Origin of the sequence: Citrobacter sp. MGH106, from assembly GCF_001037495.1 — a bacterium.
Taxonomy (GTDB): domain Bacteria; phylum Pseudomonadota; class Gammaproteobacteria; order Enterobacterales; family Enterobacteriaceae; genus Citrobacter; species Citrobacter murliniae.
In genome coordinates this window covers 3506324-3621666 of sequence record NZ_KQ089822.1, presented here as the reverse complement: position 1 = coordinate 3621666, position 115343 = coordinate 3506324, and the positions used below count along the sequence as shown (strand labels likewise).

Annotated in this window: 99 protein-coding genes, 4 tRNA genes, 3 rRNA genes and 3 pseudogenes (2 of these 109 running past the window's edge); 71 read left to right on the top strand and 38 right to left on the bottom strand. The window is 50.0% G+C overall.

Going from position 1 to position 115343, the window contains the following annotated elements; translation table 11 throughout:
* From pcnB to thpR, 5 genes are all read right to left on the bottom strand, one after another.
* Positions 1-331, bottom strand: the 5' end (the start) of a protein-coding gene (gene pcnB, locus SK36_RS16950; RefSeq protein ID WP_205689181.1) for a polynucleotide adenylyltransferase PcnB. 1067 nt of this gene lie to the left of the window's left edge; the window shows 331 of its 1398 coding nt (coding positions 1-331); the start codon lies at positions 329-331; its stop codon lies off the left edge, out of view.
* A 71-nt stretch (positions 332-402) separates the two neighbouring features.
* Positions 403-1299 carry a tRNA glutamyl-Q(34) synthetase GluQRS gene (gene gluQRS / locus SK36_RS16945; RefSeq protein ID WP_048222797.1) on the bottom strand — a complete coding sequence of 299 codons (897 nt, stop codon included), beginning with the start codon at positions 1297-1299 and terminating at the stop codon, positions 403-405.
* Positions 1300-1450: 151 nt separating this feature from the next.
* Positions 1451-1906 carry an RNA polymerase-binding protein DksA gene (dksA, locus tag SK36_RS16940; protein ID WP_003829221.1) on the bottom strand — a complete coding sequence of 152 codons (456 nt, stop codon included), beginning with the start codon at positions 1904-1906 and terminating at the stop codon, positions 1451-1453.
* A 177-nt stretch (positions 1907-2083) separates the two neighbouring features.
* The gene (sfsA, locus tag SK36_RS16935; RefSeq protein WP_048222037.1) at positions 2084-2788 is read right to left on the bottom strand and encodes a DNA/RNA nuclease SfsA; all 705 of its coding nucleotides are present in this window, start codon (positions 2786-2788) and stop codon (positions 2084-2086) included.
* Between the two features lie 13 nt (positions 2789-2801).
* Positions 2802-3332: an RNA 2',3'-cyclic phosphodiesterase gene (gene thpR, locus SK36_RS16930; protein ID WP_048222036.1), complete on the bottom strand. Its 531-nt coding sequence runs from the start codon at positions 3330-3332 to the stop codon at positions 2802-2804.
* 73 nt (positions 3333-3405) lie between these two features.
* Between thpR and hrpB the strand changes: the two genes are divergently transcribed.
* From hrpB to fhuB, 6 genes are all read left to right on the top strand, one after another.
* Entirely contained in the window at positions 3406-5838 is a 2433-nt protein-coding gene (hrpB, locus tag SK36_RS16925) for an ATP-dependent helicase HrpB (RefSeq protein ID WP_048222035.1), read from the top strand.
* 168 nt (positions 5839-6006) lie between these two features.
* Complete coding sequence (gene mrcB, locus SK36_RS16920; RefSeq protein WP_048222034.1) at positions 6007-8556, top strand: bifunctional glycosyl transferase/transpeptidase; 2550 nt, start codon at positions 6007-6009, stop codon at positions 8554-8556.
* 232 nt (positions 8557-8788) lie between these two features.
* On the top strand, positions 8789-11041 hold the full coding sequence (fhuA, locus tag SK36_RS16915) for a ferrichrome porin FhuA (protein WP_045439933.1): 2253 nt from the start codon (positions 8789-8791) through the stop codon (positions 11039-11041).
* Between the two features lie 47 nt (positions 11042-11088).
* Entirely contained in the window at positions 11089-11886 is a 798-nt protein-coding gene (fhuC, locus tag SK36_RS16910; protein ID WP_045439935.1) for a Fe3+-hydroxamate ABC transporter ATP-binding protein FhuC, read from the top strand.
* Positions 11886-12776, top strand: a complete 891-nt coding sequence (gene fhuD / locus SK36_RS16905) for a Fe(3+)-hydroxamate ABC transporter substrate-binding protein FhuD (RefSeq protein WP_045439938.1) — start codon at positions 11886-11888, stop codon at positions 12774-12776. The genes fhuC and fhuD overlap by 1 nt, the downstream gene beginning before the upstream one ends.
* Positions 12773-14755: a Fe(3+)-hydroxamate ABC transporter permease FhuB gene (gene fhuB, locus SK36_RS16900; protein ID WP_048222033.1), complete on the top strand. Its 1983-nt coding sequence runs from the start codon at positions 12773-12775 to the stop codon at positions 14753-14755. Before fhuD ends, fhuB begins: the two co-directional genes overlap by 4 nt.
* Before the next feature lie 95 nt (positions 14756-14850).
* Here fhuB and hemL read toward each other — a convergent pair whose 3' ends face one another.
* Entirely contained in the window at positions 14851-16131 is a 1281-nt protein-coding gene (gene hemL, locus SK36_RS16895; RefSeq protein WP_048222032.1) for a glutamate-1-semialdehyde 2,1-aminomutase, read from the bottom strand.
* A gap of 168 nt (positions 16132-16299) precedes the next feature.
* On the opposite strand from hemL, the gene clcA reads away from it, so the two are divergent.
* The 3 genes from clcA to erpA are packed head-to-tail and all read left to right on the top strand — an operon-like array spanning position 16300 to position 18147.
* Positions 16300-17721: a H(+)/Cl(-) exchange transporter ClcA gene (clcA, locus tag SK36_RS16890; protein ID WP_045439953.1), complete on the top strand. Its 1422-nt coding sequence runs from the start codon at positions 16300-16302 to the stop codon at positions 17719-17721.
* Between the two features lie 23 nt (positions 17722-17744).
* Positions 17745-17810, top strand: a complete 66-nt coding sequence (gene yadW, locus SK36_RS24745) for a small protein YadW (RefSeq protein WP_136345333.1) — start codon at positions 17745-17747, stop codon at positions 17808-17810.
* Complete coding sequence (gene erpA, locus SK36_RS16885) at positions 17803-18147, top strand: iron-sulfur cluster insertion protein ErpA (RefSeq protein WP_008786260.1); 345 nt, start codon at positions 17803-17805, stop codon at positions 18145-18147. The genes yadW and erpA overlap by 8 nt, the downstream gene beginning before the upstream one ends.
* A 100-nt stretch (positions 18148-18247) precedes the next feature.
* Here erpA and SK36_RS16880 read toward each other — a convergent pair whose 3' ends face one another.
* The 3 genes from SK36_RS16880 to mtnN form a co-directional block, all read right to left on the bottom strand.
* On the bottom strand, positions 18248-18871 hold the full coding sequence (locus tag SK36_RS16880; protein ID WP_045439956.1) for a TRIC cation channel family protein: 624 nt from the start codon (positions 18869-18871) through the stop codon (positions 18248-18250).
* A 118-nt stretch (positions 18872-18989) separates the two neighbouring features.
* Positions 18990-19808, bottom strand: a complete 819-nt coding sequence (gene btuF, locus SK36_RS16875; protein WP_045439959.1) for a vitamin B12 ABC transporter substrate-binding protein BtuF — start codon at positions 19806-19808, stop codon at positions 18990-18992.
* Positions 19801-20499 (bottom strand): 5'-methylthioadenosine/S-adenosylhomocysteine nucleosidase, encoded by a 699-nt coding sequence (mtnN, locus tag SK36_RS16870; protein WP_045439962.1) that lies wholly within the window; start codon positions 20497-20499, stop codon positions 19801-19803. The genes btuF and mtnN overlap by 8 nt, the downstream gene beginning before the upstream one ends.
* 83 nt (positions 20500-20582) lie before the next feature.
* Between mtnN and dgt the strand changes: the two genes are divergently transcribed.
* From dgt to cdaR, 3 genes are all read left to right on the top strand, one after another.
* Positions 20583-22100 (top strand): dGTPase, encoded by a 1518-nt coding sequence (gene dgt / locus SK36_RS16865; RefSeq protein WP_048222031.1) that lies wholly within the window; start codon positions 20583-20585, stop codon positions 22098-22100.
* Between the two features lie 129 nt (positions 22101-22229).
* Complete coding sequence (gene degP / locus SK36_RS16860; RefSeq protein WP_045439965.1) at positions 22230-23663, top strand: serine endoprotease DegP; 1434 nt, start codon at positions 22230-22232, stop codon at positions 23661-23663.
* 149 nt (positions 23664-23812) lie between these two features.
* Positions 23813-24970 carry a DNA-binding transcriptional regulator CdaR gene (gene cdaR / locus SK36_RS16855; RefSeq protein ID WP_003018564.1) on the top strand — a complete coding sequence of 386 codons (1158 nt, stop codon included), beginning with the start codon at positions 23813-23815 and terminating at the stop codon, positions 24968-24970.
* A gap of 94 nt (positions 24971-25064) precedes the next feature.
* Here the strand turns inward: cdaR and SK36_RS16850 are convergent, their stop codons facing one another.
* The 4 genes from SK36_RS16850 to map all read right to left on the bottom strand — a co-directional run bounded on the left by SK36_RS16850 (position 25065) and on the right by map (position 29997).
* Complete coding sequence (locus SK36_RS16850) at positions 25065-25451, bottom strand: DUF3461 family protein (RefSeq protein ID WP_045439967.1); 387 nt, start codon at positions 25449-25451, stop codon at positions 25065-25067.
* Positions 25452-25560: 109 nt separating this feature from the next.
* Positions 25561-26385 carry a 2,3,4,5-tetrahydropyridine-2,6-dicarboxylate N-succinyltransferase gene (gene dapD, locus SK36_RS16845; protein WP_045439968.1) on the bottom strand — a complete coding sequence of 275 codons (825 nt, stop codon included), beginning with the start codon at positions 26383-26385 and terminating at the stop codon, positions 25561-25563.
* A gap of 31 nt (positions 26386-26416) precedes the next feature.
* Entirely contained in the window at positions 26417-29089 is a 2673-nt protein-coding gene (glnD, locus tag SK36_RS16840; RefSeq protein ID WP_045439970.1) for a bifunctional uridylyltransferase/uridylyl-removing protein GlnD, read from the bottom strand.
* 113 nt (positions 29090-29202) lie between these two features.
* Positions 29203-29997 (bottom strand): type I methionyl aminopeptidase, encoded by a 795-nt coding sequence (gene map / locus SK36_RS16835; RefSeq protein WP_045439973.1) that lies wholly within the window; start codon positions 29995-29997, stop codon positions 29203-29205.
* A 323-nt stretch (positions 29998-30320) separates the two neighbouring features.
* Between map and rpsB the strand changes: the two genes are divergently transcribed.
* The 20 genes from rpsB (at position 30321) to tilS (ending at position 54042) form a co-directional block, all read left to right on the top strand.
* On the top strand, positions 30321-31046 hold the full coding sequence (gene rpsB, locus SK36_RS16830; RefSeq protein WP_003018553.1) for a 30S ribosomal protein S2: 726 nt from the start codon (positions 30321-30323) through the stop codon (positions 31044-31046).
* 136 nt (positions 31047-31182) lie between these two features.
* Positions 31183-32034 carry a translation elongation factor Ts gene (gene tsf / locus SK36_RS16825; protein WP_045439976.1) on the top strand — a complete coding sequence of 284 codons (852 nt, stop codon included), beginning with the start codon at positions 31183-31185 and terminating at the stop codon, positions 32032-32034.
* 146 nt (positions 32035-32180) lie between these two features.
* Positions 32181-32906 carry a UMP kinase gene (pyrH, locus tag SK36_RS16820; RefSeq protein WP_045439978.1) on the top strand — a complete coding sequence of 242 codons (726 nt, stop codon included), beginning with the start codon at positions 32181-32183 and terminating at the stop codon, positions 32904-32906.
* A 143-nt stretch (positions 32907-33049) separates the two neighbouring features.
* Complete coding sequence (frr, locus tag SK36_RS16815; RefSeq protein WP_045439981.1) at positions 33050-33607, top strand: ribosome recycling factor; 558 nt, start codon at positions 33050-33052, stop codon at positions 33605-33607.
* Positions 33608-33702: 95 nt separating this feature from the next.
* Positions 33703-34899: a 1-deoxy-D-xylulose-5-phosphate reductoisomerase gene (gene ispC / locus SK36_RS16810; protein ID WP_048222030.1), complete on the top strand. Its 1197-nt coding sequence runs from the start codon at positions 33703-33705 to the stop codon at positions 34897-34899.
* Between the two features lie 313 nt (positions 34900-35212).
* Entirely contained in the window at positions 35213-35971 is a 759-nt protein-coding gene (gene ispU, locus SK36_RS16805; protein ID WP_045439986.1) for a (2E,6E)-farnesyl-diphosphate-specific ditrans,polycis-undecaprenyl-diphosphate synthase, read from the top strand.
* Between the two features lie 12 nt (positions 35972-35983).
* Positions 35984-36841, top strand: coding sequence for a phosphatidate cytidylyltransferase (gene cdsA / locus SK36_RS16800; protein ID WP_048222029.1), 858 nt, complete (start codon positions 35984-35986; stop codon positions 36839-36841).
* A gap of 11 nt (positions 36842-36852) precedes the next feature.
* Positions 36853-38205, top strand: coding sequence for a sigma E protease regulator RseP (gene rseP, locus SK36_RS16795; RefSeq protein ID WP_045439992.1), 1353 nt, complete (start codon positions 36853-36855; stop codon positions 38203-38205).
* 29 nt (positions 38206-38234) lie between these two features.
* The gene (gene bamA / locus SK36_RS16790; RefSeq protein ID WP_045440002.1) at positions 38235-40649 is read left to right on the top strand and encodes an outer membrane protein assembly factor BamA; all 2415 of its coding nucleotides are present in this window, start codon (positions 38235-38237) and stop codon (positions 40647-40649) included.
* 122 nt (positions 40650-40771) lie between these two features.
* Entirely contained in the window at positions 40772-41257 is a 486-nt protein-coding gene (gene skp / locus SK36_RS16785; RefSeq protein WP_045440005.1) for a molecular chaperone Skp, read from the top strand.
* Between the two features lie 3 nt (positions 41258-41260).
* A complete protein-coding gene (gene lpxD, locus SK36_RS16780) occupies positions 41261-42286 on the top strand; it encodes a UDP-3-O-(3-hydroxymyristoyl)glucosamine N-acyltransferase (protein WP_048222028.1) in 1026 nt (341 codons plus the stop codon).
* 229 nt (positions 42287-42515) lie between these two features.
* The gene (gene fabZ / locus SK36_RS16775) at positions 42516-42971 is read left to right on the top strand and encodes a 3-hydroxyacyl-ACP dehydratase FabZ (protein ID WP_003018528.1); all 456 of its coding nucleotides are present in this window, start codon (positions 42516-42518) and stop codon (positions 42969-42971) included.
* A gap of 3 nt (positions 42972-42974) precedes the next feature.
* Positions 42975-43763 carry an acyl-ACP--UDP-N-acetylglucosamine O-acyltransferase gene (gene lpxA, locus SK36_RS16770; protein WP_045440007.1) on the top strand — a complete coding sequence of 263 codons (789 nt, stop codon included), beginning with the start codon at positions 42975-42977 and terminating at the stop codon, positions 43761-43763.
* Positions 43763-44911: a lipid-A-disaccharide synthase gene (gene lpxB / locus SK36_RS16765; RefSeq protein ID WP_048222027.1), complete on the top strand. Its 1149-nt coding sequence runs from the start codon at positions 43763-43765 to the stop codon at positions 44909-44911. The genes lpxA and lpxB overlap by 1 nt, the downstream gene beginning before the upstream one ends.
* The gene (gene rnhB, locus SK36_RS16760; RefSeq protein WP_048222026.1) at positions 44908-45504 is read left to right on the top strand and encodes a ribonuclease HII; all 597 of its coding nucleotides are present in this window, start codon (positions 44908-44910) and stop codon (positions 45502-45504) included. The genes lpxB and rnhB overlap by 4 nt, the downstream gene beginning before the upstream one ends.
* 36 nt (positions 45505-45540) lie before the next feature.
* Positions 45541-49023, top strand: a complete 3483-nt coding sequence (gene dnaE / locus SK36_RS16755; protein ID WP_045440012.1) for a DNA polymerase III subunit alpha — start codon at positions 45541-45543, stop codon at positions 49021-49023.
* Between the two features lie 12 nt (positions 49024-49035).
* Positions 49036-49995, top strand: coding sequence for an acetyl-CoA carboxylase carboxyl transferase subunit alpha (gene accA, locus SK36_RS16750; RefSeq protein ID WP_045440015.1), 960 nt, complete (start codon positions 49036-49038; stop codon positions 49993-49995).
* A gap of 99 nt (positions 49996-50094) precedes the next feature.
* Positions 50095-52233, top strand: a complete 2139-nt coding sequence (gene ldcC, locus SK36_RS16745) for a lysine decarboxylase LdcC (protein ID WP_045440018.1) — start codon at positions 50095-50097, stop codon at positions 52231-52233.
* 65 nt (positions 52234-52298) lie between these two features.
* On the top strand, positions 52299-52688 hold the full coding sequence (locus SK36_RS16740; protein ID WP_045440020.1) for a VOC family protein: 390 nt from the start codon (positions 52299-52301) through the stop codon (positions 52686-52688).
* 61 nt (positions 52689-52749) lie between these two features.
* Positions 52750-54042 (top strand): tRNA lysidine(34) synthetase TilS, encoded by a 1293-nt coding sequence (tilS, locus tag SK36_RS16735; protein ID WP_048222025.1) that lies wholly within the window; start codon positions 52750-52752, stop codon positions 54040-54042.
* A gap of 75 nt (positions 54043-54117) precedes the next feature.
* On the opposite strand, the gene rof is transcribed toward tilS, so the two are convergent.
* Positions 54118-54378 (bottom strand): Rho-binding antiterminator, encoded by a 261-nt coding sequence (rof, locus tag SK36_RS16730; protein ID WP_045440024.1) that lies wholly within the window; start codon positions 54376-54378, stop codon positions 54118-54120.
* On the bottom strand, positions 54365-54565 hold the full coding sequence (locus SK36_RS16725) for a YaeP family protein (protein WP_005132083.1): 201 nt from the start codon (positions 54563-54565) through the stop codon (positions 54365-54367). The genes rof and SK36_RS16725 overlap by 14 nt, the downstream gene beginning before the upstream one ends.
* A 199-nt stretch (positions 54566-54764) precedes the next feature.
* Here SK36_RS16725 and SK36_RS16720 point away from each other — a divergent pair, with 199 nt between their 5' ends.
* Genes SK36_RS16720 through nlpE form a run of 3 tightly spaced genes read left to right on the top strand, consistent with a single transcriptional unit; the run spans position 54765 to position 56459 of the window.
* Positions 54765-55310 carry a YaeQ family protein gene (locus tag SK36_RS16720; RefSeq protein WP_045440028.1) on the top strand — a complete coding sequence of 182 codons (546 nt, stop codon included), beginning with the start codon at positions 54765-54767 and terminating at the stop codon, positions 55308-55310.
* A complete protein-coding gene (arfB, locus tag SK36_RS16715; RefSeq protein WP_045440031.1) occupies positions 55307-55729 on the top strand; it encodes an alternative ribosome rescue aminoacyl-tRNA hydrolase ArfB in 423 nt (140 codons plus the stop codon). The genes SK36_RS16720 and arfB overlap by 4 nt, the downstream gene beginning before the upstream one ends.
* Positions 55730-55760: 31 nt before the next feature.
* The gene (gene nlpE / locus SK36_RS16710) at positions 55761-56459 is read left to right on the top strand and encodes an envelope stress response activation lipoprotein NlpE (RefSeq protein WP_136345308.1); all 699 of its coding nucleotides are present in this window, start codon (positions 55761-55763) and stop codon (positions 56457-56459) included.
* A gap of 46 nt (positions 56460-56505) precedes the next feature.
* Here nlpE and proS read toward each other — a convergent pair whose 3' ends face one another.
* The 6 genes from proS to metN all read right to left on the bottom strand — a co-directional run bounded on the left by proS (position 56506) and on the right by metN (position 62097).
* Positions 56506-58224 carry a proline--tRNA ligase gene (gene proS, locus SK36_RS16705; protein ID WP_048222024.1) on the bottom strand — a complete coding sequence of 573 codons (1719 nt, stop codon included), beginning with the start codon at positions 58222-58224 and terminating at the stop codon, positions 56506-56508.
* 110 nt (positions 58225-58334) lie between these two features.
* Entirely contained in the window at positions 58335-59042 is a 708-nt protein-coding gene (gene tsaA, locus SK36_RS16700) for a tRNA (N6-threonylcarbamoyladenosine(37)-N6)-methyltransferase TrmO (protein ID WP_048222023.1), read from the bottom strand.
* The gene (gene rcsF / locus SK36_RS16695; protein WP_048222022.1) at positions 59039-59443 is read right to left on the bottom strand and encodes an Rcs stress response system protein RcsF; all 405 of its coding nucleotides are present in this window, start codon (positions 59441-59443) and stop codon (positions 59039-59041) included. The genes tsaA and rcsF overlap by 4 nt, the downstream gene beginning before the upstream one ends.
* Before the next feature lie 116 nt (positions 59444-59559).
* Complete coding sequence (metQ, locus tag SK36_RS16690; protein WP_045440042.1) at positions 59560-60375, bottom strand: methionine ABC transporter substrate-binding lipoprotein MetQ; 816 nt, start codon at positions 60373-60375, stop codon at positions 59560-59562.
* 44 nt (positions 60376-60419) lie between these two features.
* Positions 60420-61073 carry a methionine ABC transporter permease MetI gene (locus tag SK36_RS16685; protein ID WP_003018471.1) on the bottom strand — a complete coding sequence of 218 codons (654 nt, stop codon included), beginning with the start codon at positions 61071-61073 and terminating at the stop codon, positions 60420-60422.
* Positions 61066-62097 (bottom strand): methionine ABC transporter ATP-binding protein MetN, encoded by a 1032-nt coding sequence (gene metN / locus SK36_RS16680; protein WP_048222021.1) that lies wholly within the window; start codon positions 62095-62097, stop codon positions 61066-61068. The genes SK36_RS16685 and metN overlap by 8 nt, the downstream gene beginning before the upstream one ends.
* 189 nt (positions 62098-62286) lie before the next feature.
* Between metN and gmhB the strand changes: the two genes are divergently transcribed.
* The 7 genes from gmhB (at position 62287) to dkgB (ending at position 69346) form a co-directional block, all read left to right on the top strand.
* Entirely contained in the window at positions 62287-62853 is a 567-nt protein-coding gene (gene gmhB, locus SK36_RS16675; protein ID WP_045440049.1) for a D-glycero-beta-D-manno-heptose 1,7-bisphosphate 7-phosphatase, read from the top strand.
* Positions 62854-63217: 364 nt separating this feature from the next.
* Positions 63218-64759 (top strand): 16S ribosomal RNA (locus tag SK36_RS16670).
* Positions 64760-64844: 85 nt separating this feature from the next.
* Positions 64845-64920 (top strand) — tRNA-Glu (locus SK36_RS16665).
* A 217-nt stretch (positions 64921-65137) separates the two neighbouring features.
* Positions 65138-68043 (top strand): 23S ribosomal RNA (locus SK36_RS16660).
* 91 nt (positions 68044-68134) lie between these two features.
* Positions 68135-68250, top strand: a 5S ribosomal RNA gene (rrf, locus tag SK36_RS16655).
* The 16S, 23S and 5S rRNA genes sit together here with 2 tRNA genes alongside, the layout of an rRNA operon.
* A 55-nt stretch (positions 68251-68305) precedes the next feature.
* A tRNA-Asp gene (locus SK36_RS16650) sits at positions 68306-68382 on the top strand.
* A 160-nt stretch (positions 68383-68542) separates the two neighbouring features.
* The gene (gene dkgB / locus SK36_RS16645; protein WP_048222020.1) at positions 68543-69346 is read left to right on the top strand and encodes a 2,5-didehydrogluconate reductase DkgB; all 804 of its coding nucleotides are present in this window, start codon (positions 68543-68545) and stop codon (positions 69344-69346) included.
* 22 nt (positions 69347-69368) lie between these two features.
* Here dkgB and yafC read toward each other — a convergent pair whose 3' ends face one another.
* Positions 69369-70283, bottom strand: coding sequence for a DNA-binding transcriptional regulator YafC (gene yafC, locus SK36_RS16640; RefSeq protein WP_045440052.1), 915 nt, complete (start codon positions 70281-70283; stop codon positions 69369-69371).
* A gap of 104 nt (positions 70284-70387) precedes the next feature.
* On the opposite strand from yafC, the gene SK36_RS16635 reads away from it, so the two are divergent.
* The 3 genes from SK36_RS16635 (at position 70388) to SK36_RS16625 (ending at position 73344) form a co-directional block, all read left to right on the top strand.
* On the top strand, positions 70388-71563 hold the full coding sequence (locus tag SK36_RS16635; RefSeq protein ID WP_048222794.1) for an MFS transporter: 1176 nt from the start codon (positions 70388-70390) through the stop codon (positions 71561-71563).
* Positions 71564-71694: 131 nt separating this feature from the next.
* The gene (locus SK36_RS16630) at positions 71695-72495 is read left to right on the top strand and encodes an endonuclease/exonuclease/phosphatase family protein (RefSeq protein WP_045440054.1); all 801 of its coding nucleotides are present in this window, start codon (positions 71695-71697) and stop codon (positions 72493-72495) included.
* Positions 72496-72573: 78 nt separating this feature from the next.
* On the top strand, positions 72574-73344 hold the full coding sequence (locus SK36_RS16625; RefSeq protein WP_048222019.1) for a class I SAM-dependent methyltransferase: 771 nt from the start codon (positions 72574-72576) through the stop codon (positions 73342-73344).
* Positions 73345-73393: 49 nt separating this feature from the next.
* Here SK36_RS16625 and mltD read toward each other — a convergent pair whose 3' ends face one another.
* Both mltD and gloB read right to left on the bottom strand, forming a co-directional pair.
* Positions 73394-74752 (bottom strand): murein transglycosylase D, encoded by a 1359-nt coding sequence (gene mltD, locus SK36_RS16620; protein ID WP_048222018.1) that lies wholly within the window; start codon positions 74750-74752, stop codon positions 73394-73396.
* 71 nt (positions 74753-74823) lie between these two features.
* Positions 74824-75579, bottom strand: coding sequence for a hydroxyacylglutathione hydrolase (gene gloB / locus SK36_RS16615; protein ID WP_048222017.1), 756 nt, complete (start codon positions 75577-75579; stop codon positions 74824-74826).
* A 33-nt stretch (positions 75580-75612) separates the two neighbouring features.
* Between gloB and SK36_RS16610 the strand changes: the two genes are divergently transcribed.
* A complete protein-coding gene (locus tag SK36_RS16610) occupies positions 75613-76335 on the top strand; it encodes a class I SAM-dependent methyltransferase (RefSeq protein WP_045440064.1) in 723 nt (240 codons plus the stop codon).
* Here the strand turns inward: SK36_RS16610 and rnhA are convergent.
* Positions 76332-76910: pseudogene (gene rnhA / locus SK36_RS16605) on the bottom strand (ribonuclease HI). The gene SK36_RS16610 and the pseudogene rnhA overlap by 4 nt on opposite strands.
* On the opposite strand from rnhA, the gene dnaQ reads away from it, so the two are divergent.
* Positions 76864-77592, top strand: a complete 729-nt coding sequence (gene dnaQ, locus SK36_RS16600) for a DNA polymerase III subunit epsilon (protein ID WP_045449447.1) — start codon at positions 76864-76866, stop codon at positions 77590-77592. The pseudogene rnhA and the gene dnaQ overlap by 47 nt on opposite strands.
* Positions 77593-77726: 134 nt before the next feature.
* Positions 77727-77803, top strand: a tRNA-Asp gene (locus SK36_RS16595).
* Between the two features lie 45 nt (positions 77804-77848).
* Here the strand turns inward: SK36_RS16595 and SK36_RS16590 are convergent.
* The 9 genes and pseudogenes from SK36_RS16590 to fadE all read right to left on the bottom strand — a co-directional run bounded on the left by SK36_RS16590 (position 77849) and on the right by fadE (position 87261).
* The gene (locus SK36_RS16590) at positions 77849-78802 is read right to left on the bottom strand and encodes a phosphoglycerate dehydrogenase (RefSeq protein WP_045440069.1); all 954 of its coding nucleotides are present in this window, start codon (positions 78800-78802) and stop codon (positions 77849-77851) included.
* Positions 78803-78875: 73 nt separating this feature from the next.
* Positions 78876-79472, bottom strand: coding sequence for a KpsF/GutQ family sugar-phosphate isomerase (locus tag SK36_RS16585; RefSeq protein ID WP_045440072.1), 597 nt, complete (start codon positions 79470-79472; stop codon positions 78876-78878).
* Complete coding sequence (locus SK36_RS16580; protein ID WP_048222016.1) at positions 79465-80649, bottom strand: MalY/PatB family protein; 1185 nt, start codon at positions 80647-80649, stop codon at positions 79465-79467. The genes SK36_RS16585 and SK36_RS16580 overlap by 8 nt, the downstream gene beginning before the upstream one ends.
* Entirely contained in the window at positions 80649-80990 is a 342-nt protein-coding gene (locus SK36_RS25275) for a PTS sugar transporter subunit IIB (RefSeq protein WP_413814478.1), read from the bottom strand. The genes SK36_RS16580 and SK36_RS25275 overlap by 1 nt, the downstream gene beginning before the upstream one ends.
* A pseudogene (locus SK36_RS16575) lies at positions 80967-82235 on the bottom strand (PTS transporter subunit EIIC); the annotation flags it as partial. The gene SK36_RS25275 and the pseudogene SK36_RS16575, both read right to left, overlap by 24 nt.
* A gap of 31 nt (positions 82236-82266) precedes the next feature.
* Complete coding sequence (locus SK36_RS16570) at positions 82267-83091, bottom strand: PRD domain-containing protein (protein ID WP_048222792.1); 825 nt, start codon at positions 83089-83091, stop codon at positions 82267-82269.
* A 286-nt stretch (positions 83092-83377) separates the two neighbouring features.
* Positions 83378-83788, bottom strand: coding sequence for a Spy/CpxP family protein refolding chaperone (locus SK36_RS16565; protein ID WP_045440080.1), 411 nt, complete (start codon positions 83786-83788; stop codon positions 83378-83380).
* A gap of 151 nt (positions 83789-83939) precedes the next feature.
* Positions 83940-84707, bottom strand: coding sequence for an amidohydrolase (locus SK36_RS16560; protein ID WP_048222014.1), 768 nt, complete (start codon positions 84705-84707; stop codon positions 83940-83942).
* A gap of 109 nt (positions 84708-84816) precedes the next feature.
* Complete coding sequence (gene fadE / locus SK36_RS16555; RefSeq protein ID WP_048222013.1) at positions 84817-87261, bottom strand: acyl-CoA dehydrogenase FadE; 2445 nt, start codon at positions 87259-87261, stop codon at positions 84817-84819.
* A 239-nt stretch (positions 87262-87500) separates the two neighbouring features.
* Here fadE and lpcA point away from each other — a divergent pair, with 239 nt between their 5' ends.
* Together lpcA and SK36_RS16545 are read left to right on the top strand one after the other, a co-directional pair.
* Positions 87501-88079 (top strand): D-sedoheptulose 7-phosphate isomerase, encoded by a 579-nt coding sequence (lpcA, locus tag SK36_RS16550; RefSeq protein ID WP_045440088.1) that lies wholly within the window; start codon positions 87501-87503, stop codon positions 88077-88079.
* 213 nt (positions 88080-88292) lie between these two features.
* On the top strand, positions 88293-89060 hold the full coding sequence (locus SK36_RS16545) for a class II glutamine amidotransferase (RefSeq protein WP_045440090.1): 768 nt from the start codon (positions 88293-88295) through the stop codon (positions 89058-89060).
* Here SK36_RS16545 and dpaA read toward each other — a convergent pair.
* Positions 89031-89771 (bottom strand): peptidoglycan meso-diaminopimelic acid protein amidase, encoded by a 741-nt coding sequence (gene dpaA, locus SK36_RS16540; RefSeq protein ID WP_045440098.1) that lies wholly within the window; start codon positions 89769-89771, stop codon positions 89031-89033. The two genes, SK36_RS16545 and dpaA, sit on opposite strands and share 30 nt — an antisense overlap.
* A 338-nt stretch (positions 89772-90109) precedes the next feature.
* Between dpaA and SK36_RS16535 the strand changes: the two genes are divergently transcribed.
* Positions 90110-90871 carry a C40 family peptidase gene (locus SK36_RS16535; RefSeq protein WP_048222012.1) on the top strand — a complete coding sequence of 254 codons (762 nt, stop codon included), beginning with the start codon at positions 90110-90112 and terminating at the stop codon, positions 90869-90871.
* 38 nt (positions 90872-90909) lie between these two features.
* Here the strand turns inward: SK36_RS16535 and SK36_RS16530 are convergent.
* Positions 90910-92628, bottom strand: a pseudogene (locus SK36_RS16530) (flagellar biosynthesis protein FlhA); the annotation flags it as partial.
* Between SK36_RS16530 and lafU the strand changes: the two are divergent.
* From lafU to dinB, 3 genes are all read left to right on the top strand, one after another.
* On the top strand, positions 92594-93454 hold the full coding sequence (lafU, locus tag SK36_RS16525; RefSeq protein WP_197086131.1) for a putative lateral flagellar export/assembly protein LafU: 861 nt from the start codon (positions 92594-92596) through the stop codon (positions 93452-93454). The pseudogene SK36_RS16530 and the gene lafU sit on opposite strands and share 35 nt — an antisense overlap.
* A gap of 53 nt (positions 93455-93507) precedes the next feature.
* Positions 93508-94155 (top strand): hypothetical protein, encoded by a 648-nt coding sequence (locus SK36_RS16520; protein WP_045440231.1) that lies wholly within the window; start codon positions 93508-93510, stop codon positions 94153-94155.
* Positions 94156-94233: 78 nt separating this feature from the next.
* Positions 94234-95289, top strand: coding sequence for a DNA polymerase IV (dinB, locus tag SK36_RS16515; RefSeq protein ID WP_045440234.1), 1056 nt, complete (start codon positions 94234-94236; stop codon positions 95287-95289).
* Between the two features lie 60 nt (positions 95290-95349).
* Here the strand turns inward: dinB and pepD are convergent, their stop codons facing one another.
* Complete coding sequence (gene pepD, locus SK36_RS16510) at positions 95350-96807, bottom strand: cytosol nonspecific dipeptidase (protein WP_045440238.1); 1458 nt, start codon at positions 96805-96807, stop codon at positions 95350-95352.
* Positions 96808-97068: 261 nt separating this feature from the next.
* Here pepD and gpt point away from each other — a divergent pair, with 261 nt between their 5' ends.
* From gpt to crl, 3 genes are all read left to right on the top strand, one after another.
* On the top strand, positions 97069-97527 hold the full coding sequence (gene gpt / locus SK36_RS16505; RefSeq protein WP_003031380.1) for a xanthine phosphoribosyltransferase: 459 nt from the start codon (positions 97069-97071) through the stop codon (positions 97525-97527).
* A gap of 100 nt (positions 97528-97627) precedes the next feature.
* The gene (frsA, locus tag SK36_RS16500; protein WP_045440242.1) at positions 97628-98872 is read left to right on the top strand and encodes an esterase FrsA; all 1245 of its coding nucleotides are present in this window, start codon (positions 97628-97630) and stop codon (positions 98870-98872) included.
* A gap of 57 nt (positions 98873-98929) precedes the next feature.
* A complete protein-coding gene (gene crl / locus SK36_RS16495) occupies positions 98930-99331 on the top strand; it encodes a sigma factor-binding protein Crl (protein ID WP_045440244.1) in 402 nt (133 codons plus the stop codon).
* Positions 99332-99387: 56 nt separating this feature from the next.
* Here crl and phoE read toward each other — a convergent pair whose 3' ends face one another.
* Positions 99388-100443, bottom strand: a complete 1056-nt coding sequence (gene phoE, locus SK36_RS16490) for a phosphoporin PhoE (RefSeq protein WP_048222010.1) — start codon at positions 100441-100443, stop codon at positions 99388-99390.
* Between the two features lie 290 nt (positions 100444-100733).
* Between phoE and proB the strand changes: the two genes are divergently transcribed.
* The 14 genes from proB to SK36_RS16420 form a co-directional block, all read left to right on the top strand.
* On the top strand, positions 100734-101837 hold the full coding sequence (gene proB, locus SK36_RS16485; protein WP_045440251.1) for a glutamate 5-kinase: 1104 nt from the start codon (positions 100734-100736) through the stop codon (positions 101835-101837).
* An 11-nt stretch (positions 101838-101848) separates the two neighbouring features.
* Positions 101849-103102 (top strand): glutamate-5-semialdehyde dehydrogenase, encoded by a 1254-nt coding sequence (gene proA, locus SK36_RS16480; protein WP_045440254.1) that lies wholly within the window; start codon positions 101849-101851, stop codon positions 103100-103102.
* Positions 103103-103381: 279 nt separating this feature from the next.
* Positions 103382-104101, top strand: a complete 720-nt coding sequence (locus SK36_RS16475) for a Crp/Fnr family transcriptional regulator (RefSeq protein ID WP_048222009.1) — start codon at positions 103382-103384, stop codon at positions 104099-104101.
* A gap of 594 nt (positions 104102-104695) precedes the next feature.
* Positions 104696-105283: a common pilus major fimbrillin subunit EcpA gene (gene ecpA, locus SK36_RS16470; RefSeq protein ID WP_045440258.1), complete on the top strand. Its 588-nt coding sequence runs from the start codon at positions 104696-104698 to the stop codon at positions 105281-105283.
* A 52-nt stretch (positions 105284-105335) separates the two neighbouring features.
* Positions 105336-106013 (top strand): EcpB family pilus assembly chaperone, encoded by a 678-nt coding sequence (locus SK36_RS16465; RefSeq protein WP_045440260.1) that lies wholly within the window; start codon positions 105336-105338, stop codon positions 106011-106013.
* Positions 106014-106071: 58 nt separating this feature from the next.
* Positions 106072-108564, top strand: a complete 2493-nt coding sequence (locus SK36_RS16460) for a CS1-pili formation C-terminal domain-containing protein (protein WP_048222789.1) — start codon at positions 106072-106074, stop codon at positions 108562-108564.
* A 4-nt stretch (positions 108565-108568) separates the two neighbouring features.
* On the top strand, positions 108569-110185 hold the full coding sequence (locus tag SK36_RS16455; protein WP_048222008.1) for a hypothetical protein: 1617 nt from the start codon (positions 108569-108571) through the stop codon (positions 110183-110185).
* The gene (locus tag SK36_RS16450) at positions 110182-110877 is read left to right on the top strand and encodes a fimbrial biogenesis chaperone (RefSeq protein WP_048222007.1); all 696 of its coding nucleotides are present in this window, start codon (positions 110182-110184) and stop codon (positions 110875-110877) included. Before SK36_RS16455 ends, SK36_RS16450 begins: the two co-directional genes overlap by 4 nt.
* 143 nt (positions 110878-111020) lie before the next feature.
* Complete coding sequence (locus tag SK36_RS16445) at positions 111021-111758, top strand: winged helix-turn-helix domain-containing protein (RefSeq protein ID WP_048222006.1); 738 nt, start codon at positions 111021-111023, stop codon at positions 111756-111758.
* A complete protein-coding gene (locus tag SK36_RS16440) occupies positions 111733-112206 on the top strand; it encodes a hypothetical protein (protein WP_048222005.1) in 474 nt (157 codons plus the stop codon). Before SK36_RS16445 ends, SK36_RS16440 begins: the two co-directional genes overlap by 26 nt.
* Before the next feature lie 342 nt (positions 112207-112548).
* Complete coding sequence (locus tag SK36_RS16435; RefSeq protein WP_048222004.1) at positions 112549-113997, top strand: EAL domain-containing protein; 1449 nt, start codon at positions 112549-112551, stop codon at positions 113995-113997.
* Between the two features lie 267 nt (positions 113998-114264).
* Positions 114265-114729, top strand: coding sequence for a methyltransferase family protein (locus SK36_RS16430; RefSeq protein WP_048222003.1), 465 nt, complete (start codon positions 114265-114267; stop codon positions 114727-114729).
* A gap of 253 nt (positions 114730-114982) precedes the next feature.
* A tRNA-Thr gene (locus SK36_RS16425) sits at positions 114983-115058 on the top strand.
* Between the two features lie 164 nt (positions 115059-115222).
* On the top strand, positions 115223-115343 hold the 5' end (the start) of the coding sequence (locus SK36_RS16420; RefSeq protein WP_048222002.1) for a tyrosine-type recombinase/integrase. The gene runs 1061 nt beyond the window's last position; the window shows 121 of its 1182 coding nt (coding positions 1-121); its start codon is at positions 115223-115225; the stop codon falls past the right edge of the window.

Here is a 115343-nt window from a genome sequence, read left to right as displayed (position 1 = left end):
CATGGGCCAGACGGAAACGACGGCCAACAAGACGGCAGTTACGAAACAGTTTCCGTACCTGATCCGGTGTCGCGTTGGTGGTGACATCAAAGTCTTTCGGCTTTTTGCCCAGCAAAAGATCGCGCACACCCCCGCCAACCAGCCATGCCTCGTAGCCGGCCTTATTGAGCCTGTACATTACCTTCAGGGCATTTTCACTGATATCTTTGCGGGAGATTGAGTGCTGCTCACGCGGGATTACCGTCATATGGGGACGGGCGACGGCAAGCTCTGCCTCGCGCTCCTCGCGGCTTAGCACCTTGCGGCAAAAATTAGCGACTCGGGTAAAAATAGTGCACCTCGGTAGTGTCAAACTTCAGTCAGAACAAGTGTTGCTGTGTAAAAATAGCGGCTAATCATAGCTCAGCATGAGTCATTTGAGAATGCCGGATTTACAATACCCGATTCAGGTACCGCCTCAAGCTGCCAGTTTTCCACCGCGACTCGCAACAATTCCTCTACGCTGAACTCTTGCCACGGTATCGCTGTGCTCTGGCCGAGAAAGCGCAATGCGCTGATGAGAACCGGACGCGGATCGCCTTGTGGCAGGGCTGGCGCATGATTCTGCTTGGACAGTTTAGCGCCTTGTTCGTTGAGCGCCAGCGGCAGATGAATATAGTCAGGTGCATGCCAGCCGAACTGTTGATACAGCGAAATTTGGCGCACAGTTGGTTCAATGAGATCCGCGCCACGTACAATCTCCGTAACGCCCTGAAAATGATCATCGACCACCACAGCAAGATTATAAGCAAACAGCCCGTCGCGTCGGTGAATGATAAAGTCTTCCTGTGCAAGTTCAGGGTCGGCCTGAATCTTGCCGCGCAGCCTGTCGTTAAACTGCATGACGGGATGTCGTTGCTTGATACGTATCGCTGCCCGTTCTGGTCCGTGGCGCAACTCGCGACAATGGCCGTCGTAAATACCGCCGATGCTCTGGATCCGGGCGCGAGTACAGGTGCAGTAATAGCTCAGATCCTGCTTATACAACCAGGCAAGCGCCTCGCGGTAAGCATCGTGGCGTTGGGATTGCCATAATATGTCGCCATCCCAGTGCAGGCCGTAATGTTCCAGCTGACGCAGGATAGTCTCTGCAGCACCGGGAACTTCACGAGGAGGATCAATATCTTCAATGCGTACCCGCCAGATTCCGTGTTGCGCACGGGCCTGCAGATAACTCCCGAGGGCGGCAATCAGCGAACCAAAATGGAGTTCACCGGAAGGGGAAGGGGCGAAACGGCCAATATAGCGTTTGTCAGTCATGTCGGTGGATAACATAAAAGAATAAGGCGGGAGATGCTCCCGCCCAGGTATTGCCAGATGGCGACGCAAACACTTGATCCGGCCTACGAAATAGAGGTGTTCCGTAGTCCGGATAAGCGTAACGCCATCCGGCATTCAACAGGTTACGGGATTAACCCGCCATCTGTTTTTCGCGAATTTCTGCCAGCGTTTTACAGTCGATGCACAGATCGGCTGTCGGGCGAGCTTCCAGACGGCGAATACCAATTTCCACACCGCACGATTCGCAGTAGCCGAAATCTTCGTCTTCTACTTTCTTCAGCGTCTTCTCGATCTTTTTGATCAGTTTGCGCTCACGGTCACGGTTACGTAGCTCAAGGCTGAACTCTTCTTCCTGTGCGGCACGGTCAACCGGATCAGGGAAGTTAGCCGCTTCGTCCTGCATATGAGTCACAGTGCGATCGACTTCATCCCTGAGTTGATTACGCCATGCTTCAAGAATACGCCTGAAGTGCGACAGCTGGGCTTCGTTCATATACTCTTCGCCCGGTTTCTCCTGGTAAGGCTCCACCCCAGCGATGGCGAGAATACTCAGGGACGATGTTTTACGGTTTTGCCCTTCTTGCATGTTGCTTCTCCTTAACACGCACTATCGATCCCCATGTTCGGGGGAAAAATCAGGTCGCTATAAATAGCAGATGCTTTTCCGGATAGCAATTATCTAAACGTAACACTTGACAACCCTGTGAGGAAAAGCGTATTTGCGCACGCGGCCAGAATACTAATTAACCCGTTTTTCGCACCATTACAAAGTAATGGGCAATGGCTCTTTAAGAGTCATACCGTGGGCAGAAAGTTCCGCTTTATAAACCAGAATTTCTACCCCCTTAAGCTGCGCTTCGGCTAATAATTGCGCATATTTTGCATCAATATGCCGCGCGGGTGAAAACCGTGTAATTGCTGAATGCAGAACGGCGAAAAATATCACCGCTCGCTTGCCTTCAGCCGCTACGCTCATCAATTCCCGAAGATGTTTCTGACCTCGTTCAGTAATGGCATCGGGAAAATAACCTTGCTCATTCTCCGCCAACGTGACTGATTTCACTTCAATATAGCAGTCAGGGCGGAAATCTGCCTGTAACAAAAAATCAATGCGGCTACCTTCGACACCATATTTTACTTCACTTTTCAACGTATTGTAGTTTGAAATTTCTGAAATTAGCGAATTCTGAATAGCCTCTTTCGTTAATCTGTTAGCCCATAGCGTGTTAACACAAATAAAAGCACCAGATTGGCTTTGTGTTAATTCCCAGGTGTGCGGATATTTCCGTTTAGTATTTTCTGACGTCGAATACCAGACGGTATCTCCGGGGGTTGCACATCCGGTCATGGCACCGGTATTTGGGCAGTGTAGCGTTATCGTTGTGCCATCAGGTGTGATCACATCCGCTAAAAAACGCTTGTAGCGCTGAATTAACGTAGCGCGCTGAAGTGGGGGAGAAAACTGCATGGGTTATCCTTAATTATTCTGCAAGCGTCCAGCGTTGTAATGGCGTGTAGCGCGTGCGACCTCGTTCAAATGAAGAGGCGTAAAGGGCAAACTCCGTTACCGGAAACGACCAGCAAAAACCTGGCGGCGGGATAGTGACAGCATGACTGGCATCGCGCAGCAGCGTGATATGTGGATGAAATGGCTGCGGACTTTGGTAACACCCGCTGCGTGCGGCCTGTGACCGCAGCATATTCGCCAGTTGCAGCAACCCGCGCGGTGGTTGACGCATGCCAAGCCATATTACCCTTGATCGCAACCATTGCCCGGCGTCATCCAGTTTTAACGTAAAGCCTGGCTGGCGAATACGCCCTGCCAGTTGTGACAGCGCCTGCTGTTTCTCTGCGCTGATATCGCCTAAAAATGCCAGCGTCAGGTGCAGATTGTCAGAAGCGACTGGACGCCCCGCCTCTGGCGGAAACTGTGCCGCCCGCCAGTGGATAAGTTGCTCCCGAACCTCGGCTGGTAATTCAATGGCAAAGAACAGCCTTTTTGGCTCAGACATGATGGATACTCGGTTATGAATTAACGCGATGCTACAATGCAGCGCGAAGAATGTTAACCCTCTGGAGTCATTTGTGACGTCGTTGCCCGTTGCTGCCGTTGTGCCTGAACTGCTTAATGCCCTTGATGCTTCACCACAGGTTCTGTTGACCGCGCCGACCGGTGCCGGGAAATCAACCTGGCTGCCGTTGCAGTTTCTTACGCACAAGGGAATCCTGGGGCGGATTGTTCTGTTGGAACCGCGACGTCTGGCCGCTCGCAATGTGGCGCAGCGCCTGGCTGAATTACTGAATGAAAAGCCCGGTGAGACAGTAGGTTACCGTATGCGCGCCCAAAGCTGTGTCGGGCCACGGACCCGGCTCGAAGTGGTGACGGAAGGGGTGCTAACGCGAATGATCCAACGCGATCCCGAGCTGAATGGCGTTGGGCTGGTGATCCTCGATGAATTTCACGAGCGCAGCTTACAGGCAGACCTTGCACTGGCGCTGCTGTTGGATGTGCAACAAGGATTACGAGATGACTTAAAACTGCTGATCATGTCGGCCACACTGGATAACGGCCGCCTGCAACAGTTATTGCCCGCTGCCCCGACGATTATTTCTGAAGGCCGCGCATTCCCCGTTGAGCGGCGCTATCAGCCGCTGGCTGCGCATCTGCGTTTTGATGAGGCGGTGGCTATTGCTACTGCGGAGCTACTGCGTAATGAAAGCGGCTCTCTGCTGCTCTTTTTACCGGGGGTTGGGGAGATCCAACGCGTGCAGGAGCAACTGGCTTCACGTGTGGGTAGCGATGTTCTGTTATGCCCGTTATATGGCGCGTTATCGCTGACCGATCAGCGCCAGGCGATTTTGCCCGCGCCACAAGGTAAGCGCAAAGTGGTGCTGGCAACGAACATTGCCGAAACCAGCTTAACCATTGAGGGCATTCGTCTGGTGGTGGACTGCGCGCAGGAGCGCGTGGCGCGCTATGATGCCCGCACCGGTTTGACGAGGCTGATTACCCAGCGCATTAGCCAGGCCTCTATGACACAGCGAGCCGGTCGCGCAGGACGTCTGGAACCGGGGATTTGTCTGCACCTGCTTGCCAAAGAGCAGGCAGAAAGGGCGGCAGCACAGGGTGAGCCAGAGATTTTACAGAGCGATCTATCCGGTTTGCTGATGGAACTGCTGCAATGGGGATGCACCGACCCTGCGCAACTGAACTGGCTGGATATGCCGCCTGCTGTAAATTTGCAGGCGGCAAGACGATTATTACAGATGTTGCAAGCCATGGATGGTGAGCGCTTGAACGCTGCCGGGCAGAAGATGGCTGCGCTGGGTAACGATCCCCGACTGGCGGCAATGCTCATCGGCGCGACAAATGAAAACGAAGCTGTTACAGCGGCAAAGCTGGCGGCGATTCTGGAAGAGCCGCCGCGCGGTGGACATACCGATTTGACCGTACATTTTTCGCGTAACCAGCCAGGCTGGCAGCAGCGTAGTCAGCAATTGCTGAAGCGGCTTAATGTGCAGAGTGGTCAGCCCGACAGTGAGCTAATCGCGCCTTTACTGGCAAAAGCATTCGCCGATCGCATTGCGCGGCGTCGTGGCCAGGAAGGGCGATATCAGTTGGCTAACGGAATGGGGGCAATGCTTGATGCCGACGACGCATCAGGGCGGCATGAATGGCTAATCGCGCCTCTGTTGCTACAGGGCAGTGCTTCGCCTGATGCGCGTATTCTGCTCGCTCTGCCGTTGGATATTGATACGCTGCTGCAAACAAGTCCTGAGCTGTTGCAACAGTCAGACACCATCGAATGGGATGAAAATCAGGGAACGTTGAAGGCATGGCGCCGAACGCGTATTGGTCAACTGACGGTGAAAGTTCAGCCACTGGCAAAACCTTCGGAAGAGGAACTGCATCAGGCGATGCTGAATGGTATTCGCGATAAAGGCCTGAGTGTGCTCAACTGGACCCCGGAAGCGGAACAGTTCCGGCTGCGTCTGCAATGTGCGGCAAATTGGTTGCCTGAGTACAACTGGCCAGCAGTGGATGATGCCTCTTTGCTGGCGACGCTGGAGAGTTGGTTGTTGCCGCATATGCAAGGTGTGCACTCTTTACGTGCTCTCAAAGCGTTAAATGTGGGGCAGGCTTTGCGTGGGCTACTGGACTGGTCAATGCTGCAACGTCTGGATAGTGAGCTGCCTGCGCATTACACTGTGCCGACGGGCAGCCGGATAGCCATTCGTTATCACGAGGATAACCCGCCGGCATTAGCGGTTAGAATGCAGGAAATGTTTGGCGAAGCGAAGACCCCTACCATCGCGCAGGGGCGTGTTCCATTGGTGCTCGAGTTATTGTCTCCGGCCCAACGCCCACTACAAATCACCCGTGATTTGAGCGCGTTCTGGCAGGGGGCTTATCGCGAAGTGCAAAAAGAGATGAAAGGGCGTTATCCCAGGCATGTCTGGCCGGACGATCCGGCGAATACCGCGCCAACACGGCGCACCAAGAAGTATTCTGCCTGATGGTGCGCTGCTTTCAGGCCTACACTGTACGGCGATCCGTAGGTTGATTAAGGCGTTTGACACCGTCTCTGGCGAAAGAGCGGTAAAAATTGAGAGATTTCTTCTTCTGTCGCCTGACGGAAGAACAGAGAATCAGGCCTTTGCGCCTGAATGTTGCGGAGAAAAAGCATGGCGGGGAATGACCGCGAGCCAATTGGACGTAAAGGGAAACCATCGCGTCCGGTGAAACAAAAGGTGAGCCGTCGTCAACTCAGAGATGACGAGTATGACGACGATTATGATGATGACGACTATGAGGATGAAGAACCGATGCCGCGCAAAGGTAAAGGCAAAGGGCGTAAGCCTCGTGGTAAGCGCGGCTGGTTCTGGCTGCTGCTAAAACTCTCGATTGTCTTTTTGGTGCTGATTGCCATTTACGGCGTCTACCTGGATCAAAAAATCCGTAGCCGTATTGATGGCAAAGTCTGGCAGCTTCCTGCGGCGGTGTATGGCCGTATGGTTAACCTTGAGCCAGAAATGCCCATCGGTAAAAAAGAGATGGTGAAACTGCTGGAGGCCACGCAGTATCGTCAGGTGACGAAGATGACGCGTCCTGGCGAATTTACCGTACAGGCGAACAGCATTGAGATGATCCGTCGTCCGTTTGACTTCCCGGACAGTAAAGAAGGCCAGGTGCGTGCGCGTCTGACCTTTGATGGCGATCATCTGGACACTATCGAGAATCTGGACAACAACCGCCAGTTCGGTTTCTTCCGTCTGGATCCGCGTCTGATTACCATGCTCTCTTCGCCAAACGGTGAGCAGCGCTTGTTCGTTCCCCGCAGTGGCTTCCCTGATCTGCTGGTTGATACACTGCTGGCTACCGAAGACCGCCATTTCTATGAGCATGACGGCATCAGTTTGTACTCCATTGGGCGTGCGGTACTGGCTAACCTGACGGCAGGCCGTACTGTGCAAGGGGCGAGTACGCTGACTCAGCAGTTGGTGAAAAACCTGTTCCTCTCCAGTGAGCGTTCGTACTGGCGTAAGGCTAACGAAGCCTATATGGCGCTGATCATGGATGCGCGCTACAGCAAAGACCGCATTCTTGAGCTGTATATGAACGAGGTGTACCTCGGTCAGAGCGGCGACAACGAGATCCGTGGTTTCCCGCTGGCGAGTCTTTATTATTTTGGGCGTCCGGTTGAAGAACTGAGCCTTGATCAGCAGGCGCTACTGGTGGGGATGGTTAAAGGGGCGTCTATCTACAATCCGTGGCGTAACCCGAAACTGGCGCTGGAGCGCCGTAACCTGGTGCTGCGTCTGCTGCAACAGCAGCAGATTATTGACCAGGATCTGTATGACATGCTGAGTGCGCGTCCGTTAGGCGTACAACCACGTGGCGGGGTGATTTCACCGCAGCCAGCGTTTATGCAGATGGTACGTCAGGAACTGCAGGCGAAGCTGGGTGATAAAGTTAAAGACCTCTCCGGCGTGAAGATCTTCACCACTTTTGATTCTGTGGCGCAGGATGCGGCAGAAAAAGCAGCGGTTGAAGGCATTCCGGTGCTGAAGAAACAGCGTAAGCTGAGCGATCTGGAAACCGCGATTGTGGTTGTGGATCGCTTCAGTGGGGAAGTTCGTGCGATGGTTGGTGGGGCGGAGCCACAGTTTGCAGGCTATAACCGTGCGATGCAGGCACGCCGCTCGATTGGTTCTCTGGCGAAACCGGCGACCTATCTGACCGCACTGAGTCAGCCGAAGCTGTACCGTCTGAATACCTGGATTGCCGATGCGCCGATTGCGTTGCGTCAGCCTAACGGGCAGGTCTGGTCTCCGCAGAACGATGACCGTCGCTACAGCGAAAGTGGCAGAGTGATGCTGGTGGATGCGTTAACGCGTTCCATGAACGTACCGACGGTAAATCTGGGGATGGCGCTGGGTCTGCCAGCCGTGACCGATACATGGATAAAACTGGGTGCGCCGAAAGATCAACTGAATCCGGTTCCGGCTATGCTGTTGGGAGCACTGAACCTTACACCAATCGAAGTGGCGCAGGCGTTCCAGACTATCGCCAGCGGTGGTAACCGCGCGCCGTTATCAGCACTGCGTTCGGTGATCGCCGAAGATGGCACGGTGCTGTATCAGAGCTTCCCACAGGCCGAACGAGCCGTTCCGGCACAGGCGGCGTACATGACGTTGTGGACGATGCAACAGGTTGTACAGCGCGGTACCGGTCGTCAGCTGGGCGCCAAGTATCCTGGGCTGCATCTGGCAGGTAAAACCGGGACCACTAACAACAACGTTGATACCTGGTTCGCGGGTATTGACGGCAGTCAGGTGACCATTACCTGGGTGGGGCGTGATAATAACCAGCCAACCAAGCTGTACGGCGCGAGCGGAGCGATGTCGATTTACCAGCGCTATCTGGCTAACCAGACACCGACGCCACTGACGCTGACGCCGCCGGAAGATATTGTTGATATGGGCGTGGATTACGACGGTAACTTCGTTTGTAGCGGCGGGATGCGTACGCTTCCGGTGTGGACAAGCGATCCTGATTCATTGTGTCAGCAAGGTGAGATGCAGCAGCAGTCAGGCAATCCGTTTGATCAGTCAACGCAGCCGCAGCAACAACCCCAACAGCAGCAGCAGCAGCAACAACAACCGCCGCAGCAGGAGAAGAAAGATGGCGACGGTGTCGCAGGTTGGATAAAAGATATGTTTGGTAGCAACTAATACCCCCTAAAACCCGCTTCGGCGGGTTTTTCTTTGCCCACGTCTGGATTGAGGCAAACAACATTTCAGCGTAATTTATTAACCCTTTCTTTTCATCTGGTTATTTCTTAACCCCTCAGTTTTAGTAGGGATGTGTATTGCTTGCTATCCCGCCAGAGTTTCGAATATTATGCTGCCGTTATAATAATAATTCTCGTTTACGTTATCATTCACTTTCATCAGAGATATACCAATGGCGCGTCTTAAAACTGCTCAGCCAAACTCTTCGCTGCGTAAAATCGCAGTTGTAGTAGCCACAGCGGTTAGCGGCATGTCTGTGTATGCACAGGCGGCGGTTCAACCGAAAGAAGAAACAATCACCGTAACCGCAGCACCTGCCGCACAAGAAAGCGCATGGGGCCCCGCGGCAACCATCGCGGCAAGACAATCTGCCACGGCGACAAAAACAGACACTCCGATTCAAAAAGTCCCGCAGTCTATATCTGTTGTTACCGCTGAGGAGATGGCGTTACATCAGCCTAAATCCGTAAAAGAAGCGCTCAGTTACACTCCTGGTGTCGCTGTGGGAACTCGTGGTGCATCTAATACCTATGATTACCTGATCATTCGCGGATTCGCCGCTGACGGCCAAAGCCAGAATAACTATCTGAACGGCCTGAAAATGCAGGGCAACTTCTATAACGACGCGGTAATCGATCCCTATATGCTGGAGCGCGCTGAGGTTATGCGCGGCCCGGTTTCCGTTCTTTACGGAAAGAGTAACCCTGGCGGCTTGTTGAACATGGTCAGCAAGCGCCCGACGACGGAACCGTTGAAAGAAGTTCAGTTCAAAATGGGCACTGACAGCCTGTTCCAGACCGGTTTTGACTTCAGTGATGCGCTGGATGATGACGGTGTGTATTCTTATCGCTTAACGGGCCTTGCTCGCTCCGCTAATGCACAGCAGCAAGGTGCGGAAGAGCAACGGTATGCCATTGCGCCTTCTTTCAGCTGGCGTCCGGACGATAAAACGAACTTCACTTTCCTCTCTTATTTCCAGAATGAGCCAGAGACCGGTTATTACGGCTGGCTGCCAAAAGAGGGGACAGTAACGAAACTGCCAAATGGCACACGTCTCCCTACTGATTTCAATGAAGGTGCGGGCAACAATACCTATTCTCGTAACGAGAAGATGGTAGGCTACAGCTTCGATCACGAATTTAACGACACTTTTACCGTGCGTCAGAATTTGCGCTATGCGCAAAACAAAGTTTCGCAAAACAGCGTATATGGCTACGGTATGTGTTCCGATCCGCTCTATACCAAGGATCCGGCTAAAAGTCCTTGCGCCAGCGTTCCTCAGTCCGATTGGGATCACACGCTGACTCGTCAGTACGTTATCGATAATGAGAAATTGCAGAACTTCGCTGTTGATACTCAGCTGCAAAGTAAGTTCGCGACTGCCGATGTGGATCATACCCTGCTGACCGGCGTTGATTTTATGCGCATGCGTAACGATATCGACTCATGGTTTGGTTATGCCGGTTCTGTTGCACCGTCCGATATCTATAACCTTGACCGCAGCGACTTTGATTTTGGCTCACACCCAGGCCCTTCTGGTCCTTACAAAGTGCTGAACAAACAGAAACAGACTGGCTTGTATGCGCAGGATCAGATGCAGTGGGATAAGGTACTGGTTACTCTGGGCGGTCGTTACGACTGGGCTAAACAGGACTCTCTGAACCGTGTTTCTGGCGTTACGGATTCCCGCGATGATAAGCAGTTCACCTGGCGTGGCGGTGTTAACTATCTTTTCGACAACGGCGTAACCCCGTATTTCAGCTACAGCGAGTCGTTTGAACCGGCTTCCCAGACGGGGGCTAGTGGGAATATTTTCGCACCGTCCAAAGGTAAGCAGTACGAAGCGGGCGTGAAATATGTTCCGAGCGATCGTCCGATCGTGATCACCGGTGCTGTCTATCAGTTGACCAAAACCAACAACCTGATGGCTGACCCGACAGGCACATCGTTCTTCTCAGTTGAAGGCGGTGAAATTCGTTCTCGCGGTGTGGAAATCGAAGCGAAAGCGGCACTGTCTGCCAGCGTTAACGTTGTCGGCTCTTATACCTACACCGATGCGGAATACACCACTGACACCACCTACAAAGGCAATACGCCTGCTCAGGTGCCAAAACATATGGCATCACTGTGGGGCGATTATACCCTCTATGATGGTGCGCTTTCCGGGCTGACGTTGGGTACTGGCGTTCGTTATACTGGTTCCAGCTATGGCGACCCGGCAAACTCCTTCAAAGTGGGGAGCTATACGCTGGTGGATGCGTTGGTACGTTACGATCTGGCTCGCGTTGGTATGGCGGGCTCCAACGTGGCGCTGCATGTGAACAACTTGTTTGACCGTGAATACGTCGCCAGTTGCTTCAATACCTATGGCTGCTTCTGGGGCGCGGAACGTCAGGTCGTTGCAACAGCAACCTTCCGTTTCTAATTTCTCTTTGGGCACGCTTTGCGTGCCCGTTTTACAAGTTGGCCGCTATGCAGGAAAACAGATCCCATCCCGACACCACTTTTGCGCTAAGTCATGTCTCCTTTCGTGTACCTGGCCGCACGCTTTTGCATCCTCTCTCGTTAACCTTTCCCGTGGGTAAAGTGACCGGTCTTATCGGCCATAACGGCTCCGGTAAATCCACGTTATTAAAGATGTTAGCTCGCCATCAGCCGCCTTCTGAAGGCGATATTTTTTTGGATGGACAGCCCGTTGATAGCTGGAAGAGTAAAGCATTTGCCCGCAAGGTTGCCTGGTTACCGCAGCAGTTGCCGCAGGCGGAAGGGATGACAGTGCGTGAACTGGTGGCGATTGGTCGCTACCCGTGGCACGGTGCGCTGGGACGTTTTGGTGTAGCTGACAGAGAAAAAGTGGAAGAGGCGATAACGCTGGTAGGGTTAAAGCCACTGGCACATCGTCTGGTTGATAGTTTGTCCGGCGGCGAGCGTCAACGTGCGTGGATCGCCATGCTGGTGGCGCAGGACAGTCGTTGCCTGCTGCTCGACGAACCCACTTCGGCGTTGGATATCGCCCATCAGGTTGATGTGCTGGCGCTGGTGCATCGCTTGAGCCAACAACGTGGATTGACGGTGATCGCCGTGCTGCATGATATCAATATGGCTGCCCGCTACTGTGACTATCTGGTGGCGCTACGAGGTGGCGAAATGATCGCTCAGGGGACGCCTGCTGAACTGATGCGCAGTGAAACCCTGGAACAGATCTACGGTATCCCGATGGGTATTTTGCCGCATCCGGCTGGTGCTGCACCTGTGAGTTTTGTCTATTAATGATCGCATTACATCATATAACCCGCCGTCGTTTGCTAACGGCAATGGCGTTGTCACCATTGCTCTGGCAGATGAATCAGGCGCGTGCGGCGGCGGTTGATCCGCAGCGCATTGTGGCTCTGGAGTGGTTACCGGTTGAGCTGCTGCTGGCGCTGGGTATTACACCCTATGGCGTCGCAGATGTTCCGAACTACAAGCTGTGGGTCAATGAACCTGCTCTGCCGGACTCGGTGATTGACGTCGGGTTACGCACTGAACCCAATCTTGAACTGCTGACTGAAATGAAGCCCTCATTTATGGTTTGGTCGGCAGGCTATGGTCCTGCGCCCGAGAAACTGGCTCGTATTGCGCCTGGCCGTGGATTTAACTTCAGCGATGGCAAAAAGCCGCTGGCGGTTGCCCGCCAGTCGCTGCAGGAAATGGCGCAGTTGCTGAATCTGGAACCTGCTGCCGAACGTCATCTGGCGCAATATGATCGCTTTATTGACAGCCTGAAACCACGCTTTATTCAGCGCGGAGAGCGTCCTTTACTGCTGATGACCCTGCTGGATCCTCGCCATATGCTGGTGTTTGGTCCTAACTGTCTGTTTCAGGAAGTGCTGGACGAGTACGGGATCCGTAACGCCTGGCAGGGGGAAACAAACTTCTGGGGTAGCACTGCTGTGGGTATCGATCGGCTTGCGGTCTATAAAGATGTTGATGTGTTGTGCTTTGATCATGGCAACAATAAAGAGATGAATGCGCTGATGTCCACCCCGTTGTGGCAGGCAATGCCGTTTGTCCGGGCCGGACGTTTTCAGCGCGTACCTGCCGTCTGGTTCTATGGCGCAACACTGTCGGCGATGCGCTTTGTGCGCATTCTGGATAATGCGCTGGGAGGCAAAGCGTGAGTAAACGTGTTGCGCTTTTCCCGGTACTTTTACTGACAGTCTTGTTTGTATCTGCCTGCTGGCTGACCTGGGTTAACTTCTCTGTAGCCCTGCCGCGCAGCCAGTGGCTGCAGGCTATCTGGTCGCCGGATATCGATATCATTGAACAGATGGTTTTCCATTTCAGTTTGCTGCCGAGGCTGGCGATTGCGTTACTGGTCGGTGCCGGGCTGGGACTGGTTGGCGTTTTGTTTCAGCAGGTATTGCGTAACCCGCTGGCAGAGCCGACCACGCTTGGCGTGGCAACCGGAGCACAGTTAGGTATAACTGTCACTACACTGTGGGCGCTCCCCGGAGCGCTGACCACGCAATTTGCGGCGCTGGCAGGAGCATGTATCGTCGGAGCGCTGGTGTTTGGTGTCGCCTGGGGCAAACGTCTTTCGCCCGTCACATTGATCCTTGCAGGTCTGGTGGTAAGTCTGTACTGCGGCGCGATTAACCAACTGATGGTTATCTTCCATCACGATCAACTGCAAAGCATGTTTTTGTGGAGCAGCGGAACGTTAACGCAAACTGACTGGAACGGGGTGCAGCGTCTGTGGCCGCAACTGCTGGGTGGCGTGATGCTAACCCTGCTGTTATTACGTCCTATGACGCTGATGGGGCTGGATGACGGTGTAGCGCGTAATCTTGGCCTGGCGCTATCGCTGGCGCGTCTGGCCGCATTGTCGCTGGCGATTGTGCTGAGTGCTTTGCTGGTTAACGCAGTCGGAATTATTGGTTTTATTGGTCTGTTTGCGCCGCTGCTGGCAAAAATGCTCGGCGCCCGGCGCTTACTGGCTCGCCTGATGCTGGCCCCGCTGATTGGTGCTCTGATCCTCTGGCTTTCCGATCAAATTATTCTGTGGTTGACCCGCGTATGGATGGAAGTCTCTACTGGTTCGGTAACCGCGCTGATAGGCGCACCGCTGCTGTTGTGGCTGCTGCCGCGTTTGCGCAGCATGAGCGCGCCGGATATGAATGCCAGTAGTCACGTTGTTGCGGAACGTCAGAACGTGTTGATGTTCGTCCTGGTGGGGGGCGCAATATTGTTGTTGACCGTCGTAGTGGCGCTTTCTTTTGGTCGCGATGCTCATGGCTGGAGTTGGGCCAGTGGTGTGATGCTGGATGAGCTGATGCCCTGGCGCTGGCCACGAATTATGGCGGCACTGATTGCGGGTGTTATGCTGGCGGTAGCGGGCTGTATTATTCAGCGCCTGACCGGTAACCCCATGGCCAGCCCGGAAGTATTGGGTATCAGCTCCGGTGCGGCGTTTGGCGTCGTGTTGATGTTGTTTCTGGTGCCCGGAAATGCCTTCGGTTGGCTGCTACCTGCCGGGAGTATCGGGGCAGCGGTGACGTTGCTGATCATCATGATTGCCGCTGGGCGCGGGGGCTTTTCGCCTCACCGAATGCTGCTGGCAGGGATGGCGCTTAGCACTGCATTTACTATGTTGCTGATGATGCTACAGGCCAGCGGCGACCCGCGGATGGCGAGCATACTGACCTGGATCTCCGGCTCGACCTATAACGCTTACCCTGAACAGGTAATACGTACTGGGATCGTGATGGTGATTCTGCTGGCGATTACGCCGTTGTGTCGTCGCTGGCTGACGATTTTACCGCTGGGCGGTGATACGGCTCGGGCGGTGGGTATTGCGTTGACACCGTCACGTGTCGGTTTGCTGATGCTGGCCGCGGGACTGACCGCAACGGCAACCATGACTATTGGACCGTTGAGCTTTGTTGGGCTGATGGCGCCGCATATCGCGCGTATGCTCGGTTTTCGGCGTACCATGCCGCATATGGTGATGTCAGCGCTGGCGGGTGGGGTACTGTTGGTCTTTGCGGACTGGTGCGGCAGAATGGTGCTGTTTCCGTATCAGATCCCGGCGGGATTACTCTCGACGTTTATTGGTGCGCCATATTTCATTTGGCTGCTACGTAAGCAGAGCCGGTAATACAAAGCTGGATAAGCACTTTGTGTCGCCATCCGGCAACAAAAAAGCCGGGTGGCGGAGTGCCTTACCCGGCTTACGATCTCTGATGCTGCTTTTTACAACTTCCCGAACACCCGACGTGCGGCGTCGATGGTGTTATTGATATCTTCCATGCTGTGCGCGACGGACATAAAGCCAGCTTCAAAGGCTGATGGCGCGAGATAAACCCCTTCATCCAGCATCATGTGGAAGAAACGCTTAAAGCGCTCGACATCGCATGCCATTACGTCCTGATAGCAGGTCACGGTTTCTGCTTCGGTGAAGAAAATCCCGAACATCCCGCCCACATGGTTAACCACCAGAGGAATATTCGCTTCCTGGGCGGCTTCCAGCAGACCTTCTGCCAGACGGGTGGTGAGTTCATCTAATGTTTCATGAATACCCGGCTGGGCAACTTCATTCAGACAGGCAAATCCTGCCGCCATGGCAATTGGATTACCAGACAGCGTACCAGCCTGATAAACCGGTCCGGTTGGTGCCAGCGCGTCCATGACATCGCGACGACCACCGAATGCACCAACAGGCATACCACCACCGATGATTTTGCCCAGACAGGTCAGATCCGGAACGACGCCGTAGTAATCCTGCGCGCCAGCCAACGCGACACGGAAACCGGTCATTACTTCATCGATAATCAACAGCGCACCAAACTCATCGCACAACGCGCGCAGACCAGGCAGGAATTCCGGCAGCGGCGGGATGCAGTTCATGTTGCCAGCGACCGGCTCCACGATAATGCAGGCAATGTCTTGCGGATACTGTTCAAATGCTGCACGTACAGAGGCGAGATCGTTATAAGTACAGGTCAGAGTATGCTTAGCGAAATCTGCCGGAACGCCCGGAGAGTTCGGCTGGCCCAGCGTCAGTGCGCCGGAGCCGGCTTTTACCAGCAGGCAGTCAGCATGACCGTGATAGCATCCTTCAAATTTGATAATTTTATCGCGTCCGGTGAAGCCGCGCGCCAGACGGATGGCGCTCATCGTCGCTTCGGTACCGGAGTTGACCATGCGCACCATGTCCATGGTTGGCACGAGTTCAGTGACCAGCGCCGCCATTTTCACTTCCATCTCGGTTGGCGCACCAAAGCTCAGGCCACGTTCTGCAGCCTCAATCACCGCATTGCGGATAGCCGGGTGGTTATGGCCCAGCACCATCGGGCCCCAGGAACCAACATAATCAATGTAGGCTTTACCATCGACGTCATACAGATACGCGCCGTCTGCTTTTTCGATAAACAGCGGAGTACCACCCACGCCGGTAAAGGCGCGAACAGGGGAGTTAACGCCGCCGGGGATAAGTTCGCGTGCTGCGCTGTAGAGGTTTTCAGACTTACTCATGGATGGGGTCCTGGTTCGTAGAAAAAGTGAATGCCCGCTATTCTAGTTATTCAGAGAAGGTTATGAAAGTTTTGCGCATTTGAAACAATACGATTTGCAGGGGATTTTCACGAAATGTGCGAGTAGAATGCCGATTCCGTATTTGTATTACCAATTAATGATCATCTAATGAAAACAGACTCTCCCTCTTTTGAAGCACAGCAAATTGTGCGTTTACGGCGCAGGGATCAGATCCGTCGACTACTTGATCGGGACAAGACACCGCTGGCGATCCTCTTTATGGCGGCTGTTGTCGGCACCGTGACTGGACTTGTTGGTGTTGCTTTTGAGAAAGCTGTGTCCTGGGTACAGAACCTGCGTATAGGCACGCTGGCACAGGTCGCCGATCATGCCATTTTGGTGTGGCCGCTGGCGTTTATTCTTTCTGCGCTGCTGGCAATGGTCGGTTATTTCCTGGTGCGTAAATTTGCGCCGGAAGCGGGTGGTTCGGGGATTCCGGAGATCGAAGGTGCACTGGAAGAGTTGCGCCCGGTGCGTTGGTGGCGTGTATTGCCGGTGAAGTTTATCGGCGGTATGGGAACGCTGGGTGCCGGGATGGTGCTTGGACGAGAAGGGCCGACGGTGCAAATTGGCGGCAATATCGGACGCATGGTGCTTGATGTTTTCCGTATGCGTAGCGCTGAAGCGCGCCATACTCTGCTAGCTACCGGTGCTGCAGCCGGTCTGTCGGCCGCTTTTAATGCGCCTCTGGCGGGTATCCTGTTCATTCTTGAAGAGATGCGTCCGCAGTTCCGTTACAACCTTGTATCGATCAAAGCCGTATTTACCGGCGTTATTATGTCCAGCATTGTGTTCCGTATTTTTAACGGCGAGGCCCCGATCATTGAAGTCGGGAAGCTCTCCAATGCACCGGTTAATACGCTGTGGTTATATCTCGTCCTTGGAATTATTTTTGGTTGTGTCGGACCGTTATTCAATACAATGGTGTTGCGGACCCAGGATATGTTTCAACGCTTCCACGGCGGCGAAATTAAAAAGTGGGTGCTGATGGGGGGCGCTATCGGCGGTCTGTGTGGGATCCTCGGTTTAATAAAACCTGAAGCGGCAGGTGGTGGGTTTAACCTGATCCCTATCGCAGCAGCGGGCAATTTCAGTGTTGGAATACTGCTGTTTATTTTTGTTGCCAGGGTCATCACCACGCTGCTGTGCTTCTCCTCCGGTGCGCCCGGTGGGATATTTGCACCGATGCTGGCGCTGGGTACATTGCTCGGCACCGCATTTGGCATGGCTGCAGCGGCGTCTTTTCCGCAGTATCATCTGGAAGCCGGGACGTTTGCTATTGCCGGAATGGGGGCGTTGCTGGCGGCTTCAGTACGTGCACCATTAACGGGCATTGTGCTGGTTCTGGAAATGACTGATAACTACCAGCTCATTTTGCCAATGATTATTACCTGTCTTGGCGCAACACTATTAGCCCAATTTATGGGCGGAAAGCCGCTATACTCGACTATTCTTGCACGTACGCTGGCAAAACAGGAAGCGGAGCAGGCGGCGAAAAGCCAGAGTACAGCTGCTGGCGAGAATACTTGAACGAAATACCAGGGTATTAGATAATGGCCCAAAATATTGGGTTGAAATTTATCCAATTGCCAATGTCGTTTGGAGCAAAATATGAGTGATGACGTAGCGCTGCCACTGCAATTTACAGAAGCAGCAGCCAATAAAGTAAAAAGCCTGATCGCTGACGAAGATAACCCGAATCTGAAATTACGCGTGTATATCACCGGTGGTGGTTGCAGCGGTTTCCAGTATGGTTTCACCTTTGATGATCAAGTTAACGAAGGTGATATGACCATTGAGAAACAAGGCGTTGGTCTGGTGGTTGATCCAATGAGCCTGCAATATCTGGTGGGTGGTGCGGTTGACTATACCGAAGGTCTGGAAGGTTCCCGCTTCGTTGTGACGAACCCGAACGCTAAAAGCACCTGCGGGTGTGGCTCTTCCTTCAGCATTTGATGAGCTGATTCTGTCTGCCCGGTAAGCGTCGCGCCGCCGGGCAATTTGTCGGATAACGGCGTAAACGTCTTATCCGGCCTGTGTATCCCGCGTCGTCAAATTATCGACCATTATCATCTAACGCAAACGTCGGTAGCTTTAAATGCCAGCGAATAGCGGCAAGCCGAATCAGCAATGTGACGATCATCCCCATCATGCTGGCGTTTTCCAGCGGTACTGAAAATGTATAAAACGCCGTGGCGTGAACAATCCCGCCAATAATACAGGCAGTTGCGTAGATTTCTGTACGTAAAATCATCGGTACTTCACGTGCTAACACGTCGCGAATAATCCCGCCACCTACGCCGGTGATTACTCCCATACAAATTGCCACCAGTGGTCCGGTTCCGGCGAGAAATGCTTTATTAACGCCAATGCCGACGAATACCGCCAGACCGACAGCATCCAGTGCCGGAAGGATCCACTTGGGTAATCGTCTTGGCTGGCGCACCAGTAAGATCGTGAGCATGCTGGTGATCATGGCAACAACCAGATCGGTAGGATCCTTAACCCAAAATACCGGCCCGTTATCCAGTGCCATATCGCGGATCGTGCCGCCGCCTACTGCGGTAACAACGCCGAGGACCAGGACACCAAAGGGGTCCATACGTAATTTCCCGGCCAGTAATACGCCAGAGATAGCAAATACCGCAGTGCCTACAATATCGAGCCAATAGACGAGCATTGTCGAATCCCCAATACACATCACCCTTCAGGCTGCCTCTTTGTTGGCTGCGTTAGTTACCCCTGTCACGTATTATTTGTACGCTTCCGGGGATTCATTAACTTGCTGCCTCGAGGCATCATGAATGATTTTGTGTCTCATTTATCTGTGAAAGCGCATTACAGAGTTGTTTTGCGGCGAGGATAATACGCGGGCTCGCGCGTTCGAACCAGTCACTATTAAGGGTAATAACCGGGATTTTTAGCTGATTTCCCCAGTATTGTTCGATTTTAAGATTTTCGCCCGAATTTCCGGTGGTAACGATAGCCTGAGGCGCTCTTGCCAGAACCTGTTCGCGGCTGACCTGCGGCCAGGGGACCCGGCTGCCGGCAAAGATGTTTTCTCCGCCACAGACCTCAAGAACCTGGTGCTGAATGGAGCCTTTCCCACTGGTAAACAACGGATTTGCGCCAAACTGAAGAAACACACGTTTTTTCGGTTTGTTGGCATACTGTGATTTTAGTGAAGCATACTCATCAAGCAAGGTTTTCGCGGCCTGTTTTGCCTGTTCAGGTCTGGGACTCCACGCCGCCAGTTGGCGCAGCGCGTCTGCGACTTGCTCAATGGTTACCGCATCCACCCAAATAACTTTAATTCCCAGGGCGGTCAGTTGATTCACCTGCCGTTCGGCGTTCCCTCCGCGCCAGGCGATAACTAAATCTGGTTTGAGCGCCACGATGCGTTCCAGATTCATGCCTTGCCAGGTTGAGACCTCTTCAATATTTTTGGCCTCGGGCGGGTAGTTTGAGTAGCTGCTGACGCCGACCGGGGTAATGCCGGCGGCAAAGGCCAGTTCGGTGTTAGCAGGGGAGAGTGAAACTACACGCGGTGCGGCACAGAGCCACACCGGAAGAGTGAAAAGCAGGGCGGCCAGCGCCCTGGGCATTAATTTAGCCATGCGCCAGTTTCTGTACCAGCGTTTCAACCATCAGGCTCGACTGTTTCGCTGCAACAACCAGGAATTCGTCAAAGCTGAGATGGGACTGCTGATCGGCGACATCAGAGATGGCACGAACCACCACGAACGGGACTTTAAAGTTGTGGCAAACGTGCGCAATTGCCGTGGCTTCCATTTCTACAGCAACTGCCTGCGGAAAATTATGTTTAATTTTTGCCAGGCCAACAGATCCATTAATGAAGGCGTCACCGCTGACAATCAGTCCACGAACGGCGTTCAGATTGAGTTCTGCGATGCAGGACTCAGCCGCGGTGATCAGTGCGGGATCGGCTTTAAAGCCTGCCGGACAGCCCGGCAACTGGCCAAATTCATAGCCAAATGCGGTAACGTCAGCATCGTGATAACGTGCTTCATCAGAAACTACGATATCGCCGACTGTCAGCGTAGAGGCCAGGCCGCCCGCAGAACCGGTATTAATGATGGCATCCGGCTTGCAGCGTTCGAGCAAAAGCGTTGCGCCCAGTGCCGCAGCCACTTTACCGATACCAGATTTCAGTAGCGCAACCTCAGTACCGTTCAGTTGGCCGGTGTAAATTTCACAACCGCCGAGGGAGATAGTCTGACGGTTTTCGATTTTGTCACGCAGGAGCGTAACTTCTTCTTCCATTGCACCAATGATGCCGATTTTCATAGATTTACTCGCGATAAGCCAGATTTGAGGGCATAGTCTATCATGCGCTTAAGGGGTAGCGCATTTCTCAGGCGGGAGAGGACATGGCACAGATCGATTTCCGAAAAAAAATAAACTGGCATCGTCGTTACCGTTCGCCGCAGGGCGTGAAATCTGAGCATGAGATCCTGCGAATTTTTGAAAGCGATCGCGGACGTATTATCAACTCCCCGGCAATCCGCCGGCTGCAGCAAAAAACCCAGGTTTTTCCGCTGGAGCGTAATGCAGCGGTGCGCACACGTCTGACGCATTCGATGGAAGTTCAGCAGGTGGGACGCTATATCGCAAAAGAGATCCTCAGCCGACTAAAAGAGCTAAAGTTGCTGGAACAATATGGCCTGGATGAGCTGACAGGCCCTTTTGAAAGTGTTGTCGAAATGTCCTGTCTGATGCATGACATTGGTAATCCACCGTTTGGGCACTTCGGTGAAGCGGCGATTAACGACTGGTTCCGCCAGCGACTTTTTCCCGCGGATGCGGAAAGCCAGCCCTTAAGCGATGACCGCTGCCTGGTGGCGGCGCTGCGTTTGCGTGAAGGCGAAGAGTCTCTCAATGATATCCGCCGTAAAGTGCGGCAGGATTTGTGCCACTTTGAAGGTAATGCGCAGGGGATTCGGTTGGTACATACCTTGATGCGAATGAACCTTACCTGGGCGCAGGTTGGGGGTATTTTAAAATATACGCGTCCGGCATGGTGGCGCGGAGCTGCCCCGACAACACATAACTATTTAATGAAAAAACCGGGATATTACCTTTCCGAGGAACCGTATATTGAGAGGTTGCGTAAAGAATTATCTTTAGCACCTTACAGTCGCTTTCCATTAACCTGGATTATGGAGGCGGCCGATGATATCTCTTATTGTGTGGCCGACCTGGAAGATGCCGTTGAGAAAAGAATCTTCAGTGTCGAACAACTTTATCACCATCTGTACGAGGCATGGGGACAGCACGAAAAAGGTTCCCTGTTTACCCAGGTTGTTGAGAATGCCTGGGAGAAATCGCGCTCAAATACATTAAGTCGCAGTACGGAAGATCAGTTCTTTATGTATTTGCGAGTCAACACGCTGAATAAACTAGTACCGTATGCGGCCCAGCGTTTTATTGATAACTTGCCGCAGATTTTTGAGGGTAGCTTTAATCACGCGCTGTTGGAAGACGCCAGTAGCTTCAGCCAATTGCTCGGGGTTTATAAAAATGTGGCGATGAAACATGTGTTTAGCCATCCCGATGTTGAACAACTGGAATTACAGGGGTATCGGGTTATCAGTGGGCTACTGGAAATCTATCAGCCGTTATTAAAAATGACGCAATCAGACTTTAGCGCGCTGGTTGAAAATGAAAGATTAAAACACTTTCCGATTGAGTCGCGATTATTTCAAAAGCTGTCTACGCGCCATCGGTTGGCTTACGTTGAGGCTGTTAGTAAAATATCGTCTGTTTCTGCAGAGTATCCGGTTTTTGAATATTATTATCGCTGTCGCCTGATCCAAGATTATATCAGCGGGATGACGGATTTGTATGCCTGGGATGAATACCGGCGACTGATGGCGGTAGAACAATAAATACTCATTTGTAAAGACTGACAATAAAATTTTACTTTTTCCTGAAACTTTACTCTGGAACTTCGCGCTATAAAACGACTCTGACGTATACAGCAATTTTGCGTTATCTGTTAATCGAGAACGAAACACATGAAAAAAACCACATTAGCAATGAGTGCACTGGCTCTGAGTTTAGGTTTGGCGTTGTCCCCCCTGTCTGCAACGGCGGCTGAGACAGCGTCTTCAGCAGTGACGGCCCAGCAGATGCCAAGCCTGGCCCCGATGCTCGAAAAAGTGATGCCATCGGTGGTGAGTATTAACGTCGAGGGGAGCACGACGGTGAATACGCCGCGTATGCCGCGTAATTTCCAGCAGTTCTTCGGTGATAATTCCCCGTTCTGCCAGGATGGTTCTCCGTTCCAGAGCTCACCATTCTGCCAGGGCGGTGCGCCGGGTGCAGGTAATGGTGGCGGGCAGCAGCAGAAATTTATGGCGCTGGGTTCCGGCGTTATTATTGATGCCGCTAAAGGTTATGTCGTTACCAACAACCACGTGGTCGATAACGCCACGGTGATTAAAGTACAACTGAGCGATGGGCGTAAATTTGACGCGAAGATCGTCGGCAAAGATCCGCGCTCTGACATTGCGTTAATCCAGATTCAGGATCCGAAGAACCTGACAGCGATCAAGCTGGCAGACTCTGATGCGCTGCGCGTGGGTGATTACACTGTCGCCATTGGTAACCCGTTTGGCCTCGGTGAAACGGTAACTTCGGGTATCGTTTCTGCGCTGGGGCGTAGCGGTCTGAATGCGGAAAACTACGAGAACTTTATCCAGACGGACGCCGCGATTAACCGGGGTAACTCCGGTGGCGCACTGGTCAACCTGAACGGTGAGCTGATTGGGATTAACACCGCGATCCTCGCGCCTGACGGCGGTAATATCGGTATCGGTTTTGCTATCCCAAGCAACATGGTGAAAAACCTGACCTCGCAGATGGTTGAGTTTGGCCAGGTTAAACGTGGTGAGTTGGGTATTCTGGGCACTGAACTGAACTCTGAGCTGGCCAAAGCCATGAAGGTTGACGCACAGCGTGGCGCATTCGTCAGTCAGGTCATGCCGAATTCATCCGCAGCGAAAGCCGGTATCAAAGCCGGGGATGTGATTACCTCGCTGAACGGTAAGCCTATCAGCAGTTTTGCCGCGCTGCGTGCGCAGGTCGGCACGATGCCTGTAGGTAGCAAAATCAGCCTTGGTCTGTTGCGCGACGGTAAACCGGTCACTGTGAACCTGGAACTGCAGCAGAGTAGCCAGACTCAGGTAGATTCCAGCTCCATCTTCAAAGGTATTGAAGGTGCGGATATGAGCAACAAAGGCCAGGACAAAGGGGTCGTGGTAAGCGATGTGAAACCGAATACTCCGGCGGCTCAGATTGGCCTGAAGAAAGGGGATGTGATTATCGGTGCCAATCAGCAACCGGTGAAAAATATCGCGGAACTGCGCAAAATCCTCGATAGCAAACCGTCTGTTCTGGCGTTGAATATTCAGCGTGGTGACACCTCAATCTATCTGTTGATGCAGTAATCCTCTCAAACCCCTTCCTGTTACCAGGGAGGGGTTTCTTTTTGTGATACTTACCACAACTCCATACTTCTTTTCTTCGCTTTGTGCATTTGCACAATGCTGCTGCGTATGATCTTCCTTATGCTTGAGCTCTGCTCACAGGAGGGTTTATGGCTGGCTGGCATCTTGATACCAAAATGGCGCAGGATATCGTGGCACGCACGATGCGCATCATTGATACCAATATCAACGTAATGGATGCCCGTGGGCGGATTATCGGCAGCGGCGATCGCGAGCGTATTGGTGAATTGCACGAAGGCGCACTGTTGGTGCTTTCGCAGGGGCGCGTGGTGGATATCGATGATGCCGTCGCCAGGCATCTGCACGGTGTGCGCCAGGGGATAAACCTGCCACTACGGCTAGAAGGTGAAATTGTTGGCGTTATTGGTTTAACCGGCGAACCGGAACATCTGCGCAAGTATGGTGAACTGGTTTGTATGACCGCGGAAATGATGCTGGAACAGTCGCGTCTGATGCATCTGCTCGCGCAGGACAGTCGTCTGCGTGAAGAGTTGGTGATGAACCTGATTCAGGCCGAAGAAAATACTCCGGCGCTGATGGAGTGGGCACAACGTTTAGGCATTGATTTGAACCAGCCGCGCGTGGTGGCGGTGGTGGAAGTTGACAGTGGGCAGCTTGGCGTTGACAGTGCCATGGCAGAACTGCAGCAGCTACAAAATGCCCTGACTACGCCTGAGCGTAATAACCTGATTGCGATTGTTTCTCTTACCGAGATGGTGGTGCTGAAGCCTGCGCTTAATCAGTTTGGTCGCTGGGATGCGGAAGATCACCGTAAGCGCGTCGAGCAGTTAATTGCCCGGATGAAAGAGAATGGGCAGTTGCGCTTTCGCGTTTCTCTGGGTAACTACTTTACCGGACCAGGCAGTATTGCCCGTTCATATCGAACGGCACGTACGACCATGATGGTCGGAAAGCAACGTATGCCGGAAAGTCGCAGCTATTTCTACCAGGATTTGATGCTGCCGGTGCTGCTGGACAGCCTGCGCGGCGGCTGGCAGGCTAATGAGCTGGCGCGCCCACTGGTAAGGCTGAAAGCGATGGATAACAACGGCTTGCTGCGGCGGACATTAGCGGCGTGGTTTCGTCATAACGTGCAGCCACTGGCGACATCTAAGGCATTGTTTATCCATCGTAATACGCTGGAATATCGCCTGAATCGTATCTCTGAGCTGACCGGGTTGGATTTGGGAAATTTTGATGACAGGTTGTTGCTGTATGTGGCGTTACAACTGGATGAGCAGCATTGATTGATTGCCTGATGGCGCTACGCTTATCAGGCCTACGAGGATATACCTGTAGGCCGGATAAGGCGTAAGACGCCGCCATCCGGCAACAAACTGCTTACTTACGCGTTAGTTTTTCCAGATCGGCTTCAATCTCGCTGATCTTGTTGGTGACGACGCTTTCCAGATGACGTAAATCATCAAGGATCTTGCGTTTAAGATCGACTTCACTACGATCGCGCAGACAGATCTGATCCAGTTCGTCGATCACGTAGCGCAGGTTCGGGCTTATCTCCTGCACTTCTTTGTAACCCTGGCCAACGCCATCGGCGACCACGGTTTTACGCTGACGGGGATATTTAAACTTTACGCTCTTGGCAAAAAACTCGCCTTTATCCTTCTGGAAATAGATTTTCAGGATATCGTTATTGGCTTCTTGCCGCAGGCTGTAACGATCGATCTCTTCAGGATTGGTAATGCCCAGACTTTTCAGATTGTCATACATAGCGGTACCCTTAAGCTCACTATAACCATTGAATAATTAACGAAAAGCCTTGTTTATGCCACTCGCAGATGTAAAAAAAGCGGGCCAGGCCCGCTTTTTCAAAATACCGTTAGTCGATGGTGCGTAACAGCTCGTTAATACCGACTTTTCCCCGCGTCTTAGCATCAACTTTCTTCACGATCACCGCACAGTAAAGGCTGTACTTACCATCTTTCGACGGCAGGTTGCCTGATACTACAACGGAGCCGGCCGGGACACGTCCATAATGTACTTCACCCGTTTCGCGGTCATAAATACGCGTACTCTGGCCGATGTAAACGCCCATAGAGATAACGGAACCTTCTTCGACAATTACGCCTTCTACGACTTCAGAGCGTGCGCCAATGAAGCAGTTATCTTCGATGATGGTTGGGTTAGCCTGTAATGGCTCCAGTACACCACCGATGCCAACACCGCCAGACAAGTGGACGTTTTTACCAATCTGGGCACACGAACCTACGGTAGCCCAGGTATCAACCATGGTACCTTCGTCAACGTATGCGCCGATATTGACGTATGACGGCATCAGAACCGTATTACGGGCGATAAATGCACCCTGACGCACAGCCGCAGGCGGCACTACGCGAAAGCCTTCCTTCTGGAAGCGCGCTTCGTCATAGTTGGCGAATTTCATTGGTACTTTATCGAAGTAGCGGCTTTCCGCACCATCGATAACCTGGTTATCGTTAATACGAAAAGAGAGCAGTACCGCTTTTTTCAGCCACTGATGAGTGACCCACTGACCCTCAATCTTTTCTGCGACGCGCAGTGCACCGGAATCCAGCAGAGAAATAACCTGATTAACCGCTTCACGGGTTACGGTATCCACATTTGCCGGAGTGATGTCGGCACGGCGCTCGAAAGCGGACTCAATAATGTTCTGTAACTGCTGCATTGTTAAACTCTTTCCATATAAATAAAAAACATTACCCTTTATCGTTTGGATTGAGGGCCTCTGTCAACCGTTGATGCACTTCCTGTTGCAGCTCATTATTAAGGGCACGCCGGTCGGCTGTTGCGATTATGAATAAATCTTCTACTCGCTCGCCAATGGTTGTAATTCGGGCGCCATGCAGCGAAATTCCCAGATCGGCAAAAATCTGTCCGACCCGCGCCAGCAGTCCAGGCTGGTCGAGCGCGATAAGCTCCAGGAATGATTTACGGTCAGTATGCGTCGGCAGAAAAGTGACCTCGGTGTCGACGGTAAAGTGACGTAATTTTGCCGGTTGACGACGTGGTTGCGGCGGCTGCCAGCTACGCTGAGTGATCGCTTGCTCCAGCCCAAAACGGATCGCTTCGTGTCTGTCTGATGACAGCGGGCTACCATCCGGTTCCAGCACGATAAACGTATCCATCGCCATTCCATCACGTGTAGTGAAAATCTGCGCATCGTGGACGCTAAGATTACGACGATCCAGTTCTGCACAGACCGCAGCAAACAGGTAAGGACGGTCCGGGCTCCAGATGAAAATTTCTGTCCCGCCTCGTGTTGCCTGTGGGCTGAGTAAAATCAAGGGATCGTTCAGATCATGCTGTAGCAGATGACGTGCGTGCCAAGCCAACTGGTTTGGACTGTGGCGCACGAAATAGTTGGCGCGACAGCGCGACCAGATGTGGTGTAGCGCTTCCTCATCAATATTATCCATACGCAGCAGCGCCAGTGCCTGAAGTTGGTGGTGGCGTACGCGCTCGCGCATATCCGGCGTGTTTTGCATTCCACGACGTAGCTGTTTTTCTGTGGCGAAGTACAGTTCTCGCAACAGACTTTGCTTCCAGCTGTTCCATAGGGTTTCGTTAGTGGCGCAAATATCCGCTACCGTCAGGCAGACCAGGAAGCGCAGACGATGTTCTGTTTGCACCTCCTCTGCGAATTGCTTAATCACCTCAGGATCCTGAATATCACGACGCTGAGCGGTAACTGACATCAGCAGATGCTGGCGTACAAGCCAGGCGACCAGTTGTGTTTCGCGGGAATTTAGTCCGTGCAATTCGGCGAATTTTAGAACGTCCTGGGCACCAAGAATTGAGTGGTCGCCGCCGCGTCCTTTGGCGATATCGTGGAACAGCGCGGCAATCAGAATCAGCTCCGGCTGGCGCAGGCGCGGCCAGAGATCCACACACAACGGGTGGCGCTGACGAGTCTCTTCCTTGGCAAAACTTTCCAGCTTTAGCATCACTCGGATGGTGTGTTCATCCACCGTGTAGGCATGAAACAGGTCAAACTGCATTTGGCCGACGATGTGCGACCATTGCGGCATATAGGCCCACAAAACACTGTGGCGGTGCATTGGCAGCAGACCGCGACTCACTGCGCCTGGATGTCGCAACATGCTGAGAAACAGCGAGCGGGCCTCCGGGATGTAGCACAGCGGTTGCGTTAAATGGCGGCGGGCATGGCGCAGATGACGCAACGTCGTGGAATAAATTCCAGTGATCGCGCTGTTACGCACCATAGTGTAAAACATTCGCAGAATCGCCTCTGGTTCACGGATGAACAGATCATCGTTGCGCAGGTCAATCAGTGTACCGCGCAGTTGAAAGTCATCATCAATCGGGCGTGGTTTTTCATCCGCAGGCAGGGCGAGGATAGCCTCGTCAAACAGCTGTAGCAGCATGTTGTTTAGTTCACTCACCCGACGCGTGACGCGAAAATAGTCTTTCATCATCCGTTCGACCGGCTCGTTGCCATCGCCGCTGTAGTTAAGCCGTTGGGCTACGCTCAACTGACGGTCGAACAGCAGACGGTTATCATAACGACTGACCACCAGATGCAGTGCGAAGCGAATGCGCCAAAGGATGTGCAGACATTCGTTGAGTTCGGCGCGCTCCGCCAGCGTCAGAAAACCGAACCCGACCATTTCATCAAGCGAGGTTGCGCCAAAATGGCGTCGGGCAACCCATTGCAGGGTGTGGATATCGCGCAGGCCGCCCGGGCTGCTTTTGATATCCGGCTCCAGATTGTAGCTGGTACCGTGATAGCGCTGGTGGCGCTGATTTTGCTCTTCCACCTTGGCGGCGTAAAATTTATCAGACGGCCAGAAACCTTCGCTAAAAATATGTTTCTGTAGCTCAAGAAACAGCGCTACGTCGCCGATCAGCAGTCGCGTTTCAATCAGGTTGGTGGCGACGGTTAAATCTGACAACCCCTCCAGCAGACACTCTTCCAGCGTGCGCACGCTGTGCCCAACCTCCAGCCTGACGTCCCACAGTAACGTTAACAGCTCGCCGACTTTCTCAGCTTGGGCGTCAGGCAGCTTTTTACGACTCAGGATCAGCAGGTCAATATCGGAAAGCGGATGCAGTTCACCGCGTCCATAGCCACCGACGGCAACCAGCGCCAGATCGGCGATCTGGCCGAAGCCAGCTTCAATCCACAGGCGTTGCAGCAACTGGTCAATAAATTCGGTGCGGGCTTCAATCAACTGTTCGGCAGAAATACCGCTGTCAAACGCTTCGCCTAACCAGTGCTGGAAAGTATCGATATGCGTTTTAATCCCGGTACAGTTGAGATCATGCTGTGGCCAGGTTCCAGGATTTTGCGGTTGGCCAGGCAGGGTGGGGAGGGCAGTATTTGCGTGCTGTTCAGGAAGAGTATTCATTGTGCGCCACCCATTAAAAAGCCGGATGACGGCGCTAACGCCTTATCCGGCCTACGAAGTAGAGCAATTTGTAGGCCTGATAAGATGCGGGGACATCGCCATCAGGCAAAAAATTATTCGTCGTGTTTGATGATCGCCGGGATGGTGTCATCCTTGCGTAACGTCAGAATTTCACAGCCGTTTTCGGTAACTACAATAGTATGCTCGTACTGTGCAGACAAGCTACGGTCTTTGGTTTTCACCGTCCAGCCGTCTTTCATGGTACGAATGCGATAATCCCCCGCATTCAGCATCGGTTCCACGGTAAAGGTCATGCCCGGCTGAAGTACTACACCGCCATCGTCAGCATCGTAGTGCAGAACCTGAGGTTCTTCATGGAAGCCGCGGCCAATACCGTGACCACAGTATTCGCGAACCACAGAGAAGCCTTCTCCTTCCGCGTATTTCTGAATCGCAGCGCCCAGCGTGCGCAGACGAATGCCTGGTTTTACCATCCGCAGCGCCAGATACAGGCTTTCCTGCGTAACGCGGCACAGACGCTCGCCGAGAATTGTCGGTTTGCCGACAATAAACATTTTTGAGGTGTCGCCATGGAACTCGTCTTTAATGACAGTCACGTCGATATTGACGATATCGCCATCTTTCAGATGTTTGGCATCATCCGGGATCCCGTGGCATACCACTTCGTTAATAGAGATGCACACAGACTTCGGATAACCGTGATAACCCAGGCAGGCGGATATAGCCTGCTGCTCATTCACTATGTAGTCATTACAGATGCGATCCAGTTCGCCGGTGCTGACACCCGGTTTGATAAACGGTTCGATCATTTCCAGCACTTCAGCGGCCAGACGACCAGCGACGCGCATTTTTTCGATTTCTTCAGGGGTCTTGATTGAGATAGCCATGAATTCTGTCCATCAGTGTCGATGATTTCGACAATAATTGTGTAAGTGCTGCCAATGGTAACAGTCCGGCGTACTTGCTGCCAAATTGAGAATCATTAACAGCACAGACCGCCAACAATTATTGGTGTCTGCGGCGTATTTGTGGTATAAAGCGCGCCGGACTTCCGTTCCATTCTCAGATACACAAGATGGACTGAAGCGACAAATCTCACTTTGTGTAACAACACACACGTATCGGCACATATTCCGGGGTGCCCTTTGGGGTCGGTAATATGGGATGCGTGGAGGCTTAACCCCAACTTTTATATATAGAGGTTTTAATCATGGCAACTGTTTCCATGCGCGACATGCTCAAGGCTGGTGTTCACTTCGGTCACCAGACCCGTTACTGGAACCCGAAAATGAAGCCGTTCATCTTCGGTGCGCGTAACAAAGTTCACATCATCAACCTTGAGAAAACTGTACCGATGTTCAACGAAGCTCTGGCTGAACTGAACAAGATCTCTGCTCGTAAAGGTAAAATCCTTTTCGTTGGTACTAAACGCGCTGCAAGCGAAGCGGTGAAAGAAGCTGCTAACAGCTGCGACCAGTTCTTCGTGAACCATCGCTGGCTGGGCGGTATGCTGACTAACTGGAAAACTGTTCGTCAGTCCATCAAACGTCTGAAAGATCTGGAAACTCAGTCTCAGGACGGTACTTTCGAAAAGCTGACCAAGAAAGAAGCGCTGATGCGCACCCGTGAGCTTGAGAAACTGGAAAACAGCCTGGGCGGTATCAAAGACATGGGCGGTCTGCCGGACGCTCTGTTCGTAATCGATGCTGACCACGAGCACATTGCTATCAAAGAAGCAAACAACCTGGGTATCCCGGTATTTGCTATCGTTGATACCAACTCTGATCCGGACGGTGTTGACTTCGTTATCCCGGGTAACGACGACGCAATCCGTGCTGTGACCCTGTACCTGGGCGCTGTAGCTACAACCGTTCGTGAAGGCCGTTCTCAGGATCTGGCTTCCCAGGCGGAAGAAAGCTTCGTAGAAGCTGAATAATAAGGCACGCTCGTTAGAGCCCTTATAGACCAGGTAGTATCACGTTTGGTTAGGGGGCCTGTATTAGGCCCCCTTTTTCACTTTTAAATCTGTGCGGTTTAATGCCGGGCAGATCAAATCTTCCGAGGATTTTAGAATGGCTGAAATTACCGCATCCCTGGTAAAAGAGCTGCGTGAGCGTACTGGCGCAGGCATGATGGATTGCAAAAAAGCACTGACTGAAGCTAATGGCGACATCGAGCTGGCAATCGAAAACATGCGTAAATCTGGTGCGATCAAAGCTGCGAAAAAAGCAGGCAACGTTGCTGCTGACGGCGTGATCAAAACCAAAATCGAAGGCAACTTCGGTGTGATTCTGGAAGTTAACTGCCAGACTGACTTCGTTGCTAAAGACGGTGGTTTCCAGGCGTTCGCAGACAAAGTTCTGGACGCGGCTGTAGCAGGTAAAGTGACTGATGTTGAAGTCCTGAAAGCACAGTTCGAAGAAGAGCGTGTTGCGCTGGTTGCTAAAATCGGTGAAAACATCAACATCCGTCGCGTTGCAATCCTGGAAGGCGACGTTCTGGGCAACTACCAACACGGTGCGCGCATCGGTGTTCTGGTTGCGGCTAAAGGCGCTGATGAAGAGCTGGTTAAACACCTGGCGATGCACGTTGCTGCAAGCAAACCAGAATTCGTTAAACCAGAAGACGTGTCTGCTGAAGTGGTAGAGAAAGAATACCAGGTACAGCTGGACATCGCGATGCAGTCTGGTAAGCCGAAAGAAATCGCAGAGAAAATGGTTGAAGGCCGTATGAAGAAATTCACCGGTGAAGTTTCTCTGACTGGTCAGCCTTTCGTAATGGACCCGAGCAAAAACGTTGGCCAGCTGCTGAAAGAGCACAACGCTGACGTGACTGGCTTCATCCGCTTTGAAGTGGGCGAAGGCATCGAGAAAGTTGAAGCTGACTTCGCAGCAGAAGTTGCTGCAATGTCTAAACAGTCTTAATTGTACTGTCCGGAGCCGCCTCAGGGCGGCTCCTTTTTGTACCCGTCATGTGAAAATCAGCCAGTTCCAGTAGGCAACAAACGGCAGGAAACACATGATGTCACCCGATTTAAATCATCCCATTCGTGACACTCGCAGGAAAGAAAATGGCTACCAACGCAAAACCCGTCTACAAACGCATTCTGCTTAAACTGAGCGGCGAAGCATTGCAGGGGACTGAAGGTTTCGGTATTGACGCAAGCATCCTTGACCGTATGGCGCAAGAGATTAAAGAACTTGTTGAACTGGGCATTCAGGTTGGCGTAGTGATTGGCGGTGGTAACCTGTTCCGCGGTGCAGGTTTGGCAAAAGCGGGTATGAACCGCGTTGTGGGCGACCACATGGGCATGCTGGCAACAGTTATGAACGGCCTGGCAATGCGTGACGCACTGCATCGCGCCTATGTGAACGCTCGCCTGATGTCTGCTATTCCGCTGAACGGCGTGTGCGACAACTACAGCTGGGCAGAGGCTATCAGCCTGCTGCGTAACAACCGCGTTGTTATTTTATCCGCGGGTACCGGTAACCCGTTCTTCACTACTGACTCTGCAGCTTGTCTGCGCGGTATTGAAATCGAAGCGGATGTGGTTCTGAAAGCCACTAAAGTTGATGGCGTATTTACCGCCGATCCGGCTCAGGATCCAACCGCTACCATGTACGAACAACTGACCTACAGTGAAGTACTGGATAAAGAACTGAAAGTGATGGATCTGGCTGCGTTCACGCTGGCTCGTGACCACAAATTACCGATTCGTGTCTTCAACATGAACAAACCAGGTGCCTTGCGCCGTGTTGTTATGGGTGAAAAAGAAGGCACTTTAATCACGGAATAATTTCCGTCGAGGCCAAATACGGGTAAGATTCCGCTTTAATCAAGCGGGTCACTTACCCGGTGGCATATTTTAAACAAGACTATACTTAGCGCATCAGTGCTTCCGTCTGGTCTGTCTGAGACAAGTTTTCAAGGATTCGTAACGTGATTAGCGATATCAGAAAAGATGCTGAAGTGCGCATGGATAAATGCGTAGAAGCGTTCAAAAACCAAATCAGCAAAATTCGCACGGGTCGTGCTTCTCCCAGCCTGCTGGACGGTATTGTCGTAGAATATTACGGCACACCAACTCCGCTGCGTCAGCTGGCAAGCGTAACGGTTGAAGATTCCCGTACTCTTAAAATCAACGTGTTTGACCGTTCAATGGGGCCGGCTGTTGAGAAGGCGATTATGGCTTCTGACCTCGGTCTGAACCCAAGTTCTGCGGGTACCGATATCCGCGTTCCGCTGCCTCCGCTGACCGAAGAGCGTCGTAAAGATCTGACGAAAGTTGTGCGTGGTGAAGCTGAACAGGCTCGTGTTGCTGTACGTAACGTACGCCGTGATGCCAACGATAAAGTAAAAGCTCTGTTGAAAGATAAAGAGATCAGCGAAGATGACGATCGCCGTTCTCAGGACGACGTACAGAAACTGACTGACGCAGCAATCAAGAAAGTTGATGCGGCGCTGGCAGAGAAAGAAGCGGAACTGATGCAGTTCTGATTCGCCTGTACGTTTAAAACGCCGCTTGGGGGATCTGTGAGGATCAACTGGCGGCGTTTTGCTTTTTATCCTGTCTCAATTCTTCTGGATGTCTGATGAAGCAATTAACCGTTCTGGGCTCAACCGGCTCTATTGGTTGCAGTACGCTGGATGTAGTACGCCATAACCCGGAAAAGTTTCGAGTTGCTGCGTTGGTTGCGGGTAAAAATGTCACCCGCATGGTAGAGCAATGCCTGGAGTTTTCTCCCCGCTATGCGGTGATGGACGATGAAAAAAGCGCAGTGCTGGTGAAAGCCGCACTTCAGGAGCACGGAAGTCGCACTGAGGTGATGAGTGGGCAACAGGCAGCCTGTGATATGGCTGCGCTGGATGACGTCGATCAGGTGATGGCGGCGATTGTCGGCGCAGCGGGGCTATTACCGACGCTGGCGGCAATCCGTGCGGGCAAAAGTATTCTGTTGGCAAATAAAGAGTCTTTAGTGACCTGCGGACGTCTGTTTATGGACGACGTGAAACGCAACAAAGCGCAGCTTTTGCCGGTAGATAGCGAACATAATGCGATTTTTCAGAGTTTACCTCAACCTATCCAACACAATCTGGGATACGCTGACCTTGAGCAAAATGGCGTAATGTCCGTTCTGCTTACCGGGTCTGGTGGCCCTTTCCGTGAAACGCCATTGCAGGATCTGGTTTCAATGACGCCCGATCAGGCATGCCGTCATCCGAACTGGTCGATGGGAAGAAAAATCTCAGTCGATTCCGCCACCATGATGAATAAAGGTCTGGAATACATTGAAGCGCGTTGGTTATTTAATGCCAGTGCAAGCCAGATGGAAGTGCTGATTCATCCGCAGTCGGTGATTCACTCGATGGTGCGTTATCAGGATGGTAGTGTGCTGGCCCAGTTGGGTGAGCCTGATATGCGTACACCGATTGCTCATACGATGGCATGGCCGGAACGTGTGACGTCTGGCGCTAAGCCTGTCGACTTTTGCAAACTCAGTGCGTTGACTTTTTCCGCACCTGATTACCAGCGTTATCCGTGCCTGAAATTGGCAATGGACGCGTTTGAGCAAGGGCAGGCCGCGACAACCGCGCTGAACGCCGCGAATGAAATTACCGTTGCCGCATTCCTGGCGCAGCAGATTCGATTTACTGATATCGCACGTCTAAATTTATCCGTACTGGATAAGATGGATTTGCAGGAACCGCAGAGCGTTGATGACGTGCTGAGGGTCGATGCCATCGCCAGGGAAGTTGCCACAAAACAAGTGACGCGACTCTCAAGCTGATGATAATCCCTCTACGGGGGATCGTGCTATTTGTTAGCGTTGGGCTTCAGTGATATAGTCTGCGCCACCCGATTGTGGGTATTTGCTTTTTTTCGGTCGGGTAAGCCGTGGTTTGACACGGCTTTTTTGTGGATACACAAAATCATTCAGGTTGCATCAAGACGGCAAGTGAATGAGTTCCCAGGAGCATACAATCAGTATGTGGCTGGGGCGAATGAGCGCAGCTAACAAAGAGGCAGCCTGAAGGATGAAGAGCAAAAGGCTTCAGTATTCCTGAGTACCGTAAAATCCTTTCAGGGACTAAAAACGCGTTATGTTGTCTGCAACTCAACCATTAAGCGAAAATTTGCCAGCACATGGCTGCCGCCATGTAGCCATTATTATGGATGGCAATGGCCGCTGGGCGAAAAAGCAAGGGAAGATTCGCGCCTTTGGGCATAAGGCCGGAGCAAAATCCGTCCGCCGGGCTGTCTCTTTTGCTGCCAATAACGGTATTGATGCGTTAACGCTGTATGCCTTTAGCAGTGAGAACTGGAACCGACCTGCGCAGGAAGTGAGCGCGTTAATGGAATTGTTCGTGTGGGCGCTTGATAGCGAAGTGAAAAACCTGCACCGCCATAACGTTCGTCTGCGTATTATCGGGGATATCAGTCGATTTAACTCACGTTTGCAAGAACGGATCCGCAAATCGGAAGCGCTTACCGCCCAAAATACCGGGTTAACGCTGAATATTGCTGCGAATTACGGTGGACGGTGGGATATTGTCCAGGGAGTCAGACAACTGGCACAACAGGTGCAGGAAGGTCTGCTGCGTCCTGAGCAAATTGATGAAGAGAAGCTTGGTCAACAAATTTGCATGCATGAGCTGGCTCCGGTGGATTTAGTAATAAGGACTGGGGGAGAGCACCGCATTAGTAATTTTCTGCTGTGGCAAATTGCCTATGCCGAGCTTTACTTTACGGATGTTCTCTGGCCCGATTTCGATGAACAAGACTTTGAAGGTGCGCTGCATGCCTTTGCTAATCGAGAGCGTCGTTTCGGCGGCACCGAACCCGGTGATGAAAAAGCCTGATGGGGGTCGCTTTTGCTGAAGTATCGCCTGATTTCTGCTTTTGTTTTAATACCCGTGGTCATCGCGGCGCTGTTTTTGTTGCCGCCGGTGGGGTTCTCCATTGTTACGCTGGTCGTTTGTATGCTGGCAGCCTGGGAATGGGGACAGTTAAGCGGTTTTGCCACTCGCACGCAGCGAGTCTGGCTGGCGGTTCTGTGTGGGCTACTGCTGGCACTGATGCTGTTTTTGCTGCCTGAATATCATCACAATATTCACCAGCCGCTGGTTGAATTGTCGCTTTGGGCGTCGTTAGGCTGGTGGGCTGTAGCGCTATTACTGGTGTTATTTTACCCCGGTTCAGCGGCAGTCTGGCGTAATTCAAAGGTATTACGCATAATTTTCGGCATCTTAACCATTGTCCCTTTCTTTTGGGGAATGCTGGCGCTACGAGCCTGGCATTATGATGAGAATCATTATAGTGGCGCGGTATGGCTGCTCTATGTCATGATCCTCGTCTGGGGAGCGGATTCTGGTGCGTATATGTTTGGAAAGCTGTTTGGCAAGCATAAACTGGCGCCGAAGGTCTCTCCTGGTAAAACCTGGCAAGGTTTTATTGGCGGACTCGCCACTGCTGCTGTGATCTCATGGGGTTATGGTATGTGGGCGAATCTTGATGTTGCGCCTGTCACCTTGCTCATTTGCTCTATCGTTGCAGCCCTGGCCTCCGTGTTGGGTGACTTGACCGAGAGTATGTTTAAGCGTGAAGCAGGTATTAAGGACAGTGGTCACTTAATCCCAGGGCACGGTGGTATTCTGGATCGCATTGATAGCCTGACGGCTGCAGTACCGGTCTTTGCTTGCCTGTTGTTACTGGTATTCAGGACACTCTAACGGATGGTCTTATGCTGAGTATTCTCTGGAATCTGGCTGCATTCATCGTCGCACTCGGTGTGCTTATCACTGTGCATGAATTTGGTCATTTCTGGGTTGCCCGGCGCTGTGGAGTCCGTGTCGAGCGCTTTTCCATTGGCTTTGGAAAAGCGCTTTGGCGTCGTACCGATAAACTGGGTACTGAATACGTCATCGCCCTGATCCCACTCGGCGGCTACGTCAAAATGCTGGATGAGCGTGCTGAGCCGGTTATACCGGAGCTGCGCCACCACGCCTTCAACAATAAAACAGTTGGGCAACGTGCTGCCATTATCGCTGCAGGCCCAATTGCAAACTTCATCTTTGCTATTTTTGCCTACTGGTTGGTCTTTATCATCGGTGTCCCTGGTGTGCGTCCGGTTGTTGGTGAGATCACACCTAATTCGATCGCCGCTCAGGCGCAAATTTTGCCTGGTACGGAACTAAAAGCTGTTGATGGCATCGAAACCCCAGATTGGGATACTGTGCGGTTGCAGCTGGTCTCCAAAATCGGCGATGAGCATACGACCATCAGCGTGGCGCAGTTTGGCAGCAACCAGCGACAGGACAAAACGCTGGATCTGCGCGATTGGGCATTTGAGCCGGATAAAGAGGATCCTGTCTCTAGTCTGGGGATTCGCCCGCGCGGTCCGCAGATTGAACCGGTGCTGTCAGAAGTGCAGGTTAACTCCGCTGCAAGCAAGGCGGGTTTGCAAGCTGGCGACAGGATCGTTAAAGTCGATGGTCAACCGCTAACGCAATGGATGACGTTCGTGATGTTGGTGCGCGATAATCCAGGTAAGCCGTTAGCGCTCGAAATTGAAAGGCAGGGGAGTCCCTTGTCTTTAACATTAATCCCGGATACCAAACCGGGTAATGGAAAGGCGGAAGGTTTTGCGGGCGTTGTGCCTAAAATTATCCCTCTGCCTGATGAGTACAAGACTGTACGCCAGTATGGGCCGTTCAGCGCCATCCTCGAAGCCACGGATAAAACGTGGCAGCTGATGAAGCTGACGGTCAGTATGCTGGGAAAATTGATTACCGGTGATGTAAAACTGAACAACCTCAGTGGGCCGATTTCTATCGCCCAGGGGGCTGGGATGTCAGCGGAGTTCGGGGTAATTTATTACCTGATGTTCCTTGCGCTTATCAGCGTGAACTTAGGGATAATCAACCTGTTTCCGTTGCCCGTTCTTGACGGGGGGCATCTGCTGTTCCTGGCGATTGAAAAGCTGAAGGGCGGTCCGGTATCCGAGCGGGTTCAAGACTTTAGTTATCGCATTGGCTCTATTTTGCTGGTGTTGTTAATGGGGCTTGCACTTTTCAATGATTTCTCTCGGTTGTAAGAGAGTGTTAGGAAGAACGCATAATAACGATGGCGATGAAAAAGTTGCTCATAGCGTCGCTGCTGTTTAGCAGCGCCACCGTATACGGTGCTGAAGGGTTCGTAGTGAAGGACATTCATTTCGAAGGCCTACAGCGAGTCGCCGTTGGTGCGGCTCTCCTTAGTATGCCGGTGCGTACAGGCGACACGGTTAATGATGAAGACATCAGTAATACCATTCGCGCCCTGTTCGCCACCGGAAACTTTGAGGATGTCCGCGTCCTGCGCGATGGTGATACCCTTCTGGTTCAGGTAAAAGAACGTCCGACGATTGCCAGCATTACTTTCTCCGGTAACAAATCGGTGAAAGACGACATGCTTAAGCAGAACCTCGAGGCGTCTGGCGTGCGTGTTGGCGAATCTCTTGATCGCACAACCCTTGCCGATATCGAAAAAGGCCTGGAAGATTTCTACTATAGCGTCGGTAAGTACAGCGCCAGTGTGAAAGCGGTGGTAACACCGTTGCCGCGTAACCGCGTTGACCTCAAACTGGTGTTCCAGGAAGGTGTATCGGCGAAGATCCAACAGATCAATATCGTCGGTAACCACGCCTTTACAACCGACGAGCTTATCTCTCACTTCCAACTGCGTGATGAAGTGCCGTGGTGGAACGTCGTAGGCGATCGTAAATATCAGAAACAGAAACTGGCGGGTGATCTCGAAACCCTGCGCAGCTACTATCTGGATCGCGGTTACGCTCGTTTCAACATTGACTCCACCCAGGTCAGCCTGACGCCGGATAAGAAAGGTATCTATATCACTGTCAACATCACAGAAGGTGAGCAGTACAAACTTTCTGGGGTGCAAGTGAGCGGTAACCTTGCCGGACACTCTGCCGAGATTGAGACCCTGACGAAAATCGAGCCGGGCGAACTCTATAACGGCACCAAAGTGACCAAAATGGAAGATGATATCAAGAAGCTTCTGGGTCGCTACGGTTATGCCTACCCGCGTGTACAGTCGCAACCTGAAATCAACGATGCAGACAAAACCGTAAAATTACGTGTAAATGTGGATGCGGGTAACCGTTTCTATGTTCGTAAGATCCGTTTTGAAGGTAACGACACCTCTAAAGATTCCGTGCTGCGTCGCGAAATGCGCCAGATGGAAGGCGCGTGGTTGGGTAGCGATCTGGTCGATCAGGGTAAAGAACGTCTGAATCGTCTGGGCTACTTCGAAACCGTGGACACTGATACTCAGCGTATTCCGGGTAGTCCGGATCAGGTTGATGTGGTCTATAAGGTGAAAGAACGTAACACCGGTAGCTTCAACTTCGGCGTCGGTTACGGTACAGAGAGCGGCGTTAGCTTCCAGGCGGGCGTTCAGCAGGATAACTGGTTAGGTACCGGTTATTCGGTCGGTATTAACGGCACCAAAAACGACTATCAGACCTATACTGAGTTGTCTGTTACCAACCCGTATTTCACCGTTGATGGTGTCAGCCTTGGTGGTCGCGTCTTCTATAACGACTTTGAAGCGGATGATGCGGATCTGTCCGACTATACCAACAAAAGTTATGGTACAGACGTAACGCTGGGCTTCCCGATCAACGAATACAATACGTTGCGTGCGGGTCTGGGTTATGTGCATAACTCCCTGTCTAACATGGATCCACAGGTTGCGATGCAGCGATATCTGGTTTCCATGGGTGAGAATCCTGATGCTGATAGCTTCAAATCGGACGATTTCACCTTCAACTACGGTTGGACATACAACAAGCTGGACCGTGGGTACTTCCCAACGGAAGGTACGCGTGTCAACCTGAACGGTAAAGTAACGGTTCCTGGTTCTGATAACGAATACTACAAAGCGACGTTGGATACTGCGACCTATGTGCCGATCGATGACGACCATAAATGGGTTGTTCTGGGTCGTACTAAGTGGGGTTACGGTGACGGTATAGGCGGCAAAGAGATGCCGTTCTATGAGAACTTCTATGCCGGTGGTTCCAGTACTGTGCGTGGCTTCCAGTCGAACACTATCGGTCCGAAAGCCGTCTATTTACCGGCTAATCGTTATAATAATGATGACGATTATGACAACGAGTGTGACACTACCAATACTGCACCGTGTAAATCGGATGATGCTGTGGGCGGTAACGCCATGGCTGTCGCCAGCCTGGAGTTTATTACTCCGACGCCGTTTATTAGCGACAAGTATGCCAACTCGGTCCGTACTTCCTTCTTCTGGGATATGGGTACCGTTTGGGATACTAACTGGGATTCCGCGAAGTATTCTGGTTATCCAGACTACAGCGATCCGAGCAATATCCGTATGTCTGCAGGTATCGCATTACAATGGATGTCCCCATTGGGGCCGTTGGTCTTCTCCTACGCCCAGCCGTTTAAGGATTATGAGGGAGACAAAAAAGAGCAGTTCCAGTTTAACATTGGTAAAACCTGGTAATTGTTCTTCACAAAGGAATGTAAGAGTTGTGTAGCGATGACTTTAGGCGATCTTGCATGGGATCGCCTGGCCACGCAAAGAACTGCATCTTCGGATGCAAATGGGATGGTAAGGAGTTAATTGTGAAAAAGTGGTTATTAGCTGCAGGTCTCGGTTTAGCGATGGCAACGTCTGCACAGGCTGCCGACAAAATTGCAATCGTCAATATGGGTAGCCTGTTCCAACAGGTTGCACAGAAGACTGGTGTTTCTAATACGCTGGAAAACGAGTTCAAAGGCCGCGCCAGCGAACTGCAGCGTATGGAATCCGATCTGCAATCTAAAATGCAGCGTCTGCAATCTATGAAAGCGGGTGCCGATCGTACCAAGCTGGAAAAAGACGTTATGGCACAGCGCCAGACTTTCTCTCAGAAAGCGCAGGCTTTTGAGCAGGATCGTCAACGTCGTTCCAACGAAGAACGTGGCAAACTGGTTACTCGTATCCAGACTGCTGTGAAATCTGTCGCTAGCAGCCAGAGCATCGATCTGGTCGTTGACGCGAACACCGTTGCATACAACAGCAGCGATGTAAAAGACATCACCGCCGACGTACTGAAACAGGTTAAATAAGTAATGCCTTCAATTCGACTGGCTGATTTAGCAGAGCAGTTGGATGCAGAATTACACGGTGATGGCGATATCGTCATCACCGGCGTAGCGTCCATGCAATCTGCGCAAACTGGCAATATCACATTCATGGTAAACCCTAAATACCGTGAACATTTAGGCGTATGCCAGGCTTCTGCCGTTGTGATGACGCAGGACGATCTTCCTTTTGCTAAGAGTGCCGCGCTGGTAGTGAAGAATCCCTACCTGACCTATGCACGAATGGCACAAATTTTAGATACCACGCCTCAGCCTGCACAAAATATTGCACCCAGTGCAGTGATCGATGCGACGGCGAAGCTGGGTAATAATGTCTCTGTTGGCGCAAATGCGGTCGTCGAGTCAGGCGTAGAGCTGGGCGATAACGTGGTTATCGGCGCAGGTTGCTTCGTCGGAAAAAACACAAAAATCGGTGCAGGTTCACGCTTGTGGGCCAATGTGACGATTTACCACGATATTCAGATCGGTGAGAATTGCTTGATCCAGTCAAGCACAGTCGTCGGATCTGACGGCTTTGGCTATGCAAACGATCGTGGTAATTGGGTGAAGATCCCGCAGCTTGGTCGCGTCATTATTGGCGATCGCGTCGAGATTGGTGCCTGTACTACAATCGATCGTGGCGCACTGGACGATACCGTGATCGGCAATGGTGTTATCATTGATAACCAGTGCCAGATTGCGCATAACGTTGTGATTGGCGACAATACGGCTGTAGCCGGTGGCGTCATTATGGCGGGTAGCCTGAAGATTGGCCGTTACTGCATGATTGGCGGCGCCAGCGTGATCAATGGGCATATGGAAATATGCGACAAAGTCACGGTAACTGGCATGGGTATGGTGATGCGTCCTATTACTGAACCTGGCGTCTACTCCTCAGGCATTCCGCTACAACCCAACAAGGTATGGCGTAAAACAGCTGCACTGGTGATGAATATTGATGATATGAGCAAGCGTCTCAAAGCAATTGAGCGCAAGGTTAATCAACAAGACTAACGTTCCACCTGTACACAACATCGTTCAAGCTGCATTGAAGCGGCAATTGAGTGAAATCCCGGGAGCTTGCGCAGGTAAGTGACTGGAGTGAGCCAAGGCAGCCAACAAAGCGGCAGCTTGAAAGATAAAGTGTATGTACGTGCCATCCTTTTACGGCCTGTCACATTCATGCGATTGCGACAGGCCGTGTTATTATTGCCTTTTAGTATATTTTGACAGGAAGAGTATTTTGACTACTAACACTCATACTCTGCATATTGAAGAGATTTTAGAACTTCTGCCGCACCGTTTTCCGTTTCTGCTGGTTGACCGTGTGCTGGATTTTGAAGAAGGTCGTTTTCTGCGCGCAGTGAAAAATGTATCCGTTAACGAGCCTTTCTTTCAGGGCCACTTCCCGGGTAAACCGATTTTCCCTGGTGTGCTGATTCTGGAAGCGATGGCACAGGCAACGGGTATTCTGGCGTTTAAAAGCGTAGGAAAACTGGAGCCGGGCGAACTGTATTACTTCGCAGGAATTGATGAGGCACGCTTTAAGCGTCCTGTCGTGCCAGGCGATCAGATGATCATGGAAGTGACTTTCGAGAAAACGCGCCGCGGCCTGACCCGTTTTAAAGGGGTTGCGTTGGTCGACGGTAAAGTTGTGTGCGAAGCAACAATGATGTGTGCCCGTAGCCGGGAGGCCTGATACGTGATTGATAAATCCGCCTTTATTCACCCAACTGCCATTGTAGAAGATGGTGCCAGCATTGGCGCTAATGCTCACATTGGCCCATTTTGTATTGTTGGACCCCATGTTGAAATTGGTGAGGGTACCGTACTGAAGTCTCACGTTGTCGTGAATGGTCATACCAAGATTGGTCGCGATAACGAGATCTATCAGTTTGCCTCCATCGGTGAAGTGAACCAGGACCTGAAATATGCTGGCGAACCGACCCGTGTGGAAATTGGCGATCGTAACCGCATCCGCGAGAGCGTCACCATTCATCGTGGCACAGTGCAGGGCGGTGGGTTGACGAAGGTGGGCAGTGATAACTTACTGATGATCAACGCGCACGTCGCGCACGATTGTACAGTGGGTAACCGCTGCATTCTGGCGAATAACGCCACGCTTGCCGGACATGTTTCGCTGGATGATTTTGTTATCATCGGTGGCATGACAGCGGTGCATCAGTTCTGCATCATTGGCGCGCACGTGATGGTTGGTGGCTGTTCTGGCGTTGCCCAGGATGTTCCTCCATACGTTATTGCCCAGGGCAACCATGCGACGCCGTTTGGCGTCAACATTGAAGGTTTGAAGCGTCGTGGATTCACTCGCGAAGCGATTACTGCGATCCGCAATGCCTATAAAGCGTTGTACCGCAGCGGCAAAACGCTTGACGAAGCGAAACCGGAAATCGCCGAACTGGCGAAGCAGTACCCCGATGTTCAGGCCTTTAGCGATTTCTTTGAGCGCTCAACGCGTGGTCTGATTCGTTAATGACTGAGCAGCGTCCTTTAACGATTGCCCTCGTCGCCGGAGAAACCTCCGGCGATATTCTTGGTGCAGGATTAATTCGAGCACTCAAGGCTCGCGTCCCCAATGCGCGTTTTGTCGGCGTTGCAGGTCCGCTAATGCAGGCTGAAGGCTGTGAAGCCTGGTACGAAATGGAAGAGTTGGCGGTAATGGGCATTGTTGAAGTGCTCGGACGTCTGCGCCGTTTGCTGCATATCCGCGCTGATCTGACTCGCCGTTTCACCGATCTCAAGCCGGATGTTTTTGTCGGTATTGATGCGCCTGATTTCAACATTACCCTCGAAGGAAATTTGAAAAAGCAGGGCATTAAAACCATTCATTACGTCAGCCCCTCCGTGTGGGCATGGCGACAGAAACGCGTTTTCAAAATAGGCAGATCCACCAATATGGTGCTGGCCTTTCTGCCTTTCGAAAAAGCGTTTTATGACAAATTTAACGTCCCGTGCCGCTTTATTGGTCATACCATGGCGGATGCCATGCCGTTGGATCCTGATAAAAATGCGGCTCGTGATGTTCTGGGTATTCCTCATGATGCGCACTGCCTGGCATTGCTACCGGGAAGTCGTGGTGCAGAAGTGGAAATGCTCAGCGCTGATTTTCTGAAAACAGCGCAGCTATTACGTCAACAATACCCGGATCTCGAAGTTGTGGTTCCGTTGGTCAATACCAAACGCCGAGAGCAGTTTGAACGCATCAAGGCTGAAGTGGCTCCAGAACTTTCCGTACATATGCTTAATGGAATGGGACGTGAAGCCATGGTTGCCAGCGATGCTGCGCTGCTGGCCTCTGGTACGGCTGCGCTGGAGTGCATGCTGGCGAAGTGTCCGATGGTTGTCGGCTATCGTATGAAACCCTTCACGTTCTGGCTGGCGAAGCGTCTGGTGAAAACCGATTATGTTTCTCTGCCGAACTTGTTAGCGGGAAGAGAACTGGTTAAAGAGCTGCTGCAGGATGAATGCGAACCGCATGCATTGGCACAAGCGCTGTTGCCGTTGCTCGCCAATGGTAAAACCAGCCATGCGATGCATGACACTTTCCGTGAACTGCACCAGCAGATCCGTTGCAATGCCGATGAACAAGCGGCGGATGCTGTCCTGGAGTTAGCACAATGATTGAATTTGTTTATCCACATACGCATTTAGTGGCGGGTGTGGATGAAGTGGGGCGCGGTCCTTTGGTGGGAGCCGTTGTGACTGCGGCCGTTATACTTGATCCTGCTCGTCCGATTGTCGGGCTCAACGACTCCAAAAAATTGTCGGAAAAGCGTCGTCTGGCACTTTACGATGAAATCAAGGACAAGGCGTTAAGCTGGAGCCTTGGGCGAGCGGAACCGCATGAAATTGACGAGCTGAATATCCTGCATGCCACCATGCTGGCTATGCAGCGTGCGGTTGCAGGTCTGCATATTACGCCTGAATACGTACTGATTGATGGAAATCGTTGCCCGGCATTGCCGATGCCGTCGATGGCGGTAGTGAAAGGTGATAGCCGCGTGGCAGAGATCAGCGCTGCGTCTATCCTGGCTAAAGTCACACGTGACGCTGAAATGGCGGCGCTGGATATTATTTTTCCGCAGTATGGCTTTGCACAGCACAAAGGCTACCCAACCGCTTTTCATCTGGAAAAGCTGGCAGAGCATGGCGCTACAGAGCACCACCGTCGCAGCTTTGGCCCTGTCAAACGCGCACTGGGACTCGCGTCCTGATTCTTGTGTCGAGAATAAGTAAACCGGAATCTGAAGATGTCTGAACCACGTTTCGTCCACCTGCGGGTGCACAGCGACTACTCCATGATTGATGGGCTGGCAAAAACCGGACCGCTGGTAAAAAAGGCGGCCGCATTAGGCATGCCTGCGCTGGCGATCACCGATTTCACCAACCTGTGTGGTCTGGTGAAGTTTTACGGAGCGGGTCATGGCGCGGGCATTAAGCCAATTGTTGGCGCTGATTTTCATGTTCGTAGTGAACTGTTTGGTGATGAGCTCACTCAACTGACCGTGCTGGCGGCCAATAACACGGGTTACCAGAACCTGACATTGTTGATATCGAAAGCCTATCAGCGTGGCTATGGTGCTGAAGGGCCGGTTATCGACAAAGACTGGTTGGTCGATTTAAAAGATGGCTTAATTTTGCTTTCCGGTGGTCGCATGGGCGACGTCGGGCGCAGCCTGCTGCGTGGTAACAGCGCACTGGTCGATGAGTGCGTGACGTTTTATGAAGAACATTTTCCCAATTGCTACTTCCTGGAACTGATCCGCACCGGCAGGCAAGACGAAGAAAATTATCTGCATGCCGCAGTGGCTCTGGCCGAAACGCGTGGTCTGCCAGTGGTGGCGACCAACGATGTTCGCTTCCTTGAAAGCGGAGATTTCGACGCGCATGAAATTCGCGTTGCGATCCACGATGGTTTCACTCTCGATGATCCGAAACGCCCGCGCAACTATTCGCCGCAGCAGTATATGCGCAGCGAAGAGGAGATGTGCGAGCTGTTCTCCGACATCCCGGAAGCGCTGCAAAATACTGTCGAGATAGCCAAACGCTGTAATGTGACGGTACGTTTGGGCGAATATTTTCTACCGCAGTTCCCGACTGGTGATATGACCACGGAAGACTATCTGGTCAAAAAATCCAAAGAGGGGCTGGAAGAGCGTCTGGCATTTTTGTTCCCGGACGAAGCCGAGCGTCAAGAGAAGCGCCCACCCTATGATGAACGCCTGGATATTGAACTTCAGGTTATTAACCAAATGGGGTTCCCGGGTTACTTCCTGATCGTTATGGAGTTTATCCAGTGGTCAAAAGATAACGGTGTACCCGTTGGGCCGGGACGTGGTTCCGGTGCGGGCTCGTTGGTTGCTTATGCTTTAAAAATTACCGATCTTGATCCGCTGGAATTCGACCTGCTGTTCGAACGTTTCCTCAACCCGGAACGTGTCTCGATGCCTGACTTCGACGTTGACTTCTGTATGGAGAAGCGCGACCAGGTAATTGAACACGTAGCGGATATGTATGGCCGTGACGCGGTATCGCAGATTATTACCTTTGGTACGATGGCGGCAAAAGCGGTTATCCGCGACGTAGGCCGCGTGCTGGGGCATCCGTACGGTTTTGTTGACCGTATTTCTAAACTGGTGCCACCCGATCCGGGGATGACGCTGGCGAAGGCCTTTGAGGCTGAGCCGCAACTGCCTGAAATTTACGAGGCTGATGAAGAGGTCAGGGCGCTGATCGACATGGCGCGTAAGCTGGAAGGTGTCACACGTAACGCCGGTAAACATGCTGGTGGTGTGGTCATCGCGCCAACTAAAATTACTGACTTTGCGCCGTTGTACTGCGATGAGCAGGGGCTGCACCCGGTTACTCAGTTTGATAAGAACGATGTGGAATATGCCGGGCTGGTGAAGTTTGACTTCCTCGGCTTGCGAACGCTCACTATCATCAACTGGGCGCTGGAGATGATAAACGCTCGCCGTAAGAAGAACGGTGAGCCACCGCTGGATATTGCCGCCATTCCGCTCGACGATAAAAAAAGTTTCGATATGCTGCAGCGTTCAGAGACGACAGCTGTTTTCCAGCTTGAATCTCGCGGTATGAAGGATCTGATCAAGCGCCTGCAGCCTGACTGCTTCGAAGACATGATCGCTCTGGTGGCGCTGTTCCGCCCAGGTCCGCTGCAGTCAGGGATGGTAGATAACTTTATCGACCGTAAACACGGTCGTGAAGAGATTTCCTACCCGGACGTACAATGGCAGCATGAGTGTCTGAAACCGGTGCTGGAGCCGACCTATGGCATTATCCTGTATCAGGAACAGGTCATGCAGATAGCCCAGGAGCTGTCGGGCTATACTCTTGGCGGCGCGGACATGTTGCGTCGTGCAATGGGTAAGAAAAAACCGGAAGAGATGGCCAAGCAGCGCGGCACCTTCGAAGAAGGGGCGAAAAAGCGTGGTGTAGATGGCGAGCTGGCGATGAAAATCTTTGACCTGGTGGAGAAATTCGCCGGTTACGGATTTAACAAATCGCACTCCGCGGCCTATGCGCTGGTCTCTTACCAGACGCTGTGGCTGAAAGCGCATTACCCCGCTGAGTTTATGGCAGCGGTAATGACCGCCGATATGGATAACACCGAAAAGGTGGTGGGGCTGGTGGATGAATGCTGGCGCATGGGGCTAAAAATCCTGCCGCCAGATATCAACTCCGGGCTGTACCATTTCCATGTTAATGATGACGGTGAAATTGTATATGGCATCGGCGCGATAAAAGGCGTGGGTGAAGGGCCAATTGAAGCTATCATTGAAGCGCGTAATAAAGGTGGCTACTTCCGCGAGCTGTTTGATCTCTGTGCCCGCACAGATATTAAGAAGCTAAATCGCCGGGTGTTGGAAAAGCTAATCATGTCCGGGGCGTTTGACCGCCTTGGCCCGCATCGCGCTGCGTTGATGAATTCGCTTAATGATGCGCTTAAAGCTGCCGATCAGCATGCGAAAGCTGAAGCTATCGGTCAGGCCGATATGTTTGGTGTACTGGCGGAAGAGCCGGAACAAATTGAACAATCTTACGCCAGCTGCACGCCGTGGCCGGAGCAGGTGGTATTAGAGGGTGAACGTGAAACGTTAGGACTTTACCTGACCGGACACCCTATCAATCAGTATTTAAAAGAAATTGAGCGCTATGTCGGAGGCCACAGGCTGAAAGACATGCATCCGACAGAACGTGGTAAAGTTACCACTGCTGCGGGGCTCGTTATTGCTGCGCGGGTAATGGTCACCAAGCGCGGTAATCGTATCGGCATCTGCACACTGGATGACCGTTCCGGGCGTCTGGAAGTGATGTTATTCACCGATGCTCTGGATAAATACCAGCATTTGCTGGAAAAAGACCGCATACTTATCGTCAGCGGACAGGTCAGCTTTGATGACTTCAACGGCGGGCTTAAAATGATGGCCCGTGAAGTCATGGATATTGACGAAGCCCGGGAAAAATATGCTCGCGGGCTTGCTATCTCGCTGACGGACAGGCAAATTGATGACCAGCTTTTAAACCGACTCCGTCAGTCTCTGGAACCCCACCGCTCGGGGACAATTCCAGTACATCTCTACTATCAGAGGGCGGATGCACGTGCGCGATTGCGTTTTGGCGCAACGTGGCGTGTCTCTCCGAGCGATCGTTTGCTAAACGATCTCCGTGGCCTTATTGGTTCGGAGCAGGTGGAACTGGAGTTTGACTAATACAGGAATACTATGAGTCTGAATTTCCTTGATTTTGAACAGCCGATTGCAGAGCTGGAAGCAAAAATCGATTCTCTGACTGCGGTTAGCCGTCAGGATGAGAAACTGGATATTAACATCGATGAAGAAGTGCATCGTCTGCGTGAAAAAAGCGTAGAACTGACGCGCAAAATCTTCGCCGATCTTGGCGCATGGCAGGTAGCCCAACTGGCTCGCCATCCACAGCGTCCATATACCCTGGATTATGTCCGCCTGGCGTTTGATGAATTTGATGAGCTGGCGGGCGATCGCGCCTATGCGGATGACAAAGCTATTGTCGGCGGTATTGCGCGTCTTGAGGGGCGTCCGGTGATGATCATTGGTCATCAGAAAGGCCGCGAGACCAAAGAGAAAATTCGTCGCAACTTCGGCATGCCAGCACCGGAAGGCTATCGTAAAGCGCTGCGTCTGATGGAAATGGCCGAACGCTTCAAGATGCCGATTATCACCTTCATCGACACCCCTGGGGCTTACCCGGGGGTGGGCGCGGAAGAACGTGGTCAGTCTGAAGCGATTGCGCGCAACCTGCGTGAAATGTCACGTCTGAGCGTGCCGGTTATCTGCACCGTTATCGGTGAAGGTGGTTCCGGTGGTGCGCTGGCGATCGGCGTGGGCGATAAAGTGAATATGCTGCAATACAGCACCTATTCTGTTATCTCCCCGGAAGGCTGCGCGTCCATTCTGTGGAAAAGCGCAGACAAAGCGCCGTTGGCGGCAGAAGCGATGGGCATTATTGCGACGCGTTTGAAAGAGCTGAAGCTTATCGACTCCATCGTTCCGGAACCACTGGGTGGTGCGCATCGTAATCCGGAAGCAATGGCAGCGTCGCTGAAGGCGCAATTGCTGGCCGATCTGGCCGATCTTGACGTGTTAAGTACGGAAGAGCTCAAAAATCGTCGTTACCAGCGTCTGATGAACTACGGTTACGCGTAAACTGTATTTATTCTGAAAAGGGCCACAACACTGTGGCCCTTTTTTTTACCTGCGGTTTGACCAGGCTATGATTAACTAAGGTTTTTCCAGGAGGAACGCATGAACATTATTGCCATCATGGGACCGCATGGCGTCTTTTATAAAGATGAGCCCATCAAGGAACTTGAACGTGCGCTGCAGCAGCAGGGGTTTCAGATTATCTGGCCACAGAATAGCGTCGACCTGCTGAAATTTATCGAACACAATCCGCGCATTTGCGGTGTTATTTTTGACTGGGATGAATACAGCCTGGAGCTATGTAGCGATATCAATCAGCTAAATGAATATCTCCCACTGTACGCTTTTATTAATACCCATTCGACGATGGATGTCAGCGCCCACGATCTGCGCATGGCGCTGTGGTTTTTTGAGTATGCGCTTGGTCAGTCCGAAGATATAGCGACGCGTATTCGGCAGTACACCAGTGAATATCTCGATAACATTACGCCTCCCTTTACCAAAGCGCTGTTTACTTATGTGAAGGAAGGGAAGTATACCTTCTGTACGCCAGGGCATATGGCGGGAACGGCGTACCAGAAAAGCCCGGTGGGATGCCTGTTCTATGATTTCTTTGGCGGCAACACGTTAAAGGCTGACGTGTCCATTTCTGTGACTGAGCTGGGGTCGCTATTGGACCATACAGGTCCACACCTGGAAGCAGAAGAGTATATCGCTCGCACCTTTGGCGCAGAGCAAAGTTATATGGTCACCAACGGCACATCGACGTCGAATAAGATTGTTGGGATGTATGCCGCCCCTACGGGAAGTACGTTATTAATTGATCGCAACTGTCATAAATCTCTCGCGCATTTATTGATGATGAGTGATGTGGTACCCATTTGGCTGAAACCCACACGTAATGCGCTGGGGATCCTCGGGGGAATTCCGCGCCGCGAATTCTGCCGCGAGAGTATTGCACGTAAGGTAGAGGAGACTACGCAAGCACAGTGGCCGGTGCATGCAGTTATCACTAACTCGACCTACGACGGTCTGTTGTATAACACTAACTGGATTAAACAAACGCTGGATGTCCCTTCTATTCATTTTGACTCTGCCTGGGTGCCTTACACGCATTTCCATCCGATTTACCAGGGGAAAAGTGGCATGAGCGGTGAGAGGGTTCCAGGTAAAGTCATCTTTGAAACGCAGTCCACCCACAAGATGTTGGCCGCGTTGTCGCAGGCGTCTTTGATTCACATTAAAGGGGATTATGACGAAGATACCTTTAATGAAGCCTTTATGATGCACACCTCGACCTCACCCAGCTACCCCATTGTGGCATCGATTGAAACAGCGGCGGCGATGCTGCGTGGTAATCCCGGTAAGCGGCTAATTAACCGCTCGGTGGAGCGCGCGCTCCATTTCCGTAAAGAGGTACAGCGACTGCGAGAAGAATCGGACGGTTGGTTCTTCGATATCTGGCAGCCGGAAAAAGTAGATCAAGCGGAATGCTGGCCCGTCGCTCCTGATGAAGGCTGGCATGGGTTTAATGATGCTGACGCTGACCACATGTTTCTCGACCCGGTAAAAGTCACTATTCTGACGCCGGGAATGGATGAACAAGGAAATATGAGCGAAGAAGGGATCCCTGCCGCGCTGGTAGCAAAGTTCCTCGATGAACGCGGTGTCGTGGTGGAGAAAACAGGTCCGTATAATCTGTTGTTCCTGTTCAGCATTGGGATTGATAAAACCCGGGCAATGGGCTTACTGCGAGGACTGACTGAGTTCAAACGCTCATATGACCTTAATTTGCGCGTTAAAAACATGCTGCCGGATTTGTATGCTGAAGATCCTGATTTTTATCGCAATATGCGTATTCAGGATCTGGCGCAGGGGATCCATAATTTGATCCGCCAGCATGATCTCTCCGGGTTGATGCTACGGGCATTTGACACCTTGCCGGAAATGAAAATGACGCCGCATCAGGCCTGGCAGCGACAAATTAAAGGCGAAGTGGAGACCGTGACGCTCGATCAACTGGTGGGGCGCGTTTCTGCCAATATGATCCTGCCTTATCCACCTGGTGTACCGCTGCTGATGCCGGGGGAAATGATCACTGAAGAAAGCCGTGCTGTACTCGATTTCCTGCTGATGCTGTGTTCAGTAGGCCATCATTACCCCGGATTCGAAACAGATATTCATGGCGCTAAACTGGGCGAGGACGGTGTGTATCGTGTGAGAGTCCTAAAAATGGCATAACGACTTGCCTGAACCGACTGCGGATGAGTAATGTGCGAAAAGAAAACTAAAGAGGCAAACACGCTATGCTGGGATTAAAACAGGTTCACCATATTGCCATTATTGCGACGGATTACGCGGTCAGTAAGGCATTTTACTGTGATGTGCTGGGCTTCACGTTGATGAGTGAAGCCTACCGTGAAGAGCGTGACTCCTGGAAAGGCGACCTCGCGTTGAATGGGCAGTATGTGATTGAGCTTTTTTCCTTTCCTTTTCCGCCTGGCCGCCCCAGCCGACCAGAGGCTTGCGGTTTACGTCACCTGGCGTTTAGCGTTGAGAACGTGGAAGCCGCAATAACCCATCTGGAAGATCATAATGTGAAATGCGAGCCGATACGCGTCGATCCTTTTACTGGTAAGCGCTTTACGTTTTTCAACGATCCAGACGGATTGCCTCTTGAACTGTATGAACTGTAAGTCTTGTTATTGTGGCTTTAGCCCGGTAACGTGCCGGGCAATGCCATTGTAAGCAACTATCATGACGACACTCACACTGAACACTTCACTTCTGAACGCTAACCAGATCCTCGTCGCTTTTAGCGGCGGCCTGGACTCTACCGTGCTGTTGCATCAACTGGTGCAGTGGCGAACGCAGCACCCTGAAGTCTCCTTGCGTGCTATCCATGTCCATCATGGGTTAAGTGCCCACGCTGATGAATGGGTGACCCACTGTGAATCGATATGTGCGCAATGGCAGGTACCACTGGTGGTTGAGCGGGTACAGCTGCAGGACGATGGGTCAGGAATAGAAGCTCAGGCGCGACGGGCACGCTATCAGGCGTTTGAACAGACACTGTTGTCGAATGAAATACTGATGACCGCCCAGCATCTTGATGACCAGTGCGAAACATTTTTGCTCGCACTAAAACGTGGCAGTGGCCCCGCTGGGCTTTCTGCGATGGGTGAAAGTTCGCCGTTTGCCGGAACCCGGCTTATTCGCCCACTGCTAACACAAACACGAGAAGAACTTGAAAAGTGGGCGCGGACGCATGCGTTAAGCTGGATTGAAGACGAAAGCAATCAGGTTGATGCTTATGACCGCAATTTCTTACGCTTGCGCATTATTCCACTCCTGCAACAGCGCTGGCCGCATTTTGCGGAGGCTACAGCCCGCAGCGCCTCGCTGTGCGCCGAGCAGGAGAGTTTACTGGATGAGTTACTTGCTCAAGATTTAGCTGACTGTGTCACCGCTCAAGGTACGCTGCGACTGGAACCATTAATGATGAAGAGCGATGTGCGGCGTGCGGCGCTGCTTCGTCGCTGGCTGGCTGGGTTGAATGCGCCGATGCCCTCCCGGGATGCTTTGGAGCGTATCTGGCAGGAAGTCGCGCTGGCGCGGGAAGATGCTGTACCCCGTTTGTGCTTTGGCGGGTACGAAATTCGTCGTTACCAGTCACAGTTGTGGTGGGTTAAATCTGTTGCCGGGCAAAGTGAAACGGTGATTCCATGGTCATGCACGAAAACGCCATTGGTGTTGCCTGTCGGGCTGGGAACGGTGCAGTTACTTCCCGATGGCGAATTACGAAAACCGCGAGCGAATGAGACAGTCAGTATTCGGTTTAAAGCTCCTGGACTCTTGCATATTGTCGGGCGTAACGGCGGGCGTAAGCTCAAAAAAATCTGGCAGGAGCAGGGGATCCCTCCCTGGCGACGAGATACCACACCGTTGCTATTTTACGGCGATACGCTGATTGCAGCTGCGGGAGTATTTGTAACGCGTGAAGGTATGGCTGAGGAAGAAGAGAGTGTGCGCCTGCTATGGCATGCCTGATGATGGCGCTGCGCTTATCTGGCCTACGAATTGTAGGCCAGATAAGGTGTGTGCATCGCCATTTGGCAAAGGGGATTATGATTCGCTGACCACCACGGTACCGATTTCCGGGTGGCTGAAGCTGGCAATTTTGTCGAGGCGAAGTTCACGGGTTTCACCTGCGACTTCTGCAACCAGATACTCCACATTTTTGCGGGAAACCAGGTCATTCGCTTTCGCCTGCAGAACTTCGCCATCTTTTAGCGCCAGCGTCAGTAACAAATGGTGCTGGCAGGCGAGCTCAAGATTGTCGTAATCATCACAGTTAATGGGTTGATACGTTTCATTCATTGACATAATCGCTCACCAGTAAGTTCGCGGCCGCATATGCCGCCTTTTCCCTGACCGACTCTGAAAGGGCGCTGTCTGCAGCCACTTCATTCAGTACCTTCAATACGCAACCCAGCGCATCCGGGACATACCCTAAGTCTCCGCTGGCAATTTCCGCGTACCGCTTGCGTATTAACTCACAATATTTTTCCACATGCCCTCCTGTCAGCACTCTGACTTAACCGTGGATGCAAGTCTAAGCCTACGAAGATAAACTCTGTTTAGCAAGGTGACTATACCATACTCATTCAAGCAATATCAGCGCCTTGATAGAGGACACCCACGCTACTGGTTAGCAGCCTTTTGGCGCAGATTTCGCTACAATGGAGGCCTGATTCGAAAGGAGTTCTCTCATGGCGCTTAAAGCGACAATATATAAAGCCGTAGTCAATGTGGCGGATCTTGACCGCAACCAGTTTCTTGACGCGGCATTGACGCTGGCGCGTCACCCCTCAGAAACCCAGGAACGCATGATGCTGCGCCTGCTGGCGTGGATTAAATATGCTGACGAACGGTTACAGTTTACGCGGGGATTAAGCGCTGAAGATGAGCCGGAAGCGTGGTTGCGTAATGATCATCTGGGTATCGATTTATGGATTGAACTCGGTTTGCCGGATGAACGCCGTATCAAGAAAGCATGTACTCAGTCTGCAGAAGTTGCTTTGTTTGCCTATAACAGCCGTGCGGCTCAAATCTGGTGGCAGCAAAACCAAAGTAAGTGCTCTCAGTTTGCTAATTTATCCGTGTGGTATCTGGATGATGAGCAACTGGCGCAACTGAGTGACTTTGCTGGCCGTACAATGACGCTTCAGGCGACTATCCAGGATGGGGCTATCTGGCTGTCAGATTCTCAGAACAATCTGGAAATTCATTTGAGCGCGTGGCAGCAACCTTCATGATTGTTATCTCCCGAAATGTCTCTATTCCTGATAATGAGCTGGAAATCACGGCAATCCGGGCTCAGGGAGCAGGTGGGCAGCACGTTAATAAGACTTCGACGGCTATCCATTTGCGCTTTGACATTCGGGCCTCTGGCCTGCCAGAGTATTATAAGGAACGTCTGCTGGCTGCCAGTCATCATCTGATCAGCGGCGATGGTGTCATTATCATTAAGGCACAGGAGTACCGTAGCCAGGAGCTTAACCGGGAAGCGGCAATATCCCGACTGGTGGCGGTCATTAAAGAGTTAACCGCAGTGCAAAAAAGCCGACAGGCAACTCGCCCTACGCGCGCGTCGAAAGAGCGTAGGTTGTCATCAAAGGCGCAGAAATCCACAGTGAAGGCACTGCGAGGTAGGGTTCGTCGCTCGCAAGACTGACGAACGGGAATAAAAAAATCATAAGGAATTCATGGTGAAAACAGCGATATTGTCAGTAGCGGCTGCATGTACGCTCTTTGCCTTGATCGGCTGTAATAATCGTACTGAAGTTGATGTACTACAGCCGACACGGGCGGCAGAATTAAAACCGATGCAGCAAAGCTGGCGCGGTATATTACCTTGTGCGGACTGCGAAGGTATTGAAACCTCTTTGTTCCTCGAAAAAGACGGAACATGGGTGATGAATGAACGCTATCAGGGCGTGCGGGATGAACCTTCTTCGTTTGCTTCATATGGGACATGGGCCCGTACTGCCGATAAACTGGTGCTGACAGACAGCAAAGGCGAAAAATCTTACTATCGGGCAAAAGGTGAGGCGCTGGAGATGCTCGATCGTGAAGGTAATCCGATTGAGTCGCAGTTTAACTATACCCTTCAGCCGGTTTCAGCCAGTTTGCCGGTTACGCCAATGCCGATGCGTGGTATGTATTTCTACATGGCGGATGCGGCAGTATTTACCGACTGCGCAACGGGAAAACGTATGCCGGTGGCGAATAATGCCCAGCTTGAACGCGACTATTTAGCCGCGCGCGCGGAAACGGGACAATCTGTTCTGTTGACTCTGGAAGGGCATTTCACGTTGGAGGCGAACCCGGATACGGGCGAGAAAGTGAAAACGCTGATGGCAGATAAAGACGCGAAGTTTGTGCCAGGAAAAGCGTGTAATTAATCGATAAAGTAAAAAGGCCCTGAAGAATCAGGGCCTTTTGCTGGTATTAGCCTTTTATCGCTTTTACCAGATAGTCGACGATGTCGCCGGTTTTAATCAGCTGTTTCTCGCCGTTACGACGGTATTTGTATTCGATATCATCGTTATCGAGGTTACGGTCGCCGAGTACGATAGTGTGTGGTATACCGATAAGCTCCATATCGGCAAACATTACGCCAGGACGCTCTTTACGATCGTCCATCAGCACTTCGATGCCCTGTGCGCGCAGTTCAGCGTACAGCTTCTCTGCCAGTTCCTGCACTCGGTAGGATTTGTGCATGTTCATAGGCAGAATCGCTACCTGGAACGGTGCAATGGCATCCGGCCATACAATACCGCGATCGTCGTAGTTCTGCTCAATGGCTGCCGCGACCACGCGAGTTACCCCGATACCGTAGCAGCCCATAGTCAGAATCTGATTACGGCCATCTTCGCCCTGAACTGCGGCTTTCAGCGCTTCAGAGTATTTGGTACCCAACTGGAAGATGTGACCGACTTCGATACCACGTTTAATCAGCAATGTACCTTTACCGTCCGGGCTTGGGTCACCTGCCACTACGTTACGGATGTCTGCAACTTCAGGTGTTGCTACATCACGATCCCAGTTAATACCGAAATAGTGTTTGCCGTCGATGTTGGCACCGGCAGCGAAATCGCTCATTACTGCAACGGTACGATCGATAACGACCGGGATCGGCATATTCACCGGACCGAGAGAACCTGGACCTGCTTTCACTACGGCTCGAATTTCTTCTTCGGTAGCGAAGGTTAGCGGGCTGGCAACCTGCGGCAGTTTTTCTGCTTTGACTTCGTTTAGCTCGTGATCACCACGAACCAGCAGAGCAACCAGCGGGTAGCTACTGCCTTCAACGGCTTTTACCAGCAGAGTTTTAACGGTTTTTTCAATTGGCAGATTGAATTGCTCAACCAGCTCCGCGATGGTCTTCGCGTTTGGTGTATCAACCAGCGTCATTTCCTGAGTAGCGGCTGCACGAGGTTCTTTCGGCGCAACGGCTTCAGCAAACTCGATGTTGGCGGCAAAATCGGAACTGTCAGAGAATACGACGTCATCTTCGCCGCTCTGTGCCAGCACCTGGAATTCGTGAGAAGCACTGCCGCCGATAGAGCCGGTATCAGCCTGTACAGCACGGAAATCCAGCCCCATACGGCTGAAGATTTTGCTGTATGCGGCATACATCGCATCGTAGGTTTCCTGCAGAGATTCCTGAGAAGTATGGAAAGAGTAAGCATCTTTCATCAGGAATTCGCGGGAACGCATTACGCCGAAACGTGGGCGTACTTCGTCACGGAATTTGGTCTGGATTTGGTAGAAGTTCAGCGGCAGCTGTTTGTAAGAGCTGAGCTCGTTACGAATCAGGTCGGTGATGACTTCTTCATGCGTTGGGCCAAGTACGAATGAACGATCGCCACGGTCAGCAATACGCAGCAGTTCCGGGCCGTACTGTTCCCAACGACCACTCTCTTGCCACAGTTCAGAGGGCTGAACGACTGGCATCAACACCTCGATCGCACCGGCGTTGTTCATCTCTTCACGCACGATGTTTTCGACTTTTTTCAGGACGCGCACGCCGGTCGGCAGCCAGGTATATAACCCGGAGGCCAGCTTGCGGATCATCCCGGCGCGCAGCATCAGCTGGTGGCTGATAACCTCGGCGTCGGCAGGTGTCTCCTTCAGAGTGGAGAGCAGATATTGGCTAGTACGCATGTTGTTACGGTTCCAGTTGGACGATCGAACAGGCTCAATGCGAGCCTGACACAAAAAAAGTGATTTAGTTTACCAGCGAGAAAGGGATGTCAAAAGAGAAGGGCGCGAAATTACCGGGGTTCAAGCGCAAAGACTTCGAAACCCTCTTCCCTCACACGCCAGCGCACGTTGAAATCGTGTAACCAGACGGCGTACGTTTTGCCTGTCTCTTCACCCTTACGATACGCAGGACGCGGGTCCTGTGCCAGTACTTCACCAATAAATGTTTTTAGCTGCGGATAACGTGTTTCCAGAGCCAGAAGCTGCTGCTCAACCTCGGCGGTAAAACTTACGCCCATTTCGGCAACTGGAGCATGTTGCGCGTAGCTGGCGGTGGCATCGGGTAATGCTTCGGCAAACGGCAGGTAGGGCTTGATATCTACAACCGGTGTACCATCGACCAGATCCAGACTACCCAGCTTCAGAATGACGCTCTCTTTCTGGCAGACAATCCCTTGCAACTCGACCAGCGACATGCCGACAGGGTTAGGGCGAAAGGTTGAACGCGTGGCAAAGACGCCCATTCTGGCGTTACCACCAAGTCGGGGCGGGCGTACGGTCGGGCGCCATCCACCGTCCATCGTCTGGTGAAAGACGAAAATAATCCATAAATGGCTGAACGCCTCCAGGCCGCGAACAGCATCGGCCTGGTTATACGGTGCGAGCAAATGCAGTTCGCCGCAGGCACTTTTTACCAGGCCAGGCTGGCGTGGAACGGCGAATTTTTCTTTATAAGGAGAGCGGATAACGCCTATTTGCTCGAACTGAAAATGACTCATTTAGTCGAAATATTCAGTGCAGAACCGATGCAAACTGCCTGACGATAGCAACCAGGTGTACCACTGGTGACTTCACAGCTGTGCAGCAATACGGCATTAGCTTTCATTTTAGATGCGTTGATCTGCATGCGTTTGCGTGCGGTTGGAATGCTCGGTGGGGAATCCTGGTTTGATGCCTGGCAGGAATCGCCGCTCACTTCACCGAGATCGCGGAACGGTTTGCCAACTAAGTCTTCTGCATTGGTATAAATTCTCACCGGCACTGCGCGTGGTGCTTTCGGTTTTTCCGGCTCCGCTTTAGGCGGGGTTGCGGTGCTTTGAACGGGTTCAACAGGGGATCTGCTTAACATAGAACAGCCGCTCAGCATGAGTGCTAATAAACAGATCGGTAAAGCACGCATAATGTTTCCTCAATGAATGATCTAAACGTCAGATATTGAATCAGGTGCTTGCATAAATGACAAGACGGGCAAGCGCCCGTCCTGATGATATTACAAATTTTGGAAACAGCCTAAAATTACCAGCCCTTAACAGCGCCGCCATTAAAGACCTTGTTTGCCGCTTCGTAAACTTCGTCTGACTGATACGCCTCAACGAATTTCTTCACGTTCTCAGCGTCTTTATTGTCTTCACGAGTGACGATCAGGTTTACATACGGGGAATCTTTATCTTCAACAAAGATGCCATCTTTTGCCGGTGTCAGGCCAATCTGGCTGGCATAAGTGGTGTTAATAACGGCCAGAGCGATTTGCGCATCGTCCAGTGAGCGTGGCAACTGAGGTGCTTCCAGCTCAACCAGCTTCAGGTTTTTCGGGTTTTCAACAACGTCCAGGGCAGTCGGCAACAGACCTACACCATCTTTCAGTTTGATCAAACCCACTTTTTGCAGCAGCAGCAGGGAACGACCAAGGTTAGTCGGGTCGTTTGGAATTGCGACCTGAGAACCTTCCTGCAGTTCATCCAGTGATTTGATTTTTTTGGAATAACCCGCAATTGGGTAAACGAATGTATTGCCTACGGCAACCAGTTTGTAACCACGATCTTTGATCTGCTGATCCAGATAAGGTTTGTGCTGGAAGGCGTTGGCATCGATATCACCTTTGCTCAACGCTTCGTTAGGCAGAACGTAATCGTTGAAAGTTACCAGTTCAACGTCCAGACCGTATTTCTCTTTCGCGACTTTCTGCGCAACTTCTGCAACCTGCTGCTCTGCGCCAACAATAACGCCCACTTTGATGTGGTTAGGATCTTTTTCATCCTGACCACAACCCACAAGTGCCAGAGAACCGATCAGGGCTCCAACTGCCGCAAAGGTTTTGAATTTGAACGCCATGCTTATTTCCTTTTCTTAATGAGTTTTTTGTGTTGTGTGCAACGTTATTTGTGCGTGACAGCCCGGACGATGCGATCGCCGGATAACTGAATTAAATAAACCAGAACTACAAGTAATACCAGTACTGTATTCATCACGGTAGCATTGTATCCAATATAACCGTATTGATAGCCAATCTGTCCAAGACCACCGGCACCGACGGCACCGCCCATCGCAGAATAGCCGACCAGGGTGATCAGTGTGATAGTCGCCGCATTTACCAGACCTGGCAACGCTTCCGGCAGCAACACCTTACGTACGATCTGCAATGGTGTAGCGCCCATTGCGCGCGATGCTTCGATCAGTCCGGTAGGGATTTCCAGCAGCGCATTCTCAACCATACGGGCAATAAATGGTGCGGCGCCAACGGTCAACGGGACGATGGCTGCCTGCAAACCAATAGAGGTGCCAACAATCATGCGGGTAAACGGAATCATCCAGACCAACAGAATAATGAATGGGATGGAACGGAAAATGTTTACCAGTGCAGACAGCGTACGGTAAAGTTTCGCGTTCTCAATGATTTGTCCGGGACGCGTCACGTACAACAGCACGCCGACGGGCAGGCCAATCACAAAACCAAAAAAACCGGACACAAAGGTCATTGCCAGCGTTTCCCATACGCCGCGAACCAGCAGCCACATCATCGGCTCAGACATAACCCAGTACCTCTACTTTTACATGGTGTTCCTGCAGCCAGTTGATGGCCGCTTGCGTATCTTCTTGTGTACCGTGCATTTCAGTCAGCATGATGCCGAACTTCACGCCACCGGCGTAATCCATTTGCGCGCTGATAATATTGTTATTCACATTAAAGCGACGTGCTGTTTCAGAGAGCAATGGCGCATCCACCGAATGCCCTGTGAATTCCATCCGCAGCATTGGAACACTGTCGTTTTCGGGCTCTGCTTTTAAGCGCTCCAGATAATCTTCCGGAATGTCCAGATGTAGCGTGGACTGGATAAATTTCTGCGCCAGCGGCGTTTTCGGGTGTGAAAACACTTCGCTGACGGTGTCCTGCTCAATCAGTTCACCATTACTGATAACGGCTACGCAGTCACAAATACGTTTTACGACATCCATCTCATGGGTAATCAGCAGAATGGTTAATCCAAGACGACGGTTAATGTCTTTCAATAATTCCAGTATCGAACGAGTGGTTGCTGGATCGAGTGCGCTGGTGGCTTCATCGCACAGCAACACCTTAGGATTGCTGGCCAACGCACGGGCAATGGCGACGCGCTGTTTCTGCCCACCTGAAAGGTTAGCGGGAAAGCTGTCATGCTTATCGCCAAGGCCAACTAAATCCAACAGCTCCGACACGCGACGTTTAATCTCTTCTTTGGGGGTGTTATCCAGCTCCAGCGGAAGCGCGACGTTACCAAAAACAGTACGGGACGACAGCAGGTTAAAGTGCTGGAAAATCATGCCGATTTGACGGCGAGCTTTGGTCAGCTCGGATTCAGAAAGCGCTGTCAGCTCCTGGCCACCGACCTGTACGCTGCCTTCAGTAGGGCGTTCGAGTAAGTTAACGCAGCGGATTAACGTGCTTTTACCAGCGCCTGAAGCGCCAATAACGCCATAAATCTGCCCGGCAGGAACATGCAGGCTGACATTGTTCAGCGCCTGAATAGAGCGAGTCCCCTGTTGGAACACTTTGGTGATATTCGAAAGTTTAATCATTGGTTATTTATTATCGTAATTAAGTTAGCCGTGGCATTTTCGTCTGTCTGGTACGGTCAAAGCCGTTAACAAGATGGATGTTAAGGCATCCAGACGTCTAAATCAATCGGGGTTTGCACGATGAGCACTTTCATGCCCGCAGAAACATGCGATACTAGAGCGACATGCCTTATTCAGGAGCTATAAAAGGTGGCAAAGTCTGTACCCGCAATTTTTCTCGACCGTGACGGCACCATTAATGTGGACCACGGTTATGTACATGAGATCGACGAGTTCGAGTTTATCGAAGGTGTCATTGATGCCATGCGTGAGCTTAAAAGTATGGGTTACGCACTTATTGTAGTGACGAACCAGTCTGGTATCGCTCGCGGTAAATTTACCGAAGCGCAGTTCGAAACGCTCACTGAATGGATGGACTGGTCGCTGGCCGATCGTGATGTTGATCTGGATGGTATCTATTATTGTCCTCACCATCCGCAGGGAACAGTAGAAGAGTACCGTCAGGTCTGCGATTGCCGTAAACCGCATCCGGGCATGCTTATCTCTGCTCGAGACTTTCTGCACATTGATATGGCCGCTTCTTATATGGTGGGCGACAAAATAGAAGATATGCAGGCGGCGACAGCGGCGAATGTAGGGACGAAAGTATTGGTGCGTACAGGCAAACCTGTCACCCCGGAAGCAGAAAATGCGGCAGATATAGTGCTAAATAGTCTGGCTGACCTGCCATCGGCGATAAAAAAGCAGCAAAAGTAAGCGTTGTGGATAAAAGGTGAGCGGTTGAAACAAAAATGCATTTTTCCGCTTGTCTTCCTGAGGCGACTCCCTATAATGCGCCTCCATCGACACGGCGGATGTGAATCACTTCACACAAACAGCCGGTCCGGTTGAAGAGAAAACCTGAAAATAAGAGGTTGACTCTGAAAGAGGAAAGCGTAATATACGCCACCTCGCGACAGAGCGCTAAAGCGCGTCGCAACTGCTCTTTAACAATTTATCAGACAATCTGTGTGGGCACTCAATGATACGGATTCTTAACGTCGCAAGACGAAAAATGAATACCAAGTCTCTGAGTGAACACGTAATTCATTACGAAGTTTAATTCACGAGCATCAAACTTAAATTGAAGAGTTTGATCATGGCTCAGATTGAACGCTGGCGGCAGGCCTAACACATGCAAGTCGAACGGTAGCACAGAGGAGCTTGCTCCTTGGGTGACGAGTGGCGGACGGGTGAGTAATGTCTGGGAAACTGCCCGATGGAGGGGGATAACTACTGGAAACGGTAGCTAATACCGCATAACGTCGCAAGACCAAAGAGGGGGACCTTCGGGCCTCTTGCCATCGGATGTGCCCAGATGGGATTAGCTAGTAGGTGGGGTAACGGCTCACCTAGGCGACGATCCCTAGCTGGTCTGAGAGGATGACCAGCCACACTGGAACTGAGACACGGTCCAGACTCCTACGGGAGGCAGCAGTGGGGAATATTGCACAATGGGCGCAAGCCTGATGCAGCCATGCCGCGTGTATGAAGAAGGCCTTCGGGTTGTAAAGTACTTTCAGCGAGGAGGAAGGTGTTGAGGTTAATAACCTCAGCAATTGACGTTACTCGCAGAAGAAGCACCGGCTAACTCCGTGCCAGCAGCCGCGGTAATACGGAGGGTGCAAGCGTTAATCGGAATTACTGGGCGTAAAGCGCACGCAGGCGGTCTGTCAAGTCGGATGTGAAATCCCCGGGCTCAACCTGGGAACTGCATCCGAAACTGGCAGGCTAGAGTCTTGTAGAGGGGGGTAGAATTCCAGGTGTAGCGGTGAAATGCGTAGAGATCTGGAGGAATACCGGTGGCGAAGGCGGCCCCCTGGACAAAGACTGACGCTCAGGTGCGAAAGCGTGGGGAGCAAACAGGATTAGATACCCTGGTAGTCCACGCCGTAAACGATGTCGACTTGGAGGTTGTGCCCTTGAGGCGTGGCTTCCGGAGCTAACGCGTTAAGTCGACCGCCTGGGGAGTACGGCCGCAAGGTTAAAACTCAAATGAATTGACGGGGGCCCGCACAAGCGGTGGAGCATGTGGTTTAATTCGATGCAACGCGAAGAACCTTACCTACTCTTGACATCCAGAGAACTTAGCAGAGATGCTTTGGTGCCTTCGGGAACTCTGAGACAGGTGCTGCATGGCTGTCGTCAGCTCGTGTTGTGAAATGTTGGGTTAAGTCCCGCAACGAGCGCAACCCTTATCCTTTGTTGCCAGCGGTCCGGCCGGGAACTCAAAGGAGACTGCCAGTGATAAACTGGAGGAAGGTGGGGATGACGTCAAGTCATCATGGCCCTTACGAGTAGGGCTACACACGTGCTACAATGGCATATACAAAGAGAAGCGACCTCGCGAGAGCAAGCGGACCTCATAAAGTATGTCGTAGTCCGGATTGGAGTCTGCAACTCGACTCCATGAAGTCGGAATCGCTAGTAATCGTGGATCAGAATGCCACGGTGAATACGTTCCCGGGCCTTGTACACACCGCCCGTCACACCATGGGAGTGGGTTGCAAAAGAAGTAGGTAGCTTAACCTTCGGGAGGGCGCTTACCACTTTGTGATTCATGACTGGGGTGAAGTCGTAACAAGGTAACCGTAGGGGAACCTGCGGTTGGATCACCTCCTTACCTTAAAGAACCGTTCCTTGTAGTGTCCACACAGATTGTCTGATGAAAAGTAAATAGCAAGGCGTCTTGCGATTGAGACTTATACGTCCCCTTCGTCTAGAGGCCCAGGACACCGCCCTTTCACGGCGGTAACAGGGGTTCGAATCCCCTAGGGGACGCCACTTGCTGGTTCGTGAGTGAAAGTCACCGGCCGTTATATCTCAAAACTCATCTTCGGGTGACGTTTGAGATATTTGCTCTTTAAAAATCTGGATCAAGCTGAAAATTGAAACGACACACTGTGTCTGTTCTCCGTAATAAGAGCAGATAAATGGTGTGTTCGAGTCTCTCAAATTTTCGCAACACGATGGTGTTTTACGAAACATCTTCGGGTTGTGAGGTTAAGCGACTAAGCGTACACGGTGGATGCCCTGGCAGTCAGAGGCGATGAAGGACGTGCTAATCTGCGATAAGCGTCGGTAAGGTGATATGAACCGTTATAGCCGGCGATTTCCGAATGGGGAAACCCAGTGTGATTCGTCACACTATCATTACGTGAATACATAGCGTAATGAAGCGAACCGGGGGAACTGAAACATCTAAGTACCCCGAGGAAAAGAAATCAACCGAGATTCCCCCAGTAGCGGCGAGCGAACGGGGAGCAGCCCAGAGTCTGAATCAGCATGTGTGGTAGTGGAACGGTCTGGAAAGTCCGACGGTACAGGGTGATAGTCCCGTACACAAAATCACACATGTTGTGAACTCGAAGAGTAGGGCGGGACACGTGGTATCCTGTCTGAATATGGGGGGACCATCCTCCAAGGCTAAATACTCCTGACTGACCGATAGTGAACCAGTACCGTGAGGGAAAGGCGAAAAGAACCCCGGCGAGGGGAGTGAAAAAGAACCTGAAACCGTGTACGTACAAGCAGTGGGAGCCTCTTTATGGGGTGACTGCGTACCTTTTGTATAATGGGTCAGCGACTTATATTCTGTAGCAAGGTTAACCGAATAGGGGAGCCGAAGGGAAACCGAGTCTTAACTGGGCGTTAAGTTGCAGGGTATAGACCCGAAACCCGGTGATCTAGCCATGGGCAGGTTGAAGGTTGGGTAACACTAACTGGAGGACCGAACCGACTAATGTTGAAAAATTAGCGGATGACTTGTGGCTGGGGGTGAAAGGCCAATCAAACCGGGAGATAGCTGGTTCTCCCCGAAAGCTATTTAGGTAGCGCCTCGTGAATTCATCTTCGGGGGTAGAGCACTGTTTCGGCTAGGGGGTCATCCCGACTTACCAACCCGATGCAAACTGCGAATACCGAAGAATGTTATCACGGGAGACACACGGCGGGTGCTAACGTCCGTCGTGAAGAGGGAAACAACCCAGACCGCCAGCTAAGGTCCCAAAGTCATGGTTAAGTGGGAAACGATGTGGGAAGGCACAGACAGCCAGGATGTTGGCTTAGAAGCAGCCATCATTTAAAGAAAGCGTAATAGCTCACTGGTCGAGTCGGCCTGCGCGGAAGATGTAACGGGGCTAAACCATGCACCGAAGCTGCGGCAGCGACACTATGTGTTGTTGGGTAGGGGAGCGTTCTGTAAGCCGTTGAAGGTGTCCTGTGAGGGGTGCTGGAGGTATCAGAAGTGCGAATGCTGACATAAGTAACGATAATGCGGGTGAAAAACCCGCACGCCGGAAGACCAAGGGTTCCTGTCCAACGTTAATCGGGGCAGGGTGAGTCGACCCCTAAGGCGAGGCCGAAAGGCGTAGTCGATGGGAAACAGGTTAATATTCCTGTACTTGGTGTTACTGCGAAGGGGGGACGGAGAAGGCTATGTTAGCCGGGCGACGGTTGTCCCGGTTTAAGCATGTAGGCGGAGGTTCCAGGTAAATCCGGTACCTTTTAACGCTGAGGTGTGATGACGAGGCACTACGGTGCTGAAGTAACAAATGCCCTGCTTCCAGGAAAAGCCTCTAAGCATCAGGTAACACGAAATCGTACCCCAAACCGACACAGGTGGTCAGGTAGAGAATACCAAGGCGCTTGAGAGAACTCGGGTGAAGGAACTAGGCAAAATGGTGCCGTAACTTCGGGAGAAGGCACGCTGATATGTAGGTGAAGTGATTTACTCATGGAGCTGAAATCAGTCGAAGATACCAGCTGGCTGCAACTGTTTATTAAAAACACAGCACTGTGCAAACACGAAAGTGGACGTATACGGTGTGACGCCTGCCCGGTGCCGGAAGGTTAATTGATGGGGTTATCCGTAAGGAGAAGCTCTTGATCGAAGCCCCGGTAAACGGCGGCCGTAACTATAACGGTCCTAAGGTAGCGAAATTCCTTGTCGGGTAAGTTCCGACCTGCACGAATGGCGTAATGATGGCCAGGCTGTCTCCACCCGAGACTCAGTGAAATTGAACTCGCTGTGAAGATGCAGTGTACCCGCGGCAAGACGGAAAGACCCCGTGAACCTTTACTATAGCTTGACACTGAACACTGGTCCTTGATGTGTAGGATAGGTGGGAGGCTTTGAAGTGTGGACGCCAGTCTGCATGGAGCCAACCTTGAAATACCACCCTTTAATGGCTGGTGTTCTAACGTAGACCCGTAATCCGGGTTGCGGACAGTGTCTGGTGGGTAGTTTGACTGGGGCGGTCTCCTCCTAAAGAGTAACGGAGGAGCACGAAGGTTAGCTAATCCTGGTCGGACATCAGGAGGTTAGTGCAAAGGCATAAGCTAGCTTGACTGCGAGAGTGACGGCTCGAGCAGGTGCGAAAGCAGGTCTTAGTGATCCGGTGGTTCTGAATGGAAGGGCCATCGCTCAACGGATAAAAGGTACTCCGGGGATAACAGGCTGATACCGCCCAAGAGTTCATATCGACGGCGGTGTTTGGCACCTCGATGTCGGCTCATCACATCCTGGGGCTGAAGTAGGTCCCAAGGGTATGGCTGTTCGCCATTTAAAGTGGTACGCGAGCTGGGTTTAGAACGTCGTGAGACAGTTCGGTCCCTATCTGCCGTGGGCGCTGGAGAATTGAGGGGGGCTGCTCCTAGTACGAGAGGACCGGAGTGGACGCATCACTGGTGTTCGGGTTGTCATGCCAATGGCATTGCCCGGTAGCTAAATGCGGAAGAGATAAGTGCTGAAAGCATCTAAGCACGAAACTTGCCCCGAGATGAGTTCTCCCTGAGACTATAAGTCTCCTGAAGGAACGTTGAAGACGACGACGTTGATAGGTCGGGTGTGTAAGTGTAGCGATACATTGAGCTAACCGATACTAATGAACCGTGAGGCTTAACCTTACAACGCCGAAGCTGTTTTGGCGAAGAGACGAAATTTCAGCTTGATACAGATTAAATTGACATGCGAAAGCGTGTTGATAAACAGAATTTGCCTGGCGGCTGTAGCGCGGTGGTCCCACCTGACCCCATGCCGAACTCAGAAGTGAAACGCCGTAGCGCCGATGGTAGTGTGGGGTCTCCCCATGCGAGAGTAGGGAACTGCCAGGCATCAAATTGCAGTAAACCGGGATGACTAATCCGGGTAGTGACAAAGAAATTCGGTGGAGCGGTAGTTCAGTTGGTTAGAATACCTGCCTGTCACGCAGGGGGTCGCGGGTTCGAGTCCCGTCCGTTCCGCCACTTATTAAGAGCCCTGAGCTAATGCTCAGGGCTTTTTTTTATTCATTTTTATTATTGCCAAATACGCAAAAATCCTCTGCATTTTACACTCTTTTTCTGCAAAGATCTGACGGTCATAATCCTCCCAGTTAACAAACCCTGTGATTAAAAAGAGGAATTTATGGCTATCCCTGCATTCGGTTTAGGCACTTTTCGCCTGAAAGACGACGTTGTTATCGCATCTGTTAAAACCGCCCTTGAACTGGGCTACCGTGCAGTCGACACTGCGCAAATCTATGATAATGAAGCCGCAGTGGGTCAGGCAATTGCTGAAAGCGGTGTGCCACGCAGCGAATTGTATATTACCACCAAGATCTGGACTGAAAATCTGGGCCGGGACAAGCTGATCCCGAGCCTTAAAGATAGTCTGAAAAAGCTGCGTACTGAGTATGTTGATCTGACACTTATCCACTGGCCTTCTCCTAACGGTGCCGTATCCGTTGAAGAGTTTATGCAGGAATTACTGGAAGCAAAAGTGCAGGGGTTAACCCGTGAAATTGGGATCTCTAACTTCACTATCCCTTTGATGGAAAAAGCAATTGCTGCGGTGGGTGCTGAAAATATTGCAACTAATCAGATAGAGCTTTCCCCGTATCTGCAAAACCGTAAAGTAGTTAAATGGGCCAAACAACACGGTATCCATATCACCTCTTATATGACACTGGTTTATGGCAACGCGCTGAAAGATAAAGTGATTGCTCGTATTGCGGCTAAACATAATGCCACCCCGGCCCAGGCTATTCTTGCATGGGCAATGGGAGAAGGGTACTCAGTTATACCTTCTTCGACTAAACGTGAAAATTTGGCAAGCAATCTGCTCGCGCTACAACTGCAATTGGATACAGAGGACAAACTTGCGATCGCTGCACTGGATCGTAACGATCGCCTTGTCAGCCCCGAGGGTTTGGCCCCTGAATGGGATTAATGACTGCTGCCTTTGTGTTGAGTTAATCCTGTTTCACAGCTCCTGCGGGAGCTGTTCTTGCATGTTCACTCAAAAAGTCGATAAACGCGCGAATACGTGTACTTACAGCCCGATCGCTGTAATACACTGCGCTAAAGGGCATTTCAACGGGCAGACGTTTATCTGCCAACAACTCCACCAGTTCACCCTGCGAGATTTCTTTATCAATCATATAATCTGAAAGACAGGCAATTCCGTTCCCGTTCAGGCAAAGCTGTTTCAATGTTTCACCGCTGTTAGAAGAGAGTCCGCACTCAATTTCATGAAGCTGTCCATCGCTACAGGCAATAGGCCAGGTATTGAGTGAGACAGGCTCGGAAAAACCCAGACACAGATGTTGTTTAAGCTCCTCTACGCTCTCAGGCTCACCAAATCGGGCAATGTACTCCGGTGAGGCAATAATCTTACGGTAGCTGGTAAATAGTGGGCGCGCGCGCAGGCTCGAGTCCGTAAGCGCACCTGCTCGTATTGCAACGTCAACTTTTCGCTCAATAAGATTGATAAATGTCTCCGAGGAAACTAGTGACAGCGTCATCTCAGGGTAACGTTCACGGAAAGGTTTGATGAGTGGCATCAGAAAATGCAACATCACCGGCGTCGCCGCGTCGATACGCAACAGGCCGCGCGGGGTATTACGAGACTCCATAATTTCTGTTTCTGCCGCAGCCATTTCCTGCAGTATCAACTGCACTCGCCTGAAATAACGTTCACCTTCTTCAGTCAGACTGAGCTGTCGGGTTGTTCGGTTGAGCAAACTGACACCCAGCTTCATCTCCAGCTTTTTTACTGCCCGGCTAATAGCGGAATTGGCTTGTCCCAACTGCTCTGCAGCGCGGCTAAAACTACCGCTTTCCACAACAGCAACGAAAATGGCCAGTTCTTCTGAAGTTGCTTTCATTTTTGCACCTGGAGCAAAATTATATTGAGATTTTGAATATTTTTGTTATTAAAACATCCCGGCATACTTCGTGTCATCTGATTACTGATGATATGGAGTTATTTATGCCTCTCGCTTTATTTGCACTGACAATAAGTGCTTTTGCTATTGGTACGACTGAATTTGTAATTGTCGGCCTTGTGCCGACCATCGCCGAACAGCTGGCGATCTCTTTGCCTTCTGCAGGAATGCTGGTTTCTATCTATGCGCTGGGCGTGGCAATTGGTGCGCCGGTACTGACTGCTCTGACCGGACGTCTGCCGCGTAAGCAACTGCTGGTTGCGCTAATGGTGCTATTTACGGTCGGTAATTTGCTGGCATGGCAGGCGCCTGGTTATATGACGTTAATTGTTGCACGCCTGCTGACCGGTCTCGCACATGGCGTGTTCTTCTCAATTGGTTCTACTATTGCGACAAGCCTGGTGCCAAAAGAGAAAGCAGCTTCAGCCATCGCTATTATGTTTGGTGGGTTAACGGTGGCACTTGTGACAGGAGTTCCGTTGGGAACATTTATTGGTCAGCATTTTGGCTGGCGTGAGACTTTCCTCGCGGTATCTATGTTAGGTGTCATTGCTCTGATTAGCAGTCAGTTGCTGATCCCTGCGAATATCCCCGGTCGGGCTGCTGCCAGTATTCGCGATCAGGTGAAAGTCTTAACGCATCCTCGCCTGTTACTCATCTATGCCGTTACGGCGCTGGGCTATGGTGGTGTCTTTACGGCATTTACTTTTCTTGCACCGATGATGCAGGATCTGGCGGGATTCTCACCGGCAGCGGTAAGCTGGATCTTACTGGGGTATGGCGTATCTGTTGCCATCGGTAATATCTGGGGTGGCAGACTGGCGGATAAACATGGCGCCGTTCCAGCGTTGAAATTTATCTTCGCAGCCCTGTTTGTTCTGTTGATGGTCTTTCAGTTAACTGCATCCACTCAGTACGCAGCTCTGGCGACAATCCTTGTCATGGGGATTTTTGCCTTCGGCAACGTACCAGGGCTGCAGGTTTACGTGGTGCAGAAAGCGGAGCAATTTACACCCAATGCGGTTGATGTGGCCTCAGGACTGAACATTGCGGCGTTCAACATTGGCATTGCATTGGGTTCAGTGATTGGTGGCCAAACGGTAGAGCATTATGGGTTAGCGCAGACCCCGTGGATTGGTGCGCTAATCGTATTGAGCGCTTTCTTTCTGATGAGCGTGAGCGGTCGTCTTGATAAACCCGCACGTGTAGCTCTGGGATAAATCACCGATGTAAGTACCTACTTACAAAACAAACTGCAATTGTCCGTTGAAAGTGAGTGCTAAAATCCCTATAACAGAAGAACCAGTCCGGTTGCGGGCTGGTTGACGTTACAGAGGTTTGAAAGTCTAAAGTGCGAAAAAACACCTATGCTATGCGCTATGTTGCCGGACAGCCCGTTGAGCGAATTTTACCGCCAGGGTCGTTTGCGCATATTGGCCAGGCATTGCCCGCAGGCGTTCCGTTAAGCAGCGAGGATCGCATCCGCGTCCTGGTGTGGAATATTTTTAAACAGCAGCGGGCAGAATGGTTGTCGGTGCTGAAGAACTTTGGCAAAGACGCGCATCTGGTGTTATTGCAAGAAGCACAGACTACGCCTGAACTGGTGCAGTTTGCGACCGCTAACTATCTTGCTGCCGATCAGGTTCCCGCTTTTGTGCTGCCTCAGCATCCCTCTGGCGTCATGACGCTTTCTGCTGCACATCCTGTTTACTGTTGCCCGCTGCGTGAGCGTGAACCCATATTGCGGTTGGCAAAATCGGCACTGGTGACAGTTTACCCACTGCCTGATTCGCGTTTATTAATGGTGGTGAATATTCATGCTGTTAACTTCAGTCTCGGCGTGGATGTCTATAGTAAGCAGTTACTTCCCATTGGCGATCAGATTGCTCATCACAGTGGCCCGGTGATTATGGCCGGCGATTTTAATGCATGGAGCCGTCGGCGTATGAACGCGCTGTACCGCTTTTCTCGTGAAATGTCTCTGCGCCAGGTGCGCTTTACTGACGATCAGCGCCGACGCGCATTTGGTCGCCCCCTCGATTTTGTGTTTTACCGTGGTTTGAACGTGAGCGAAGCCTCTGTGCTGGTGACGAGCGCATCCGACCATAATCCTCTACTCGTTGAATTTAGTCCCGGCAAGCCTGAACAATAAAGGTGTGTCAGGTCTGCCGTAGGGCAGGCCTGTAGTGGTGCTGCCCTTTATATTTCACAACAACCGAAGGACAACACAATGACAACACGCTCCCATCATGACAACGTCGAAAAGCAGTTTGGCTCTCAGGCAAAGGCCTATTTAACCAGCGCGGTACATGCATCCGGGCGCGATTTGCAGCGACTGGCCGAGCGACTGTCCTTTTTTCCGCAGGCAAGTGTACTGGATATGGGATGTGGTGCGGGGCACGCCAGCTTTATTGCGGCACAGAATGTGAAGCAGGTGGTAGCGTATGATTTATCTTCGCAGATGCTCGAGGTGGTTGTACAGACGGCAAAAGAGAAGGGATTGGAGAATATTTCCATCCGACAGGGGTATGCTGAAAGTCTGCCGTTTGAGGATCAAACTTTTGATGTGGTGATTAGCCGATATTCAGCGCACCACTGGCATGATGTCGGGAAAGCGCTGCGGGAAGTGAATCGCGTACTGAAACCCAGCGGTGTGCTGATTATTATGGATATGATGTCTCCCGGACACCCTGTGCGTGATATCTGGCTGCAAACCGTTGAAGCGTTGCGCGATACCTCGCATGTGCGCAACTATTCCAGCGGTGAGTGGCTGTCTCTGATTAATGACGCGAATATGATTGCCGATACGTTGTTCACAGATCGCCTGCCGTTAGAATTCAGTTCATGGGTTGCGAGAATGCGTACTCCCGTTGCACTGACAGAGGCTATCCGATTGTATCAGGAGAGTGCTTCTGCTGAAGTGAAGGCGTATTTTGAATTACAGGAAGACGGTTCGTTCACCAGCGACACGATCATGGTTGAAGCACATAAAACGGCATAAATAAAAAAGGCACTGGGGGGAAACCAGTGCCTTAATTTTTATAATCTCATCAGGAGTCCGGCATACCGTTGTTCTTTACAAACAACGTTAGCTGATCGCCTGGTTGCAGATTTTCCGTATCGCTGTTCCAGCGCATCACATCCTTAATGTTAACGCCGTGACGTTTAGCAATGCTCGAAAGCGAGTCGCCTTTACGTACACGATAGGTGATGCTATCGCTGTTGTTAGCCAGTCGCTGCGCACTGGTGCCAGCACCAACGGTCAGGCTTTGACCCACTTTCAGGGTAGATCCACGCAGATTGTTCCACTGCTTAAGATCCTTCGCATTTACGCCAAGACGTGAAGCGATGCCAGAAAGTGTATCGCCAGAGCGAACCTTGTAGCTACGGCTGTTCAGTGGCGTGTTATCCGCAACTAACGTTGACTGCACGGCTGCAATTTCGCCAGAGGCCAGAGATTCACGCAACTTCTCTGCGTGCTTCTTTGGCACCATCACGTATTGCGGGCCGCTGGCACCCAACGTAGAGCCCTTCACACCTGCATTGAATGTCTTCAGCTTGCTGACGGAAATACCCGCCATATCGGCAACCTGAGCCATCTCAACCGGACTGTTAAGACGAACACGTGCTAACGCGCGGCTTTCGTCTGTGGTTGGCAGACGCACGCCATAGCGTTTGCTGTTCTTGAGAATATCGCTCAATGCCAGCATTTTGGGCACATATAGCTTCGTTTCCTGAGGCAAAGGGAGCGACCAGAAATCGGTGGGCTTACCACGAGATTTGTTCGCTTTGATTGCCTTCATCACGCGACCTTCACCGCTATTATAAGCAGCAACGGTCAGCAGCCAGTCGCCATCAAACATCTTGTTCAGACGCTGCATCATGTCCAGCGCGGCAGTGGTGGAAGCCACTATGTCGCGACGTGCATCATAACTGCGAGTCTGTTTTAAACCATAATTGCGCCCCGTGCTCGGAATGATCTGCCAAATACCTGCGGCATTGGCGCCAGACGTTGCGTGAGGATCAAAAGCGCTCTCCACTATGGGTAGTAGTACCAGTTCCATTGGCATGTTACGTTTCTTAACCTGCCCGGCTATCCAGTACATATACGGCTCTGCCCGTAAAGTTACATCGTGGAGATAGCTCTTATTGCGTAAATACTTCTGTTTTTGTTCGCGAATCCGGTTGTTTTCCGGAATTCCCATCTTTAGCTCGTCACCAATGAAAGCCCACAAATCTTGATCGGCCGCGATAGATGTCCCATCGTCCATCCATCGCGCCTGACTAGTGAACTTTCCTGCTTCCTCTTGACCAGCTGCAGAAAGGCTCTGTGCGTGCTGTTGGACGTTACCAGTATTCTGGCACCCAACAAGCAGGACAGAGGCGAGTAATATCGCTTTTGCCTTCATGTGTGTGTCAATAGTTGCTTAAAAGACGACCGATCATAACGGCGAAGTTTTCAAAAGGCAACCCGGAATTGTCAGAACGTATCTTTCTTTGACCTTAACCAGGCAAAACGCTCTTCAGGTTGTTGCAATATTGTTTCTTTGTTAATTTCATTAATTAAATCAATATCTTCTGTTCTTAAAAAAATATTATTTCGACGCTCATTTTTCAGAATTACGGGCAGTGTCATTTGTTTTTTTACGCGTAACTCATTAACTTTACGATAATAATCATTTATGAACGAATCGTGCGGAAGGATGCTTAAGGCAAACTTCATATTTGCTAATGTGTATTCATGTGCGCAACAAACCAATGTATCGTCAGGAAGGGCGCTTATTTTTTTAAGTGATTGATACATTTGCGAAGCTGTGCCTTCAAAAAGTCGGCCGCAGCCGCCAGAGAAGAGCGTGTCGCCGCAAAATAAATAAGGATGACTAAAGTAACAAATATGTCCTAAAGTGTGACCCGGGGTAGCAAATATACTAAATTCATGCTCTAAAACGAGGGCGATATCGCCATCTTTGACTATGTGCGTCGTTCCCTTATCTTGTGTTTCTGCTGGGCCATAAACCACTATTTGTGGAAAATGCTGTAGAAGTTCTTTCACTCCGCCAACGTGATCCTGATGGTGGTGGGTGAGGAAAATGGCCTCAGGTACCCAGTTATGCTCAGCAATGGCTTTTAATACCGGAGCTGCTTCGCCAGGATCCACAATAAGGCAGTGGCCTTCATTATTTGTCAGGACCCAGATGTAATTGTCCTGAAATGCGGGAATGCTGTTAAGATTCATAAAATACCTCTCAATGCATAACGGAAGGTTGTGATGAAACCGGCAAGGATCCCTCAAACTGTCGTAGCGCCCGTTAGCTGGGATGATTTACCCTGGGGCGAGCACTATCGTGAGGCGCTGGAGAATGAGCTTAACCCGTGGTTCGCAAAAATGTACGGTTTTCATCTGCTTAAGATTGGCAATTTAAGCGCAGAAATCAATTCTGAAGCGTGCGCGGTTTCTCATCAGGTAAATGTTTCTGCGCAAGGTTCACCGATGCAGGTGCTGGCCGATCCGTTACATCTTCCCTTCGCCGATAAATCCGTCGATGTCTGTTTGCTGGCGCATACTTTGCCTTGGTGTGCCGATCCACATCGCTTAATGCGGGAGGCAGACCGTGTGCTTATTGATGATGGCTGGCTGATAGTCAGTGGATTTAATCCGGTTAGCCTGATGGGCTTGCGTAAACTGGTGCCGGTATTACGTAAAACATCGCCCTATAACAGCCGGATGTTTACGCTGATGCGTCAACTGGACTGGCTCTCTTTGCTGAATTTTGAAGTGTTGCACTACAGCCGTTTTCACGTTTTGCCCTGGAGTAAACAAGGGGGGAAACTGTTAAGCGCACATGTTCCGGCGTTAGGGTGTTTACAACTGATTGTTGCACGTAAGCGAACAATCCCGCTTACGCTTAATCCGATGAAACAAAATAAAAGCAAAGCACGTATCCGCCAGGCCGTTGGCGCAACCCGGCAATACCGCAAGCCTGACGCTTAAGTCTCGGCCTGATATCCAACATCATCCTGACTGGGACTCATCGCTGCAGCGCGCGCAAGTTCATCACAGCGTTCGTTTTCCGGGTGACCCGCGTGGCCTTTTACCCATTCCCATTTAATTTGATGCTGGCCCAGCGCGGCATCCAGACGCTTCCAGAGATCGACATTCTTCACTGGCTTTTTATCTGCAGTTTTCCAACCGCGTTTTTTCCAGTTGTGGATCCATTGAGTAATGCCCTGACGTACATACTGGCTATCGGTACTGAGAACCACTTCGCACTGTTCTTTTAGTGCCTCCAGCGCGACGATTGCGGCCATCAACTCCATACGATTATTGGTGGTCAGGTTATACCCTTCGCTGAAGGTTTTTTCACGTCCGCGATAGCGTAGAATTGCCCCATAACCACCAGGCCCTGGATTTCCCAGGCAAGAACCATCGGTGAAAATTTCTACCTGTTTAAGCATCTCTGGTAGACTTCCTGTTTTAGCAAATCGAAATCAAACGATAAGTCTGACATAAATGACCGCTATGAGCACTGGAATTACACGACAGATCGTCCTCGATACCGAAACCACCGGTATGAACCAGATTGGCGCCCACTACGAAGGCCACAAGATTATTGAGATCGGTGCGGTTGAAGTGGTGAACCGCCGCCTGACCGGTAATAACTTCCATGTTTACCTTAAGCCGGATCGGCTGGTGGACCCGGAAGCATTTGGTGTACACGGAATCGCGGATGAATTCCTGCTGGATAAACCCACGTTTGCCGATGTGGCCGATGAGTTTTTAGACTATATTCGTGGCGCTGAACTGGTCATTCATAACGCATCGTTCGATATCGGCTTTATGGACTACGAGTTCGCGAAGCTTAATCGTGATATCCCGAAAACAAATACATTCTGTAAAGTGACTGATAGCCTGGCGCTGGCGAGGAAAATGTTTCCTGGTAAGCGTAACAGCCTTGATGCATTGTGCTCACGTTACGAGATAGACAACAGTAAGCGTACATTACACGGCGCGTTACTCGATGCCCAGATTCTGGCCGACGTTTATCTGATGATGACTGGTGGGCAGACAACGATGGCGTTTTCAATGGAAGGCGACAGTCAGCAGCAGAATGATACCGGGATCCAGCGCATTGTGCGCCACTCCAGCAAGTTACGCGTTGTTTTCGCCACTGAGGAAGAGTTAGCGGCCCATGAATCGCGCCTCGATCTGGTTCAGAAGAAAGGCGGAAGTTGTCTCTGGCGGGCATAGTTTACGCATTTACAGTGTAGAAATGGCCATTCGGGTGATTTTTGCAGCAAACGATTAAAAAACGTGAGAAAAAGCGTTGACGAGGTGCAAGGCAATCCGTAATATTCGCTTCGTTCCCAAGCGGAACACAACGCGGAGTGGTAGTTCAGTTGGTTAGAATACCTGCCTGTCACGCAGGGGGTCGCGGGTTCGAGTCCCGTCCATTCCGCCACTATTCAGAGAGCCTGAATCAGCAATGATTCAGGCTTTCGTCGTTTTACTCATTACAAATATTTTCTATTGCTTTACCAGCAAAAAAATCAATAACTGACTTCGCAGCATGGATCCCTGTCTGATGGTACGATTCTACCGTCGCAGCAGCGATGTGCGGTGTAGTGATAATATTTCTGGAATGTAGCAAAGGGCTGAATTGTGGTAGCGGTTCATGCTGAAATACGTCGAGAGCGGAATGTACATTCCTTTCATCAGTTACCTGCAACAACGCTCGTTCATCTATTAATTTCCCTCGAGCAGCATTGATAAGCAAGGCACCATTTCTCATCATAGAAAGATATTTGTGACTGATAAAATTCTCTAATGATGGTGTGTATGGGAGAAGAACGATAATGACGTTAGACTGCATGAAGATGTCGTCAATTGACACAAACTTTACCGCCATTTTATCAGCCATCTCGTGATCCGGGAATTTGTCGTATGCGAGAATTTCAATGTCGAAACCGGATAACCTCTTAACCAGGGTTTTTGCTATATTCCCAAAACCTAATAATCCCACTCGTTTACTATTTAATTCATTTCCCAGCGAGTATCCCCAGTAACCATTTTGCATGTCCATGTGATTACCGGGAATATTTCTTAGACCAGAGAAAATAAGTCCGATTATAAACTCAGCAACCGCATTGGCATTGAGTCCTCGGGCATTATTAACCACAATACCTGCTTTTTTTGCCGCCTCTGTATCTATATTATCAATACCGGTGCCAAATCTTGAGATGATTTTCAGTTTTGGTAGAAGAGAAAACACACTTGCGTCATAACAATCTGTTCCGGCAATGACTGCATCAATAGATTCACGCACGTCATCCGGTTCAGATTGAATAAGATGAGTAATATTGTTCTTAAAAATGAGATTAAACTGGTTATCGCGCAGTAACTTGCAACCTGTAACACAACGAGCTGAAAAACTGGAAACGGTGATTAATATATTTTTCATATCTAATACCTCAGACCTGAGAACGCCATCAGGTTGTGATGGCGTAGACCGGTTACAATAAAAATGACACAAGTTATGAATTTGCTTTAACGCCGAGAGCACCTCCAGGATGAAATAGACCAAAATCGGTCCGGGTAAACTGCTTTAGTTCTGACAGGGCGAGGGCCACGGCATCTCCCACGACAAGAACAGCAGTTGAAGAACAGGATGGAGCAAGACCTAAGTTATCTGCTTCGTTTCTCACCGGGATTTCTACAGATAAATTGCAATTAGTAGCCAGCGATGAGTTGTGGCTTCGGGTAAATGAGACTAAAAAATTATTCATCTTTTTTAGACTTGGCAAGGTAGCTAACAGTTCTGTTGTTTCACCACTATTGGATATCAAGATAACTACATCTTCGCTGGTAACCATACCCAGATCACCATGAACAGCTTCTGTTCCATGAATAAAAAATGAGGGGGTGCCTGTGCTGGAAAATGTAGCAGCCAGTTTTTTAGCAATTATTCCTGATTTTCCCACGCCGATAAAAACAACTTTCCCTCTGCAAGATTGGATTACTTTGACTAAACTTGCTGTTTCTGAAAGTGGCGCGTTAATTATTTCTTCAACTGCTTTGTGTTCATTACGCATGAAGGTTTTAATGAGAGAGATGATATCAGTATTATTCATGTTTATTTTCCTGATTTATTTTATCAATAACATAAGCGACCCGACATAAGCCCTGATGTAGTTTTTCTCTACTACATGCCAGATTAAGCCGTAAGAAGTTCTCTCCGCCAGGCCCATATACACTGCCAGCCATAATCCCGACTTTTCCTTCATGAATTAATCTTGAATAGAATTTATCGAACGAACAACTGATTTGTGAGCAGTCTATCCACGCAAAGTAACAACCTTCAGATTCTTTGAGTAGCAGCGATGAAATATTTTCCTTAACATAATTAACTGCAAAATCAACGTTGGATCTAAGATGTGTTCTTAATTCGTGTAACCATCCATCACATTCATTATAAGCAACGATAGTGGCAATGATATTCAATACTGATGGCGAGTTGACAAAATCCCTGTATCGAGTTATCAACCTGAATTTCTCATTAAAATTATTATCAGGTGTAATAAGATAAGAACCCGTTAGAGCTGGGACATTAAATGTTTTTGAGATGGAGTTAAAAACAACTGTTTTATCATAATGTAACTTAAGTACAGAGGTGAATTTGTGGCTAAATGTGAAATCGCTGTGGATCTCATCGGATAATAACCAACAGTTATTTTTTGAACAGATTTCTGAGATCTTTATCAGTTCATCTTCAGACCACACTTTTCCTGTAGGATTATGTGGATTACACAATAAAATTATCTTTGCATGCTTTGCCTTGGTATTAAAATCATTCCAGTCTAGGCTATATCGACCGTCTTGTTCCCGAATCAATGTTGAAGTAGTTAATTTTCTTCCGGTGTTTTTGATAACATCAAAGAACGCATTATATGCCGGAGTAAATATCAGAATGTTATCTTCATAATCAGTTAATAACTCTAGTGCTTTGGCGATAGAGTACATCACACTTGGGCTATAGGTGATCCAATTAGCATCGATCTCCGTATCATATTTCTGACCATACCAATGGCATATCGAATTGAGATATTCGCTATGTTGCCAGCGACTATATCCGAGGATAGGATGTTCCAGTCTTTTTCGTAATGCGTTGGTTATCGCTTCCGGCATTGGTAAATCCATATCTGATATTGAAAACGGAATAATATCTTTTACGCCGAACCTATCTTCGCAGAAGTCCCACTGAGTACAGTACGTTCCTTTTCGGGAAACAGGAGTGTTAAAAATATCCATCAGTATGACTCCATATATTGGTCCATTTCTTTACGCAAGGCGATAACTTTTGTACCAATAATGACTTGCAGGGTGTTTTTGTCGAGTTTGACAATAGCGATCCCTCCCTGCCTTTTAATGGCCGTCTCGTCTATTATCTCCATATCGTTGATTGTCAGACGTAAACGTGTAACACAGTTATCCAGTGATACGATATTTTCCTTACCACCCAGGGCCTCAATCATTTTTTCTGCTGTGCTGGGGCCCATATTGGTATTTATCTGAGGTTGTGCAACAGGTACTACAACCTCAGTTGCTGTTGCTGAAGGTGTCTGGTCACTATCTTCTCTGCCGACGGTCATCAGGTTATATTTAAGAATGGCCCATTTAAACACCGCGTAATAAATAAAGAAGTAGGCTATTTCTACACAGACAGCCACTGGCCAGCCGGTTCTTGTTCCGCGCAATACGCCAAAACTCATAAATTGAATCAAATCGCCAGTAAATCCCATTTTAACACCGAGATACGGTAGGAACATATTAGCAAAACCATTCATGAAAGCATGGAACACAAACAAAACAGGACTGACAAACAGAAATAAAAACTCTATTGGTTCGCTAACACCACCAATAATTACAGTCAGCACCGCAGAAATCAAAAGTGCTTTAATAGCCTTACGATTTTGTACATGGGCAGTCTGATACATAGCGAGAGCCGCGCCAGCTAAACCATACTGGATCATTAGCTTTCCCTGTTCCATTTTACCAGCAAGGTCCAGGGGAATGACGGCATTCTCTTTGACATAGGCCATAAACATATTGAGGGTACCGTAATATTCTTCACCGTTGATGATCGCTGAACCACCGATTGGTGTAAATCTGAATACGGAAGTGACTAAATGGTTTAGTCCGAAGGGAATCGTTACGCGCTCTGCAACGGCATAGAAGAAATAACCTATTGGGCCAGAGGTAGATATCCAGTGGCCGATTAACATAAAGAGGTTAAAGAACGGCGGCCATACGAAGGGAATAATGATACCGAAAACACTCATGACAATTAACGTAATGATCGGCGCAAGACGCGGGCCGCTATAGAATCCCAGCGACTCAGGGATGCGTAGATTGACGATCCGCTTATACATAGTGAATACCATCAACCCAGCAACAATCCCCCCAAGTACACTGGTGTTGTATGACTGAATTCCCAGAATGATAGTTTGTCCATGTGTAGATATCTGGTCGACGGGAACTAACAGACCATGGGTTTTCAGATAGAAGTTTGTCCCTAAATGCATTGCCATAAAACCCACCAGGCCGGAGAATGCACCATATGCTTTATCTTCTTTTTCTTTCAGCAGGCCCAACGGGATAGCGATTGCAAATAACACCGGTAAATTAACAAAAGCAAATAGCCCTAAATTAACAACAAAATCCAGAAATGATTTAACGATAGGGAACCCTAGTACAGGAATTAATTTGGCCATTTCCTCGCTGGCTAATCCACTTCCCAAACCTAACATCATGCCGCATACGCTTAACAGAGCGATTGGGTACATAAATGCCTTCCCCAGGCTCTGAAAAAAACTCCAGGCTTTTTTCTGTTTCATATTAACTGTCTCGTGATAAAGTGAAAGGTAATCAGTCCATCAATACTTTAATGCGAATTGAAAGATATAATTTCTCTTCCATTGCTAGTCTATAGTTAAATTCGGATTTTAAATATTTTTCAATTTCAATAATGGAACATTGTAAAATTAAATCTTTTTCCAGGAAATATTCATAAATATCACCAATATCTTTATTTTTTATCTTTTCGTTGCATAGCACTCTACAAGAAAAATATTTCAAATGGGTCATGAAACGTGAGTAATTGAATGCATTCCGATCTACTCTTTTCTCGTAAACTTTTTCGATAATGTCTGTGATTCGTTGCGAGAATTCTATAATTCTGAAGGACTCATAGTCGGAGGTGTTTTCATAATTATTTAAAATATGCAGGGCAATGAAGCCAATCTCATCATCCGGAAGCTGGATCTTAAAATACTCATTAATAATAGATAAAGCATCGCGACTGATAGCATACTCCGATTTGTATAATGCTTTTATTTCGTCAAGAAATACATTGCTTATTTGGATGCCTGATGCGCACCGTGAGATTGCATTTGAAATATGATCTGCAAGAATCAGCAAAAGTGATGGGTTTAATTTCTTGTCAAGATTCATTTCCGCATAGCGAACTATATTTTCAGAGACAAAAACATAATCAATATCTACTCGCTCTATGAGTTTGTATAGTTTACCTTTCTCTTCATTTCTGACATAAAAGAATCGGTTAGCCGGATGAGGCGGAACCGGCATACCATTCTTTTTATTGTAACCGACGCCAGGACCAGAAATGATGACTTCCTGACCACTCATCGATGCCAGCACACAATTGTTATTCATGACTTTTTCGATGATCATTTCATGGCTCCAAAAAAAAAGGCAAGACAAGTAAGAAGTAATAATTACTTCAAACGTTGTCTTGCCTGATTTAACAGTTACAAGATTATTCACTAATGCGTATACCCTACACAGAACTATCTTAAATAAATGAGATGTACGTCCTGTTTTAGGATTAACACACCAAATCTGAAGTGCAAACCTCACATACAGCATTCAAATGGTTTTTTTAGTGAATACATTCCTTATATGTATATTGTTTTTCTATGTGTGATGTTGCCCGCCTTTCTTCGACAGCGTGTAAACGTCATTCGCTCAGTGTCTGCGCGATATCTTTTTGAACCTGCTGGCGTTGTTCCGGAGTCAGCACTTTGCTCAGGTCAAAGTAGTACTTCACCCGATAATAACGCGCCTGTTGTTCGATGTTGCTGAACGCGGAAAGTTGTTTCCTGACTGCGGCATCATCCCATTTTCCGGACTTGATGACGTCAATCAGCGCACCGTCTTTAACATCCTTCACTGAAATCTGGCTGACATTGGTTTCAAGCTGCTGGTGCAGCTTTTTAATCTGTGCGACCTGGTCGTTGGTCAGTTTAAGATGTTGTACTACTGGATCCTGGGCTGGAACCGGAACGTTGGATACGTTTGCTGCGAGCGTGCTAAAAGAGGCACCAGCCAGGGTAGCAGCCAGCAAAGTCATGCGTACGAATTTTTTCATTTTGATATCCTGAAAAAGAATTTACGTGTGATTGTCATTTTCAGAATACGTTGCTTGAGGCATGTCGCCACGCGAATTTGTTTTGCGGTTGGTTACGGAGTGAAACAATCCCGCTACGGAAAATTTGCGCCGTAGCAGGAGAAGGCGATATCTACAGCGTGAATGCGTCGGCATCCAGCCAGGCTGGAAACTTCTCACGATACTCCCGCAGCATAGCGAGCGATAATTCTGCGTCAATCCGCGTTGCCTGATGTGGCTCGGCGGTCGCAATGATTTCACCCTGCGGATTAATAACCCGACTGTCGCCGCGATAATGATGACCATTACCGTCAGTGCCTACGCGGTTACATCCTGCTACATAAGCCTGATTTTCAATCGCTCGAGCGGTAAGCAGCGCCTGCCAGTGCACTGAGCGTGGTGCTGGCCAGTTTGCGACATATAACGCCAGGTCGTAATCATTGCGATTACGTGACCATACCGGAAAACGCAGGTCATAACAGATCAATGGCAGAATACGCCAGCCACGCCATTCAAAGATAACGCGCTCTTCGCCTGCCTGATAATACTGATGTTCATCCGCCATGCGAAACAGATGGCGTTTATCATAGAGATGAACTCGACCCTCAGGTTCAACCAGTAAAAAGCGATTTACCGGACCACGTTCTGACTGTAACGCAACGCTGCCTGCTATCAGGGCATTTGCCTGCTGCGCTTTGGTATGCATCCAGTTGACAACCTCTTCCTGCGAAAGCGATTTGGTTGCTGCATCCATTGCAAATCCACTGGTAAACATCTCAGGTAACACAATGACGTCACGTCCGTTGACGGTTTCCAGTTGTCTGTCGAAATGGCGCAGATTAGCGGGGCCATCCATCCAGATCAGTGGTTGTTGCAGCAGAGTTATTTTCAAACCAGGCACGATCGAGGCTCCTCGTTGAACATTATTTTGACACTGTAGCATGAGCTTTAACAAAAATGTGGCAATAAAAAGCCCCGCCATAAGCGGGGCTAGCAGTCGAGCATTTGCGTTATGCTGCTTCGACTTTACGCACTTTCTCTGGCAGCTTTACCGGCTGAGTCGCCAGCGCTTCAGGTTCAAAATCATCAACGTTGATACTGCGCAGACGGCTCTCTTCGGCTTTCACCAGAATCGCAGCTTCGTCTTTATCAATCAAACCTTTTGCCAGCGCATTGCGTGCCAGTTCATCCAGACGAGTAAATGGCAGGTTTTTACCTAACTCTTTACAGATACGCTGGTGGATAGGATCGGCGGCAATCACGTCCAGCAAAGCTTCTTCCAGTAAACCAACCGGGTTGTGCTCGCTTGGCGTCAGGTACTGACCGCGACCAAGACGAGAACGCGTGGCGCTTGGAATCTGCAAAATCTTCGCAACTTTATGGTCCAGCTTGTCAGACGGTGCATGATAGTGGCGCCCGGTAGGGAAAATAACCACATTCAGCAACCCGGCAACCAGGCGGTTCGGGAAGTTTTTCAGCAGGTCGTCCATCGCCTGTTCAGCCTTATACAATGCATCCTGTACGCCCCAGTGAACCAGCGGCAGGTCTGCTTCGTTACGGCCTTCATCGTCATAACGCTTCAGCACTGCAGAGGCCAGGTACAGCTGACTTAATACATCGCCCAGTCGGGCTGAGATACGTTCGCGACGTTTCAGACTACCGCCCAGTACGGCCATGGATACGTCTGAGAGTAAGGCCAGGTTCGCGCTCAGACGGTTCAGGTGCTGATAGTAACGTTTAGTGGCATCGCCAGTCGGCGTGCTGCTGGTTAACCCGCGAGTCAGGCCAAGCCAGAAACTGCGCACTTTATTACTGCCAACATGACCAATGTGTTTGAACAGCAGTTTGTCGAACGCATTGACGTCGTTGCTTTGTGCGGCAGCCATCTCTTCCAGGACATAAGGATGGCAGCGAATTGCGCCCTGGCCGAAGATCATCATGCTACGGGTCAAAATGTTCGCGCCTTCAACGGTGATGGCGATAGGTGCGCCCTGATAAGCACGCGCCAGGAAGTTGCTTTCCCCAAGCATGATGCCTTTACCGCCAGTAATATCCATCGCATCGATGATTGACTGCTGTCCGCGGTGGGTACAGTGATATTTCACGATAGCTGACAGCACCGCCGGTTTTTCGCCGAGCATAATGCCGTAGGTAATCAGCGACGCAGCAGCGTCCATCACATAGGCGTTACCCGCAATACGTGCCAGTGGCTCTTCAATACCTTCCATCTTGCCGATAGAGATTTTGAACTGGCGACGAATATGGGCGTAAGCACCCGTTGCCATCGCAACAGATTTGACGCCACCTGTAGAGTTAGACGGCAGAGTAATACCGCGACCGACAGACAGGCATTCCACCAGCATACGCCAGCCCTGACCGGCCATTTTCGGTCCACCGATAATGTAATCAATCGGTACAAAAACATCTTTACCCAGCGTCGGACCGTTCTGGAACGGGACGTTCAACGGGAAGTGGCGACGACCAATTTCCACCCCAGGCGTAGACGTTGGGATCAGTGCGCAGGTAATACCCAGGTCCTCTTCACCACCCAGCAGTTTTTCTGGGTCAGAGAGCTTAAACGCCAGACCCAGCACGGTAGCGATAGGGGCCAGAGTGATATAGCGTTTGTTCCAGGTCAGGCGCATACCTAATACCTGCTGACCTTGCCATTCACCCATGCAAACTACACCGGTATCAGGAATTGCACCTGCATCGGAACCGGCTTCCGGGCTGGTCAGTGCAAAGCAAGGAATTTCCTGCCCACGCGCCAGGCGTGGCAAATAATGGTTTTTCTGCTCTTCGGTGCCGTAATGTTGCAGCAGTTCACCAGGGCCTAAGGAGTTAGGCACGCCGACAGTGATCGCCAGGATCCCGGAAACACCGGAAAGTTTCTGCAGAACGCGGGCCTGAGCATATGCGGAGAATTCCAGTCCGCCGTACTCTTTCTTAATGATCATCGCGAAGAAGCGGTGTTCTTTCAGGTAAGCCCATAATTCCGGCGGCAGATCGGCTAATTCATGGGTGATCTGGAAGTCGTTTGCCATACGGCATGCTTCTTCTACCGGACCATCAATAAAAGCCTGTTCTTCTGCCGTCAGGTGTGGCTGAGGGTAGCTGTGCAATTTTTTCCAGTCAGGTTTACCCTGGAACAGATCTCCTTCCCACCAGGTGGTACCGGCATCAATTGCTTCTTTCTCAGTACGTGACATCGGCGGCATGACTTTACGAAAACCGCGGAATACCGGTGCGGAGATCATCGATTTGCGCATCGGCGTAAAGTTAAACGGTACGAGAATAATGGCCAGAGGAACCAGCAGCCAGACCGACCACAGGCCAGCGACGCCAAGCGCCGCCGTCCAGGCGAGCAAAATTAAGCTGCTGAGGAATAAGCTCACGCGGTGATAAAACAGTACGCTGAGCAGAACAACCGTAGCGATAATACTCAAAATCATCATAACGAAAAGCTCCCTTGCTTGTAGGAGGTCTGACCACTTGTGATGATATGGTTGTAGTGTATGTGAATTCTTTTAGCAATAATTTTACAAAATAATTACAACAGGGTTCACATTGTTGCTGTTTTGACCGGCACAAAAAATCAAAAGCCATGGGCATTCCTGTGGCTTGTACTTCTCGCTCGTAGCGCTATCCGGTACACTGCATCTTGTCATTTACATTCATGCTGAAGGATATCCTCATGTACCAGGATCTTATTCGTAACGAACTGAGCGAAGCGGCGGAAACGCTGGCTAATTTTCTTAAAGATGACGCCAATATTCACGCCATTCAGCGCGCGGCGGTCCTGTTGGCAGACAGTTTTAAAGCGGGTGGCAAGGTACTTTCCTGCGGTAACGGCGGCTCCCATTGTGATGCAATGCACTTTGCCGAAGAGCTAACCGGGCGCTATCGCGAAAACCGTCCCGGCTACCCGGCTATCGCTATCTCTGACGTCAGCCATATCTCCTGCGTCGGCAACGATTTCGGTTACGATTATATTTTCTCTCGCTATGTCGAAGCGGTGGGGCGTGAGGGTGATGTCCTGTTAGGTATTTCGACCTCAGGTAACTCTGGAAACGTGATTAAAGCGATTACCGCTGCTCGCGAGAAGGGCATGAAAGTCATTACCCTGACCGGGAAAGATGGCGGGAAAATGGCGGGTAGCGCAGATATTGAAATTCGTGTTCCGCACTTTGGTTATGCTGATCGAATTCAGGAAATTCACATTAAAGTGATTCATATCCTGATTCAGCTTATCGAAAAAGAGATGGTTAAATAACTATACCCGTCATACTTCAAGCTGCAGGTGCGTTGGCTGCACTCAGAAACCCCAGTCACATAGTTATCTATGCTCCTGGGGATTTCCTCCCTTGCCGCCTACCTGCAACTCGAATTATTTAGGGTATAGGAGGCGGTTTTATTTGCTACTTTGAATCCAAACTGGCTGCAACAATTACGCCTTCCCGCTTTAAGGCGTTTGTGGAGGTGATGTATGTGCGAACTGCTCGGGATGAGCGCCAATGTGCCAACCGATATCTGCTTTAGCTTCACCGGGCTGGTTCAGCGCGGCGGAGGTACCGGGCCGCACAAAGATGGCTGGGGTATTACGTTTTATGAAGGTAAGGGCTGCCGTACGTTTAAAGATCCGCAACCCAGCTTTAATTCGCCTATCGCCAAACTGGTACAAGACTATCCCATCAAATCCTGTTCCGTCGTTGCCCATATTCGCCAGGCAAATCGTGGTGAAGTCGCGCTGGAAAATACGCACCCTTTCACACGTGAACTGTGGGGCCGCAACTGGACCTATGCCCATAACGGGCAGCTTAGTGGTTATAAGTCACTGGCAACGGGGAATTTTCGCCCGGTCGGTGAAACCGACAGCGAGAAAGCCTTTTGCTGGCTCTTACATAAACTGGTCGAACGTTATCCTCGTACGCCTGGTAACATGGCGGCAGTGTTTAAATATATTGCGGTGCTGGCAGGGGAACTACGTAAGAAAGGCGTCTTCAACATGCTGTTGTCTGACGGGCGCTATGTGATGGCCTTCTGCTCGACCAATTTGTACTGGATTACCCGACGTGCGCCATTCGGTGTTGCTACGCTGCTTGATCAGGATGTCGAAATTGATTTTAGCTCGCAGACCACACCTAATGATGTGGTCACCGTGATCGCCACTCAGCCGCTGACGGGTAATGAAACCTGGCAAAAGATCATGCCAGGCGAGTGGGCGCTATTTTGTCTCGGGGAGCGTGTAGTTTGACGCCAATTGTGGCTGAACCACTTCGTGACTCAACGGCTTGCTGACAACGTAACGGCCATCGACGACTGACACTGTCGGTGGCTTACGTGTTTGTTCAAAGTAATCGTATCCCGGTTTTAGCTGCGTCCAGAAATCTTTGTAATACGAAAACTTATGGCGCTGCATATTCGCGTCGGTCATACGGAACGGGTAAATGCTAACCTGAACGCTGGACTGCCCGAACACCAGAGCACCGGTCACAAATTGGAAAATCTCATCAATGCCGTTGTCGGTCATTGCGTAACAGCCGACGGAAACGCAGGCACCATGGATCATCAGGTATTTACCTTCGTAACCATGAGCACGATCGTAGGCGTTGGGAAAGCCAATATTAATCGCTTTATAGAAGCGACTATCCGGCTTGAGCTGACCGCGCTGTACGCTGTAAAACCCTTCCGGACTTTTAAAATCACCCTGACGCTGTTTTGGTCCCAAGCCACCGGAATAGTTACAGATCTTGTAACTGTCGAGCAATTGATACTGTTCACCCATCTTAACGTACAGATCAAGCGTTCGTTCTTCTTTGAAGATCTGAATATAGACAGGAGATCCCATCAATTGCTGCTTATATTCTTTGCTGATTGGCGTGGTCGGGCTACTGCTGCTCAGCAAACCGGCAAATGAGACGCACGGCATCAAAAGCATCGCAAGAAAAAATGCGATTTTACGCATACTGCTTGTTCCTTGATAAAACGGTTACACACGCCAGGACGGCAAAAAGAGTCCCCAAATCAGAAAAATCTGGATTTGGAGCGCTCACATTAGCACCAAGAAAGTTTTTCGCAAGTCTCTCGTGAGGCGTTTACACCTTATACTGAAAATTGGGATTAGAAGCAGTCAGACACTGGCCTATTTTGTCGGGGCGCGGAATACGTGGAGCAAGCAGAATACATCAACGCTAATATATTGAATTAATAATATTAATTATTTAATAATCAAATATTAAAACGGTTCGATCGGCAATAGCAGTAGACTGCGACGAACGTGTTTGACCAGGTATTCTTTTTTTCATGTTTTTTGCATCCTCTCCCCGACGCTTTTTGCCGGGCCTGCTGTCTTTGTGTGTCGTGTTTTCCGTATCCTCAGCAGCCAAAGTTCAACCTTCCTTATCCGACGCGCACTTAAGCTATGCGGCGCAATTGCGTATGCGTAACCGCACCCGACTGCTGAAGCAGTATCATACACAGCTAAAAAAGCAGGAGGGTTACATTGTGGAAGGAAACGCAGAAAGCAAAAGAGCACTACGCCAGCAAAACCGTGTTCTGATTAAACAGCACCCGGAGTGGTTTCCTGGTCCGCTTAAAGCCAGCGATCATCGCTGGCAGGAACTGGCAGAGAACGACCATTTTCTCAGTAGTGATCACTTGCACAATATCACTGAGGTGGCGATTCATCGTCTTGAGCAGCAACTGGGCAAGCCTTACCAATGGGGGGGGACCAGCCCGGATGAGGGGTTTGATTGCAGTGGGTTGATTTTTTATGCCTACAATAAAATTCTGGCGGCGAAGCTACCCCGCACCGCAAATGAAATGTATCACTATCGCCGGGCGACCATTGTCTCTCATCGCGATATCCGTCGTGGCGATTTGCTGTTTTTCCATATTCACAGCCAGGATATTGCCGATCATATGGGCGTTTATTTGGGGCAGGGGCAATTCATTGAATCACCGCGTACGGGAGAAACCATTCGGGTCAGCAATTTAGCCGATCCTTTCTGGCAGGATCATTATCTCGGCGCCCGCCGTATTCTGACGGAAAACACTATCCTGTAATAAAAAAGGCGGTATTTTCATTACCGCCTGGGGAATCGTTAACTCAACGCTCCCATGATTTTTAATTCCAGTTCATCCGGGACTTCGTTGTAAGACAGCACCTGTAAGCCTGGCGCAAATAGCCGTGCGTAGCGGGCGAGCAGAGGGCGTAATTGTGGGGCGACTAACAGCACGGGTTCTTTACCCGCCGCTTTCATTTGCTCTTTAATCTGCGGCATATTGGTCTGGAACTGATTGAGCATATTCGGATCGACCGGGACGCTGTCGAGCATCACTTTGCCGCTTTGTTGCGCCTGATTGACCACATTAGAGAGCAAATTCTCCAGTTCATTATTGAGCGTATAGACAGCAAGCTCATCTTTACGGATAAACGGGTGTGTGATGCTGCGACGCAGCGCCAGACGTACATCAGCCGTCAGCAGAATGTGATCCTTCGTCACGGCACTGCTGGCGACCAGTACGGTGGCAATGGTGACGATATCGCGTAAGGATACCCCTTCGATTAGCAGCGTACGATATACCTTCAACAGCTGGCTGTAATTCAACGCCGTATTAAGATCTTCTGCCAGGCGTGGTGCCATCGATGACAGGCGGTTATGTAACTGAGTAATATCGTCATAGTTAAACAGGTCAGGGATATGCCCGCGAATAACCTTATTCACATGGGTGGCAATAACGCTGGCGCTATCGATCACCTGATACCCCATATTTAAAGCCTTTGCTTTTTGCGCAGCCGCAATCCAGGTAACGGGCATTCCATATGCCGGATCGTGTCCTAAAATGCCGTCGATCTCGCCATAGGTTTCGCTGGAGGGCAGCGCCATCAACTTATCCGATGGAATATCCGCCTCATCAGCTTTAATGCCATTGATGAAAATAGCGTATTGCGTTGGTTTTAGCCTGAAGTTTTCACGGATGCGAATTTCTGGCAGCAAAACGCCATTACTGTCTGAAATAACCTGCCGCACACCGCGAATTCGTTGGGTAAGAGGATTCCCTTTTGATTTATCCACCAGCGACACCAGCTTATACCCCAGACTCAGGCTAATGGGCTCGATTAAAGGAATCGTCTCCCAGCTGACCTGTTGCTCGGTAGTTTCGGCAATGGTCTTGGTCAGCGTTTCGAGATTTTTCTCTTCGGTCTCAGCAACCTTCGGGCGTTTGCTCATGCGCCAGGCGGTGAACCCCAGCAGGGCGCTGAAAACCAGAAACGGAAAGTGGGGCATGCCCGGAACAATCGCCAGCACAAACATAATGCTGGTGGCGGTATAAAGGACGGACGGACTTGCCAGCAACTGGCTGCGCACGTCCGTAGCAATATCGCCACTGTCGCTCACGCGCGTCACGATAATCGCCGCAGCCGTTGACAGCAGCAGAGATGGGATTTGTGCGACCAGACCGTCACCGATGGTCATCAGTACGTATTGCTGGAATGCCGCTTCGGCACTTAAGTCATATTTAAATATCCCAATACAGACGCCGCCTATCAGGTTGATGGCCAGAATCATCATCCCGGCGATGGCGTCTCCACGGACAAACTTAGACGCGCCATCCATTGCGCCATAGAAATCGGCTTCTCCCGCCACGTCCTTACGTCGAATTTGCGCTTGTGCCTGGTTAATTAATCCTGCGTTCAGATCGGCATCAATCGCCATCTGCTTACCGGGCATGGCATCCAGCGTAAAGCGAGCCGAAACTTCGGAGATACGTTCCGCACCTTTGGTGACCACAATAAAGTTGATTGTGAACAGCGTCAGTAAGGCCGATCGTGAAAATATCGTGGCGGCACTACACGGTCAGTCAATTTTTAATGGTGGCGGTATGGCACCGTTAAACAAACTGGGTAAACAGCCGATTGCGCCGGGTGCCCAGAAGAAAAACGTCACGCCAAACAAACTGGATAAAACCACGCATCCGCAAGAGACCGCGAAGGTCACAGAAGAAAACGCCAAAAAGGCGCTGGATGTAAATGAGAAAACGGTATTACTGAAGCAAAAATCGGCGCGTGAACTCGGTGAACTGGCGACCAACATCAATGCTATTGCCCGCAATGCACATATGGAAACCAATCTGGAAATGGAGATCGTTCCCCAGGGGTTGCGGGTGCTGATTAAAGATGACCAGAACCGGAATATGTTTGAACGCGGCAGTGCGAAAATTATGCCGTTCTTTAAATCATTGCTGGTTGAGCTTGCTCCTGTATTTGATTCGCTGGATAACAGGATCATCATTACCGGACATACGGATGCGATGAGTTATAAGAGCAACATCTATAACAACTGGAATCTTTCTGGCGATCGCGCATTGTCGGCCCGTCGTGTTCTGGAAGATGCCGGAATGCCTCAGGATAAAGTCATGCAGGTCAGTGCAATGGCGGATCAAATGCTGCTGGATGCGAATAATCCAGAGAGCGCAGGTAACCGCCGCATTGAGATCATGGTGTTGACGCAAAGCGCTTCCGACACGCTGTATCAGTATTTTGGTCAGCATGGAGAGAAGGTGGTGCAACCGCTGGTGGACAAGCTGGATAAGCAAAAGCAGGTGACTTCCTTGAGTCAACAACCCGTTTCTGTACCTCATTAATTCTGTTCTCTGCTCCCACGCAACGTGGGGGCATTTTTTCTCAAGAGAGTCGCATGATTGCTGTAACCGATTTAATTCCCTTAGATATTCCGACCGATAGTAGTACTGATGTTACTCGTCAGGGGGCGCATTTCGACAATGTTTCCGGTATCTGGTACACCGAACCTCGTCAGCTGAATGAGGCACTTCGTGGTTATGCTTACGATACTGATGCTTTTAATATCGTGGCACCTTACTGCCTGGTGATTACATCGAAGATGCACTGTTGGAGCTGCCACCAGCCAACGCGTATTCATGGAGTGATGTTTACCCGCTTTATTAAACAAAATCAGGATGGTAAAGGCTGGCAGTCTGTGCGGCGCAATACGTTTCTCTTCCATATTAATTCTCTGCCTGATGAGATAAAAAAGAACATCAAGGCCAGCAATTACTATCTGGATAAGAGTAAAACAACCGGGCTTCGCTACTGGATGAATCATTGTGAAATTTGTGGCGAACGGTTGGGCGACTACGAGCTTTTTTGCATCGAAGATGAGGCATTTCATCAGATGACCATTGAGAGGATCCTGCGGGCAAATGTCAGAAAAGTGAATAAGCTGTTTGTCAGTTTGGCGGGCAATCCCGCGGATCATGCGCCGAAAGACGTTGTACGTTACCTGTGTGACGCTCGCTTTGTCATGAATGAACCGGAGCCAGCGTAATCCCCCGCGTAAGGCAGATTCATACTTCTCACGATACAAAAATACTGTATACTTAAACAGTGTTGTGGGAGGCGAGTTATGCGCAAAATCATACATGTCGATATGGACTGCTTTTTCGCGGCGGTGGAAATGCGCGATAACCCCGCCCTGCGTGATATTCCCATTGCTATCGGTGGGAGCCGTGAACGCAGAGGGGTCATCAGTACGGCTAATTACCCGGCGAGGAAATTTGGTGTACGCAGTGCGATGCCCACAGGAATGGCGCTAAAATTGTGTCCGCATCTCACCTTATTGCCTGGGCGCTATGAGGCTTATAAAGAAGCCTCCAGCCAGATCCAGGCTATCTTTTCGCGCTACACCTCACTCATCGAGCCTCTTTCCCTGGATGAAGCCTACCTGGATGTTACCGACAGCACCCATTGTCACGGCTCCGCCACGCTGATTGCCCACGAGATACGCCAGACGATTTTTAATGAGTTACAACTCACCGCCTCGGCGGGGATTGCACCGGTTAAGTTCCTGGCCAAAATCGCCTCAGATTTGAATAAACCCAACGGGCAATATGTGATAACCCCTGCGGATGTCCCTGAATTCATCAGAACGTTACCCCTGGGGAAAATTCCTGGCGTCGGGAAAGTTTCTGCTGCAAAACTCGAAGCCATGGGGTTGCGCACCTGCGAGGATGTACAAAAATGCGATCTGGCCATATTGCTTAAGCGTTTTGGTAAATTTGGTCGGGTGCTGTGGGAGCGCAGCCAGGGGATTGACGAACGGGATGTCAGCAATGACAGAATGCGTAAGTCAGTTGGCGTCGAGCGTACCCTCGCGGAAGACATTCATGAGTGGCCAGAGTGCGAGGCGATCATCGAACGGCTTTACCCGGAACTGGAACGACGTCTGGCGAAAGTGAAGCCGGATCTCTTCATCGCTCGCCAGGGCATTAAATTAAAGTTTAATGATTTTCAGCAGACGACGCAGGAACACGTCTGGCCGCGCTTAAATAAAGACGATTTAATTGCAACCGCGCGTAAAACCTGGGATGAGCGTCGGGGAGGGCGGGGAGTTCGGCTGGTGGGATTACACGTGACGCTGCTGGATCCGCAGCTCGAGAGACAACTGTTGTTAGGACTCTAACCTGGATTATTTGCCGGACAGAGGCGTTAACGCCGCCATCCGGCAATGTATTACAGAGAGTTATTTCGCCGGAATAGATTTCAACAGCTCAGTCAGCAGCGTCCAGTAATGGCCGACGCTTTCAATATGAACCTGTTCATCCGGGGAGTGCGGACCGGTGATGGTTGGCCCGATGGATACCATGTCCATATCCGGATACGGTTTCTTGAACAGACCGCATTCCAGACCTGCGTGGATAATCTGGATGTTCGGCGTCTTGTTGAACAGACGCTGATAGGTTTCACGCACCAGATGCATCACTGGGGAGTTAGCGTCCGGTTGCCAGCCAGGATACGCGCCTTTGGCTTCGGTTTTTGCACCAGCCAGCTTGCCCAGAGAATCCAGCATACTCACGACATAGTCTTTACCGCTGTCGATCAGCGAGCGAACCAGGCAGTGAATCTGCACGTTATCGTCAGTCATAGTGACAACGCCGACGTTCAGGGAGGTTTCCACAACGCCTTTCGCCACATCTGAATTACGGATCACACCGTTTGGTGTGGCGTTCAGCAGGCGAACAAAGGTATCGCGAGACTGAGCAGTCAGCGCGGCTTTATCATTGGCAACAGCATCCAGCAACAGAGCCAGATTCTTCTCTTTTGCTGCCAGTTCGTTTTTCAGGATGTCCTGATAAGTGTTCACCAGCGCTTTTAACGCATCGACTTTATCTGCGGCAACGGCGAGGGTAGCAAAGGCTTCACGTGGAATCGCGTTACGCAGCGTACCGCCGTTGAAATCAACCAGACGCAGATCCAGCTCTTCAGCGTGGCCTGCCAGGAAACGTACCAGCAGCTTGTTAGCATTACCGAGGCCAACGTGAATTTCGCCACCGGAGTGACCACCCTTCAGACCTTTTAACGTCAGCTTAAAGCTCTGGAAACCAGCTGGAATGGCTTCACGAGATAGCGGCAGGTTAGAGGTAAAGTCGATCCCCCCGGCGCAACCCATGTAGATCTCACCTTCTTCTTCGGAGTCGGTGTTGATCAGAATGTCTGCCTGCAGCCAGTTAGCTTGCAGACCAAACGCGCCGTCCATACCTGCTTCTTCAGTCATGGTCAGCAGAACTTCCAGCGGGCCGTGGACGACATTGTCATCAGCCAGAACCGCCAGCGCAGAGGCCATACCGATACCGTTATCTGCACCCAGAGTGGTGCCGCGGGCTTTCACCCATTCGCCGTCGATATAAGGCTGGATAGGATCTTTAGTGAAGTCGTGGACGGTGTCGTTGTTTTTCTGCGGCACCATATCCAGGTGCGCTTGCAGAACGACCGGCTTGCGGTTTTCCATTCCTGCGGTAGCGGGTTTACGAATCAGGATATTACCGACCTGATCGCGCTCGACGTGAAAACCTTTCTCTTTGGCCCAGCTCAGAATGTGTTCAGCGAGCTGCTCTTCATGATAGGACGGATGAGGAATAGAACAGATTTTAGCAAAAATATCCCACAGCGGTTGTGGAGATAATTGAGACAGTTCAGACACGTTGAGTCTCCTTGGCGATGTCCTACAAAATTGACTTGCAGGCCACAGGGTTAGCAGAATTAAAAACACCACAAGTCAGGCTTGCGAGATGCGATTGAGAATACCACTTTCTCTGCTCGCGGGTAGTATAAAGCATGCAAAAAGAGGCGTGGATTCCGCTAAACACTGGTTTTTAGTGCGTCAGATCTCTATAATCTCGCGCAACCTATTTCCCCCTCGAACACTTTTTAAGCCGTAGATAAACAGGCTGGGACACTTCACATGAGCGAAAAATACGTCGTCACCTGGGACATGTTGCAAATTCATGCACGTAAACTGGCGAGCCGCCTGATGCCTTCTGAACAATGGAAAGGCATCATTGCCGTTAGCCGTGGTGGTCTGGTGCCGGGCGCATTGCTGGCGCGTGAATTGGGTATTCGTCATGTTGATACCGTATGTATCTCCAGCTACGATCACGATAACCAGCGCGAACTGAAAGTGCTGAAGCGTGCCGAAGGTGACGGTGAAGGTTTCATCGTTATTGATGACCTCGTTGACACCGGTGGTACCGCCGTTGCCATTCGCGAAATGTACCCTAAAGCACATTTCGTCACCATCTTCGCTAAACCAGCAGGCCGCCCGCTGGTGAATGATTATGTAGTTGATATCCCTCAGGATACCTGGATTGAGCAACCGTGGGATATGGGCGTGGTGTTCGTCCCGCCAATTTCTGGTCGCTAATCAATAACGCTTTCAACGCCTGGCCATGCCGGGCGTTGTTCTTTATTAAGCCCCATCAGGTTACAATGCGCCTTAGTGAGTATTCATGGAGGCCGCAAGAATGTCACAGGCTAACCTCAGCGAAGTTCTGTTTAAACCCCGCTTCAAACACCCTGAAACGTCAACGCTTGTTCGTCGTTTTAATCACGGTGCGCAGCCGTCCGTGCAATCGGCTCTGGATGGAAAAACAATCCCGCACTGGTATCGCATGGTTAACCGTCTGATGTGGATCTGGCGTGGTGTCGATCCGCGTGAAATCCTTGAAGTGCAGGCTCGTATCGTCATGAGCGAAGCGGAGCGCACGGATAAAGAGCTCTACGACACGGTAATTGGTTACCGTGGTGGGAACTGGATATATGAGTGGGCAAAGCAGGCGATGGACTGGCAACAAAAAGCCGCCCAGGAACAGGACCCACAAATTAGCGGACGCCACTGGTTGCACGCATCCACGCTGTACAACATTGCTGCTTATCCGCACCTGAAAGGCGACGAGCTGGCAGAACAAGCTCAGGCCCTCGCGAATCGCGCCTATGAAGAGGCAGCTCAGCGCTTGCCCGGCACACTGCGTGAAATGGAATTTGCCGTCACTGGCGGCGCGCCCATCACGGCATTTTTACATATGCCAAAAGGTGACGGTCCGTTCCCGACCGTATTGATGTGCGGTGGTCTGGATTCAATGCAAACGGACTACTACACCCTGTATGAGCGCTATTTCGCCCCACGTGGTATTGCGATGCTGACGCTGGACATGCCTTCGGTCGGATTCTCATCTAAATGGAAACTGACACAGGATTCCAGTCTGCTTCATCAGCATGTTTTAAAAGCACTGCCTAATATTCCGTGGGTGGATCATACCCGTGTAGCTGCGTTTGGTTTTCGCTTTGGCGCTAACGTGGCAGTACGCCTGGCGTATCTTGAACCTTCGCGCCTGAAAGCGGTGGCCTGCCTTGGGCCGGTGGTTCATGCGCTGCTCAGTGACCCACAGCGTCAGGCTTCTGTTCCTGAAATGTATCTTGACGTGTTGGCCAGTCGCCTGGGTATGCACGATGCCTCAGATGAAGCGCTGCGGGTTGAGCTAAATCGCTATTCATTAAAAGTACAAGGCCTGCTGGGAAGACGCTGCCCAACACCGATGCTTTCGGGATTCTGGAAAAACGATCCGTTCAGCCCGGAAGAGGAGTCTCGCTTAATCGCATCTTCATCTTCTGACGGTAAGCTACTGGAGATCCCGTTCAATCCGGTGTATCGGAATTTTGACAAAGCGTTGCAAGAAATAACCGGGTGGATCAATCATAGATTGTGTTAATAGATTGCTAAATTTTATTGATTTGGTAAAACAGTTGCTTCACCTAAGGAGATCGCAATGACGTTACCGAGTGGGCACCCGAAAAGTAGATTGATCAAGAAATTCACCGCGCTTGGCCCGTACATCCGGGAAGGGCAGTGCGAAGATAATCGGTTTTTTTTCGATTGTCTGGCTGTTTGCGTCAACGTGAAACCCGCACCGGAGAAACGTGAATTCTGGGGCTGGTGGATGGAGCTGGAGGCACAGGAAAAACGCTTTACGTACAGCTACCAGTTTGGTTTGTTTGATAAAGACGGCAACTGGACTGCCGTGCCGATTAAAGAGACTGAAGTGGTAGAGCGGCTGGAATACACCTTGCGTGAGTTCCATGAAAAATTGCGTGGGCTGTTAACGTCGCTGAATCTGGCGCTGGAACCTGCTGACGATTTTAAGGATGAACCGGTTAAATTAACGGCATAATGAACAGTAAAATGCCGGATGGCGGCGCAACCCCATCCGGCATTTTTTATGCTATATCAGAACTGGTAGGTCATACCCACCGCGACGATATCATCGTTGTTGATGGCCAGCTTATTATCGCTATCCAGCTGGTTGATTTTATAATCAACAAAGGCCGACATATTTTTGTTGAAATAATATGTTGCACCAACATCGATATAATTCACCAGATCTTCATTGCCTACGCCTTCAATATCTTTGCCTTTCGACAACACATAACCTAGTGACGGACGCAGACCAAAGTCAAATTGATACTGGACAACCGCTTCGAAGTTTTGTGTTTTGTTGGCAAAGCCACCGGAAATAGGTGTCATATTGCGTGTTTCAGAATACATTGTCGCAATATAAATATCGTTGGCATCATATTTTAAGCCCGTGGCCCAGGCTTCCGCTTTATCACCTGTCCCGCGGCTTTGCAGATTTTGCTGATTCGTACGATCGGAATTGGTGTAAGCGCCGCTGATAGCGAAATCGCTGCCGCCAAAGTCGTAGGTCACAGAAGTACCAAAACCATCACCGTTTTGTTTCTTCACATCGCGGTCCTGGTTTTTGCCCTGGTATTGCAGGGTGAGATCCAGACCATCTACAACGCCGAAGAAGTCTGTGTTACGGTAAGTCGCCAGGCCGCTGGCGCGCTTGGTCATGAAGTTATCGGTCTGTGCGGAAGAGTCGCCACCGAATTCCGGGAACATATCCGTCCACGCTTCTACGTCGTACAGCGCGCCCAGATTACGGCCATAATCAAAGGAACCGAGATTTTTTAATTTCAGACCGGCGAAGGCCAGACGCGTTTTTTGCTGGTTTGAATCGCTTTCGGCTTTATTGCCCGCGAACTCTGCTTCCCAACGACCATAACCCGTCAGTTGATCGTTAATTTGCGTTTCGCCTTTAAAACCTAAACGGATATAGCTCTGATCGCCGTCTTTGCTGTCATAATCCGTCATGTAGTGCATGGCTTTTACCTTGCCATACAAATCCAGTTTATTCCCGTTCTTGTTATAGATTTCTGCTGCCTGTACAGATGTCGATGCAACAATACCCATCACCACTAATGCCAGAGTGCTCTTTTTCATTTTCATTCCTGATTTAAAGTACGCGCTTAAATTTTTCTGGGTGTGATCCCCGTTTAAAAACAGGATGGTTTTTATCGTCCGGGAATGAACGTTTTATGACAAAGTAAGAATATTTTTAAAAAAGGATGTTTTTTTATTTCTGTAATAAATGCGTCAAAGTCTGCCGCTACGCTTGCTGATCCTGCGCAATAAAATTTCATGCTTTGTGCGCTGGTTGTTGGCAACCGGGGCCAGTCCTGCTAAAACGTTCGTTTGATATCATTTTCCCCAATTTTGAATGGCAGAGAATCATGAGTGACAGCCAGACGCTGGTGGTAAAACTTGGCACCAGTGTGTTAACAGGCGGATCGCGCCGTCTGAACCGTGCCCACATCGTAGAACTGGTTCGCCAGTGTGCGCAGTTACATGCCGCAGGGCATCGCATTGTTATCGTTACCTCGGGCGCTATTGCCGCCGGACGTGAGCATCTTGGTTATCCAGAACTCCCGGCAACCATTGCTTCTAAACAGTTGTTGGCGGCGGTAGGGCAAAGCCGATTGATTCAACTGTGGGAACAGCTGTTTTCGATTTACGGTATCCATATCGGGCAGATGCTGCTGACGCGTGCGGATATGGAAGACAGAGAGCGTTTCCTTAACGCCCGCGATACGTTGCGCGCGTTGCTGGATAACAACATTGTTCCCGTCATCAATGAGAATGACGCTGTTGCGACCGCGGAAATTAAAGTCGGTGACAATGACAACCTCTCGGCGCTGGCGGCGATTCTGGCCGGGGCCGATAAGCTGCTGCTGCTCACCGATCAGCAGGGGCTGTTTACTGCTGACCCACGTACCAACCCGCAGGCAGAACTGATTAAAGATGTTCACGGCATTGATGATGCGCTGCGTGCCATTGCCGGGGACAGTGTTTCTGGTCTGGGAACGGGCGGCATGGGCACTAAGCTCCAGGCTGCAGACGTTGCCTGCCGCGCCGGCATCGATACCATTATTGCCGCGGGCAGCAAGCCTGGCGTCATTGGCGATGTGATGGAAGGTATTTCCGTCGGCACACGTTTTCATGCCCAGGCCTCTCCGCTGGAGAACCGTAAACGCTGGATTTTTGGTGCTCCACCTGCTGGGGAAATTACCGTCGATGAAGGCGCAACCTCAGCCATTCTGGAGCGCGGTAGTTCATTACTGCCAAAAGGTATTAAAAGCGTGACAGGTAACTTTTCTCGTGGTGAAGTGATTCGTATCTGCAATCTCGAAGGGCGTGATATTGCCCACGGAGTTACCCGCTATAACAGCGACGCGCTACGCCGTATTGCCGGACACCACTCACAACAGATTGACGCGATTCTTGGCTATGAATACGGCCCGGTTGCCGTCCATCGCGATGATATGATCACCCGTTAAGGAGCAGGCATATGCTGGAAAAAATGGGCATTGCTGCCAAAGCAGCGTCATACAAACTGGCGCTACTCTCCAGCCGCGAAAAAAACCGCGTGCTGGAAAAAATTGCTGATGAACTGGAAGCACAAACGGAAAGCATACTCAGTGCGAACAAGCAGGATGTCGATCAGGCACGTGAAAACGGTCTGAGCGAGGCGATGCTTGACCGCCTGGCGTTGACTCCCGCGCGTCTGAAAGCGATCGCTGACGATGTACGCCAGGTCTGTAATCTCGCAGACCCGGTAGGGCAGGTGATGGACGGTGGTCTGCTGGATAGCGGCCTGCGTCTGGAGCGCCGCCGCGTTCCTCTGGGCGTAATTGGCGTGATTTATGAAGCTCGTCCTAACGTGACGGTTGATGTGGCCTCTCTGTGCCTGAAAACAGGCAATGCGGCGATCCTGCGTGGCGGGAAAGAGACTTACCGCACTAATGCGGCGACCGTCGCGGTGATTCAGAAGGCGCTGGAAGCCTGTGGCTTACCGGCAGCGGCCGTACAGTCGATTGATAACCCGGATCGAGCTCTGGTCACTGAAATGCTGCGTATGGATAAGTATATCGATATGCTGATCCCTCGCGGTGGCGCGGGCTTGCACAAGCTATGTCGCGAGCAGTCGACGATCCCGGTAATCACTGGCGGAATTGGTGTCTGTCATATCTATGTTGATGATAGCGCTGAGATAGCACCGGCGCTGAAGATTATTGTTAACGCTAAAACCCAGCGTCCAAGCACCTGTAATACCGTTGAAACGCTGCTGGTGCATCAGAATATCGCTGAACGTTTTCTGCCTGCGCTGAGCAAGCAGATGGCGGAAAGCGGTGTGACGTTACATGCAGACGAGGCGGCGCTGGCATCACTGCAAGCGGGACCTGCCAACGTGGTGGCGGTAAAAGCGCAAGAGTACGATGATGAATTTCTGTCGCTGGATCTGAACGTGAAAATCGTTACCGATCTGGATGATGCCATCGCCCATATCCGTGAGCACGGTACTCAGCATTCCGATGCGATCCTGACGCGAACCCTGCGTAATGCCGATCGTTTCGTTAATGAAGTGGACTCTTCCGCTGTGTATGTTAACGCCTCTACCCGTTTCACCGACGGTGGCCAGTTTGGACTGGGCGCAGAAGTCGCCGTAAGTACGCAAAAATTACACGCGCGTGGCCCGATGGGGCTGGAAGCGCTGACCACATACAAGTGGGTAGGCTTTGGTGACGACACGATTCGTGCGTAATTGAAACCGGGTGATGCAAAAATAGGCGTTTGATTCGCAAGGTTAATGCATCGCCCGGTTAGTTTTACCTTTTACCCCTAATCCGCATTTGTTTTAGTTCTGCATTTTATTAATCATCCCATCCAGACGGATTTTTATCCATGCTCTCCTCTGTGTCAGAAAGGTAATATTTCACAGAATTTTCTCGCGCAGGCATGAATTTTCCTGACCTGCGGTTCATGTATTGTTTCCATGGTCCGATCTATTAGAATCAGTCTCATTTTTATGAGGAGTTGTTGCGTGAAATCGGATATTCACAAACATAGCATTCCTGTTGTGCCGCTCGGCAACCCGTTTCCCCCCCGCCATTGCTCGCTGTGTCCAAAGGGATCGGCGATTGATCGTGATAATGAATATAGATTAATAGACAAAAGAAGAAAGTTTAAAGCGGGTGACACAATTGCTCGGCAGGATGAAGCTGCGGACATGTTTTTTGTTATTCATGAGGGGTACTGCAAGTCCAGCGTGGAATGTGGCGATAACGTTTTTATCAGTCGCTTTTATGTTCCGGGAGATATTATGGCGCTGGATGCTGTTGAAGGCAGAACGTATCTGACAACTATCAAGGCCGCAACGGCTGCAGAGGTATGCCATATTGATATTGCGCGGTTGTTCAAGGTAGCAGAAAAGGACACTTCAGTTGCTGCGGCAGTCATCAAGTTTCTCTGCAGGGATAATGGATTCATTGTTGAAAAAAGGCGGCGTTACGCAAATAAACACGCTGAGGCCAGAATTGCTGCTTTCCTGGTGGAGTTTTACGAGATGCATTTACGGATTGGCAGGCCAGAAACGACGCTTAAGTTGCCATTCTCTCGGGAGGAAATTGCCAGCTATCTCGATCTAAAAATTGAAACTGTCAGCCGCTCATTAAAATCACTCGAACAACAAAATTTGATTACCTTACATCGGGTACGCACGGTAACTATAAATAGTTATCTGGGTTTAAAAGGTTTTAGCTAAATCTCTCTTCGCCGGGCATTATTTATCTCTTGATACACTAGGAATATTCTATTTATGTGGAAAATTCCTAGTTTTATTTTTGTGAAATAATTATCAATTCGAATACTAATCCTACAGGTTATCGTCTTTTTTATAAGAATATTCCCCTCATCTAAATATTTCATGAGAATTTTCTTGTTGGGTTAAAAATTTATCATAATTGCAACAAATAATAAGCATTATAGAGAAAGCATGGAGGTGTTAATTATCTTTATGTTTTGTAAGGATTTTGATGGGATTATATTTGTATGATCTTTTTGATATTTATCAAAAATATAAAAAAGATAAATTGTTTGGCATTTCTTATTTTCTCGGATGATAATTCTGAAATTTGGTGTGTTATGAGTAATTATGTCTTAGGAAACTTCTTAGAGAGTTTTTTTGCGGGAAAATTCTTATTTTTTTTGTAATTTTGCGTTTCAGGGTTTGTTGAGATGTTATTTGATTCAACTGATAATTTTTTGGCGCGGCAATTCTGGCTCGCAATTAATGGAACCGCTGGAGTGACTTAATAATAAGACTCGGTGGTGAGTTTGTTCTTAGGAGAAGATAAAAATGAAAAAATTATTATTAGTAACCTCTCTGGCTTCTGTATTTGTTGCGGCAAATGCAATGGCAGATGTTACTGCTTCTGCAACGGCCTCGTGGGACGCGACGGCAACAAAAGATACCACCAGCATGTTGGTTGTCACCCCGCTGAACTCTTTGACTTTCCAGTATGCTGAAGGACTGAATGCATTCAACTCTCAAGACGGTGCTTTTGATGTGACCATTCAGGGTCAGGAGACGGCAACTGATTTTGAGCTGACAGCTCAGATCATTAGCAACACTCTGACCAACGCCAGTGGTGATGCTTCTACACTGAACGTAGGGGTGGCATGGAATGGCACCGCGCTGACTAATGCATCAGATACTGTCCTGGTAAACTCCAGCTCAACTTCTGGTCTTGAAAGCCTGATGGCTGATGGTGCTTATAACGGCACCGCCCGTGTCAGCGATCAATCCAACTTCAAATTCACCATCGCGTCAGCGACTTCCAATGGTAGTACGCAGGTAACGGATTACTCTGAACTGCCGGACGGTTATTGGACTGGTGATGTAAAAGTACAGTTCAATGCAACCTGGACGACTCCGGCTGCCTAAGCAATAAAAATTCGGGAGAATTTTTTCTCCCGAATTTATCAGGAATGGTGTCATGAAAAAATATTTACCGGCAGCAATGTTGGTAGGGTTAGTAGCATCTTTTCCCGGATGGGCAATTAATGTCGGTGAAATCACATCGATAATGACTTCTGCTGAGAGTTCATTATCGAAAGAAATTACCAATACGACAGACTCGGCACGTTATGTCAGCGTTTCGGTAAAACAATTGTCATCTCCTTTGGCGGGTGGTGTCGAAATAAAACCTGTTAATTCCGGAGAATTACTCTCTACACCAGCCAATCTAATTCTCCCTGGTCAGGCGAAGGATGTGTTTCGCTTTTTTTATAAAGGGCCAGCAGATGATATTGAGCGTTATTATCGTCTGCAATGGGTAGATGAACCGGTGACCGAGAGCGCGGAAACTCGGGCAAATAAAATGGCTGTTGCAACAGCGTCAGCTGAAATTGGCACTATCCTGGTGGTCGCTCCGCGAAAAGAACATTTTGAATATAGCCGAAATGGCGACGTTATTACCAATACTGGCAATGTTTCGTTTCGCGTGATCGCCTATGGGGCTTGTAAGGATAAGGCTCGTGATCAGGGGCGAGGCTGTCGCGAACGTTATTACATTATGCCTGGTACGAAAATAAAATTACAGTTTACCGACATTAGCAATAGTCGTTCACGCATCGGTATCTGGCACGGTAAGCAGTTTATTACAGTGAAGTGATGGTCAATAGCAGCCATCTGTACGGGATAAATAAAAATACCGGAATGTAAGGATGCATATGACAACAACAAATATTGTCGGCGGTAGCATTTGTTTTTTTCTTGCGCTGACACCAGGATTTTCACATGCAGCCCCAGTAAAAGTGGGCAATTACGTTATTCCCAGCGCTTTCGCCCGTTCACTGGAGCAGGGAATGACGGTGCCGGTATATATTCGTTACAACGAGACTGACGAGAAAAGTCAGCAAAAAATTGCCGATGCGGTGATTTCGCTTGTTGATGGCAATATTACAGTAAAAGCTCTGACTCTCGCTGAATTGCCTAATAATGCGGTGTTATCTGGAAAAACACGCGCGATGGTGGAAAAAATTCGTGATGTGAAATTTCATGATAACACGAATATAGGGCTATCAGATGACGCGCGCCTGCAACTCAATGTCTCTTCATTTCACCTGGAGATGATTGTCAGCAAAGATGCCTTAACTGAAGCGATTGTCGCGCGAAGCAGTCTGCTTGGACCTTCCAGCGTGGACTCTCTCTCTAACGTCCTGAACTATAACTTTGGTTCTTACTACAACGATTATCGTAACGGCAGCAGTACCCGCAGCTATCTGACGATGGACAACACAACATCGCTGCGTGAACACCATATCAACATTAATGGTTCGTTCTACGGCATAGGTGACAGCAATGGTACCAGTAAACTATACCGTGCGATGTATGAGCGCGATTATGAAGGGTATCGACTGGCGCTAGGGATGCTGGACACCTGGAATGTCCAGTCGATTGCCAGCCTGAATGCGCTTAATGGCGGTAAAATTTATGGCGTGAGCTACGGAAACAAAGGAAGTACCGTTGTTGAAAATACCGCGCTTTCGCTCACACCGATCACCGTATTTTTGCCAGCAGCTGGTGAAGTTCATGTATTCCGTGACGGGCGTTTGCTCAGCGTACAGAACTTTAATATGGGCAGCTATGAAATTGATACTAGTCGTTTTCCGTATGGTGTTTATGACGTCACGGTAGATATCGTGGTTAATGGCCGGACAATTAATAGTCGTATTAGCCGGGTTAATAAAATCTTTGCACGTCAACAAGCTGCCGGAATTGATCAGCTCTCATGGCAGATTTTTGGTGGCTCACTGGATTACGACCGTGTGAGCTATAAACGTAACCATTATCGGGATTTGGGCAGTGAGCAGACCTGGATTGCCGGAGGGGCTGCATCGGTGACGCTGGCGATATTGTCGGGATTAGGTCTGAAATCGACGATCTACGGCTTTGACAATAATATGGTCAATGAAACGGACGTCACGCTCAATGTGAATGAATACGTAAGCATTGGCAATCAGACGCTGGTGGCGAACGATTCGTCATGGCGAAACATCAGTAACATCAATCTCAATGTACCTGAGGGATATGGTTCTCTTTGGGCATCTCGTGAAGATAGTAAAATTGGCGATCGTCTGCCCATGCAGGAGCGTGACAATTATTCCATTGGTGGAACTCTTAACCTCGGAAAGTTTATTCCTCATGGAGGCTCGCTTACTGTTAGTCAGACGGAGAATCGTTACTCGGGAAATAAATACCGTAACCTGGACTACAGCACAACCCTTTATTCTGGCAGATATGCCTCAGTTGGGTTACGTGCAGGTATTCAACGCTATTACTACAACAACCGAAATGACGATGGACGTCAGGAACGTTATGTCAGCCTGGATTTATCGTTACCGTTGGCTTCGTGGTTGAGCATGGGGGTCTCCCGGGATCGCTATGGCAGCACCCAGGGTAATCTCAGTGCACGAAAGCAGTATGCTGAAGGCCCCATTAAGTCGGTCGGATTGTCGGCATCAACACGTCTGAGTGGTGAACAGTATTACGATAACAATTACTCTATAAACGGGAATCTGAGTTATGACACGAAATATAACGCAGGCACCGTATCGGTAACGCGTTCCGCAGACAACTCCACCAATATGAACTTCTCTTCTCAAGGTTCCCTGGCGTGGGCAGGTAAAGATTTTGGTCTGAGTAAAGAGAGGCAGCGGTCTGGCGTCATTGTGAAAACAGATTTGACCGGCGAGGGGAAACTGGCTGCGAAGATTAATAACCGTAATTATATTCTCAGCGGCAAATCAAATTTCATTGCACTGCCGCCTTATGCTCGGTACAAGCTGGAGATCCTCAATGATAAAAACTCTGAAGATAGCTTCGATATTGTTTCAGGGCGTAAGCAGGAACTGACGCTATATCCGGGCAACGTGGGTGTTATCAACCCTGAAGTGAAAAGCATGGTCACCGTATTCGGGCGTATTCGTTACCCCAATGGGCAGTTGGCTGCAAATACCGATATCCATAACCACATCGGTAAAACGCGTACGGATGAAAAGGGTGAGTTTGCTATCGATATCGATAAGAAGTATCCGGTCATTACGTTAATTTCAGCCAATGGCAGCATATGCGAAGCCGATCTCGATTTGGAAAAAACACGCGGTGCAGCGTGGGTTGGTGATGTGAAATGTGCAACGCAAACCACGATGGCGCAGAGGTAATAAAATGAAAGTATTAATTAAATTAGCTACTGTAATCTGTGCTGTGGGGAGTTTCGCGCCTGTGCCTGCTTTGGCTTTGAATGCAATCTCTTCCGGCTCAGTCAGTAATAACTATTTGTTTATTGAAAATGCCATTGATAGTGAATACTTTATTACCCCCTCGTTACTCGATCCGCGTTTCAGCGGGTCAAACACGTGGATAAAATACGGTACCTCTCAGGTGAGTCTCGGGTATTTAGGTTTTGTCGGCTGGACTGCGCCTGGAAATTATTATCAGGACATGTGGATTGATAATTCCCCGATTAATGGACCTTTTCGGGGGATCCGTTGTTATAGTGGCACCCAGTGTCCATCAACTGGGTTTATTGCCGGGCAAGGCACTGACAAAAACGGTTTTTATCATGCGCAAGTAGGGTCTGTCGCCGGCGTTATTGGTGGCGCCTACGGATTCGCCTCTCTGACTGATACTGCCTATGAATACTTTCGTAATGTGCCTACCGGTAGCAGCGAAACCTATGTGTTCAACCGCTGTTATACTTCTGTAAATTATGATTATTCTTCCGGGCAACGCTGCAAAGACCAATCCACTGGATTATGGAATTACGTTAATTACACGTTAACCAAACGCGGGCATCTGTCACTTGTTTCGACTAATGCATTTCAAGAACTTTGGGTTGCCAGCGACGGTACCCCGAGCATTACCAAAGACTCCGGTTATTGCGAGCTTGGCGTGGTAGGTAGCACAGACGGCGTGATTTGCAAAATGGTGAGTTTTAACCTGCAACAAACGGCAAACCTAACCACCTACTTAACATTTCGCGCTTATGTTGACACGGCGATGCTTGGTTTTACACCAGGAGCGGCCACAGTGAGATACTCCGGGAATGGTTCAAACTGGTATAACTATAATACTTCAACTGTTTATTCCAACGTTTTCACGACTTCTGGAGAGTACATTTATATTTTTCTGTCGAAAGCATTTCTGAAAAATCTCGTTGATTCAGGTATCAGCATTACTAACAGTCAACCGTTTACCTTCGGTTTTTATAATAGCCTAACACCAGAGTCAGGGCACTACCAGTTTACCCCTTCGCTACAGCTCAATATTGTGCCGAAGGAGTATGGGATCAGTATCATCTCTTCGGATAACACCGCTTCTGCGAGCGGCAGTGGCACGATTGGCGATGCCGCTCCTATTGAAATGGATTACACCGTAACCGTCTCGGGTCCCCGTCAGGCCGATAGCATTACGGCACAAGTTATCGGGGAGAGTACGACGATAAATAGCGTGCCTTACTGCCTGTTTACCTCCACGCAAGGAGGACTGTCCGTCCCAATCCCCGCCTTTCTTCAGTACAACAGTCAATCGGGGGGCGTGGTGCAGAAACGAAATAGCTGTAGTGAAGCGGCAATCAACATGAGTGATGCGCAGTGGCAACAGACGCCCTGGGACGCAAATAACAACGATGACGGAAGTTACTATGCTACTGATTTGAAGTTGCTTTTCCCAATGAATGATTCGCGTTCGATGTTAACCGTTACCGGTACAGACTGGGAAGGTGTCGTCAGTGCCAGTGGTGAGATAAAAGTAACGGCGAATTGGGTGGGAGTGACGCCATGAGCCACTGCCGTCTGGCACTTAGATGGGCATTTATCTTTCTTTCCGGGCTGGCTGCATTCTCCGCACAGGCTGTCTACCTGGAGTCGACTATTTATGAGATGCCATCGGATAAATCGTTTATCAGCAAACGAATCTATAACGATAGCCAGAAACAGAATTTGTATAGTATTGGCGCAGTAAAAATTGATAAACCGGGACCGGGAGGTGAAAACAGAAGTGCCATTGCTGAAGGCGAACTTCTGTTTACACCGCTGAGTTTTTCACTGGCACCGCAGGCGAGCGAGTTTTTTAAGATTTTCTACCGTGGTCCGCAGGATGATAAAGAACGCTATTACCGAATTCTGTTTCGCGAAATGCCGATAACGTTGTTTATCGAGCGTAATCAAGAGAAAGGAGGGCAGGCTCTCCCTGTCATCGCTATGGACACAATATTGGTTGTTCGCCCAAGGGAAATGAATCTGGCTTATACCATTGATGAGGCAAACGGGACACTGAAAAACACCGGGAATACTTTTTTTAAAATCATCATACACCAGGGGTGCAACTCAACCGATGATGAAGCCACCATGCGTTATGTGTTACCGGGGGAAAGCTGGCATAGTAACGAACTGAAATCAAAAAACCGAAAATTTATCGTTGCGCTGCAGAAATACATACCTGTGGGCCAGGGGTGCTTCAAACTCAATCAATAGTTAGCATTGAGTCTGATCTGATATGCCATGATTAGATATTGAACCTATACTGTAACCATCTATATAAAATGTAGTAATCAGCTCAGCACAGATGAGGCTATGGTTATTTGTTTTCAATATCACGGTATTTAAGAGCCAGTAGTATGAAAAGTATAATTAATGATCAGGTTGAGTATGATTCCACCAGCAAAAGCCTGAAACATCGCGATACTACAATAATCCTTTCGGCGTCTACAGTGAGACTACTTGAGTTATTCATTGCCCATAAAAATCAACAACTCCATCGCGATTTTATCATTGAAGAAGTATGGGAAAAGCATGGTATGGCTCCATCGGGTCATAGTCTTAATAAAAGTATCAGTATTTTGCGAAAAGCCTTTAGTGAGTTGGGGGCGGGAAATCCCATTGAAACGCTGCCCCGGCAGGGATTTTTGTTCCATGCTTCGATCTGCGACGAATCGGCATCTTCCAGTGGGGATGAAGTTGTGAGTTTGGTATCTGAAACGGAAAAAGTGATCTCATCCGTAAGACCTAAGCGTAAAAATATTATGCTGCTCATTTTATTATTTTTTTTACTTGGGAGTATTTTTTTCATATTGCCAGTTTTTAATTCAGGCACCACGAATTTTATCTATATTAGGGCAATAGGTGATTGTGAACTTTATACTGCAGATGACAATAACGCTGATAAAACTAAAGCGTTTTTATCTTCTGATATGTGGCGAAAAGTGAATGCGGTTTGTCATGATGGTAAGAAAACGATTGTTTTTTATGATGACAATAATTTATCAGCAGGTAACTCTCTTAAAGAGAACTTTCTCGGAATTTGTTCGCTAGGTAAAGGAGGTGCTGCCCATGAATGCGAAAACTTTATTTATTAGTGTGGGGGGCATCCTTGCAATAATAGCAGCATTCTATCTTTATCATCATCATGATTCGGAGACGCTGACCTGTTCTGCCAAAAATTATCTGCATCTGGAGGCGCAAACTCAGGGTGTAAAGATTGAAGGTGAAGTTCTGCTGGTTTTTCGTATTTCTTCCGCTACAAAAGGGAGGGTATCTCAGGTGGGAAGCCTTAATGTTCAGGGTAAACATTACGCCGTAGATCGTAATGTCGAATTGAACTTTATAGGTAAAGATCGCGATGGATACCTACAGACCCGCCGCGTGGCCACTGTCAAAAATAAAAATGATAATGTCCCTGATGAAGTTACAGACCTGCTCATGTCACGTCAGGATATTTTCTATTACAAGATCATTCATATCGCGGGAAATGTTTATGCGATAAGAGATCTGCGACGTACGCTCATGGTTTGTCGGGCAGCATGAATTGCAATAAAGTATTATTTCCACGGTTGTTTGTGGTTGTATATTTTGTTGCTGTTTGAATTGTGGTTTTTTATTTTGCCTTGCTGTGAAAGTGAGTAAAAGGATTTGTACTTATAAAACATTAGGAATTTTCCTTTTTTAATATTTAAAATGGCCTTACCATTTGTTGGGAATACTCATGTGGATAATCGTGATTATAAACTCTGAAACTACGTGATATGACTTATGGATAAAGTTAATTTGCGAATCGCATTATAATTGCTGGAGGCTGAAGGTGTTGTATATTCTCTCGTTTATAAAACGAGGGACCTGCTATGCCATAAATTTAAGTTGGTGGTAACTATGAATACGAAAAAGGTTTTTCTGCTCAGTTATGATATTTTTCTTTTCTCAGGAATAAAAGCATGGTTGCCAAATCTGGTGTTGGTCGATGCGCGGACATTTATTTCTGGTACGCCGTCAGTTACTCTACAATATCCGTCCTGTTTGCTGGTTATCGATAACCGGTTACCATTATTCCTGGTCAGAAAGTGGTTCCAGAGAAACAGTACACAGTTTATCAATATAAATTGCATTGTTCTTCGGATGAATGAAACCCGTCCTGTTAATCGGGGGTACGAGGAGTATGCCTTTATTAATGGACGGGAGTTGTCGGATCAATTGATTTCTCAGCTAAGAGCCAATCTAATGGAACCCAATGAGGTTGTGGAAGTCACTAAAGGTTCAACAATGTTTACTTTTCATTTGACTGAATTTGAAGAGGAAATGCTGTATGCATCATTCACAAAAGAAAAGTTGCACGATTTCTGTATTGCTAACTCGCTAACAATTAAGTCAGTGTATCGATATCGGGAAAGAATTACTGCCCGACTAGGATTTTCTCATTTTAATGAGGTTGTCATTTTTTTGACCAGGAATAATTTATTGCATGAAGATTATCCGACAAACAGTCATTCTGAAGAAAATATAATTTACGGCGATGCATATGATGCCTCAGATTCTAGTAGACTGAGTATGGCAATAAGGAATGAAGAAATCATTCCTTATTTTCAACCCATCGTAAATATTAGTGGGGACGTCTGTGGCGTTGAGGTTTTAGCTCGCTGGCCACAGGGGCATAACTATGCCATTTCTCAGCGTGAGTTTATTCCGCTGGCAGAGAAAAGTGGTTTAATTAATGAGCTGACGAGCTATTTAATGACCACCGTTGCGCGTGTACTGGTCGATGGAGGTGAGGGTATCAATAAAACTCTATTCGTCTCATTTAATGTTAGTCCATCTGGTTTAAGCAACCCCGTCTTTTATTGGGAATGCCTTAATTTCATGGAAATAACGCAAAGGCTACCGATTAAATTGATGATTGAAATAACCGAAAACCAGACCCTCACTATCACTCCGGCAATCAAAGAGCTGATACGATCACTGAGAAACAGAGGGGTGCTGTTTGCTTTAGATGATTTTGGGACTGGATACGCTAACCTCTGCTATCTCAATGAGTTAGAACTTGATGTTATAAAAATTGACAAAACGTTCATCAAGGCTATTAAAGAGGTTGAGCAACATATTCCTATGCTCGAGTCAATCATTCACCTTTCCGGACTATTGGGATTGCGTATGGTCGCGGAGGGCGTTGAATACGGCTATCAGCAGCAGTGGCTGGGAAAAAATAATGTTGATTACCTGCAGGGTTATCAATTTTTACCGCCAGTGACGTTTGATGATTTTATCCGGTATTACAAGCAGTCTGTAAGTATGTTTGAATCAGTGTCTGACTCCACTTTCTCAACGTAGAGCCTTTCGGGAATGAGAAGGGCATAAGACTTAGTACGTGCGTGTGTTAAAAGCCGTATGGTTATCTACACTATTTTTATTTCCGGAGCATCAGGGGCAAATGCCTCCGGTGCGGTTTTTTTGCAGAGACAGGCACGATAGGTTTTGCCTGTCTGGTTAAGGAGATATCCTGTTGCGAGCGAAGCATCATTTGTTTATTTATCCCAAACGGGTTATTCATAGCTGTGTATGTGTTAATCGCTAAAGTCCCGAGGTTAGCCCGTAGCCATGCGTAATTTCCTGATAAAATTAAGAGTATGGTTTCCGCCACCGCTTATTTTAGTACTATTCCTCGTCGCGGATGCGTTGACGCTGAGCCAGCGTTTTTCTTTCGGTGCGGTGAATGCCGCGTTAAGCGTATTGCTGGCGGTTGTCAGTCTGGCGATGATACTTCATACCGCGTGGCAGATGCGGATGAAACGTACGACGCTCAACCCGCTTCATGCAGAAAAATCGACCACGCTTGTTACCAGCGGATGTTACGCCTGGAGCCGCAACCCGATCTACCTTGGTATGAGTGGACTCCAGTTGGCCTTTGCTCTCTGTGTCGGGAGCATTGCCGGGATACTGGCTGTACCGCTGTTTATGCTGGTAGTTGCCAGATTGCATATCGATTTTGAAGAGGAACAACTGCGAAAACATTTCGGGCTGGAATGGGAACATTATGAACGGCAAGTTCGTCGTTGGTTATAGTAATACCCGGTGATCTCGAATATAGCTATTGCCAATGGGAAAAGTGATGCAAGCGCTCCGCTGTGTCTGCGATGGCGTGTGTGGAAGCACTGACCATATACAAATGGGTAGGCTTTGTGACGACACGATTCGTGCGTAATTGAAACCGGGTGATGCAAAAATAGGCGTTTGATTCGCAAGGCCATTGACGCGTCGCCCGGTTAGTTTTAACCTTCTACCCCGTGCTCACATTCGTGGACATGTCCTTTTCAGGGCCGATATAGCTCAGTTGGTAGAGCAGCGCATTCGTAATGCGAAGGTCGTAGGTTCGACTCCTATTATCGGCACCATCCCTTAGTATTTCCAAGTCATCTCAAATCAATAAAACCCTTTAAAAACATAGATATTACGCGATTTTTCGTCATTTGATGTCAACCCCTATCTCTTGAAATCAACATACAATTGGGGGCACAATCGGGGGCATGTTCTGTTCGGTCTAGGAAATGTGCCCCCAATGATGCTGAATGCCCGCAAGGTTGAAGCCGCTAAAGGAAAAGAGAAGAGCTATAAGCTATCTGATGGAGGTGGCCTGTACCTTCAGATTGAACCTAATGGCTCGCGTTACTGGCGTATGA

Bases quoted from the DNA above. Each gene is read 5' to 3' on its own strand.
- gluQRS (WP_048222797.1), bottom strand. From the start codon at position 1,299: ATGACTGACAAACGCTATATTGGCCGTTTCGCCCCTTCCCCTTCCGGT.
- dksA (WP_003829221.1), bottom strand. From the start codon at position 1,906: ATGCAAGAAGGGCAAAACCGTAAAACATCGTCCCTGAGTATTCTCGCC.
- sfsA (WP_048222037.1), bottom strand. From the start codon at position 2,788: ATGCAGTTTTCTCCCCCACTTCAGCGCGCTACGTTAATTCAGCGCTAC.
- thpR (WP_048222036.1), bottom strand. From the start codon at position 3,332: ATGTCTGAGCCAAAAAGGCTGTTCTTTGCCATTGAATTACCAGCCGAG.
- mrcB (WP_048222034.1), top strand. From the start codon at position 6,007: ATGGCGGGGAATGACCGCGAGCCAATTGGACGTAAAGGGAAACCATCG.
- fhuA (WP_045439933.1), top strand. From the start codon at position 8,789: ATGGCGCGTCTTAAAACTGCTCAGCCAAACTCTTCGCTGCGTAAAATC.
- fhuC (WP_045439935.1), top strand. From the start codon at position 11,089: ATGCAGGAAAACAGATCCCATCCCGACACCACTTTTGCGCTAAGTCAT.
- fhuD (WP_045439938.1), top strand. From the start codon at position 11,886: ATGATCGCATTACATCATATAACCCGCCGTCGTTTGCTAACGGCAATG.
- hemL (WP_048222032.1), bottom strand. From the start codon at position 16,131: ATGAGTAAGTCTGAAAACCTCTACAGCGCAGCACGCGAACTTATCCCC.
- clcA (WP_045439953.1), top strand. From the start codon at position 16,300: ATGAAAACAGACTCTCCCTCTTTTGAAGCACAGCAAATTGTGCGTTTA.
- erpA (WP_008786260.1), top strand. From the start codon at position 17,803: ATGAGTGATGACGTAGCGCTGCCACTGCAATTTACAGAAGCAGCAGCC.
- SK36_RS16880 (WP_045439956.1), bottom strand. From the start codon at position 18,871: ATGCTCGTCTATTGGCTCGATATTGTAGGCACTGCGGTATTTGCTATC.
- btuF (WP_045439959.1), bottom strand. From the start codon at position 19,808: ATGGCTAAATTAATGCCCAGGGCGCTGGCCGCCCTGCTTTTCACTCTT.
- mtnN (WP_045439962.1), bottom strand. From the start codon at position 20,499: ATGAAAATCGGCATCATTGGTGCAATGGAAGAAGAAGTTACGCTCCTG.
- dgt (WP_048222031.1), top strand. From the start codon at position 20,583: ATGGCACAGATCGATTTCCGAAAAAAAATAAACTGGCATCGTCGTTAC.
- degP (WP_045439965.1), top strand. From the start codon at position 22,230: ATGAAAAAAACCACATTAGCAATGAGTGCACTGGCTCTGAGTTTAGGT.
- cdaR (WP_003018564.1), top strand. From the start codon at position 23,813: ATGGCTGGCTGGCATCTTGATACCAAAATGGCGCAGGATATCGTGGCA.
- SK36_RS16850 (WP_045439967.1), bottom strand. From the start codon at position 25,451: ATGTATGACAATCTGAAAAGTCTGGGCATTACCAATCCTGAAGAGATC.
- dapD (WP_045439968.1), bottom strand. From the start codon at position 26,385: ATGCAGCAGTTACAGAACATTATTGAGTCCGCTTTCGAGCGCCGTGCC.
- glnD (WP_045439970.1), bottom strand. From the start codon at position 29,089: ATGAATACTCTTCCTGAACAGCACGCAAATACTGCCCTCCCCACCCTG.
- map (WP_045439973.1), bottom strand. From the start codon at position 29,997: ATGGCTATCTCAATCAAGACCCCTGAAGAAATCGAAAAAATGCGCGTC.
- rpsB (WP_003018553.1), top strand. From the start codon at position 30,321: ATGGCAACTGTTTCCATGCGCGACATGCTCAAGGCTGGTGTTCACTTC.
- tsf (WP_045439976.1), top strand. From the start codon at position 31,183: ATGGCTGAAATTACCGCATCCCTGGTAAAAGAGCTGCGTGAGCGTACT.
- pyrH (WP_045439978.1), top strand. From the start codon at position 32,181: ATGGCTACCAACGCAAAACCCGTCTACAAACGCATTCTGCTTAAACTG.
- ispC (WP_048222030.1), top strand. From the start codon at position 33,703: ATGAAGCAATTAACCGTTCTGGGCTCAACCGGCTCTATTGGTTGCAGT.
- ispU (WP_045439986.1), top strand. From the start codon at position 35,213: ATGTTGTCTGCAACTCAACCATTAAGCGAAAATTTGCCAGCACATGGC.
- rseP (WP_045439992.1), top strand. From the start codon at position 36,853: ATGCTGAGTATTCTCTGGAATCTGGCTGCATTCATCGTCGCACTCGGT.
- bamA (WP_045440002.1), top strand. From the start codon at position 38,235: ATGGCGATGAAAAAGTTGCTCATAGCGTCGCTGCTGTTTAGCAGCGCC.
- lpxD (WP_048222028.1), top strand. From the start codon at position 41,261: ATGCCTTCAATTCGACTGGCTGATTTAGCAGAGCAGTTGGATGCAGAA.
- lpxB (WP_048222027.1), top strand. From the start codon at position 43,763: ATGACTGAGCAGCGTCCTTTAACGATTGCCCTCGTCGCCGGAGAAACC.
- rnhB (WP_048222026.1), top strand. From the start codon at position 44,908: ATGATTGAATTTGTTTATCCACATACGCATTTAGTGGCGGGTGTGGAT.
- dnaE (WP_045440012.1), top strand. From the start codon at position 45,541: ATGTCTGAACCACGTTTCGTCCACCTGCGGGTGCACAGCGACTACTCC.
- accA (WP_045440015.1), top strand. From the start codon at position 49,036: ATGAGTCTGAATTTCCTTGATTTTGAACAGCCGATTGCAGAGCTGGAA.
- ldcC (WP_045440018.1), top strand. From the start codon at position 50,095: ATGAACATTATTGCCATCATGGGACCGCATGGCGTCTTTTATAAAGAT.
- SK36_RS16740 (WP_045440020.1), top strand. From the start codon at position 52,299: ATGCTGGGATTAAAACAGGTTCACCATATTGCCATTATTGCGACGGAT.
- tilS (WP_048222025.1), top strand. From the start codon at position 52,750: ATGACGACACTCACACTGAACACTTCACTTCTGAACGCTAACCAGATC.
- rof (WP_045440024.1), bottom strand. From the start codon at position 54,378: ATGTCAATGAATGAAACGTATCAACCCATTAACTGTGATGATTACGAC.
- SK36_RS16720 (WP_045440028.1), top strand. From the start codon at position 54,765: ATGGCGCTTAAAGCGACAATATATAAAGCCGTAGTCAATGTGGCGGAT.
- arfB (WP_045440031.1), top strand. From the start codon at position 55,307: ATGATTGTTATCTCCCGAAATGTCTCTATTCCTGATAATGAGCTGGAA.
- nlpE (WP_136345308.1), top strand. From the start codon at position 55,761: ATGGTGAAAACAGCGATATTGTCAGTAGCGGCTGCATGTACGCTCTTT.
- proS (WP_048222024.1), bottom strand. From the start codon at position 58,224: ATGCGTACTAGCCAATATCTGCTCTCCACTCTGAAGGAGACACCTGCC.
- tsaA (WP_048222023.1), bottom strand. From the start codon at position 59,042: ATGAGTCATTTTCAGTTCGAGCAAATAGGCGTTATCCGCTCTCCTTAT.
- rcsF (WP_048222022.1), bottom strand. From the start codon at position 59,443: ATGCGTGCTTTACCGATCTGTTTATTAGCACTCATGCTGAGCGGCTGT.
- metQ (WP_045440042.1), bottom strand. From the start codon at position 60,375: ATGGCGTTCAAATTCAAAACCTTTGCGGCAGTTGGAGCCCTGATCGGT.
- SK36_RS16685 (WP_003018471.1), bottom strand. From the start codon at position 61,073: ATGTCTGAGCCGATGATGTGGCTGCTGGTTCGCGGCGTATGGGAAACG.
- metN (WP_048222021.1), bottom strand. From the start codon at position 62,097: ATGATTAAACTTTCGAATATCACCAAAGTGTTCCAACAGGGGACTCGC.
- dkgB (WP_048222020.1), top strand. From the start codon at position 68,543: ATGGCTATCCCTGCATTCGGTTTAGGCACTTTTCGCCTGAAAGACGAC.
- yafC (WP_045440052.1), bottom strand. From the start codon at position 70,283: ATGAAAGCAACTTCAGAAGAACTGGCCATTTTCGTTGCTGTTGTGGAA.
- SK36_RS16635 (WP_048222794.1), top strand. From the start codon at position 70,388: ATGCCTCTCGCTTTATTTGCACTGACAATAAGTGCTTTTGCTATTGGT.
- SK36_RS16625 (WP_048222019.1), top strand. From the start codon at position 72,574: ATGACAACACGCTCCCATCATGACAACGTCGAAAAGCAGTTTGGCTCT.
- mltD (WP_048222018.1), bottom strand. From the start codon at position 74,752: ATGAAGGCAAAAGCGATATTACTCGCCTCTGTCCTGCTTGTTGGGTGC.
- gloB (WP_048222017.1), bottom strand. From the start codon at position 75,579: ATGAATCTTAACAGCATTCCCGCATTTCAGGACAATTACATCTGGGTC.
- SK36_RS16610 (WP_045440064.1), top strand. From the start codon at position 75,613: ATGAAACCGGCAAGGATCCCTCAAACTGTCGTAGCGCCCGTTAGCTGG.
- dnaQ (WP_045449447.1), top strand. From the start codon at position 76,864: ATGAGCACTGGAATTACACGACAGATCGTCCTCGATACCGAAACCACC.
- SK36_RS16590 (WP_045440069.1), bottom strand. From the start codon at position 78,802: ATGAAAAATATATTAATCACCGTTTCCAGTTTTTCAGCTCGTTGTGTT.
- SK36_RS16585 (WP_045440072.1), bottom strand. From the start codon at position 79,472: ATGAATAATACTGATATCATCTCTCTCATTAAAACCTTCATGCGTAAT.
- SK36_RS16580 (WP_048222016.1), bottom strand. From the start codon at position 80,649: ATGGATATTTTTAACACTCCTGTTTCCCGAAAAGGAACGTACTGTACT.
- SK36_RS25275 (WP_413814478.1), bottom strand. From the start codon at position 80,990: ATGACCGTCGGCAGAGAAGATAGTGACCAGACACCTTCAGCAACAGCA.
- SK36_RS16570 (WP_048222792.1), bottom strand. From the start codon at position 83,091: ATGATCATCGAAAAAGTCATGAATAACAATTGTGTGCTGGCATCGATG.
- SK36_RS16565 (WP_045440080.1), bottom strand. From the start codon at position 83,788: ATGAAAAAATTCGTACGCATGACTTTGCTGGCTGCTACCCTGGCTGGT.
- fadE (WP_048222013.1), bottom strand. From the start codon at position 87,261: ATGATGATTTTGAGTATTATCGCTACGGTTGTTCTGCTCAGCGTACTG.
- lpcA (WP_045440088.1), top strand. From the start codon at position 87,501: ATGTACCAGGATCTTATTCGTAACGAACTGAGCGAAGCGGCGGAAACG.
- SK36_RS16545 (WP_045440090.1), top strand. From the start codon at position 88,293: ATGTGCGAACTGCTCGGGATGAGCGCCAATGTGCCAACCGATATCTGC.
- dpaA (WP_045440098.1), bottom strand. From the start codon at position 89,771: ATGCGTAAAATCGCATTTTTTCTTGCGATGCTTTTGATGCCGTGCGTC.
- SK36_RS16535 (WP_048222012.1), top strand. From the start codon at position 90,110: ATGTTTTTTGCATCCTCTCCCCGACGCTTTTTGCCGGGCCTGCTGTCT.
- SK36_RS16520 (WP_045440231.1), top strand. From the start codon at position 93,508: ATGATTGCTGTAACCGATTTAATTCCCTTAGATATTCCGACCGATAGT.
- dinB (WP_045440234.1), top strand. From the start codon at position 94,234: ATGCGCAAAATCATACATGTCGATATGGACTGCTTTTTCGCGGCGGTG.
- gpt (WP_003031380.1), top strand. From the start codon at position 97,069: ATGAGCGAAAAATACGTCGTCACCTGGGACATGTTGCAAATTCATGCA.
- frsA (WP_045440242.1), top strand. From the start codon at position 97,628: ATGTCACAGGCTAACCTCAGCGAAGTTCTGTTTAAACCCCGCTTCAAA.
- crl (WP_045440244.1), top strand. From the start codon at position 98,930: ATGACGTTACCGAGTGGGCACCCGAAAAGTAGATTGATCAAGAAATTC.
- phoE (WP_048222010.1), bottom strand. From the start codon at position 100,443: ATGAAAAAGAGCACTCTGGCATTAGTGGTGATGGGTATTGTTGCATCG.
- proB (WP_045440251.1), top strand. From the start codon at position 100,734: ATGAGTGACAGCCAGACGCTGGTGGTAAAACTTGGCACCAGTGTGTTA.
- proA (WP_045440254.1), top strand. From the start codon at position 101,849: ATGCTGGAAAAAATGGGCATTGCTGCCAAAGCAGCGTCATACAAACTG.
- ecpA (WP_045440258.1), top strand. From the start codon at position 104,696: ATGAAAAAATTATTATTAGTAACCTCTCTGGCTTCTGTATTTGTTGCG.
- SK36_RS16465 (WP_045440260.1), top strand. From the start codon at position 105,336: ATGAAAAAATATTTACCGGCAGCAATGTTGGTAGGGTTAGTAGCATCT.
- SK36_RS16460 (WP_048222789.1), top strand. From the start codon at position 106,072: ATGACAACAACAAATATTGTCGGCGGTAGCATTTGTTTTTTTCTTGCG.
- SK36_RS16455 (WP_048222008.1), top strand. From the start codon at position 108,569: ATGAAAGTATTAATTAAATTAGCTACTGTAATCTGTGCTGTGGGGAGT.
- SK36_RS16450 (WP_048222007.1), top strand. From the start codon at position 110,182: ATGAGCCACTGCCGTCTGGCACTTAGATGGGCATTTATCTTTCTTTCC.
- SK36_RS16445 (WP_048222006.1), top strand. From the start codon at position 111,021: ATGAAAAGTATAATTAATGATCAGGTTGAGTATGATTCCACCAGCAAA.
- SK36_RS16440 (WP_048222005.1), top strand. From the start codon at position 111,733: ATGAATGCGAAAACTTTATTTATTAGTGTGGGGGGCATCCTTGCAATA.
- SK36_RS16435 (WP_048222004.1), top strand. From the start codon at position 112,549: ATGAATACGAAAAAGGTTTTTCTGCTCAGTTATGATATTTTTCTTTTC.
- SK36_RS16430 (WP_048222003.1), top strand. From the start codon at position 114,265: ATGCGTAATTTCCTGATAAAATTAAGAGTATGGTTTCCGCCACCGCTT.